General features: G+C 63.7%; 105 protein-coding genes and 3 tRNA genes (1 of these 108 only partly in view). 40 read left to right on the top strand and 68 right to left on the bottom strand.

Going from position 1 to position 112,398, the window contains the following annotated elements; genetic code table 11:
- The 7 genes from ABIA96_RS15630 to ABIA96_RS15600 form a co-directional block, all read right to left on the bottom strand.
- Nucleotides 1-3, bottom strand: partial view of a lipoprotein-releasing ABC transporter permease subunit gene (locus ABIA96_RS15630; RefSeq protein ID WP_502918820.1) — the 5' portion only. The gene continues 1,266 nt to the left of window position 1, outside the view; the window shows 3 of its 1,269 coding nt (coding positions 1-3); it begins with the start codon at nucleotides 1-3; its stop codon lies off the left edge, out of view.
- 85 nt (nucleotides 4-88) lie between these two features.
- Nucleotides 89-1,408, bottom strand: a complete 1,320-nt coding sequence (proS, locus tag ABIA96_RS15625) for a proline--tRNA ligase (RefSeq protein WP_354137932.1) — start codon at nucleotides 1,406-1,408, stop codon at nucleotides 89-91.
- 151 nt (nucleotides 1,409-1,559) lie between these two features.
- On the bottom strand, nucleotides 1,560-3,122 hold the full coding sequence (locus ABIA96_RS15620; protein ID WP_354137931.1) for a copper resistance CopC/CopD family protein: 1,563 nt from the start codon (nucleotides 3,120-3,122) through the stop codon (nucleotides 1,560-1,562).
- Complete coding sequence (locus ABIA96_RS15615) at nucleotides 3,122-3,640, bottom strand: YcnI family protein (RefSeq protein WP_354137930.1); 519 nt, start codon at nucleotides 3,638-3,640, stop codon at nucleotides 3,122-3,124. Before ABIA96_RS15615 ends, ABIA96_RS15620 begins: the two co-directional genes overlap by 1 nt.
- A gap of 31 nt (nucleotides 3,641-3,671) precedes the next feature.
- Nucleotides 3,672-4,196 carry a copper chaperone PCu(A)C gene (locus tag ABIA96_RS15610; RefSeq protein WP_354137929.1) on the bottom strand — a complete coding sequence of 175 codons (525 nt, stop codon included), beginning with the start codon at nucleotides 4,194-4,196 and terminating at the stop codon, nucleotides 3,672-3,674.
- 41 nt (nucleotides 4,197-4,237) lie between these two features.
- Nucleotides 4,238-6,700: a TonB-dependent receptor gene (locus ABIA96_RS15605; RefSeq protein WP_354137928.1), complete on the bottom strand. Its 2,463-nt coding sequence runs from the start codon at nucleotides 6,698-6,700 to the stop codon at nucleotides 4,238-4,240.
- An 84-nt stretch (nucleotides 6,701-6,784) separates the two neighbouring features.
- On the bottom strand, nucleotides 6,785-7,159 hold the full coding sequence (locus tag ABIA96_RS15600) for a DUF2946 domain-containing protein (RefSeq protein ID WP_354137927.1): 375 nt from the start codon (nucleotides 7,157-7,159) through the stop codon (nucleotides 6,785-6,787).
- A gap of 480 nt (nucleotides 7,160-7,639) precedes the next feature.
- Between ABIA96_RS15600 and ABIA96_RS15595 the strand changes: the two genes are divergently transcribed.
- The 4 genes from ABIA96_RS15595 to ABIA96_RS15580 all read left to right on the top strand — a co-directional run bounded on the left by ABIA96_RS15595 (nucleotide 7,640) and on the right by ABIA96_RS15580 (nucleotide 11,773).
- A complete protein-coding gene (locus tag ABIA96_RS15595) occupies nucleotides 7,640-8,044 on the top strand; it encodes a globin (RefSeq protein ID WP_354137926.1) in 405 nt (134 codons plus the stop codon).
- Nucleotides 8,045-8,184: 140 nt separating this feature from the next.
- Nucleotides 8,185-9,207 carry a sugar ABC transporter substrate-binding protein gene (locus ABIA96_RS15590; protein ID WP_354137925.1) on the top strand — a complete coding sequence of 341 codons (1,023 nt, stop codon included), beginning with the start codon at nucleotides 8,185-8,187 and terminating at the stop codon, nucleotides 9,205-9,207.
- 22 nt (nucleotides 9,208-9,229) lie between these two features.
- Nucleotides 9,230-10,732, top strand: a complete 1,503-nt coding sequence (locus ABIA96_RS15585) for a sugar ABC transporter ATP-binding protein (protein WP_354137924.1) — start codon at nucleotides 9,230-9,232, stop codon at nucleotides 10,730-10,732.
- A 12-nt stretch (nucleotides 10,733-10,744) separates the two neighbouring features.
- Nucleotides 10,745-11,773, top strand: coding sequence for an ABC transporter permease (locus ABIA96_RS15580; RefSeq protein ID WP_354137923.1), 1,029 nt, complete (start codon nucleotides 10,745-10,747; stop codon nucleotides 11,771-11,773).
- Between the two features lie 206 nt (nucleotides 11,774-11,979).
- Here the strand turns inward: ABIA96_RS15580 and ABIA96_RS15575 are convergent, their stop codons facing one another.
- Genes ABIA96_RS15575 through ABIA96_RS15555 form a run of 5 tightly spaced genes read right to left on the bottom strand, consistent with a single transcriptional unit; the run spans nucleotide 11,980 to nucleotide 17,384 of the window.
- Complete coding sequence (locus tag ABIA96_RS15575; RefSeq protein WP_354137922.1) at nucleotides 11,980-13,023, bottom strand: ABC transporter ATP-binding protein; 1,044 nt, start codon at nucleotides 13,021-13,023, stop codon at nucleotides 11,980-11,982.
- Complete coding sequence (locus ABIA96_RS15570; protein ID WP_354137921.1) at nucleotides 13,016-13,996, bottom strand: ABC transporter ATP-binding protein; 981 nt, start codon at nucleotides 13,994-13,996, stop codon at nucleotides 13,016-13,018. The genes ABIA96_RS15575 and ABIA96_RS15570 overlap by 8 nt, the downstream gene beginning before the upstream one ends.
- Nucleotides 13,993-14,814 (bottom strand): ABC transporter permease, encoded by an 822-nt coding sequence (locus tag ABIA96_RS15565; RefSeq protein ID WP_354137920.1) that lies wholly within the window; start codon nucleotides 14,812-14,814, stop codon nucleotides 13,993-13,995. The genes ABIA96_RS15570 and ABIA96_RS15565 overlap by 4 nt, the downstream gene beginning before the upstream one ends.
- The gene (locus tag ABIA96_RS15560; protein ID WP_354138186.1) at nucleotides 14,811-15,734 is read right to left on the bottom strand and encodes an ABC transporter permease; all 924 of its coding nucleotides are present in this window, start codon (nucleotides 15,732-15,734) and stop codon (nucleotides 14,811-14,813) included. Before ABIA96_RS15560 ends, ABIA96_RS15565 begins: the two co-directional genes overlap by 4 nt.
- Nucleotides 15,735-15,794: 60 nt before the next feature.
- Nucleotides 15,795-17,384, bottom strand: a complete 1,590-nt coding sequence (locus ABIA96_RS15555) for an ABC transporter substrate-binding protein (RefSeq protein ID WP_354137919.1) — start codon at nucleotides 17,382-17,384, stop codon at nucleotides 15,795-15,797.
- A gap of 225 nt (nucleotides 17,385-17,609) precedes the next feature.
- Here ABIA96_RS15555 and ABIA96_RS15550 point away from each other — a divergent pair, with 225 nt between their 5' ends.
- Complete coding sequence (locus tag ABIA96_RS15550; protein WP_354137918.1) at nucleotides 17,610-18,494, top strand: hypothetical protein; 885 nt, start codon at nucleotides 17,610-17,612, stop codon at nucleotides 18,492-18,494.
- A 141-nt stretch (nucleotides 18,495-18,635) separates the two neighbouring features.
- Here ABIA96_RS15550 and mtnK read toward each other — a convergent pair whose 3' ends face one another.
- The 26 genes from mtnK to ABIA96_RS15420 form a co-directional block, all read right to left on the bottom strand.
- A complete protein-coding gene (mtnK, locus tag ABIA96_RS15545; protein ID WP_354137917.1) occupies nucleotides 18,636-19,925 on the bottom strand; it encodes an S-methyl-5-thioribose kinase in 1,290 nt (429 codons plus the stop codon).
- A 35-nt stretch (nucleotides 19,926-19,960) separates the two neighbouring features.
- Entirely contained in the window at nucleotides 19,961-20,308 is a 348-nt protein-coding gene (locus ABIA96_RS15540) for a hypothetical protein (protein ID WP_354137916.1), read from the bottom strand.
- 96 nt (nucleotides 20,309-20,404) lie between these two features.
- Nucleotides 20,405-20,680, bottom strand: a complete 276-nt coding sequence (locus tag ABIA96_RS15535; protein WP_354137915.1) for a DUF1467 family protein — start codon at nucleotides 20,678-20,680, stop codon at nucleotides 20,405-20,407.
- Between the two features lie 9 nt (nucleotides 20,681-20,689).
- The gene (gene mce / locus ABIA96_RS15530; protein ID WP_354137914.1) at nucleotides 20,690-21,094 is read right to left on the bottom strand and encodes a methylmalonyl-CoA epimerase; all 405 of its coding nucleotides are present in this window, start codon (nucleotides 21,092-21,094) and stop codon (nucleotides 20,690-20,692) included.
- 70 nt (nucleotides 21,095-21,164) lie between these two features.
- The gene (locus tag ABIA96_RS15525) at nucleotides 21,165-22,835 is read right to left on the bottom strand and encodes a ribonuclease J (protein WP_354137913.1); all 1,671 of its coding nucleotides are present in this window, start codon (nucleotides 22,833-22,835) and stop codon (nucleotides 21,165-21,167) included.
- Nucleotides 22,835-23,641, bottom strand: a complete 807-nt coding sequence (locus tag ABIA96_RS15520; protein ID WP_354137912.1) for a biotin--[acetyl-CoA-carboxylase] ligase — start codon at nucleotides 23,639-23,641, stop codon at nucleotides 22,835-22,837. The genes ABIA96_RS15525 and ABIA96_RS15520 overlap by 1 nt, the downstream gene beginning before the upstream one ends.
- 1 nt (nucleotide 23,642) lies before the next feature.
- Nucleotides 23,643-25,079: an NADH-quinone oxidoreductase subunit NuoN gene (gene nuoN / locus ABIA96_RS15515; protein ID WP_354137911.1), complete on the bottom strand. Its 1,437-nt coding sequence runs from the start codon at nucleotides 25,077-25,079 to the stop codon at nucleotides 23,643-23,645.
- Nucleotides 25,080-25,101: 22 nt separating this feature from the next.
- Nucleotides 25,102-26,610, bottom strand: a complete 1,509-nt coding sequence (locus ABIA96_RS15510) for an NADH-quinone oxidoreductase subunit M (RefSeq protein ID WP_354137910.1) — start codon at nucleotides 26,608-26,610, stop codon at nucleotides 25,102-25,104.
- Entirely contained in the window at nucleotides 26,611-28,686 is a 2,076-nt protein-coding gene (gene nuoL / locus ABIA96_RS15505; RefSeq protein ID WP_354137909.1) for an NADH-quinone oxidoreductase subunit L, read from the bottom strand.
- Between the two features lie 61 nt (nucleotides 28,687-28,747).
- A complete protein-coding gene (gene nuoK, locus ABIA96_RS15500; RefSeq protein ID WP_008547737.1) occupies nucleotides 28,748-29,056 on the bottom strand; it encodes an NADH-quinone oxidoreductase subunit NuoK in 309 nt (102 codons plus the stop codon).
- Complete coding sequence (locus tag ABIA96_RS15495) at nucleotides 29,053-29,691, bottom strand: NADH-quinone oxidoreductase subunit J (protein ID WP_354137908.1); 639 nt, start codon at nucleotides 29,689-29,691, stop codon at nucleotides 29,053-29,055. Before ABIA96_RS15495 ends, nuoK begins: the two co-directional genes overlap by 4 nt.
- Before the next feature lie 9 nt (nucleotides 29,692-29,700).
- Nucleotides 29,701-30,189: an NADH-quinone oxidoreductase subunit NuoI gene (gene nuoI, locus ABIA96_RS15490; RefSeq protein ID WP_026232873.1), complete on the bottom strand. Its 489-nt coding sequence runs from the start codon at nucleotides 30,187-30,189 to the stop codon at nucleotides 29,701-29,703.
- A gap of 14 nt (nucleotides 30,190-30,203) precedes the next feature.
- Complete coding sequence (nuoH, locus tag ABIA96_RS15485; RefSeq protein ID WP_354137907.1) at nucleotides 30,204-31,271, bottom strand: NADH-quinone oxidoreductase subunit NuoH; 1,068 nt, start codon at nucleotides 31,269-31,271, stop codon at nucleotides 30,204-30,206.
- 4 nt (nucleotides 31,272-31,275) lie between these two features.
- Entirely contained in the window at nucleotides 31,276-33,351 is a 2,076-nt protein-coding gene (nuoG, locus tag ABIA96_RS15480; RefSeq protein ID WP_354137906.1) for an NADH-quinone oxidoreductase subunit NuoG, read from the bottom strand.
- A gap of 13 nt (nucleotides 33,352-33,364) precedes the next feature.
- Nucleotides 33,365-33,616 carry a hypothetical protein gene (locus tag ABIA96_RS15475; RefSeq protein ID WP_354137905.1) on the bottom strand — a complete coding sequence of 84 codons (252 nt, stop codon included), beginning with the start codon at nucleotides 33,614-33,616 and terminating at the stop codon, nucleotides 33,365-33,367.
- 9 nt (nucleotides 33,617-33,625) lie between these two features.
- The gene (gene nuoF / locus ABIA96_RS15470; RefSeq protein ID WP_354137904.1) at nucleotides 33,626-34,951 is read right to left on the bottom strand and encodes an NADH-quinone oxidoreductase subunit NuoF; all 1,326 of its coding nucleotides are present in this window, start codon (nucleotides 34,949-34,951) and stop codon (nucleotides 33,626-33,628) included.
- Nucleotides 34,952-34,966: 15 nt separating this feature from the next.
- Entirely contained in the window at nucleotides 34,967-35,170 is a 204-nt protein-coding gene (locus ABIA96_RS15465) for a hypothetical protein (RefSeq protein ID WP_354137903.1), read from the bottom strand.
- On the bottom strand, nucleotides 35,170-35,781 hold the full coding sequence (gene nuoE, locus ABIA96_RS15460; protein ID WP_354137902.1) for an NADH-quinone oxidoreductase subunit NuoE: 612 nt from the start codon (nucleotides 35,779-35,781) through the stop codon (nucleotides 35,170-35,172). The genes ABIA96_RS15465 and nuoE overlap by 1 nt, the downstream gene beginning before the upstream one ends.
- Nucleotides 35,782-35,792: 11 nt before the next feature.
- Nucleotides 35,793-36,755: an FkbM family methyltransferase gene (locus ABIA96_RS15455; protein ID WP_354137901.1), complete on the bottom strand. Its 963-nt coding sequence runs from the start codon at nucleotides 36,753-36,755 to the stop codon at nucleotides 35,793-35,795.
- Nucleotides 36,755-37,951 carry an NADH-quinone oxidoreductase subunit D gene (locus tag ABIA96_RS15450; protein WP_354137900.1) on the bottom strand — a complete coding sequence of 399 codons (1,197 nt, stop codon included), beginning with the start codon at nucleotides 37,949-37,951 and terminating at the stop codon, nucleotides 36,755-36,757. Before ABIA96_RS15450 ends, ABIA96_RS15455 begins: the two co-directional genes overlap by 1 nt.
- Nucleotides 37,952-37,953: 2 nt before the next feature.
- A complete protein-coding gene (locus ABIA96_RS15445) occupies nucleotides 37,954-38,565 on the bottom strand; it encodes an NADH-quinone oxidoreductase subunit C (protein ID WP_354137899.1) in 612 nt (203 codons plus the stop codon).
- An 11-nt stretch (nucleotides 38,566-38,576) separates the two neighbouring features.
- The gene (locus ABIA96_RS15440; RefSeq protein ID WP_234683890.1) at nucleotides 38,577-39,164 is read right to left on the bottom strand and encodes a NuoB/complex I 20 kDa subunit family protein; all 588 of its coding nucleotides are present in this window, start codon (nucleotides 39,162-39,164) and stop codon (nucleotides 38,577-38,579) included.
- Nucleotides 39,155-39,520: an NADH-quinone oxidoreductase subunit A gene (locus ABIA96_RS15435; protein WP_092290902.1), complete on the bottom strand. Its 366-nt coding sequence runs from the start codon at nucleotides 39,518-39,520 to the stop codon at nucleotides 39,155-39,157. The genes ABIA96_RS15440 and ABIA96_RS15435 overlap by 10 nt, the downstream gene beginning before the upstream one ends.
- Before the next feature lie 477 nt (nucleotides 39,521-39,997).
- Nucleotides 39,998-41,134: a PepSY-associated TM helix domain-containing protein gene (locus tag ABIA96_RS15430; protein ID WP_354137898.1), complete on the bottom strand. Its 1,137-nt coding sequence runs from the start codon at nucleotides 41,132-41,134 to the stop codon at nucleotides 39,998-40,000.
- Between the two features lie 22 nt (nucleotides 41,135-41,156).
- Nucleotides 41,157-43,406, bottom strand: a complete 2,250-nt coding sequence (locus ABIA96_RS15425; protein ID WP_354137897.1) for a TonB-dependent siderophore receptor — start codon at nucleotides 43,404-43,406, stop codon at nucleotides 41,157-41,159.
- Nucleotides 43,407-43,593: 187 nt separating this feature from the next.
- Nucleotides 43,594-44,109 (bottom strand): MarR family winged helix-turn-helix transcriptional regulator, encoded by a 516-nt coding sequence (locus tag ABIA96_RS15420; RefSeq protein WP_354137896.1) that lies wholly within the window; start codon nucleotides 44,107-44,109, stop codon nucleotides 43,594-43,596.
- 183 nt (nucleotides 44,110-44,292) lie between these two features.
- Here ABIA96_RS15420 and ABIA96_RS15415 point away from each other — a divergent pair, with 183 nt between their 5' ends.
- A complete protein-coding gene (locus tag ABIA96_RS15415; protein WP_354137895.1) occupies nucleotides 44,293-45,483 on the top strand; it encodes a Rieske 2Fe-2S domain-containing protein in 1,191 nt (396 codons plus the stop codon).
- Between the two features lie 61 nt (nucleotides 45,484-45,544).
- Nucleotides 45,545-46,837 (top strand): spinster family MFS transporter, encoded by a 1,293-nt coding sequence (locus ABIA96_RS15410; RefSeq protein ID WP_354137894.1) that lies wholly within the window; start codon nucleotides 45,545-45,547, stop codon nucleotides 46,835-46,837.
- Between the two features lie 6 nt (nucleotides 46,838-46,843).
- Here ABIA96_RS15410 and ABIA96_RS15405 read toward each other — a convergent pair whose 3' ends face one another.
- Entirely contained in the window at nucleotides 46,844-47,752 is a 909-nt protein-coding gene (locus ABIA96_RS15405; protein ID WP_354137893.1) for an alpha/beta fold hydrolase, read from the bottom strand.
- A gap of 245 nt (nucleotides 47,753-47,997) precedes the next feature.
- Between ABIA96_RS15405 and ABIA96_RS15400 the strand changes: the two genes are divergently transcribed.
- On the top strand, nucleotides 47,998-48,201 hold the full coding sequence (locus ABIA96_RS15400) for a hypothetical protein (RefSeq protein WP_354137892.1): 204 nt from the start codon (nucleotides 47,998-48,000) through the stop codon (nucleotides 48,199-48,201).
- Between the two features lie 94 nt (nucleotides 48,202-48,295).
- Here ABIA96_RS15400 and ABIA96_RS15395 read toward each other — a convergent pair whose 3' ends face one another.
- Nucleotides 48,296-50,521: an O-linked N-acetylglucosamine transferase, SPINDLY family protein gene (locus ABIA96_RS15395; RefSeq protein WP_354137891.1), complete on the bottom strand. Its 2,226-nt coding sequence runs from the start codon at nucleotides 50,519-50,521 to the stop codon at nucleotides 48,296-48,298.
- 201 nt (nucleotides 50,522-50,722) lie between these two features.
- Here ABIA96_RS15395 and ABIA96_RS15390 point away from each other — a divergent pair.
- The 7 genes from ABIA96_RS15390 to ABIA96_RS15360 all read left to right on the top strand — a co-directional run bounded on the left by ABIA96_RS15390 (nucleotide 50,723) and on the right by ABIA96_RS15360 (nucleotide 58,397).
- Nucleotides 50,723-50,799 (top strand) — tRNA-Asp (locus tag ABIA96_RS15390).
- Nucleotides 50,800-51,036: 237 nt separating this feature from the next.
- Nucleotides 51,037-51,336: an HU family DNA-binding protein gene (locus ABIA96_RS15385; protein ID WP_354137890.1), complete on the top strand. Its 300-nt coding sequence runs from the start codon at nucleotides 51,037-51,039 to the stop codon at nucleotides 51,334-51,336.
- Nucleotides 51,337-51,440: 104 nt separating this feature from the next.
- Nucleotides 51,441-52,688, top strand: coding sequence for a peptidase T (pepT, locus tag ABIA96_RS15380; protein WP_354137889.1), 1,248 nt, complete (start codon nucleotides 51,441-51,443; stop codon nucleotides 52,686-52,688).
- Between the two features lie 197 nt (nucleotides 52,689-52,885).
- Nucleotides 52,886-53,290 (top strand): hypothetical protein, encoded by a 405-nt coding sequence (locus tag ABIA96_RS15375; protein WP_354137888.1) that lies wholly within the window; start codon nucleotides 52,886-52,888, stop codon nucleotides 53,288-53,290.
- Between the two features lie 96 nt (nucleotides 53,291-53,386).
- On the top strand, nucleotides 53,387-53,785 hold the full coding sequence (locus tag ABIA96_RS15370; RefSeq protein WP_354137887.1) for a FixH family protein: 399 nt from the start codon (nucleotides 53,387-53,389) through the stop codon (nucleotides 53,783-53,785).
- Nucleotides 53,782-55,209 (top strand): efflux RND transporter periplasmic adaptor subunit, encoded by a 1,428-nt coding sequence (locus ABIA96_RS15365; protein WP_354137886.1) that lies wholly within the window; start codon nucleotides 53,782-53,784, stop codon nucleotides 55,207-55,209. The genes ABIA96_RS15370 and ABIA96_RS15365 overlap by 4 nt, the downstream gene beginning before the upstream one ends.
- A complete protein-coding gene (locus ABIA96_RS15360; RefSeq protein WP_354137885.1) occupies nucleotides 55,206-58,397 on the top strand; it encodes an efflux RND transporter permease subunit in 3,192 nt (1,063 codons plus the stop codon). The genes ABIA96_RS15365 and ABIA96_RS15360 overlap by 4 nt, the downstream gene beginning before the upstream one ends.
- Before the next feature lie 26 nt (nucleotides 58,398-58,423).
- On the opposite strand, the gene ABIA96_RS15355 is transcribed toward ABIA96_RS15360, so the two are convergent.
- A complete protein-coding gene (locus ABIA96_RS15355; protein ID WP_354137884.1) occupies nucleotides 58,424-59,047 on the bottom strand; it encodes a class I SAM-dependent methyltransferase in 624 nt (207 codons plus the stop codon).
- Between the two features lie 169 nt (nucleotides 59,048-59,216).
- On the opposite strand from ABIA96_RS15355, the gene ABIA96_RS15350 reads away from it, so the two are divergent.
- From ABIA96_RS15350 to ABIA96_RS15325, 6 genes are all read left to right on the top strand, one after another.
- A complete protein-coding gene (locus tag ABIA96_RS15350; RefSeq protein WP_354137883.1) occupies nucleotides 59,217-59,417 on the top strand; it encodes a GDCCVxC domain-containing (seleno)protein in 201 nt (66 codons plus the stop codon).
- 208 nt (nucleotides 59,418-59,625) lie between these two features.
- Nucleotides 59,626-59,991 (top strand): hypothetical protein, encoded by a 366-nt coding sequence (locus ABIA96_RS15345; RefSeq protein WP_354137882.1) that lies wholly within the window; start codon nucleotides 59,626-59,628, stop codon nucleotides 59,989-59,991.
- 56 nt (nucleotides 59,992-60,047) lie between these two features.
- On the top strand, nucleotides 60,048-61,322 hold the full coding sequence (gene ihpA, locus ABIA96_RS15340; RefSeq protein ID WP_354137881.1) for a divalent metal ion exporter subunit IhpA: 1,275 nt from the start codon (nucleotides 60,048-60,050) through the stop codon (nucleotides 61,320-61,322).
- Complete coding sequence (gene ihpB, locus ABIA96_RS15335) at nucleotides 61,319-62,296, top strand: divalent metal ion exporter adaptor subunit IhpB (RefSeq protein WP_354137880.1); 978 nt, start codon at nucleotides 61,319-61,321, stop codon at nucleotides 62,294-62,296. Before ihpA ends, ihpB begins: the two co-directional genes overlap by 4 nt.
- Nucleotides 62,289-65,507: an efflux RND transporter permease subunit gene (locus ABIA96_RS15330; protein ID WP_354137879.1), complete on the top strand. Its 3,219-nt coding sequence runs from the start codon at nucleotides 62,289-62,291 to the stop codon at nucleotides 65,505-65,507. The genes ihpB and ABIA96_RS15330 overlap by 8 nt, the downstream gene beginning before the upstream one ends.
- Nucleotides 65,508-65,509: 2 nt before the next feature.
- Entirely contained in the window at nucleotides 65,510-66,496 is a 987-nt protein-coding gene (locus tag ABIA96_RS15325; protein ID WP_354137878.1) for a cation diffusion facilitator family transporter, read from the top strand.
- A 130-nt stretch (nucleotides 66,497-66,626) separates the two neighbouring features.
- On the opposite strand, the gene ABIA96_RS15320 is transcribed toward ABIA96_RS15325, so the two are convergent.
- Nucleotides 66,627-67,487, bottom strand: coding sequence for a class I SAM-dependent methyltransferase (locus tag ABIA96_RS15320; protein WP_354137877.1), 861 nt, complete (start codon nucleotides 67,485-67,487; stop codon nucleotides 66,627-66,629).
- 129 nt (nucleotides 67,488-67,616) lie between these two features.
- Between ABIA96_RS15320 and ABIA96_RS15315 the strand changes: the two genes are divergently transcribed.
- A tRNA-Val gene (locus ABIA96_RS15315) sits at nucleotides 67,617-67,693 on the top strand.
- 41 nt (nucleotides 67,694-67,734) lie between these two features.
- On the opposite strand, the gene ABIA96_RS15310 is transcribed toward ABIA96_RS15315, so the two are convergent.
- The 6 genes from ABIA96_RS15310 to ABIA96_RS15285 form a co-directional block, all read right to left on the bottom strand.
- Nucleotides 67,735-68,139 (bottom strand): GFA family protein, encoded by a 405-nt coding sequence (locus tag ABIA96_RS15310; protein WP_354137876.1) that lies wholly within the window; start codon nucleotides 68,137-68,139, stop codon nucleotides 67,735-67,737.
- Between the two features lie 70 nt (nucleotides 68,140-68,209).
- Nucleotides 68,210-70,633 carry an endopeptidase La gene (gene lon, locus ABIA96_RS15305; RefSeq protein ID WP_354137875.1) on the bottom strand — a complete coding sequence of 808 codons (2,424 nt, stop codon included), beginning with the start codon at nucleotides 70,631-70,633 and terminating at the stop codon, nucleotides 68,210-68,212.
- A gap of 322 nt (nucleotides 70,634-70,955) precedes the next feature.
- Complete coding sequence (gene clpX / locus ABIA96_RS15300; RefSeq protein WP_354137874.1) at nucleotides 70,956-72,227, bottom strand: ATP-dependent Clp protease ATP-binding subunit ClpX; 1,272 nt, start codon at nucleotides 72,225-72,227, stop codon at nucleotides 70,956-70,958.
- A 449-nt stretch (nucleotides 72,228-72,676) separates the two neighbouring features.
- The gene (locus ABIA96_RS15295; protein ID WP_354137873.1) at nucleotides 72,677-73,312 is read right to left on the bottom strand and encodes an ATP-dependent Clp protease proteolytic subunit; all 636 of its coding nucleotides are present in this window, start codon (nucleotides 73,310-73,312) and stop codon (nucleotides 72,677-72,679) included.
- 307 nt (nucleotides 73,313-73,619) lie between these two features.
- Nucleotides 73,620-74,978: a trigger factor gene (gene tig, locus ABIA96_RS15290; RefSeq protein ID WP_354137872.1), complete on the bottom strand. Its 1,359-nt coding sequence runs from the start codon at nucleotides 74,976-74,978 to the stop codon at nucleotides 73,620-73,622.
- A gap of 179 nt (nucleotides 74,979-75,157) precedes the next feature.
- Nucleotides 75,158-75,242, bottom strand: a tRNA-Leu gene (locus ABIA96_RS15285).
- Between the two features lie 154 nt (nucleotides 75,243-75,396).
- On the opposite strand from ABIA96_RS15285, the gene ABIA96_RS15280 reads away from it, so the two are divergent.
- Entirely contained in the window at nucleotides 75,397-76,701 is a 1,305-nt protein-coding gene (locus ABIA96_RS15280) for a multicopper oxidase family protein (protein WP_354138185.1), read from the top strand.
- Nucleotide 76,702: 1 nt separating this feature from the next.
- Here the strand turns inward: ABIA96_RS15280 and ABIA96_RS15275 are convergent, their stop codons facing one another.
- Nucleotides 76,703-77,146: a GNAT family N-acetyltransferase gene (locus ABIA96_RS15275; RefSeq protein WP_354137871.1), complete on the bottom strand. Its 444-nt coding sequence runs from the start codon at nucleotides 77,144-77,146 to the stop codon at nucleotides 76,703-76,705.
- Nucleotides 77,146-78,645, bottom strand: coding sequence for an NAD(P)H-hydrate dehydratase (locus ABIA96_RS15270; RefSeq protein WP_354137870.1), 1,500 nt, complete (start codon nucleotides 78,643-78,645; stop codon nucleotides 77,146-77,148). Before ABIA96_RS15270 ends, ABIA96_RS15275 begins: the two co-directional genes overlap by 1 nt.
- A 379-nt stretch (nucleotides 78,646-79,024) precedes the next feature.
- On the opposite strand from ABIA96_RS15270, the gene ABIA96_RS15265 reads away from it, so the two are divergent.
- Both ABIA96_RS15265 and glnA read left to right on the top strand, forming a co-directional pair.
- Nucleotides 79,025-79,363, top strand: a complete 339-nt coding sequence (locus ABIA96_RS15265; protein ID WP_354137869.1) for a P-II family nitrogen regulator — start codon at nucleotides 79,025-79,027, stop codon at nucleotides 79,361-79,363.
- Nucleotides 79,364-79,513: 150 nt separating this feature from the next.
- Nucleotides 79,514-80,923, top strand: a complete 1,410-nt coding sequence (gene glnA, locus ABIA96_RS15260; protein WP_354137868.1) for a type I glutamate--ammonia ligase — start codon at nucleotides 79,514-79,516, stop codon at nucleotides 80,921-80,923.
- A 219-nt stretch (nucleotides 80,924-81,142) separates the two neighbouring features.
- On the opposite strand, the gene ABIA96_RS15255 is transcribed toward glnA, so the two are convergent.
- The 4 genes from ABIA96_RS15255 to ABIA96_RS15240 all read right to left on the bottom strand — a co-directional run bounded on the left by ABIA96_RS15255 (nucleotide 81,143) and on the right by ABIA96_RS15240 (nucleotide 84,472).
- Nucleotides 81,143-81,286, bottom strand: coding sequence for a hypothetical protein (locus ABIA96_RS15255; RefSeq protein ID WP_354137867.1), 144 nt, complete (start codon nucleotides 81,284-81,286; stop codon nucleotides 81,143-81,145).
- Nucleotides 81,287-81,357: 71 nt separating this feature from the next.
- A complete protein-coding gene (locus ABIA96_RS15250; RefSeq protein ID WP_354138184.1) occupies nucleotides 81,358-82,119 on the bottom strand; it encodes a slipin family protein in 762 nt (253 codons plus the stop codon).
- Nucleotides 82,109-83,485, bottom strand: a complete 1,377-nt coding sequence (locus ABIA96_RS15245; RefSeq protein ID WP_354137866.1) for an NfeD family protein — start codon at nucleotides 83,483-83,485, stop codon at nucleotides 82,109-82,111. Before ABIA96_RS15245 ends, ABIA96_RS15250 begins: the two co-directional genes overlap by 11 nt.
- A 213-nt stretch (nucleotides 83,486-83,698) precedes the next feature.
- On the bottom strand, nucleotides 83,699-84,472 hold the full coding sequence (locus tag ABIA96_RS15240; RefSeq protein ID WP_354137865.1) for a gamma-glutamyl-gamma-aminobutyrate hydrolase family protein: 774 nt from the start codon (nucleotides 84,470-84,472) through the stop codon (nucleotides 83,699-83,701).
- A 247-nt stretch (nucleotides 84,473-84,719) separates the two neighbouring features.
- Here ABIA96_RS15240 and ABIA96_RS15235 point away from each other — a divergent pair, with 247 nt between their 5' ends.
- A complete protein-coding gene (locus ABIA96_RS15235) occupies nucleotides 84,720-85,856 on the top strand; it encodes an AI-2E family transporter (RefSeq protein ID WP_354137864.1) in 1,137 nt (378 codons plus the stop codon).
- Between the two features lie 6 nt (nucleotides 85,857-85,862).
- Here ABIA96_RS15235 and ABIA96_RS15230 read toward each other — a convergent pair whose 3' ends face one another.
- From ABIA96_RS15230 to ABIA96_RS15205, 6 genes are all read right to left on the bottom strand, one after another.
- Nucleotides 85,863-86,159, bottom strand: coding sequence for an antibiotic biosynthesis monooxygenase family protein (locus tag ABIA96_RS15230; RefSeq protein ID WP_354137863.1), 297 nt, complete (start codon nucleotides 86,157-86,159; stop codon nucleotides 85,863-85,865).
- A 99-nt stretch (nucleotides 86,160-86,258) separates the two neighbouring features.
- Nucleotides 86,259-86,495 carry a hypothetical protein gene (locus tag ABIA96_RS15225; protein WP_354137862.1) on the bottom strand — a complete coding sequence of 79 codons (237 nt, stop codon included), beginning with the start codon at nucleotides 86,493-86,495 and terminating at the stop codon, nucleotides 86,259-86,261.
- Nucleotides 86,496-86,552: 57 nt separating this feature from the next.
- Nucleotides 86,553-87,785 (bottom strand): GGDEF domain-containing protein, encoded by a 1,233-nt coding sequence (locus ABIA96_RS15220; protein ID WP_354137861.1) that lies wholly within the window; start codon nucleotides 87,783-87,785, stop codon nucleotides 86,553-86,555.
- 229 nt (nucleotides 87,786-88,014) lie between these two features.
- On the bottom strand, nucleotides 88,015-88,494 hold the full coding sequence (rpsI, locus tag ABIA96_RS15215) for a 30S ribosomal protein S9 (protein ID WP_007611021.1): 480 nt from the start codon (nucleotides 88,492-88,494) through the stop codon (nucleotides 88,015-88,017).
- Nucleotides 88,495-88,496: 2 nt separating this feature from the next.
- Entirely contained in the window at nucleotides 88,497-88,961 is a 465-nt protein-coding gene (gene rplM, locus ABIA96_RS15210) for a 50S ribosomal protein L13 (RefSeq protein ID WP_092028874.1), read from the bottom strand.
- A 158-nt stretch (nucleotides 88,962-89,119) separates the two neighbouring features.
- On the bottom strand, nucleotides 89,120-89,548 hold the full coding sequence (locus tag ABIA96_RS15205; protein ID WP_354137860.1) for a PaaI family thioesterase: 429 nt from the start codon (nucleotides 89,546-89,548) through the stop codon (nucleotides 89,120-89,122).
- 86 nt (nucleotides 89,549-89,634) lie between these two features.
- On the opposite strand from ABIA96_RS15205, the gene ABIA96_RS15200 reads away from it, so the two are divergent.
- From ABIA96_RS15200 to ABIA96_RS15180, 5 genes are all read left to right on the top strand, one after another.
- Nucleotides 89,635-90,459 carry an enoyl-CoA hydratase gene (locus ABIA96_RS15200; RefSeq protein WP_354137859.1) on the top strand — a complete coding sequence of 275 codons (825 nt, stop codon included), beginning with the start codon at nucleotides 89,635-89,637 and terminating at the stop codon, nucleotides 90,457-90,459.
- A 108-nt stretch (nucleotides 90,460-90,567) separates the two neighbouring features.
- Nucleotides 90,568-91,152 carry a CoA-binding protein gene (locus tag ABIA96_RS15195; RefSeq protein WP_354137858.1) on the top strand — a complete coding sequence of 195 codons (585 nt, stop codon included), beginning with the start codon at nucleotides 90,568-90,570 and terminating at the stop codon, nucleotides 91,150-91,152.
- Nucleotides 91,153-91,290: 138 nt separating this feature from the next.
- Nucleotides 91,291-92,571 carry an O-acetylhomoserine aminocarboxypropyltransferase gene (locus ABIA96_RS15190; RefSeq protein ID WP_354137857.1) on the top strand — a complete coding sequence of 427 codons (1,281 nt, stop codon included), beginning with the start codon at nucleotides 91,291-91,293 and terminating at the stop codon, nucleotides 92,569-92,571.
- 140 nt (nucleotides 92,572-92,711) lie between these two features.
- The gene (locus ABIA96_RS15185) at nucleotides 92,712-93,464 is read left to right on the top strand and encodes a class I SAM-dependent methyltransferase (RefSeq protein WP_354137856.1); all 753 of its coding nucleotides are present in this window, start codon (nucleotides 92,712-92,714) and stop codon (nucleotides 93,462-93,464) included.
- 105 nt (nucleotides 93,465-93,569) lie between these two features.
- Nucleotides 93,570-93,914 carry a hypothetical protein gene (locus tag ABIA96_RS15180; RefSeq protein ID WP_354137855.1) on the top strand — a complete coding sequence of 115 codons (345 nt, stop codon included), beginning with the start codon at nucleotides 93,570-93,572 and terminating at the stop codon, nucleotides 93,912-93,914.
- 5 nt (nucleotides 93,915-93,919) lie between these two features.
- On the opposite strand, the gene ABIA96_RS15175 is transcribed toward ABIA96_RS15180, so the two are convergent.
- On the bottom strand, nucleotides 93,920-95,002 hold the full coding sequence (locus ABIA96_RS15175) for a COX15/CtaA family protein (protein WP_354137854.1): 1,083 nt from the start codon (nucleotides 95,000-95,002) through the stop codon (nucleotides 93,920-93,922).
- Nucleotides 95,003-95,112: 110 nt separating this feature from the next.
- Between ABIA96_RS15175 and ABIA96_RS15170 the strand changes: the two genes are divergently transcribed.
- Nucleotides 95,113-95,334 (top strand): DUF2842 domain-containing protein, encoded by a 222-nt coding sequence (locus tag ABIA96_RS15170; RefSeq protein WP_354137853.1) that lies wholly within the window; start codon nucleotides 95,113-95,115, stop codon nucleotides 95,332-95,334.
- Here the strand turns inward: ABIA96_RS15170 and ABIA96_RS15165 are convergent.
- A complete protein-coding gene (locus ABIA96_RS15165) occupies nucleotides 95,324-96,367 on the bottom strand; it encodes a polysaccharide deacetylase family protein (protein WP_354137852.1) in 1,044 nt (347 codons plus the stop codon). The two genes, ABIA96_RS15170 and ABIA96_RS15165, sit on opposite strands and share 11 nt — an antisense overlap.
- A 130-nt stretch (nucleotides 96,368-96,497) precedes the next feature.
- Between ABIA96_RS15165 and ABIA96_RS15160 the strand changes: the two genes are divergently transcribed.
- Nucleotides 96,498-97,679 (top strand): GNAT family N-acetyltransferase, encoded by a 1,182-nt coding sequence (locus ABIA96_RS15160; protein WP_354137851.1) that lies wholly within the window; start codon nucleotides 96,498-96,500, stop codon nucleotides 97,677-97,679.
- 20 nt (nucleotides 97,680-97,699) lie between these two features.
- Here the strand turns inward: ABIA96_RS15160 and ABIA96_RS15155 are convergent, their stop codons facing one another.
- On the bottom strand, nucleotides 97,700-99,919 hold the full coding sequence (locus ABIA96_RS15155; protein ID WP_354137850.1) for a GumC family protein: 2,220 nt from the start codon (nucleotides 99,917-99,919) through the stop codon (nucleotides 97,700-97,702).
- Between the two features lie 201 nt (nucleotides 99,920-100,120).
- Between ABIA96_RS15155 and ABIA96_RS15150 the strand changes: the two genes are divergently transcribed.
- The 3 genes from ABIA96_RS15150 (at nucleotide 100,121) to ABIA96_RS15140 (ending at nucleotide 104,248) form a co-directional block, all read left to right on the top strand.
- Nucleotides 100,121-101,254, top strand: coding sequence for a glycosyltransferase family 4 protein (locus ABIA96_RS15150; protein ID WP_354137849.1), 1,134 nt, complete (start codon nucleotides 100,121-100,123; stop codon nucleotides 101,252-101,254).
- 118 nt (nucleotides 101,255-101,372) lie between these two features.
- Nucleotides 101,373-102,920, top strand: a complete 1,548-nt coding sequence (locus tag ABIA96_RS15145; protein ID WP_354137848.1) for an undecaprenyl-phosphate glucose phosphotransferase — start codon at nucleotides 101,373-101,375, stop codon at nucleotides 102,918-102,920.
- Between the two features lie 71 nt (nucleotides 102,921-102,991).
- Complete coding sequence (locus tag ABIA96_RS15140) at nucleotides 102,992-104,248, top strand: O-antigen ligase family protein (protein ID WP_354137847.1); 1,257 nt, start codon at nucleotides 102,992-102,994, stop codon at nucleotides 104,246-104,248.
- On the opposite strand, the gene ABIA96_RS15135 is transcribed toward ABIA96_RS15140, so the two are convergent.
- On the bottom strand, nucleotides 104,217-104,693 hold the full coding sequence (locus tag ABIA96_RS15135) for a MarR family winged helix-turn-helix transcriptional regulator (RefSeq protein ID WP_354138183.1): 477 nt from the start codon (nucleotides 104,691-104,693) through the stop codon (nucleotides 104,217-104,219). The genes ABIA96_RS15140 and ABIA96_RS15135 overlap by 32 nt on opposite strands.
- A gap of 148 nt (nucleotides 104,694-104,841) precedes the next feature.
- Here ABIA96_RS15135 and ABIA96_RS15130 point away from each other — a divergent pair, with 148 nt between their 5' ends.
- On the top strand, nucleotides 104,842-106,038 hold the full coding sequence (locus ABIA96_RS15130; protein WP_354137846.1) for an FAD-dependent monooxygenase: 1,197 nt from the start codon (nucleotides 104,842-104,844) through the stop codon (nucleotides 106,036-106,038).
- Nucleotides 106,039-106,135: 97 nt separating this feature from the next.
- Here the strand turns inward: ABIA96_RS15130 and ABIA96_RS15125 are convergent, their stop codons facing one another.
- The 4 genes from ABIA96_RS15125 to ABIA96_RS15110 are packed head-to-tail and all read right to left on the bottom strand — an operon-like array spanning nucleotide 106,136 to nucleotide 110,124.
- Nucleotides 106,136-107,311 carry a saccharopine dehydrogenase family protein gene (locus tag ABIA96_RS15125; protein WP_354137845.1) on the bottom strand — a complete coding sequence of 392 codons (1,176 nt, stop codon included), beginning with the start codon at nucleotides 107,309-107,311 and terminating at the stop codon, nucleotides 106,136-106,138.
- Nucleotides 107,312-107,339: 28 nt separating this feature from the next.
- Nucleotides 107,340-108,518 (bottom strand): saccharopine dehydrogenase family protein, encoded by a 1,179-nt coding sequence (locus tag ABIA96_RS15120; RefSeq protein WP_354137844.1) that lies wholly within the window; start codon nucleotides 108,516-108,518, stop codon nucleotides 107,340-107,342.
- A 9-nt stretch (nucleotides 108,519-108,527) separates the two neighbouring features.
- The gene (locus tag ABIA96_RS15115) at nucleotides 108,528-109,310 is read right to left on the bottom strand and encodes a DUF169 domain-containing protein (RefSeq protein WP_354137843.1); all 783 of its coding nucleotides are present in this window, start codon (nucleotides 109,308-109,310) and stop codon (nucleotides 108,528-108,530) included.
- A 46-nt stretch (nucleotides 109,311-109,356) separates the two neighbouring features.
- On the bottom strand, nucleotides 109,357-110,124 hold the full coding sequence (locus ABIA96_RS15110) for a YdcF family protein (protein ID WP_354137842.1): 768 nt from the start codon (nucleotides 110,122-110,124) through the stop codon (nucleotides 109,357-109,359).
- 187 nt (nucleotides 110,125-110,311) lie between these two features.
- On the opposite strand from ABIA96_RS15110, the gene ABIA96_RS15105 reads away from it, so the two are divergent.
- From ABIA96_RS15105 to ABIA96_RS15095, 3 genes are all read left to right on the top strand, one after another.
- Entirely contained in the window at nucleotides 110,312-111,253 is a 942-nt protein-coding gene (locus ABIA96_RS15105; RefSeq protein ID WP_354137841.1) for an acetamidase/formamidase family protein, read from the top strand.
- A 200-nt stretch (nucleotides 111,254-111,453) separates the two neighbouring features.
- Nucleotides 111,454-111,651: a hypothetical protein gene (locus ABIA96_RS15100; RefSeq protein WP_007603456.1), complete on the top strand. Its 198-nt coding sequence runs from the start codon at nucleotides 111,454-111,456 to the stop codon at nucleotides 111,649-111,651.
- Nucleotides 111,652-111,723: 72 nt separating this feature from the next.
- The gene (locus ABIA96_RS15095) at nucleotides 111,724-112,200 is read left to right on the top strand and encodes a GcrA family cell cycle regulator (RefSeq protein WP_354137840.1); all 477 of its coding nucleotides are present in this window, start codon (nucleotides 111,724-111,726) and stop codon (nucleotides 112,198-112,200) included.
- The last annotated feature ends 198 nt before the right edge of the window (nucleotides 112,201-112,398 follow it).

Raw genomic sequence — 112,398 nt, 5'->3', positions numbered from 1 at the left:
CATGGTGTCATCCATCGCTCGATAATCCCATGATTCGGGGTCAATTGTGGCCGGATTGGCGGCCGCGATCTCGGGCGATGAACAATATTCAGCCGATCAGCCGGGCGACAGCGTCCGCAGGCGACATTGTCTCGCGGGAGCCGTCGCTGCGCTTCTTGATCTCGACCTTGCCCTCGGCGAGCCCCTTCGGCCCGATCATGATCTGCCAGGGGATGCCGATCAGGTCGGCGGCCGCGAATTTGGCGCCGGCACGTTGATCGGTATCGTCATAGAGCACGTCGACGCCCTTGGCCTGGAGCTCCGCATAGAGCTTCTCGCAGGCCGCATCGACCGCCGCATCGCCCTGCTTCAGATTGAGAATTGACACGCGGAACGGGGCCACCGCCTCCGGCCATTTGATGCCGGCATCGTCATGGCAGGCCTCGATGATGGCACCGAGCAGGCGCGAGACTCCAACGCCGTAGGAGCCGCCGTGGATCGGCACGTCGACACCATCAGGACCGGCCACCAGGGCCTTCATCGCGTCGGAATACTTCGTGCCGAAATAGAATATCTGGCCGACCTCGATACCGCGGGTGTTCACCCGCTTGTCTTCGGGCACTTCCTGCTCGAACCGCGCGGCGTCGTGGACGTCCTCCGTCGCGGCGTAGACCGAGGTCCATTGCTTGATGATCGGGGTCAGGTCGCTCTCGTAGTCGACATCCTCGCCCGGCACCGGCAGGTCCAGCACGTCCCGATTGATGAACACGCCGGATTCGCCGGTTTCCGCGAGTACGATGAACTCGTGGCTGAGATCGCCGCCGATCGGGCCGGTCTCGGCGCGCATCGGGATCGCCTTCAGCCCCATCCGCGCGAAGGTGCGCAAATAGGCGACGAACATCTTGTTGTAGGAAACGCGTGCGGCGGCCTCGTTGAGGTCGAAGGAATAGGCATCCTTCATCAAGAACTCACGGCCGCGCATCACGCCGAAGCGCGGACGCTGCTCGTCGCGGAATTTCCATTGGATATGATAGAGATTCAGCGGCAGGTTCTTGTAGGACTTCACGTAAGCGCGGAAAATCTCCGTGATCATTTCCTCGTTGGTCGGCCCGTACAGCAGCTCGCGCTTGTGGCGGTCGGCGATGCGCAGCATCTCCGGGCCGTAGGCATCGTAGCGGCCGCTCTCGCGCCAGAGGTCGGCGAGCTGGAGCGTCGGCATCAACAGTTCCAGCGCACCGGCGCGGTCCTGCTCCTCGCGCACGATCTGCTCGATCTTCTTCAGCACCCGGAAGCCCAGCGGCAGCCAGGCATAGATGCCGGCCGCCTCCTGCCGGATCATGCCGGCGCGCAGCATCAGCCGATGCGAGACGATCTCCGCCTCTTTCGGATTTTCCTTCAAGATGGGCAGAAAGAACCGCGACAACCGCATGGTAATACTCTGGGAATCAGTGATGGGCTGCAGTGAAACCGGATTGAGAGCGAAAACACAAGGCCGAGAATGAGGAAAAGCCGCTAACGCGGCGGAATTCCTGTCATTTTTCCGTTGCCTTAAGATTCAGCTTGAGCCGCCACGGCTCGCCTTACCGCGGCGCCACATCGAGCTCGTCCTCAAGCGTGATCTTCTCGAAATCGGTCACCAGCGCGTCGATCCGCACATGCCAGCGGCCGGCAAAGGGCAGCTCGACCTTGCGCACGTGCCAATAGCCGTCGGCCCCGAGCTCGGCGTCGCGTTCCATCGGCTCGATGCCGCGCTCGGGCAGGCTGAGCGTCAGCGTCGCCTCCTTGGCCTTCAGCGGCGTCGCCTCGCCGGTCATGAGCTGGAGCACGAAATCATCCACGCCGGCTTTGCCGGGGGACACCAGCACCTGGAACATCGCCTTGTCGGTGTGGATGTGGATTGCCAGCGGGGTCTCCGGGACGATCGTCCGCGGCGGCGGCGTGAAGCGCCATCCGGCGACAACGGCAAAGATTCCGAGCGCGGCCACGCATTCGAGCAGGATCGAACGCTTGAGCGCGGACGCGGCCCCGTGATCTTTCGCCAGCGCTGGCGTCAGCCGAGTGCGATTAAGCGCGGCGAGCGCCAGCAGGCACACGACCAGCGCGAGCTTGACCGAGAGGATGACGCCGTAGCTGGTCTCGACCAAAGCCTGCGGCTTCTCGAGCTGGATGATCGCAAGCGCAAGGCCGGTCAGCGCCAGCGCCGCGACCACCGGCATGGCGATGCGCGAGAAGCGGTTCAGCAGCGGTAGCACTGCTGGCGTCGACTTCGAGACCAGCGCTGCAAGCGGCGCCAGCGCGCCGGTCCAGAAGGCGACGGCGAGACCATGGAGGAAGATTGCCGGCCGCGTGAGGATCTCGGGCGATGCCGTTGCGGCGTGCCCGGTCATCGCGAGCGACAGGCCGACACCAGCGAACGCGACCACGGCAACAGCGCGCGCGTACCACGCGCGGCTCAAAGCCATCAGCGCGAGCAGCATCGCGGCAATGGCGACGACCAAGGCGGGGCCGGCGCTGGTCGCGAATGCGATCGTCCAGGGAGCCGTCGTCACGAGCGCTGTGGGCGGTAGGCCCAAGAGATCGAGACCCAACACGCCCAGCGAGACAACGGCACTTGGGAGACCCACAAGCAGCGCCGCGCGCGGCACGCTCATACCCGTCATCGACCGCGCGATCCAGCGGCCAAAGAACACACCGCCGACGCCGACAAACAGCCCGAGATAGAGACCAATCCGCGACAGCCAGATCAGCGCATTCAAGCCACTATTCGTGCTCGCGGGAGGCTGCGTTCCCGTAGGCATGCCGATCGAAAAAATCACCGATCCCCCGACGGGATGGCCGTCCTGCGAGATCACGCGATAGCTCACGACCGCCGTGCCCTTTGGCAAATCCGGCGGCATCGCGACCAAAATGCTCTCGCCCGATGTCGTGACACGGGCGTCGTCGCGAGCCTTCCCGGCTCCGTCGATCAGCTGAATCGCGCCCGGGACCACCGTCTCGTTGAAGCGCAGCTCGACGGCCTTCGGCGCGCTCGCCAGCATGCTGCCGCTCGCCGGCTCGACCGAGATCAGCGCCGCATGCGCCAACGCGCCGGTCGAAGTGCCGGCGACGACGAGCAGCATCGCGAGAGCAGCGAGAAGACGCATTACGGCTTGGGCAGCAGCTTCACGCCGGGCGCCGGCGACTTGTCCTCATGCGAACGCGCTGCCCCCTCCGCCGGAATCTCGATCCAGCGGCTGACGCCTTTCTCGCATTCCTGTACCACCGGGAAATACAGCGTGGTGTTCGGTTTCAGGCTTTCGGTGAGGAAGCTGCTGACGACGAACTCGTCGTAATTGTGGTCCGGCAGCTTGCCGCCGGACCAGACCACTTCCTTCACGCCCGAGGTCAGCTTATTGCCATGATAGTCGTACGCACTGGCATACTCGCCCTCGACGACATCGACGTTCCAGCCGGCCTTCGGCATCGGCTTCACCGCGATGACGCCTTCGGGGATCTGCACGCGGATCTTGACCGTCGGCGAGCCGGAGCAGCCGTGCGGCACGGCGAAGACAGCCTTGTAGGACGCGCCGACCGCAGCTTGCTTGCCTTCCAGATAGACGTGCGCCGCCGCAGGCGATGCGGCGAACGCAGCCATCAGGATCAGCCAGGGTGTCTTCGACATGCTCGATCTCCCGGAAGTTAGATTACGTGAGTCACATCTTCATTCCCGAATGATCGGGCATTTTCTTCATCATCATGCTTCCGCCGCCGCCGGGCGCCTGGGCGCCGACACCCTGGACATCGAGCGACACGGCGACCTTTCCGGCCTTTTCGAACTCGAGCGTCACCGGCACCTTCTCGCCCTCTTTGAACGGGCCCTTGAGATCCTGGAGCATCAGATGATTGCCGCCCGGTGCGAGTTTCACGGTCTTGCCCGGCTCGATGACGAGACCTTTGTCCAGCGGGCGCATCTTCATGACGCCATTGTCCATCGCCATCTCGTGGACGTCGGCCTTGCCCGCGATCTCCGCCGAGACGCCGATCAGCTTGTCAGGCGCGGTGCCCTTGTTCTCGATGGTGAGGAAACCGCCAGCGACCTTGGCACCGCCAGGCGTCGCCCGGCTCCAGGCCTGCGAAATGACGAGATCGCCGGCCTTGACGTCGTCAGCGCGGACGGGAGCCGCGACCACAATGGCCGAGACCGCCGCGAGCGCGAAGATGCGTGAGAACTTGTTCATGTTGATTTGCCTTTCTTGTCGCCGCTGAGAGCGCCCACCTGTCAGAACGTGTACTTGCCGGCGAGAACGAAAGTTCGTCCCGGGAACGGATGGAACAGGAAATACTGCTCGTTGAAGAGATTATCGATACCGAAGTCGAACGCGAAATTCCTCGTCGCGTTGTAATGGATCTTCAAGTCCACAACGAAAAAATTGTCAAAGGCGCCGTAGACGTGCGGGATGATATCCGAGTTGTCCAGCGTCGAATACTGCTTGCCGCTATAGCGCGCGGCGACCGTATAGGCCCAGCTGTCGTTCGGCCGATAGGTGACGCCGAACTTGGCGCGCCAGTCGGGCACATTAGGCACACGCTTACCGACCGGCGTTGTTGGAACGCCGGAAAGTGGATCCCTGCCGGCCCAGTTTGCGTCGGCAAGTATTCGAGAATCGACGTAGGTCACGCTACCGAAAAGCTGAAGACCCTGAACAATGACGTTGTCCTTGTCGGCGGACAACTCCAGGCCCTGAAGCCTGATGGCGTCGACATTGCTGAATGTCGTCGCCGTCTGCGTAGCGTTGATCGCGTTGGTTTGCGAGATGATCGCATTGTTGGTCCGCTCGCTGAACAGGGTCAGGCGCACCCGGCCGTCGTTCCAGTGGCGCTCGATGTTAAGTTCACCGGTGAAATCCTGCTCGGGCTTCAGGAAAGGATTGGCGACCGTGATCGTGCTGCCGACCGTTACGTTCTGATAAAGTTCAAGCACGGTCGGATAACGGTATGCCTCGCCAAAATTGGCAGTGACGTTCCAATCCTTGTTTGGGTCGTAGGATAGCGATGCCTTGGGTGAGAAGTTCGTCGATGCGAGGCCCGGTTGATTCGTCGCGAAGACGGACGTGACGGCGCCGGCCGCCGTGCTCGTGGTGACGACATTGTAGCCGTCGAGCGCCTGCCAGCTATCCAGCCTTCCGCCCAATGTCAGCTTCAGATTCGGCTGGATCTTCCAGGCATCTTGCAACCAAAGTGCGCCCGTCCGGGTCCCGCCCTCTCCGTTCGCGTAGAGCTGGCCCGTACCGGTCGATGAGGTCTGGTACCAGACAGTCGACGCATACGTCGGATTCTCCAGGCGGTAACGATCGCCATGTACGCCAAAGCTGATCTCGTGAGGGCCGTCGTAGCCGAACGGACGCCAGATGCCCTTGGCGTCGGCATTCTGCCAATTGGTTCCGTCCATGCGCGTGATCTTGCCGTTCTGCGAGAAGCCGATACCGCTGGTTACCGTGAACGGATTGAGCTGGGTATCCTCGAGATAATTGTAGCTGGAGGCCGAGAGATCGAAGTCGAACACGCCCTTGCTATCGCTCTTCACAGCGACCGCATTGCTCAAATGCGTCTGGTCCCAAATGTACTTACCGCTGGCGAAGGTGCTGATACCGGCGAAGGTTGGCAGCCCGGTTATAGTCGAACGCAAGTAGGTCTGGGGATCGGACACTTGATGATTATTCCAGACCCCCAACGAATAGGTTGCTTGCACCAACGGCGACAGATCGTAGACGAGCCGTAGATTGGCAGATGTCTGCTGCGAATGTGCGAGAATGCCTGTGCCGACGATGTCGGCCTCTTGCCCGACTTTGTTCTTTGCCGCGAAGGCACCGGTGGTGCCCGCAGGAATGCCGCTGTTCGTGGTATACGTCAGCGGCTGCTGGAAGCTGTCGAGATAGTTGGCGCTCACGAGCCAGGATAGCTTGCCGTCCTTGTTGCCCGCCGCAGCGCTGGTCTGGCTCGTCGGATAGACGTCCTTCGTGCCGTATTGATTCCACGGCATGATCGAGACCGTTTCCTTGGCCACGGCAAACGGCTTGTCTGGCATCTTGGAAGTGATCAACAGGACGCCGCCGATCGAATTGCCGGGATAGGCCGCAGCAAAGGGACCATTGAGAAAATCAATCCGCCCGATCGCCTCCGGCGAAATCAAATTCCACTTCGGTGAGGCGTTGGTGTTGTTGTTGCCGATCAGTGCTGAGATCAGAAGATCGTCGTAATAGATCAGTGTGCGTGCGCTGGAGTTCAGGCCCCATGTCCGGGTCGCGAGCACGGCCTGGTTGTCGCCGTCATTGCGCTTCCGCACGAACAGGCTCGGCATGTATTTGACGGCGTCCTCGGGGTCCTTGAGGTTGATGGTCTCGTCGACCTGCTTTGCCGTGATGCTGAACCAACGCTGCGGCAGCTGATAGCGTGCCACCGCCGCCGGCTGATCGAGCGACGCCCGGGCGTTGCCAGCGCCCTGCTCATTGGTTGCGGCGACCGCGGCGGACCGCTCGACCGCCGGCTTTACAGAGGTTCTCTTGACGCCGACAGTTTGCACCGCTGGCTTGCGTGGCTTGGGTCTCACCGTCGCGGGTGCATCGACGGTCACCGCGGGCAGCTCCTTTAGGCTGTCCTGGGCGAAAACTCCGCTCGACGAGGCAAGCAGCGCAGCCTGAACGGCAACGACGCTCACGCCGCAGCGGGCATGACGAATTAACATTTGGGCAATCCTGACGCCGGCTTTCTCCCCGGCCATTCGACAGCATCAACCGCCAACGGATGAACCGAGGCGACACTGGAGTCGTCAGGAAAAGTGGGGAGGTCCGCGCGCCTGGGCGCTCGAGCCCCTATGAGTGGCGACAACGGACGCATCCGCCTCGTGCCACACCACGCGTTCGGCGTGGCGCAAAGGAACCGAGAGCGTCGCATGCGGCGGCGAATCGAAGGATGCATTGGCCTGCGCCAGGCAACACAGCGCGCAGGCACCGCCATGCGCGGCCGGCGAGCCACCTTGGTCGCCCGGAGGACCCTGCTCGCTGACGCTGTGGCAGATGACACCGGTGCCAAGCGGATCGGCAACGGCCTGGCCGGCCGCCCAGCAGGCGGCAATCGGCGCCAGCACCTGCATCACCAGGGCGAGCAGGACGATGGGTAAGAATTTTTGCAGCCGTGCGCGCATCCGCCGAACCATTCGTTCGCCTACCAACTAAACACCACGCCCGTCCCGAGTCGAGATCACTTCGCCAGCCTTGTTGGGATGACGCAAATTTCTCGAAAACTGTGCCCGGCGGGTCCCAGCCAGGATGGCGTCTGGCATTTGAGGCAGTTGCACCGCCCTGCTATTCCACAAAATTCTTATATTTGTCATATAGTTATGGAGCCAGCAGCCCGATCATTTCGTCAATTGCTCGAATTTTGAACAATCGTTGCCGAAAATGATGACAAGTGAGAAAAGTTGATCTAGCATCCCCTTGCTCAGGCCTGACCGCGAGGTCGAAGTCTGGTGGTCCAAGTCTCGGGAGGAGCCCCTGGCGCGCAAAACGCAGCGTCGCCCCGCCAATCAAGATCAAATCTTAGAATCGGGGATAATAGGGTCGACACAATTTTTGAGCGGGGCTAGAGCCCCGCTCTTTTTTTGTCTTTTGCGGCTGACGTGCCGATGAGTGCTTCTCCCAATCCGATCGAGCAAAGCTTTGAGCTTGCGGCCTTGCGCTGCGCCGATCTCACGCCCCTCGTCTATCAACGTCTGTTCAACGAGCACCCCGAAACGCGGGCGATGTTCCGTTCGCAAGGCAGCGAGCCCGTGATGGGATCGATGCTTGCGCTGACTATCGAGGCACTCCTCGACTTCGCAGGCCCGCGCAACGGCCATTTCCGGCTGATCGCCTGCGAAGTCGTCTCGCATGACGGCTATGGCACGCCGCGCGAGCTGTTCATCGCCTTCTTCGCGGTCATCAGGGATACGCTGCGCGAATTGCTCGACGATGAATGGTCAGCCGAGATGGCGCAGGCGTGGGACCAGCTGCTCGTCGAGATCGAGGCCTTCGCTGGCATCGCAGCGTAGCGCGCTTTGCGCTGCACCAACGCAGCAGCGACGATCCCGTCGTTGATTGTACATTGAGTGGCATCAACTCTTGTGAGACACTTTCCACATCGGTCGCTCAATCAATGACGCGCCGACGATAAAATATATGGGAGCGAGCGATGTCCGGGACGAAAGATTTCTCGACGACGAGGCGCGATCTTCTTCAGGCGGCAGCAACCGCCGGCGCCGCAACTGCCATCCTTGGCAGCATGGGGATAAACCCCGCACTTGCAGCCGAAGTCGGACGATCCGAGAAGCCGCTGAAAGCGGCCTTCTCCAACGCAGGTCTTCAGGCGACCTGGTGCGCGCAGGGCAAGCAGGCCGCGGAATTCTGGGGCAAGCTGTTCAATGTCGAAGTGACCTGGTTCGACGGCCAGCTCGACGCCGTGAAGCAGCGCGCCGCGATCGACAACATGGCCTCGCAGAAATGGGACTTCGTTGCGATCCAGGCCTTCGGCATCGGCACCCTCACCCAGCCCGTGCAGAAAATGATCGACGCCGGCACGCCTGTCATCGACATGGATACGCTGATTGCGCCGCTCGACCAGATCAACGTCCATTCCTTCCTCGCCCCCGACAACGAGTTCATGGGCGCCTCGGTGACCCAGGCGCTGTGCAACGCGATGGGCGGCAAGGGCAAGATCATCATGACCCAGGGCGCGCTCGGCCACACCGGCGCGCAGGGCCGCGCCAAGGGCTTCAACACTGTCGTCAAGCAATTCCCCGGCATCGAGGTGCTGGACACCCAGCCGGCCGATTGGGACGTGTCCAAGACCGCGCGGCTCTGGGAGACATATCTGACCAAGTATCCGCAGATCGACGCGGCATTCTTCCACAATGACGACATGGCGCTCGCCGCCGCCAACATCATGAAGGCCCACAACCGCACCAACATCCTGATCGGCGGTGTGGACGCAATGCCGCCGGCGATCCAGGCGGTGAGCGAGGGCCGGATGTTCGCAACCGTCCGCAACCCGTCCTGCCGCATTCATGGCGGCGCGATCGTTGCGGGTGTTGCGGCTGTGGTCGGAGGCGAGAAGAGCGGACAGGGCATTCCCAAGAACGTCGTCACCGACGGCCCGGTCGTGACCAAGGCCAATGCGGCCGGCATGCAGTGGATGGAAGATCACTTCCTGATCTGAAATTCTCCAAGATCTGAACTCCATGCCTGAGGGTCAACAGCCCATCCTGGAACTCCAGGGCATCACGAAGAGCTTCGGCGGCGTCGAAGCGCTTCGTGGTGTCGACTTCGCGCTTCTTCCCGGCGAGATCCACGGTCTCGTCGGCGAGAACGGCGCTGGAAAAAGCACGCTGATGAAGATCATCGCCGGCGTGCACACCGAATTCTCCGGCCGCTTCCTGATCGACGGCCAGGAACAGCATTTCCGCTCAGCGCGCGACGCGCACGCGGCCGGCATCGCTATGGTTCATCAGGAACTCTCTGTCGCGCCCGATCTCACGGTCGCGGAGAACGTCTTCCTCGGCAACCAGCCGACCAACCGGCTCGGTCTCGTGCAATGGCGGCGCATGGCGCGCGAGGCCGGCGAGCAGCTTTCTCGATTTGGCATCGATGTCGATCCCATGAGCAGGCTCGGCGACCTGCCGATCGGGTTGCAGCAGCTGATCGAGATCGCCCGCGTGCTGTTCTCCGGCGCCCGCATCGTCATCCTGGACGAGCCGACCTCCGCCCTCTCTCCGCCGGAGGTCGAACGGCTGTTTGCGACGCTGCGGCGGCTGCGCGAACAAGGCACTGCCATCGTCTTCATTTCGCATTTCATCGAGGACATCCTGCGTGTCTCCGACACGGTCACCGTCTTCCGCAACGGGCGGAAGGTGGCGGAAACCGCGAGCGCGGCGACCACCAAGGGCGCGCTGATCGAGGCCATGATCGGTCGCGGCGGCGAGGCGCTCGAGCACAGCTACAGCGACGATCTGATGCTGCCGCGGTCGAGCGACAGTTCGGTCATCCTGAAGGTCGATCAGCTGTCGCTGGCTCGCAGCCTGAACGACATCTCCTTCGAGGCCCGCGCCGGCGAGGTGCTCGGCATCTACGGCTTCATGGGCTGCGGTCAGCAGGAATTATCCCGCATCCTGTTCGGCAAACTGAAACCGGACGCCGGCACGCTCGCCGTCGAGGGCAAGCCAAAAACCTTCGCCAGCACGGCGGCGGCGCGGCGCGCGGGCGTGGCGCTGGTGCCCGAGAGCCGGCGCGCCATGCTGTTTCACCAGGAGCCGGTCTACAAGAACATCTCGATCAGCATCCTGGATCGCATCTCCTCACTGCTGCTCAAGCCCACGCAGGAGCGCGACATCGCCCAGCGCCAGGTCGAGCAGTTACAGATCAGGCCGCCGGTGGTCGGCCTCGACCTCGGCATGCTCTCCGGCGGCAATCAGCAGAAGGTCGCACTCGCAAAATGGCTGACCTATCCGCCGAAGCTTCTGGTGCTGTGCGAGCCGACCCGCGGCATGGATGTCGGCGCCAAGAACGACGTCATCAACATCGTCCGCGACCTCCGTGCCAAGGGGCTCGCCATCATCGTGCTGTCGACCGAGCCGGAAACGGTGCTGTCGCTGGCTGACCGCATCCTCGTGCTCAAGCGCGGCGCCCTGGTGCGGGAATTCAAGAACGAGCCGGTCAGCAAAGACCGCCTGCTGGAGGCGGCGTGACGGAGAAGCACCATGGCGAGCAGTGAGACCGCACCGGCCGCGGGTCAGCGCGCACGGGGCCTTGGGCCCTTCCTGCGCTCGCAGATGCGCAACATCGCGCCGTTCCTGACGCTGATCTTCCTCTCCGCCTTTTTCGCTCTTGCCAGTCCCTCCTTCGCGACGATCGACAATCTCGGCAACATCCTCACGCAAGTGTCGGTGACCGGCATCATCGCCGTCGGCCTCACCTTCGTGATCCTCTGCGCCGAGATCGATCTCTCGATCGCCGGCATCGCCAACGTTACCGGCATCGCCGTCGCCTACTTCACGCTGCAGGAATCTTACGTCAACATTCCGAACATCCCGCTCGCCGGCGCCGCCGCGATCCTGCTGGCGATCCTGCTCTGCGCGGCTCTCGGCCTCGTCAACGCGCTGGGGCTGACCGTGATCGGCATCCCCTCCTTCATCATGACGCTCGCCATGATGCAGATCGCCGCCGGCATCTCGGCGATGCTCGTGCGCGGCCAGATCGCCTACAAGGTGCCGAGCCTGATCACGACGCTCGGCTCCGGCTCGATCGGCGGCATCCCCTGGATCGTCATCGTCGCGGCCATCATGCTGCTCGGCGGCCATCTGATGCTGACCTACACGCGCTTCGGCCGCTACGTCTACATGGTCGGCGGCAACCGTGAGGCGGCCGAATATGCCGGCCTCAACGTCAAGCTCATCCTCGGCGCGGTCATGGTGATCTCGGCGGTGTGCTCCGGCATCGGCGGCATGCTCGGCGTCGCCCATTTCGGCAGCGCGCAGCAGAACGAGTTCGACACCTATCTGCTCGACTCCATCGCTGCCGTCGTCGTCGGCGGCACCAGCCTGTTCGGCGGCCGCGGCGGCATCGGCAACACCATCGTCGGGCTGTTCGTGCTCGGTGTTCTCAACAACGGCCTCGACCACGTCAACATCGACAGCTTTTTGAAGATCCTGATCCGCGGCCTGATCCTGCTGGCGGCGCTGATCATCAACGTCTACGCACAGCGGCTGAGAGAAAAAGCGGCGGACTAAATCGCCGCCGAAACGAAACCGCGAAAACAACCCCATGCACAGTACAAATCATTGGGGATTTTGGCGCGGGCAGAATGCGAACTTTCCGAAATTGAGTTTGACACGTCGGGCAAAACAGGAGCAGGATGTCATCATGGCGATGGGCACGTCGATGGCAGCTCCAGCCGGGCCGTCGCCCTTCGAGGGCCGCTGAAGAAGCGGCCACCTCAGGATGACGGTGATAGAGCGACGCTCGTTGCGCCAATCTCGTCTGCCCGCCAGCACCGCACCGCATGTCCGTCCGCTCGCGTCTCCAGCACCGGCCCCGGCTCCCTTCGACACACAGCCTCCGCATACCGACACCGCGGGCTGAATGCGCATCCGTTCGGCGGATTGAGCGGGTTGGGAAGGTCGCCGCCTGTCGTCGCCAGCGGTGCATGACGCAGCGGATCGGGAATCGCCGCGATCAGCGCCTGCGTATAGGGATGCGCGGGCCGCTCAAAAATTTCGCGCCAGTCGCCGTTCTCGACGATGCGGCCGAGATACATCACGGCGACCTTGTCGCTCATGTGCTCGACGACGCCGAGGTCGTGGCTGATCATGATGTAGGAGAGGCCGAGTGTGTCCTTCAATTCCAGCAGCAGATTGATGATCTGGGCGCGGATCGAGACGTCGAGCGCCGAGACGGGCTCGTCGCAGATGACGATTTTGGGATTGAGGATCAGGGCGCGCGCGATGCCGATGCGCTGGCGCTGGCCGCCCGAGAATTCATGCGGGTAGCGGCCGGCCTGTTCGGGCCGCAGGCCCACGTGGCGCAACATGGTCGCGACGCGCTCCTCGATCTCGCTTTTCGCTGTCACGCCATGCACACGCAGGGGATCTTCCAGCGTGCGGCGAACGGTCTGGCGCGGATTGAGCGAGGCGTAGGGATCCTGAAACACCATCTGCACGATGCGGGCCAGCGCCTTGCGATCGCCCGGTGGCCTGCTTGTCACGACCTGCCCGTCCAGCACGATGCGGCCGCGCGTCGGCGTCAGCAGACCCAGGATCGACAAGGCCACCGTCGATTTGCCGGAGCCGGACTCGCCGACAAGGCCGAGGCATTCGCCGCGCTTCAGCTTGAGATCGACCCCGTCCACGGCTCGCAACAGCCGCCGGTTACGGCCCAGCAGGCCGCCGCCCAGCGGAAAGTGAACTGCCAGATCCTCGACACTGAGAATGAGATCGTCGTCCGGCCTGCCCTCACCCGACCTGTCTTTGGGCTCATGCATGGTGGTGGCACCTCACCAAGCCGCCGGCCTCCAGAAAATCCGCTGTCGGCACGACGGTCCGGCAAATGTCAGTCGCATTTGCGCAGCGCGGATTGAACCGGCAGCCATCCGGGAAACTGGCGATCGCCGGGACGACGCCCGCGATCTCCTTGAGCCGGGTGCGGCCAAGGGCTGCGCGACTGCCAAGCCGCGGCAGCGACGCGACCAGGCCCTGCGTGTACGGATGCGACGGTGCTCGGAAAATATCGGCTGAGCCACGCTCCTCGACGATGCGGCCGGCATACATCACGGCGACGCGGCGGCAGACATTGGCGACCAGACCGAGATCGTGGCTGATCATCAGGATCGCCGTGCCGCGCTCGGCGCATAGATTGCGCATCAGCTCGATGATCTCGGCCTGCACGGTGACGTCGAGCGCGGTGGTCGGCTCGTCGGCGATCAGGAGATCCGGGCCGCAGGCGAGCGCAATGGCAATCATCACGCGCTGGCGCATGCCGCCGGAGAGCTGGTGCGGGTAGTCGTTCACGCGGCGCTCCGGCGCGGACACGCGGACACTCGCCAGCGCCTCGACTGCCAGTTGATTGGCCTCCCGCCAGCTCTTGCCCTGGTGCAGCACGAACATCTCGGCGATCTGCCGTCCCACCGGCGAGACCGGGTTCAACGCCGTCATCGGCTCCTGGAAGATCATAGCGATGCGATTGCCGCGCAAGTTTCGTTGGGCAGCCGCGGAAAGGTGCTGGATCTCCCGCCCGTCAAACCGGATGATTCCGCCCCCGATCGACAGCGGCTGCCGCAGCAGGCCGATCAGGGCAAGCGCCGTGATGCTCTTGCCGCAGCCGGATTCGCCGACCAGGCCGAACGTCTCGCCACGATCAATGCGGAATGAAATGCCCTCGGCCGCCGCAACGCGCCGCGATCCATCGTCGAGATCGATGCGGAGATCTTCGACCTCGATCAGCGGCGCGCCGGTCATGCCCGCCGGCTCCGCGACTGGGGATCGAGAATGTCGCGCAGGCCATCACCGAGCAGATTGAGGCCGAGCACCGTCAGGAAAATCGCGAGGCCCGGAAACACAGAAAGCCACGGCGCCGTCGTGATCTGGTCGCGGGCGTCCGACAACATGCTGCCCCAACTCGGAAACGGCGGGCGGACGCCGAGGCCGAGGAATGACAATGCGGCTTCGGAGAGCACCGCGCTGCCCATGCCGAGCGTGCCGATGACGACAATCGGCCCTAACATGTTCGGCAGGAGCTGCGTGATCATGATGCGCAGATCGCCGTAGCCGAGCACGGTCGCGGCCTGCACATAGCCCTGGCTCCTCAGCGACAGCGCCGAGGCCCGCGCGATCCGGCAGGTAAATGACCAGTTGGTGAGCCCGAGCGCGATCAGCAGGCTGGTCAGGCCCGGTCCAAGCACCGCCATGATGGCGAGCGCAAAGATCAGCGAGGGGATCGCGAGCATCACATTGGTCAGGGCGTTGACGACATCGTCCCACCAGCCGCCCCAATAGCCGGCGCTCAAGCCCAGCGCCACGCCGATGACGCTGTTGATGAGCTGCGAGACGATGCCGACCGTCAGCGAGATGCGCGCGCCATAGACGACGCGGGAATAGATGTCGCGGCCCTGGTCGTCGGTGCCGAACCACCAGGTCCAGCTCGGAGGCTCTTCCGCGTTCAACAGATTGGCGTCCAGGACGGGATCGGTGTGCGCAAGCCAGGGCGCGAGCACGCCGACCAGGATCGCAAGCGCGAACAGCGCCCCACCGATGATGAGATTGGCGCGAAGCTTCATGCGTATCTGATCCTCGGATCGATCACGCCGTAGAGCACGTCGATCAGCAGATTGATCGCGAGAAACGCCAGCACCACCACGAGAATTGAGCCCTGGACCGCCGGAATGTCGCGCTGCAGGACGCTGTCCACGAGCAGCGAGCCAATGCCCGGCCAGGAGAACAGCTTTTCGACGACGACCGCCTGCCCCATCAGCCCGCCGAATTGCAGGCCGACAGTGGTGAGAATGATGACGAGCGCATTGCGCATCACATGCCACTTCACGACCCGGGTCTCGCTCATGCCCTTGGAGCGCGCGGTGCGGACGAAATCGGCCGTCATGATCTCGAGGACCGCCGCACGCGTCGTCCGGGCAAACAATGCCATTGGCGAGACGCCGAGCGTCACGGCCGGCAGCAGCAGATATTTCAGGCCGCCATCGCCATAGCCAAAACTCGGCAGCCAGCCGAGCTTCAACGCGAACAGATACATCAGCACCAGCCCGAGCCAGAATTTGGCAATGGACAGGCCCGACACCGCCAGGACCATGGCCGCGCTGTCGACGAGACCGCCCGGCCGCAATGCGGCGATGAAGCCGAGCGGCACGCCGAGCAGAACCGCAAACGCCATGGCGGTGAAGATCAGCTGCAGCGTCGGCCAGGCCCGCTTCGCGATCATCGACGTGACCGGTTCGCGGGTCCGGAATGACGTGCCGAAATCACCGGTCGCGAGCCTGGCGATGTAAGAGCCGAACCGCACATAGACGGGATCGTCGAGGCCAAGCTGCTTCTTCATGCGCAGCTCGACCTGAGGATCGGCGTCGTCGCTCATGGACGAAACGATACTGCCGGGAACGACGCTGAACAGCACGAAGACCAGCAGCACGACGGCGAGCACGGTCGGAATGGTTTGCAGGAGGCGACGGATCAGGAAGGAGAGCATCGGCACTGTTCCTCTCTCCCTCCACCGTTCGCTGCGATGGAGGGAGCGCGAGAGCGCGTGTCACTTCGCGGGCGAGGTTGCGTCGACCCAGAGGTCTTCGACGTTCTGATGAGTCAGCTCCGTCGCGTTGAGCTGAACGCCGTGGAGCCACGGCTGCACCGCCATGACCGCCTTGTTGTAGTTGAAGAACCAGACCGGCGCCTCGTCGTAGAGCAGCGCATTGGCCTTCTGCAGCAATTGGGTCCGCTTTGCGGAATCGTCGGCCTGCCCGGCATCATCGATGATCTTGTCGAACTCGGCATTCCTGAAGTTCATGTAGTTGCAGGCCGATTGCGGCGTCGACGAGTGGAAGCATTTCAGTGCAGCCAGGGGGTCCGGGCCGGTCTGCTGGGAATAGATGAAGGCCTGGTAGTCGCCGGAGCGAACCACCTCCGACAGCACCGCGGCCTCGACCTGCTTGACCTTCACCTTGATGCCGACCTTGTCGAGCATGGGGATGACGGCCGAGACGATCGGCAGGCCCCAGCTCTCATTCTGGCTGGTGGTCCATTCGAATTCGAAGCCCTGGGGATAGCCGGCGTCAGCGAGCAGCTGCTTGGCCTTGGCGGGATCAAAGGGATACGGCTTCATCGCCTTGTCGTAAGCGGGAGAGGTCAGCGGCAGCCAGCTGGTGGCGCGATAGGCCTTGCCCTTGACCAGCTTGTTGATGATCAGATCGGTATCGATCGCATAGTTGATCGCCTGCCGAACGCGCTTGTCGGTGAACGGCTTGAACGCGGGATTCATTCCCATGTAGCGCGTGAAGACCTCGGCGACCTCGGCGATGGTGCCCTTGAGGTTGGGGTCGGCCTGATAGGCGACGTATTGCGCCGGCCCGAGCACGGAGGTGTCGATCTCCTTGTTGCGGAAGGCGACATCGCGCGCAGCCGCTTCGGCCATGATCGACACGATGACCTTGTCGGCATAGGGCTTGCCGGGTTTGTAGAACTTGTCCCACCGCTCCATGACGATGCGCGATCCCGGCACGTGCTCGACGAATTTGAACGGTCCGAGACCGATCGGATGCTGGATGAAGCTGTCCTTGGCGGCCTCGTCGGCGGGATAGATCGAGGTCAGCGCAGTGAAGAGGTAGAAGCCCGGATCGACCTTCTCGGTCAGTTTCATCTCGACGGTGAAGTCGTCAATCTTCTTCAGGCCGGAAATCTCCTTGGCCTGGCCCTTCTCGACCGCGGCCGCGCCCTCGATGATGCGGACATAGCGCGCGCCCGGATAGGCCTTGGTGCCGTCCATGATGCGGTTGTAGGACCAGATCACGTCGTCTGCAGTCATCCTGCGGCCGTTGTGGAAATAGGCGTCGTCGCGGAGCTTGAAGGTGTAAACGAGACCGCCGCCCGAGACGATGGCCTCCTTCGCAAGTTCCGGAACCGGCTTTCCTTCCGCGGAATCCCAGATGTAGAGCGAACGATGCAGGGCCTTGGCGTAGATCTCGTCCTGGGCGCGCTGGGTGGTGTGAATGTCCAGGCTGGTGAAGCTCGAGCCATAGGGCGCGGTCATGCGGATGGTTCCGCCCTTGCGCGGTGTCTGGGCCTCCACTGATCCGGTGAGCGCCAGTCCCAAGCCCGCGATGATCGCAATCATCCTGAACATCATGTGTCCCCCAACAGCGCAGGTATTCCGATCAGGGATTTGATCATTCACAGCCCGTCGAACGCAAGCTTCGTTTTGATGGCAATCAATCGGTTCCGCATCTCCCGGCGATGCAAGTCCGCCGTTTGACGCGGTGCGTCATCGAGCGACCAGGACCGGTGAACATTTTTCGCGATTAGCGCGACCAAGCTCAGGATCGTTATCTGAGCCACAGGGATCGCGGAAAAAATGACGCGCCAAACGCTGTTTGCCTTGCTTGCCGGCAGTCTGGTCGCCGCGACGGCCGCGCTGGCGATTCCCGTCACGCCGGATTCGGCCCGGGACGGCGCCGCTGATGGCATCCACGTCGGCTGGTACCGCAGCACGCGCCCGGATACGTCCATCGACCAGACCTGGTGGGCGACCAGGAACCGTTGCGTCCCTGACCATCTCGGCGAACGCCTGATCTGCGGCGCTCTCGGAATTCTGGCGCGGGCCGCAGGTCGGACCTTCGAAACGAAGATGTCCGACGATGCCGGCCTGCCGCTGCCAGCCGGCTGGGACCTGATGACGGCGAAAAACGCGTCATTCATCAGGTCTGCTCATGTCGAGACACCGCTCGATCTCGCAGCCGTGCTCGGCTTCTATCGCGCCTCACTCGGACAGCGCGGCTGGACCGAGACGAACGGCGCTGTCATCGCGCCCGACAGGGCCGAGATCGCCTTCACGACGTCAGATGGACCGGCGACGCTCCGGCTCATCCGCCAGGACAACAAGACGATCGCCGACCTTTCCCTGCGTAAGTTTATGAACGTGACGGCGGGCATCCCGCCAAAGCCGGGACAAGTGAGGTTGATGCTCGGTAACGAGACCGATGACGCGGCCGTTGTCACCGTCAATGAGCGAACCATCAGCCTGGCGGCGCATGCGGGAGAAAAATTGACCTACACCGACGACGCCGCGCGCGAAGTGTCGGACATTCCGAAGATCGACCTGCCGCCAGGCAAGCACAAGGTCACTGTCAAGGCCGAGGGCAGCACTGCGCGGAGCCGGGAGCTCGAGATCGCAGCCAACGAGACCTGGGGCCTGCTGGTTGGCCCGGATGGCGTCCCACTGCCGATACGGCTGTATTGAGGCTCGCGACGCTCTCTCCCCGTCATTGCGAGGAGCCCTTGCGACGAAGCAATCCAGACTACCCCTGCGGCGACAGTCTGGATTGCTTCGCTACGCTCGCAATGACGGAGTGTGGAGGTGCGCTCCTCCCTGGAGCCTGTGTCAGCTTGACAACTCCGGCTGCCAATCCCGCAGCTTCCGCGCGGCGCCTGCGACGTCGGCGATCGTGCGAAACGCCGCCGCCTCCACCATCATTGCGCGTGCGAGCCGCACAGCGCGGGCTTCGCTGATCGCGCGCTTCCTGGGATCCTCGATCAGCTCGAAGTCGATGTTGTGGGCGAGGCCAAAGATGCGGCGGATGGTCTTTGCGGCGGCGAAGCCGACGGTGTCGGTGAACAGCCGCTGCATGTAGGCCTGCCGCTCGATCTCAAGGCGCGCAGCGCCCTTCTCGCCGGCGAAGAGCGAGATCGGATAGGCGTCGCCGCCGGCCTCCGACCGCCAGAGGTCGATGAACTTTCGCGCGAACTCGATCCAGACTTTCTCGACGGTCTCCAGCACCCAGCTCTCAAATGCCTGCCGCTCGCCAGGCGAGCGCTCGTGACCGGCTGAAGCAAAATAAGCCATCAGGAGATTCGCCAGCACGGCGCCGACGTCGAAACCCATCGGGCCGTAGAACGCGAATTCGGGATCGATCACCCGCGTCTCGCTCTCCGTCACCATGATCGATCCGGTGTGGAGATCGCCATGCAACAACGCCTCGGGGCTCGCCATGAATTTCAGCTTCAGGCGAGAGACCGCGACATGCAGCTCCATGTCGTCGCGCAGGCTTGCTGCGAGGCCATCAAGATACGGCGCGGTCCAGCGGTTCTGCTCGGCGATGCGGTAGGGATCGGTGAAGATCAGATCCTCGGTGATCTTGCACAGCGCATGGTTGCCGGCGAAGGCGGCGATGGCCTCCTTCTTCTCGGCGGCTGTGCGCGCAAGGTCTGAGCTGTGGAACAGCGTCCGCGCCATGAACGTCGTGATCTCGTCGACGAAGCGCGGATATTGCGTGCCTGCGACCAGCCCCTTGCGCATGATGATGTGGGGCTCGAGCAGCTCCATCACCGTGAGCGCCAGCACCTCGTTGTGATGCAGCAAGGCGGGCACGAGGCCGGGCGCAAGCTGCGCCTGGCGAGACAAAGCGAGATATTCGTAATGAGCCCGCGACAGCGGCAGCGGCCAGCTCTCGCCGACGAGGCGGACGTAGGGCAGCGCCTGCTTCACGGCGATGCCGCCGCTTGTACCCTTCACGATGAAGACGAGGTTGAGATTGCCGTCGCCGACCTCGGTGATCGCCCAGGCAGCCGGCTCGCCGCCAAGGAGCGCCGCGATATCAGGCAGGCCCGCGAGATGGTCCCGCAAGGCCGCTTCCTGCAGAATTCGATAGTCCCCCGCCTGCCCTTGCGCCATGACGATCCCATCCCATGCTTGGCACGGCCGGATCGTTACTCCCGCTCCAGGAAGCTCGAGCCGATCTCGGCCTTTCTTTTGATGGGATCGTAATCACAATAGACGTTGTCCGCCACCAGCGTGTAGCTGGCGCTGACGGTGTATTTGTCCAGTTTGGCCGAGTTCAGGCCAATGACCGAGGTGCTCTTGCCGCCGTTCCATTTGAACGGCGTCGAGCTCTTGACCTGCTCGCAGGCCGCAACCGCCTCGTTGAAGACATAGCCCTCAACGAACGCCTTCAGCGTTCGCACCTGCACAGCCATCTTCCACTCGAAATAGCCGATGCCGCCAATGCCGGCGACGATCAGCACCAGAAGCGCGGCGACGATCCTCTGAAAAGTCATTCGTTCCCCCAACAAAAACAAGCACGAAATTCCAAGCAGTTGATGAGACCAAACAAGGTCTGCCGCGACACCTCTCCCCCTTCGGGAGAGGTGAAACTAGAACGGCATTCCCATCAATCTCGACAGCCGTTCGATCGAGAGATAGCCCGCCTGATAGGCTGCAAGCCCGAGACCATAGATGATCGCCGAGATGATCGTGGTCCACAACAGCTTGCGCTTCATGCCGGTCAGGACCGGTGCGCCAGGGTCGGTGCCGGGCGCGCCGACGCCATCCTCGTGCTGGCTGCGCACGCCGAAAGGCAGCGTCAGGAACAGCGCGAGCCACCAAATGACGAAGTAGATCGCGAGCCCGGTTGAGATCTGAGCGGCCATGATCCAGCCCTATGCCTGCTCGATTTCGACGAGCGCGCCGGAAAAATCCTTCGGATGCAGGAACAGCACTGGCTTGCCGTGCGCGCCAATCTTGGGCGCGCCGTCACCGAGGACCCGCGCGCCCTCTTTCACCAGCGTGTCGCGCGAGGCGATGATGTCGACGACTTCGTAGCAGACGTGGTGAATACCACCATCGGCATTGCGCTCGAGAAACTTTGCGATCGGCGAGGCCTCGCCGAGCGGCTCGATGAACTCGATCTTGGTGTTGGGCAGCGTCGCAAACACGGTGGTGACGCCATGCTCGGGCAGCGCGACGGCCCCCGAAATCTCCGCGCCGAACGCCGCGCCATAGATCTTCGCAGCCTTGATGGCGTCCTTTGTGGCGATCGCCACATGGTTGAGGCGGCCCAGCATCGTTCTTCTCCCTTCAAGCATGATCCGGAAAAGTGCGAAGCGGTTTTCCGACAAGATCATGCCCAGACAATTAGACTGTCAGGACGTGTACCAGACAGGGGGGCTTTTTGCCCCAATGTTCGTTGATGACGGACCGTACGGCGCGTCGCACCGATTCAGCCAGCGCATCCGGATCCCTGCGGCGCGCCTTCGGCAGGCCCTCGATCGTGGACATCACGGCGTCGAAGACGATGTCGTCCAAGGGCTCACCGGCCCGGTTCTTCTCGGGGACGCCGACCAGATCGACCTCGGGATCGTCGGCGAGCTCGCCCTGCGCGGTCATGGCGATGGCGACGAAGGCGCAGCCGGAGAACGCCATGCGGCGGCGCTCGACCACCGCACGGGACTTTGAATCCTCCAGAATGGTGCCGTCCTTGTAGAGCCGGCCCGAGGGCACTTCGCCGACGATGCCGGGATCGCCGGGGCCGAGCTTGACGAGGTCGCCGTTGCGAATGACCAGCACACGGGGCACGCCGGCAGCGCGCGCGAGTTTGGCGTGCTCGTTCAGGTGCAACGCCTCGCCATGGACCGGGATCAGAAGCTGCGGCTTCACCCATGAAATCATGTCGCGCAGCTCGTCGCGGCGGGGATGGCCGGAGACGTGGACCAGATGGTCGCGGTCGGTGAGGACCTCGACGCCCTGCAGCACCAGATTGTTGATGATCGCGCCGACGGCCTTCTCGTTGCCGGGAATCGTGCGCGAGGAGAAGATCACGCTGTCGCCGCGGTTCAGCGTGATCTCGGGATGGTCGTCATTGGCGATGCGGGCCAGTGCTGCGCGGGATTCGCCCTGGCTGCCGGTGCAGAGCGCCAGCACCTTGTCCTGCGGCAGATGGCCGTAGACCTCGGGCGAACGGAAACTCTGCACGCCGTCGAGATAGCCACACTCGCGCGCCACCTGCGTGACCCGCTCCATGGCACGGCCGACCACGACGACCTCGCGGTCCGCGGCCTTCGCGGCTTCGGCGACGGCCTTGATGCGCGAGACGTTGGAGGCGAAGGTCGTGACCGCGACACGGCCCTTGGCTGATTTGACGAGGTCGATGATGGTCCGCGCAACCTCGGCTTCGGACGGCGAGCGGCCGTCGCGCACGGCATTGGTGGAATCGCCGATCAAAGCGAGCACGCCCTCCTCGCCGAGTTCGCGCAGCCGCTTCTCGTCGGTGGGACGCCCCAGCGTCGGGGTCGGGTCGATCTTCCAGTCGCCGGTGTGCAGCACGATGCCGGCCTCGGTGTGGATCGCAAGTGCATGCGCTTCCGGAATCGAATGCGCGACCGGAATGAACTCGACGTTGAACGGGCCAACATCGACACGGCCGCCTGACGGCACCACCGTCACCGGGATCTTCGGCGCATTGCGCTCGGCGGCGCATTTGGCCTCGAACAGCGCTGCGCTGAATTGCGTCGCATAGATCGGGCATTTCAGCCTGGGCCAGAGATCGATGATGGCGCCGAAATGATCCTCATGGGCGTGGGTCAGCACCAGGCCCATCAGGTTCTTGCGCTCCTTCTCCAGGAAGCTGATGTCCGGCATGATCAGATCGATGCCGGGCAGATGCTCCTCGTCGCCGAAGGAGACGCCGAGATCGACTGCCAGCCAGGAGCGCTGCTGCCGGTTGCCAAGGCCGTAAATCGACAAATTCATGCCGATCTCGCCGACACCGCCGAGCGGCGCGAATACCAATTCGTCGGGTCTCGCCATCACGCAGCTCCTGCCGAACGGACCGGGCCGAAGAACACCTCGCCCGCGGCCACCGGCACGCGCCGGCCCTCCGCGGTGCGGACGATCAGGCAGCCGGTATCGTCGATCGTGTCAAAAATGCCTTCCAGGATCATCGCTCCCGTGTTGATCGCAACCGGCTCGCCGAGGCCCGCGGCGCGCTCCAGCCACAACTTGCGGATTTCGGCAAAGCCGCGACCATTGTCCCAGATACCGCGAAACGCGACCCAGGTATCGGTGAGCGCAGAAAACAGCTCTTCAGCGCTGATCTGGACGCCGAGGGCCGCGAGCGACACGGCCGGCGTCGGCGTGCCCTCGGGGGCTGCGATCACGTTGGTGCCGATGCCGACGACGATGGCCAAGCGGTCGCCGACGGCTTCCGCCTCGAGGCCAATGCCGACCAGCTTCTTGCCATCGGCAAGAACGTCATTCGGCCATTTCAGGGCGTATCGGGGCCGGTCAGGGCCAAGCCGCAGCGCGGCCTCGAGGCTGACTTTCTCAAGAGCGGCTTCCTCGGCCAGCCCGGCGGCAAAGCCGATCGTGGCCGCCACGGCCGGCGCCACATCGACGACTTCGAGGACGCTGGCGGCGAGATTGCCCTTTGGCGCGATCCAGGGACGCTGGCGGCGCCCGCGGCCGGCGGTCTGCTCTGAGGTCACGAACCAGATCGGGCCGCGTTCGCCGGCGCGTGCCGCTTCGATCGCATCAGCGTTGGTCGAGCCGGTCCGTTCCAGAGCCGCGAGCTTGTAGCCCGCGGCGGATGCACGAGGACCGAGCGCGAACCCCATCCTAGAACAACGACTTGGCGGCGGCGGCAGCAACGGTCACCACCGGACCCGCGAACACCGCGAACAGGATGTTGAACAGGCCTGCGACCGCCAGCACCGTCTTGACCTCGACGCGCACCGGATCGACCCGACCGGCCGGCTCGTCGAAATACATCGTCTTGACGATGGTGAGATAATAATAGGCGCCCACCACACTGGAGAGCACGCCGATCACGGCGAGCGTGAACAAATTCGCCTTGATGGCGGCGACGAAGACGTACCATTTAGCGAAGAAGCCGGCGAGCGGCGGAATGCCCGCAAGCGAGAACAGCAGCATCGCGAACATGAAGGCGAGCAGCGGATTGGTGCGCGAGAGACCGGCGAAATCGCTGATCTGCTCGACGGCCTGGCCGTTGCGCTTCATGGCGAGGATGATCGAGAACGAGCCGAGCGTCATCGCGACATAGATCACGATGTACATCAGCACGCCCTGCGCGCCCTCGACGGTGCCGGAGGCAAGACCGACCAGCGCGAAGCCCATATGTCCGATCGAGGAATACGCCATCAGGCGCTTGATGTTGCTCTGGCCGATCGCGGCGAACGACCCCAGCACCATCGAGGCGATCGCCACGAACACCAGGATCTGCTGCCATTGCGAGACGATGCCGGGAAACGCGGTGAGCGTGACGCGGGTGAAGACCGCGAGCGCTGCGACCTTCGGCGCGGAGGCGAAGAAGGCGGTGACCGGGGTCGGGGCGCCCTCATACACGTCCGGCGTCCACATGTGGAACGGCACGGCCGAGACCTTGAAGCAGAGGCCGGCGAGCAGGAAGACCAGGCCGAACACGAGGCCGACATTCGCGGCGGTCGCAGCCGTCGCGATCCCGCTGAAGGTCACGGTGCCGGTGAAGCCGTAGATCAGCGAGGCGCCGTATAGCAGCATGCCCGAGGACAGCGCGCCGAGCACGAAATACTTCAGGCCGGCTTCGGTCGACTTGGCGTTGTCACGGTTCGAGGACGCCACGACGTAGAGCGCGAGCGACATCAGTTCGAGGCCGAGATAGAGCGAGATCAAATCGCCGGCCGAGATCAGCACCATCATGCCGAGTGTCGAGAGCAGCACCAGGATCGCGTATTCGAAAATCCGTCGCGACGGATCCGACAGGAACTCGGTCGACAGCACCAGCGTCACCGCCGAGCCGACCAAGGCCAGGATCTTCATGAAGCGGGCAAAATCATCGACGATGAAGCTGCCGCCGAAAGTCACCTGCTTGCCCGCGGGCAGCATGTATTCGAGCACGCCAACCACGATCAGGAGCAGCACCGCCAGCGTCGTGACCGTGCTGGTGGTCCCCTGCCCGCGATAGGCGCCGAGCATCAGAAGCGCCATGGCGCCGATCGCGAGCACGAGCTCGGGCAGCACCGGCGCCAGTTGATAACCTGCAGTCGTAAAGCTCATGGCGATATCCTGACCTGCCCGATCACTGGAGCAGTGCGGCGGCCTTCACGGCCGTCACAGCGGTGTTGTAATTGTTGACGAGTTGCTGGACCGAGGCCGCCGAGATGTCGAGCACCGGCTTCGGATAGATGCCGAACAGGATCGTCAGCGCGATCAGCGGGAACAGCGTCACGCATTCGCGCAGGGTGAGATCCTTCATGCTCGCCAGCGACGGCTTGACCAGCGCCCCGAACACGACCTTGCGGTAGAGCCACAGCGCGTAGCAGGCCGAGAGGATCACGCCGAAGGTGGCGAAGAACGCGGTCGGGACCGAGACCTTGAAGGTGCCGAGCAGCGTCATGAACTCGCCGACGAAGCCCGAGGTGCCGGGCAGACCGACATTGGCCATGGTGAAGATCATGAAGGTCAGCGCATAAAGCGGCATCCGGTTGACGAGGCCGCCATAGGCCGCGATGTCGCGGGTGTGCATGCGGTCGTAGACGACGCCGACGCAGAGGAACAGCGCGCCGGAGACGATGCCGTGCGAGATCATCTGGAACACGCCGCCGGCGACGCCCTGCATGGTGCCGGCGAAGATACCCATGGTGACGAAGCCCATATGCGCCACTGACGAGTACGCGATCAGCTTCTTCATGTCCTCCTGCATCAGCGCCACCAGCGAGGTGTAGATGATGGCGATGGCGGAGAGCGTGAACACCAGCGGCGCGAAATCATGCGAGGCCAGCGGGAACATCGGCAGCGAGAAGCGCAGGAAGCCGTAGCCGCCCATCTTCAGGAGGATCGCGGCGAGAACCACGGAGCCCGCGGTCGGCGCCTCGACGTGCGCGTCGGGGAGCCAGGTGTGCACCGGCCACATCGGCATCTTCACCGCAAACGAAGCGAAGAAGGCGAGCCAGGCCCAGGTCTGCAAAGACCGCGGCACGGCGGTATGCATCAGGGTCGGGATGTCGGTGGTGCCGCCGTTCCAGTACAGCGCCATGATGGCGAGCAGCATCAGCACCGAGCCGAGCAGGGTATAGAGGAAGAACTTGAACGACGCGTAGACCCGCCGCGGACCGCCCCAGACGCCGATGATCAGGAACATCGGGATCAGGCCGCCTTCGAAGAACAGATAGAACAGCACGAGATCGAGCGCCGAGAAGGTGCCGATCATCAGCGTTTCCAGGATCAGGAACGCCATCATGTATTCGCGGACGCGGTTGGTGATCGCCTTCCAGCTCGCGATGATGCAGAACGGCATGATCGCGGTGGTCAGGATAATGAGCGGCAGCGAGATGCCGTCCACACCCATGTGGTAGGTGATGCCGGTCGCGAGCCAGTTCGCCTTCTCGACGAACTGGAAGTCGGCATTCGACGGGTCGAAGCGCATGACGAGGATCACCGACACCGCAAAGGTGATCAGCGTGGTCCACAGCGCGATCCAGCGCGAATTGCGCTTGGATGCCTCGTCATCGCCGCGGCTGAGATAGACAATCAGCGCGCCGACCAGCGGCAGGAACGTCGTGACCGAAAGAATGGGCCAGGTTGTCATTTACTGGCCTCCAAAGCCGAACATGAACCAGGTGATCAGGCCGGCGGCGCCGATCAGCATGGCGAAGGCGTAGTGATAGAGATAGCCGGTCTGGATCTTCACGACGTTGCGGGTGATATCAAGCACGCGTGCCGAGATGCCGTCGGGACCGAAGCCGTCGATGATGAAGCCGTCGCCCTTCTTCCAGAGCTGGTAGCCGATCCACTTCGCCGGACGGACGAAGATGAGGTCGTAGAGCTCGTCGAAGTACCATTTGTTGAGCAGGAACTTGTAGAGCATCGGCTGCGTGTTCGCGAGCTCGACCGGCAGGTACGGCTTGCGGATGTAGAAGGTGTAGGCCACCAGGAAGCCACCGACCATCATCAGGAAGGGCAGCCAGCCCAACAGATGCGGCATGTGCTCCATATCCTCGAGGATATGCGGGTTCATCTTCACGGACTCGCGGAAGAACTCTTCCACGCCGTGAGGTCCGGTGAAAAGCTCCTTGAACGGGAAGCCGGCGAGGACCGAGCCGACCGCCAGCACGCCGATCGGGATCAGCATCCAGATCGGGCTCTCGTGCGCGGCCTCGTAGTGCTCCTGATCGTGGGGTTCGCCGAAGAAGGTCTTGAACACCAGACGCCAGGAATAGAACGAGGTCAGGCCGGCCGCCACGACCGTCAGCAGATAGGCGTAGGTCGAGAACGGATTATGCGAGGCATAGGCCGCCTCGATGATCGCGTCCTTGGAGAAGTAGCCGGCGAACAGCGGGAAGCCGGTCAGCGCCAGGGTGCCGACGGTCATCACCGCGAACGTGTACGGGATCTTCTTCCACAGGCCGCCCATGTTGCGGATGTCCTGCTCGTGGTGCATCGCGTAGATCACCGAGCCGGAGCCCAAGAACAGCAGCGCCTTGAAGAAGGCGTGCGTGAACAAATGGAACATGCCGACCGAATAGGCCCCTGCTCCCATTGCCACGAACATGTAGCCGAGCTGCGAACAGGTCGAATAGGCGACGATGCGCTTGATGTCGTTCTGGACAAGACCGATGGTCGCCGCGAAGAACGCGGTGGTGGCGCCGAAGAACATCACCACGGCCTGGGCGTTCGGGGCGAGCTCGAACAGCGGCGACAGGCGCGCCACCATGAACACGCCGGCGGTGACCATGGTCGCGGCGTGGATCAGCGCCGACACCGGCGTCGGGCCTTCCATCGCGTCCGGCAACCAGGTGTGCAGCAGGAACTGCGCCGACTTGCCCATCGCGCCCATGAACAGCAGCAGGCAGGTCAGGGTCAGCGCATCGGCATGCCAGCCGAGGAAGTCGATGGTCTTGCCTGTGAGGCCGGGAGCTGCATGGAAGATGGTCTCGAAATCGGTCGAGTTCGTCAGGTAGAAGATCGCGAAGATGCCGAGCGCGAAGCCGAAATCGCCGACGCGGTTGACCACGAAGGCCTTGATCGCGGCGGCGTTCGCCGACGGCTTCTGGTACCAGAAGCCGATCAGCAGATAGCTCGCCAGACCGACGCCTTCCCAGCCGAAGAACAGCTGCACCAAATTATCCGCGGTCACCAGCATCAGCATGGCGAAGGTGAACAGCGAGAGATAGCCGAAGAAGCGCGGCCGGTACGGATCCTCGTCCATGTAGCCGATGGAATAGAGGTGCACGAGCGAGGACACGGTCGTCACCACCACCAGCATCACGGCGGTGAGCGTGTCGACGCGCAGCGTCCAGTAGACCTGAAGGTCGCCAGAGAAAATCCAGGGCAGGAGCTGGATCCGGGCGTCGTGGCCATTGAAGCCGACATCGACCAGCGTCATCCAGGACAGCGCCGCCGCCACGAACAGGAACGCCGTGGTGATCAGCTCGGCGCCGCGCGAGCCCGCCGCAGCCGGCTCGACCGGGCCGTGGTCGTCGTGCGCATGATCATCGTGGCCATGATCGTCATGGGCCGCCGACGCATGCGCGTCGCCGTGGCCGTGATCATCGTGATGCTCGACCGTGTCGCCCGAGGGGCTGCGGGCATGCGCGCCGAACAGCGCGATCAGGCCGGCCAGAATGGCGCCCAGCAGCGGCAGGAAAACAATTGCCTGAACCATGACTTACTCTTTCCGCATGATCTGGTCGGAAAACCGGTGTCCACTTTTCCGGATCATGCGATCAGCCCTTCATCAGATTGACGTCCTCAACCGCGATCGAGCCGCGGTTGCGGAAATAGACCACCAGGATGGCGAGACCGATCGCGGCCTCCGCGGCCGCAACGGTCAAGACCAGCAGCGCGAAGACCTGACCGACGATGTCGCCGAGGAAGGTCGAGAATGCCACCAGGTTGATATTGACCGAGAGCAGGATCAGCTCGATCGACATCAGGATGACGATGATATTCTTGCGGTTCAGGAAGATGCCGAGGATGCCGAGCGTGAACAGGATCGCGCCGACCGCCAGATAATGTCCGAGCCCGATCGTCATTTCACCCACTCCGCCGCGTCGCTGTCCTGCAGCCCCTGCCCCGACGTCACCTTGCGCATCGCCATCGCCATCTCGGGCGTGCGTGCGTTCTGAACGTTGATGTCCTGCCGCTTCACGCTCGCCTTGTGGCGCAGCGTCAGCACGATGGCGCCGATCATGGCGACCAGCAGCACCATGCCCGAGAGCTGGAAGTAGTGGACATACTTCGTATAGAGCACGAGACCGAGCGCCTCGGTGTTCGACACGTTGGTCGGGATAGGCGCCGTGATGGTCTTGCTCACGGTCGGGTTGATGACCCAGGCGCCGACGGTCAAGAGCAGTTCGAACAGGAAGATGCCGCCGATCACCACACCGACCGGCAGGTACTGGATGAAGCCTTCGCGCAGTTCGGTGAAGTCGACGTCGAGCATCATGATCACGAACAGGAACAGCACCGCAACCGCGCCGACATAGACGACGATCAGGATCATCGCGAGGAATTCGGCGCCCATCAGCACGAACAGGCCGGAGGCGTTGACGAAGGCCAGGATCAGGTACAGCACGGAGTGAACGGGATTGCGCGAGACAATCACCATCACCGCCGAGGCGACGCAGACGCCGGCGAAGAGATAGAAGAACAGCGCGGGAAGGATCATGCTCTCATCTCACCGGTAAGGCGCATCGAGCTCGATCGCTTTCGCGATCTCGCGTTCCCAGCGGTCGCCATTGGCGAGCAGCTTGGCCTTGTCATAGAACAGTTCCTCGCGGGTCTCGGTCGCGAACTCGAAATTCGGACCTTCGACGATGGCGTCGACCGGACAGGCCTCCTGGCAGAGGCCGCAATAGATGCACTTCACCATGTCGATGTCGTAGCGCACGGTGCGGCGAGTGCCGTCGTTGCGGCGCGGGCCGGCTTCGATGGTGATGGCCTGCGCCGGGCAGACCGCTTCGCACAGCTTGCAGGCGATGCAGCGCTCTTCACCGTTCGGATAACGGCGCAGGGCATGCTCGCCACGGAAGCGCGGCGAGATCGGGCCCTTCTCGAACGGATAATTCAGCGTCGGCTTCGGCTGGAAGAAATAGCGCATGGCGAGGAAGAACGCCGAGACGAATTCCGACAGCAGAAGCGAGCGTGCAGTGGCGTTGATGTTGATACCCATGACGGCCCTCACTTCGGCGCGATGCCGGCGAATTGCAGCACGCCGGCCACCACGACCACCATCGCCAGCGACAGCGGCAGGAACACCTTCCAGCCGAGACGCATCAATTGGTCGTAGCGGTAGCGCGGCACGATCGCCTTTGCCATCGCGAACAGGAAGAACATGAAGAAGACTTTGAGCGAGAACCAGATGATCCCCGGCACCCAGTTGAAGGGCGGCAGGTCCACCGGCGGCAGCCAGCCTCCGAGGAACAGGATGGTCGCCATCGCGCACATCGTGACGATCGCGACATACTCGCCGAGCATGAACAGCAGGTACGGCGTCGAGCCGTATTCGACCATGAAGCCGGCGACGAGCTCGGATTCCGCTTCGACGAGGTCGAAGGGCGGACGGTTGGTTTCCGCCAGCGCCGAGACGTAGAACACCACGAACATCGGGAACAGCGGCCAGACATACCAGTTCAGGATGGTCAGCTGCGGCAGCCCGATCAGGCTGGCAAGGCCGCGGATATGCTGGGCCTCTACCACGGCCGAGAGGTTCAGCGTGCCGGCGCAGAGCAGCACCGTGATGATGACGAAGCCGATCGAGACTTCGTAGGACACCATCTGCGCCGCGGAGCGCAGCGCGGCCAGGAACGGGTACTTTGAGTTCGACGACCAGCCGGCCATGATGATGCCGTAGATCGACAGCGACGAGATCGCGAAGATGAAGAGGACGCCGACATTGATGTCGGAGATCACCCAACCGAGATTAGTCGGGATCACCGCCCAAGCGGCGAGCGCGAGCACGCACGAGACCAAGGGCGCAAGGAGGAATACGCCCTTGTTGGCGCCGGACGGGATGATCGGCTCCTTCAGCACGAACTTCAGGAGATCGGCGAAGGACTGGAACAGGCCCCAGGGCCCGACCACGTTGGGGCCACGCCGGATCTGCACCGCCGCCCAGATCTTGCGGTCGGCAAGCAGGATGTAGGCGATCGCGACCAGCAGGATGACAAGCACCATGACGCTCTCCGCGATCATGATGATCAGCGGCCAGAGGAATCCGGTCCAGAATGCGCTTTCGAAGAATTCCATCGGCTCACTCCGCTGCGGTCAGCATCTGCCCGGAGGCAAGCCGCGAGCATTCCGCCATCACGGCGGACGCACGCGCGATTGGGTTGGTCAAATAGAAGTCCTCGACGAGGGCCTTGAACGGCGCCTTCTCGAGCGAGCCGCCCTTCCCCGCCAGCTTCTTGATCTGGTCGGCTGCACCGGCCTCGATCTGGTCGAGACGGATCAGATGCGGCACCGCCTTGAAGATCGCCTGGCGCAGCGCCGATAACGAGTCGTAGCCGAGCTTCTTGCCGAGCGCCTCCGACAACGCTCGGACAATCGCCCAGTCCTCGCGGGCTTCACCCGGCGGGAACGCGGCGCGGCCGGTCATCTGCACGCGGCCTTCGGTGTTGACGTAGATCGCCGACTTCTCGGTGTAGGCGGCCGCCGGCAGGATCACGTCGGCGCGATGCGCGCCGCGGTCGCCATGAGTGCCGATGTAAACGACGAAGGTGGCGTCCGGCGCCTTGATCTCGTCGGCGCCGAGCAGAAACAGCAGGTCAAGCGTGCCGAAGGTCGTCATCTGCGCGGCGTTCAGCCCGCCCCCACCGGCGACAAAGCCGATGTCGAGCGCACCGACGCGCGAGGCGCTCTCGTGCAACACGCCAAAGCCGTTCCAGCCGTCCTTCACCGCGCCGACGTCGAGTGCGAGCTTGGCGGCGGCGGCGAGAATGGCGGCGCCATCGTGACGTGAAGCCGCACCCGCGCCGATCAGGATGATCGGGTTCTTGGCGTTCTTCAGCACGTCCATGAAGGAATGCTTGCCGGCCGCGAGCTCACCGAGCGTCTCGGTGCCTGCGCCGAGATGATCATAATCGTAGGTCAGGTCGGCCTTGGCGCCGATCACGCCGACCTTGAAGCCGCCGGCGCGCCAGCGCTTGCGGATGCGGGCGTTGAACACCGCCGCTTCCTTGCGCGGATTGGCGCCGACGATGAGCAGCGCGTCCGCCTGCTCGACGCCCGCCAGCGTCGGATTGAAGATGTAGGAGCCGCGGCCGAGCGCGGGATCGAAGGCGTCGCCGCCCTGCACCGCCAAATTGGCCGAGCCGAACTTGGCGAGCAGATCCTTGATCGCGAACATCTCTTCGACGCCGGCGAGATCGCCCGCGATCGCGCCGATGCGCTTGCCATCGGTGCGCGCGGCTTTCGCAGTGATCGCAGCAAAAGCTTCGGGCCAGCTCGCCGCGCGCAGCTTGCCGGCTTCGCGAATATAGGGCCGGTCGAGGCGCTGGGTGCGCAGACCGTCGACGACGTGGCGGGTCTTGTCGGAGATCCACTCCTCGTTCACGGCCTCGTTGATGCGCGGCAGCACGCGCATCACCTCGCGGCCGCGGGTGTCGACGCGGATCGCAGATCCGACGCCGTCCATGACGTCGATCGACTGGGTCTTGCCGAGCTCCCACGGGCGCGCCGCGAAGGCATAAGGCTTCGAGGTCAGCGCGCCGACCGGGCAGATGTCGACGAGATTGCCCTGCAGTTCCGACGTCAGCGCGTGCTCGAGATAGGTCGTGATCTCCATGTCCTCGCCACGCCCCGTCGCGCCCATCTCGGGGGCGCCGGCAACTTCCGCCGAGAAGCGGACGCAGCGCGTGCACTGGATACACCGGTTCATCGAGGTCTTGACCAGCGCGCCGAGATATTTGTCCTCGACCGCGCGCTTGTTCTCGGCGAAGCGGCTGGTGTCGACACCATAGCCCATCGCCTGGTCCTGCAGATCGCACTCGCCGCCCTGGTCGCAGATCGGGCAGTCCAGCGGATGGTTGATCAGAAGGAATTCCATCACGCCTTCGCGTGCCTTCTTCACCATCGGCGAACGCGTGGAGATTTCCGGCGGCTCGCCCTTCGGGCCCGGACGGCAATCGCGCACGCCCCAGGCGCAGCTTGCGACCGGCTTCGGGCCACCTTTCACCTCGACGAGGCACATCCGGCAATTGCCGGCGATCGACAGCCGCTCGTGATAGCAGAAGCGCGGAATCTCGGCGCCGGCCGCCTCGCACGCCTGAAGCAGCGTGTACTCGGCGGGGACATCGATCTCTTTGCCGTCGATGATGAGCTTGGTCATACGTCAGTCTCTCTCAGTGCGGCAGTTCGACGAGATCGAGGCGACGCTCGATACGATCAAGCCGAGCCTCGACACGGTCAATTCGCCGATTGATCCCGGCAACCGCGATATCGACCTGGGCAAGCCTCAGGTCAACATGCCCAATTCTCTCCTCGACGTTCGTGACGCGAGTCTTGATATCGCTGACGTCCGCTGCCATGCGGTCGAATTTCTCGTCCAGGCGACGAAGATACACGAGCACGATGTTGTCCGGCTGCTCCGTCATCGATCTCTCCTACTCCGCCGCGACCATGTTCACGGGATCGCGGACGCCGATATCGTCAATGTCGGCCTTGTGCGAATATTCGTCGATGCGCGCTTCGATCTCATGACGGAAATGCGCGATCAGGCCCTGGATCGGCCATGCGGCTGCGTCGCCGAGCGCGCAGATGGTGTGGCCTTCGACCTGCTTGGTGACTTCCAGCAGCATGTCGATCTCGCGCTTGTGGGCGCGGCCGTCGGCCATGCGGGTGAGTACGCGCCACATCCAGCCGGTGCCCTCGCGGCACGGCGTGCACTGGCCGCAGCTCTCATGCTTGTAGAAATAGGAGATGCGGGCGATCGAACGGATCAGATCGGTCGACTTGTCCATCACGATCACGGCCGCGGTGCCGAGGCCCGAGCGCAGCTTGCTCAAGGAGTCGAAATCCATCGGCGTGTCGATGATCTGTTCGGCCGGCACCATGCGCACCGACGAGCCGCCGGGGATCACGGCCTTGAGATTGTCCCAGCCGCCGCGGATGCCGCCGCAATGCTTCTCGATCAGCTCACGGAACGGAATGCCCATGGCTTCTTCGACGTTGCAGGGCCGCTCGACATGGCCGGAGATGCAGAACAGTTTGGTGCCGACATTGTTCGGACGGCCGATGCCGGCGAACCAGGCCGCGCCGCGGCGCAGGATGTCCGGCGCGACCGCGATCGACTCGACGTTGTTGACGGTGGTCGGGCAGCCGAACAGGCCGACGTTGGCCGGGAACGGCGGCTTCAAGCGCGGCTGGCCCTTTTTGCCCTCGAGGCTCTCGAGCAGCGCGGTTTCTTCGCCGCAGATATAGGCGCCGGCGCCGTGCGCGACGTAGATGTCGAACGGCCAGCCGTTGACGTTGTCTTTGCCGACCAGCTTGGCCTCATAGGCCTGGTCGATCGCGGCCTGGAGATGCTCGCGCTCGCGGATGAACTCGCCGCGGACATAGATGTAGCAGGCGTGCGCGTTCATCGCGCAGCTGGCGATCAGGCAGCCCTCGATCAGGAGATGCGGATCGTGCCGCATGATCTCGCGATCCTTGCAGGTGCCGGGCTCGGATTCGTCGGCGTTGACGACGAGATAGCTGGGACGACCGTCGGTGGATTCCTTCGGCATGAAGGACCATTTCAGGCCGGTCGGGAAGCCGGCGCCGCCGCGGCCGCGCAGGCCGGACGCCTTCATCTCGTTGATGATCCAGTCCCGGCCCTTGTCGATGATATTCTTCGTGCCGTCCCAGGCACCGCGGCGCCGCGCGCCCTCGAGCCCCCAATCATGGAGGCCGTAGAGGTTCTTGAAGATGCGGTCCTTGTCCTCGAGCATGTCAGTGCTTTCCGATCAACGGTTGGCTTGCTTGTAGGCAAGCCCGGCGGCGCAGACGGCGAAGGTCAGCGCCCAGAGCAGACTGGTTTCCTGCGTCGCGTTCATCACGAAGCGCTGCAGCAGGAACATGAAGGCGGCCGCGAGCGCGGCATGCATGGCAACGAAGCCCCATTTCTGCACGGCTTCGCTCCCCCGGTTCGCCTGAGACGGAAGACCCATCAGGAGGTCTCCTTCAACGTGGTCGGCCCGCCCGCCGGCGCGGAGAACTGGCGACCGTTCTGCGGACCGGGCTTCGGCGGATTGCCCGAGGCGAAGCCGTCGAGCACCTTGCCGAAAGTTTCCTTGGTCAGGTCCTCATAGGTGTCCTTGCCGATCAGCACCATCGGCGCGTTCACGCAGGCACCGAGACACTCCACCTCCTCCCAGCTGAAATTGCCGTCCTTGGAGAGATGGAAGGGATCGTGATGGATCCGGCTCTCGCAGACATGGATCAGGTCTTCGGCGCCGCGCAGGCGGCACGGCGTGGTGCCACAAACCTGGACGTGGGCTTTCTTGCCGACGGGGGCGAGCTGGAACATCGTGTAGAAGGTCGCCACTTCGAGCACGCGGATATAGGCCATGTCGAGCAGGTCGGCGACGGCGCGGATCGCGGCCTCAGACACCCAGCCATCGTGCTGTTCCTGGACGCGCCAGAGGATCGCGATCACGGCGGAAGCTTGCCGGCCCGCCGGATATTTCGCGATCTGCTGCTTGGCGAACGCGAGGTTCTCGTCCGTGAACGCAAAGCTCGCGGGCTGGACTTCCTTCGGTGCTAATCGGCGAACGGACATGTCTTAATCTCTCACTGCATGCGGCGCGCGGTTTTCGCATTCAGGGCATTGATCCTGTCCTGCCAGAATGCGCTTGCGGTGCCGAAAACATTGTAGCCGACGTGGGTCGAGACCTTGATGCGGTCGAGGATCGACAGCTCGGTCACGGTCTCCAGCCGGTTGGTGCGCGGATCGAGCACGATCAGCTTCATTGGGGTCTGCTCGAGGATGTAGCGCGAAACCGCATGAGAGCGGTCGCTGCCGTGCTCCTCGCACATGATGACGCTGTCGGTCTGGAGCAGCCGAGCGCCGCCCTTGATCGCCTCGATCTCGACGCCTTCGACGTCGAGCTTGATCAGGTACTTGCCGTTGGCGGAAACCTTGCCGTCGTCGATCAGATTGTCGAGCGCGAGAACAGGCACTTCCTCGCCGCCGTCAGACGCCTCACCAGCAATGCTGAAAGCCTCGTGCTTGGTGCCGGACAGCCGCGCGCTGCCGCGGGCCGCGCCGATCGCGCATTTCAGGGTCTCGAAGCGGTTGCCGTTGACGCGCGCATTGTTGGCGAGCTTCGGATAGTTCTGGCCCGACGGCTCGATCGCGATCGACTTGTGCGAGCCGAATGGCTTGCTCGACACGAGCACCGACCAGTAGCCGTAATTGGCGCCGCAATCGAGCAGCGTGTAATCGACGTCGATGGAGTCCGCGAACAAGAGCTCCAGTTCGTCCTCGTAGCTGTAGGATCGGTTGAGCAGCTTGCTCCAATAACCGTCGCCGTACGGGAATTCGAACACGGCGTCCGGGTTGAGCTTGATCGCGATGTCACGCCTGGGCAGCGTCTTCGCCAGCAAATTGGCGCAGGCGATGTAGCCCATATGCGAGAAGTGCGACGAGATCTTGGATCCGGTCACCAGCGCCAAGGCAGCCGTCCGCTCCCACAGGTTGGCCCCTTCAAGAGCCCCCGAGGCACGGTCAAACTGGATTGGCGCCTGCGCCATCACCGATCGACCTCTCCGAACACGATGTCGAGCGAACCAAGAATGGCCGAGACGTCGGCGAGCAAATGGCCGCGGCAGATGTGATCCATGGCCTGGAGATGGGCGAAGCCCGGCGCGCGGATCTTGCACTTGTAGGGCTTGTTGGTGCCGTCGGAGATCAGATAGACGCCGAACTCGCCCTTGGGCGCTTCAACGGCGGTATAGACTTCGCCGGCCGGCACATGAACGCCTTCGGTATAGAGCTTGAAATGGTGGATCAGCGCTTCCATCGAGCGCTTCATGTCGCCACGGCGCGGCGGCGCGACCTTATTGTCTTCGACGACGACGGGGCCCTTGCCATCAGGCGCATTCAGCTTCTGGATGCACTGCTTCATGATACGCACGGACTGGCGCATCTCTTCCATGCGGATCAGATAGCGGTCGTAGCAATCGCCATTCTTGCCGATCGGAATGTCGAAATCCATTTCGGCGTAGCACTCATAAGGCTGCGACTTGCGCAAATCCCAGGCAGCGCCCGAGCCGCGCACCATCACGCCCGAGAAGCCCCACTCCCAGGCTTCCTTCAACGGCACCACGCCGATATCGACGTTGCGCTGCTTGAAGATGCGGTTGGCGGTGAGCAGACGGTCGAGATCCTCGACGACTTTGAGGAACGGATCGCACCAGGCCTCGATGTCGTCGACCAGCTTCTGCGGCAGGTCCTGATGCACGCCGCCGACGCGGAAGAACGCCGCATGCATGCGGCTGCCCGAGGCGCGCTCGTAGAACACCATCAGCTTCTCGCGCTCTTCAAAGCCCCACAGCGGCGGGGTCAGCGCGCCGACATCCATCGCCTGCGTGGTGACGTTGAGAAGATGCGACAGGATGCGGCCGATCTCGCAATAGAGCACGCGGATCAATTGGCCGCGGCGCGGCACCTCGATGCCGAGCAGCTTTTCGGCGGCCAGACAGAAGGCGTGCTCCTGGTTCATCGGCGCGACGTAGTCGAGCCGGTCGAAATAAGGGATCGCCTGCAGATAGGTCTTCTGCTCGATCAGCTTTTCGGTGCCGCGGTGAAGCAGGCCGATATGGGGATCGACGCGGGCGACGACCTCGCCGTCAAGCTCCAGCACGAGGCGCAGCACGCCGTGCGCGGCCGGATGCTGCGGCCCGAAGTTGATGGTGAAATTGCGAAGCTGTTCGGGTTGCTCGTTCATGGTCAGACCTTCGGTCCCGCCTTCTCGTCACCGGGAAGCGGATAGTCCGCCCCTTCCCATGGCGAGAGGAAATCGAATTTGCGGAATTCCTGGTTGAGCCGGACCGGCTCGTACACCACGCGCTTTTCCTGGTCGTCGTAGCGGACCTCGAGGAAGCCGGTCGTCGGGAAGTCCTTGCGCAGCGGATGGCCTTCGAAACCGTAATCGGTGAGGAGCCGGCGCATGTCGGGGTGGCCGACGAAGAACACGCCGTAGAGGTCGTAGGCCTCGCGCTCGAACCAGTCGGCGCCGGGGAACACCTCGATCAGCGACGGCACCTGTGTGGTCTCGTCAGCCTGGGCCTTGAGCCGGATCCGGGTGTTCAGGGCCGGAGACAGGAAATGGTAGATCACATCGAAGCGTTTTTCGCGCGACGGATAGTCCGCAGCCGTGATGTCGGTGAAGTTGATGAACCGGCAGTTCGGATCGTCGCGGAGGTACTTGACCACCTCGACGATCTTGCCGGCCTCGACATCAACCGTGAGCTGGTTGAAGGCCACCGAATGACCGAGGGCGGCGCCCGGAAGCGCGCTCACGATCGTCTGCCCCAGGGCGTCGAGCTTGGCGTCGTCCATGACGTAAAACCTTAGCGTTCGATGGTGCCGGTGCGGCGGATTTTCTTCTGCAGCAGCAGCACGCCGTAGAGCAGCGCTTCCGCCGTGGGCGGGCAGCCCGGCACGTAGATGTCGATCGGCACGATGCGGTCACAGCCGCGCACGACCGAGTAGGAATAGTGGTAATAGCCGCCGCCATTGGCGCAGGAGCCCATCGAGATGACGTAGCGCGGCTCGGGCATCTGGTCGTAGACCTTGCGCAGCGCAGGTGCCATCTTGTTGGTCAGCGTGCCCGCGACGATCATCACGTCGGACTGGCGCGGCGAAGCGCGCGGGGCGAAGCCGAAGCGCTCGACGTCGTAGCGCGGCATCGACACCTGCATCATCTCGACCGCGCAGCAGGCGAGACCGAAGGTCATCCACATCAGCGAGCCGGTGCGCGCCCAGGTGATGAGGTCGTCGGTCGCGGCCACGAAGAAGCCCTTGTCGGACAGCTCGTGATTGACCTCGAGGAAGAACGGATCATTGGCGCCGACCGGCCGGCCGGTCGACGGATCCAGAATGCCCTTGGGAGCCGGCGCGATCGCCGGGCCAGCGGATGACACAGGGTTCAATCCCATTCGAGTGCGCCTTTCTTCCATTCATAGGCGAAGCCCACCGTCAGCACGGCGAGGAACACCAGCATGGACCAGAAGCCGGTCGCGCCAAGCTTGCCGAACGCCACCGCCCAGGGAAACAGGAACGCCACCTCGAGGTCGAAGATGATGAAGAGGATGGCGACCAGATAGAAGCGGACGTCGAACTTCATGCGGGCGTCGTCGAAAGCGTTGAAGCCGCACTCATACGCCGAGAGCTTTTCCGGGTCCGGCTGCTGGAACGCCACGATGAAGGGGGCAATCAGCAGCACCAGGCCGATGATCGCAGCTACTCCGATGAAGACGACGAGTGGAAGGTAGTTCTGTAGAATGCCGCTCATTGACGAGCCTCTTTTCCCGCAGCCTCGGGACAGCCACGGATTCGTCCAGTTTGGAATTGTTCTGAGCCTTAGCGCAGTGCACCAATGGGCGCAAGACACGCTCATTTCAGGCCCTTTGCTGCTCCCAAACCGGTGGAAATCCCGGAATCACCCCGCGCTGGTATGGAGCAGATCGCCAGACCCAGCAAGGCCGGCCACAATTTTGCAGGGCAGCAGTTCTGAGATCGCGGCGCACAGGGCGCGCCGGCTATTGGCCGTGGTTCGTCGGCGACAATGGCCCGGTTTTTGGGGGACGGTGGCGCACCCAAACCCAGGCAACGACCAGTACCGGCGCCCCGACTGTCACCCAGGCGACATACTGGCCAACTGTTCCCCAAAGCAACGCAGCCAGGAGACCCGTGATGGTCGCAACCGCGAGCAGCACCGGTGCAGCAAAGACACGTATCCACAGCCGCACGCGGTCGGGGGAGCCATGCATCAGGAAAGGACCGGGCCTCGTCTGGTGAATGCGTCGGTGCGGTGAGGCGCCCGCTTCCGCCGCCGCACCAGCCAGAGATAGAAGCCGCTGCCGATCACAACGATGGTGAGCATATCGAGCGCGGCCCAGATCAATTTGAGCGGCGTGCCACCATAGTCGCCGAAATGCAGCGGCTGCGAGATCAAAAGCGCCTGGAGATAGAGCGGCAGCGCCCGGCTGTCGGCGACCTCCGCGGTTTCGCCGTCGAGCAGCACCGGCTGCAACAGCCGCGCGGTCAAAGCCGTGTCGCCGCGCATAAAGGCGGCGAAATGGTGCGAGGACGTGAACGGCGTGCCCGGAAAGGCGATGAAGGCGACTTCCATGCCGGGGGCAGTCTGCCTGGCGCGCGCGACCACGTCGTCGAGCGAGGCGAGATGCACGGGCGGCGGCTTGCCGGCATAGGGCGCGACCATGCTGGCGAGTTCGGTCGCCTTCCACTGGTTCAGCATCAGCTCGGCCCAGGTGTTGACGACGCCGGTCAAGCCCACCACCAGCGCCCAGGCCACCGTCACCACGCCGATCAGATTGTGCCAGTCGAGCCAGCGGACCCGGCGCGCGGCACCGTCGCGGACGGTGGCAAAGCGCTGGCGGCGGGTGAACGGCCAGTAAAGCACCACGCCGGAGACGATAGCTGTGGCAAACAACAGCCCCATCGCGCCGAGGAACAGCTTTCCGGCCTGGCCTGCGAACATGTCGGTGTGCAGCTTGAGCACGATCAGCATCGGGCCGACACCGACCGGCCCGAGCAGCTTGGCCGAGACGGCGTCGAAGGCGCGCACGGTCGCGTTGTCAGGCGCGCCGTCCGGGGCGCTGTTGGTGAACGCCATCACGATCCCGGGCTCGTCCTTGTCCCAGGACACATATTGCAGAACCTTGCCGGGATCGGCGGCGAGCGCGGCGTCGGCAACGATCTGAGGCGTCGCACGCGCCGCGCCCGCATGAGCTTCGGGCTGGGGGGCGTAGCCCAGGAGCTCATCGATCTCGTGATGGAAGATCAGCGGCAGGCCGGTCAGGCAGAGCAAAAGCAGGAACAGGGTCGAGATCAGGCTGGTCCAGGTGTGGACCACGGACCAGAGCCTGACCGTGCGCGCCTTCACGAAACTCCCCCTACGCCCGGCTTCACCATTTGTAAGAGACACTCCCCGTCACGCGCCGGCGATCGCCGTAGAAGCACGACGTATCCGAGGCGCAGCTCGCGACGTAGACCTTGTCGGTCAGATTGGTGACGTTGATTGCCGTGCGCCAGTTTTGCCATTCGTAATGTACCGCGAGATCGCCGAGTACCACCGCCGGGACCTCAAGGGTGTTGGCTGCGTCGGCCCAGGAGGAGCCGACATAACGCACGCCGCCGCCGAAACCAAATCCCGCGAGCGGTCCGTCCTTGAAGGTGTAGTCTGCCCAGCCCGAGACCAGCATTTCCGGCGTGTTGGTCGGTGTCTTGCCGATCAGGGACTGATCGAGGTCCTTGCTGGTGAAAAGATGGTACGACGTGAAGGCGCCGATCAGCTTCAGCTCCTTGGTGGCGTTGGCCACCGCTTCGAGCTCGACACCGCGCGAGGTCACCTCGCCGGTCTGGTTCTGCAACAGCACGTTCGACGGATCTGTCGTCGCCACATTCTGGCGCTTCAGGTCGAACACCGAAGCGGTGAAATAGCCGTCAAATCCCTTGGGCGCGACCTTCACGCCGATTTCGGCCTGCCGGCCGGTCTCGGGCAGGAACAGCTGGTTTTGCGCGTTGAGGCCGATGATCGGATTGTAGCTCGTCGCATAGGAGATATAGGGCGCGATGCCGTTGTCGAAATTGTAGATCAGCCCGGCGCGCCCGCTGAACCTGCTGTCGTCGCGTTGCGCAATATTTGCACCGGTGTCGCGGGCTGCCTGCGTCGTCTCGACCCAGTCATTGCGGCCGCTCAGCACCAGCGTGAAGTTGCCGAGCTTCATCTGATCCTGGAGATAGGTGCCGGCTTGCTTCTGCGTGATCAGGAAGTTGCGGAACGGCGCGCCGGTAATCGGAATGTTGGTCCCGTAGGCGGGATTGAAGACGTTGATCGACGGCACCGTGCCGAAGTTGAACGCCTGGTAGTCGTCGATCTGATAGCCCTTCAGATCGACGCCGAACAGCATCGTGTGCTTCACCGGGCCGGTGTTGAATCGGTACTCGAGCTGGTTGTCAAGATTGGCCTGGTTGGCGGTGTCTTTTGCGTACCAATTGTAGCGGCCGAGGGTGGCCGTGTTGATGTCGGTCCAGCCGCTGCCGACATAGCCGCGATAGGTCAGGTCGATATGCGCGAACCGCGCATTCTGCCGGAACGTCAGATCGTCGGTGAGATTGCGCTCGAACTGGTAGCCGAGCATCTCCTGCTCGCGCGTGAATTTGTCGACGCTTGGATCGCCGGCAAAGAAGCTGGTCGGGATCTTGCCGAATGGCGCGTTCGTCACCGTGCCTTGGTAAGGCAGGAAGTTGATGCCGCGGGTGTCGGTCTTCGACGCCAATGCAAGCACCGTGAAGGAGGTGTCGGCATCCGGCTTCCAGGTGAAGGACGGCGCGATCGAATAGTTGTTGTCGGGCGTGAAGTTGACCTGCGTGTCGCCGTTCCTGACTTCGCCGACGACACGGTAGAACAGCTTGCCGTCCTGGGGCTGGGTCGCGACGGGACCACCGACATCGAAGCCGACATAGGCATTGCCGAAATTGTTGACGCCAGCCTCGATATAGCGGACAGGCTCGGTCGGCGGCATCTTGCTGATGACGTTGACGATGCCGCTCGGGCTCGATCCGCCATAGAGCACGGCCGACGGGCCGCGCAACACCTCGATGCGCTCCATGTTGGACGGCGGTAGCCGCCAGCTCGCGTAAGCGGTGTAAAACAGCTGCATGCCGTCGAGGAACAGGCCAATGTCGTCGGACTTGAAGCCGCGGATCAGCCACCAGTCGTTGCGCGTGTCGGCGCCGAAGGTACCGGCGCGTACGCCAGCGGTATAGCGCAACGCCTCATCCAGCTTCATCGACTTCTGGTCGCGGATCTGCTCTGCGCCGATCACCGACACCGACTGCGGCGTCTCCATGATCGGCGTGTTGGTCTTGGTGCCCGACGAACTGCGATGGGCAACGTAGCCCTGCACCGGGCCACGCGGATTCTCGACGGCGCCGACGTTGCGTTGGGGCTGCGGCTTCCGGCTATTGGCCGTCTGCTCCGGGCCCTGCGTCCGGCGCGGCGCACGGACGGCCGCGCGGCGGCGCTGCTCCGGCGCAGCCACGTTCACCGGTGGCAGGCTCTGCGCGCCATTTTGTGCCGACGATTGTGCGAGCGATGCCCGCGGCATCAAAACCAAAGCGGACGCGGTCACCAATACGGCCGACCGCAGCATTCCAAGACTGTTCAACGCGCCACCCCAACATGTGTGCCTGATGCGTCATGCCGTTGTTCCCCCAACGGCATGCGTTCCAGGCGACGCTTATGTGAGAGAGCGCGGTTCCCCTAATTGAATGGCTCTTAGAACATCTCTTAGAGACGTTCTTAGAAGCACTCGAATATTTCCAAGGATTGCTGCGCGATCAGCGCGAAACTTTCTCGGCTTCGAGCATCGCTTCCGCAGTCGCGGTGAGACGATCGATCTGCGCGAGCAACGTCTCCAACTCGTCATTGCTCAATTGCTCGAGCAGCATCCGGTTGCGCTCCTGCGCGCCTTCGACGATCGCATCATGCGCGGCAAGCCCCGCAGGCGTCAGCGACACCAGCACCTCGCGGCTGTCTTTGGGATTCGCGGACTTCGCGATCAACTTGCGCGAGACGAGTTCGGCCAGTGCCCGGCTGATCTGGCCCTTGTCCTGACCGACGGCTTCGGCGAGCCGGGCCACGCTCATCGGTGGCCGCCGGCCGAGCGAGGCGACGAGACCGAACTCGACCGAGGACAATCCGGCGAGACGCTTGTAGCGGACGATCGCGCCGCGCTTGAGCAGATTGGCCAGCACCATCAACCGTGATGACAGCATCCCGGTGATCGGCGCCGGTGAGTGATTATCGTCCGTATCGGACGATGCGCGCCCGTCCCTGCTCGATGTCTGGCTCATGGTCCACCTCTGCCAAGAAAGCCAGGGCGTGCCAAGTCTTGGTAGCGCAACCTCCCCAGCTTGATCCGAATGCGACCAAGAGGCACCTTGCAAGATCGTTGACATTGTCATCGAATTATTTTTCACTGGGTTACCGCGCGAAACGCGACTCGGCCACCAAGGCCAGCAGCGGGAGGAACATGCATGACGATGACCCAGCGGGATCGCGATCTCGGCACGGCTTATGCGATGAAGCCGACGCAGACGCGCACCGAGCTCACCTCCGTCGCGCGCGGCACGCCGATGGGCGAATTGCTCCGCCGCTACTGGCATCCGGTCGGACTTGGCAGCGACGCCACCGACACGCCGAAGAAAGTCCGCGCGCTCGGCGAGGACTTGATCCTGTTCCGCGACAAACATGCTCGCGTCGGCCTTTTGCATGCCCGCTGCTGCCACCGCGGCACCACGCTCTATTATGGCAAGGTCGAGGAAGACGGCATCCGCTGCTGCTATCACGGCTGGAAGTTCGACACCGAAGGCCATTGCCTGGAGCAGCCCTGCGAGCCCGATGGCGGCCAGTTCAAGGAGAAGGTGCGCCAGCCCTGGTATCCGGTCGAGGAGCGCTACGGGCTGATCTTTGCCTATATGGGCCCCGCGGAAAAACGCCCGGTGCTGCCGCGCTACGAGTGCCTGGAAAACATGGATGACGGCGAGTTCGTCGAGGCCGACGATTCCTCGATCGGCGGCGGCGGACCGGCGGTCATTCCCTGCAATTGGCTGCAGCATTTCGAGAATGTGGTCGACCCCTATCACGTGCCGGTGCTGCACGGCTCGTTCTCGGGGCCGCAATTCACCAACATGATGGCCTCGATGCCGGAGGTGAAATTCGACAAGACGCCGCGCGGCATCGCTGTGCGTTCGATCCGGAAGCAGGACGACGGCCGTGTGTTTTACCGCGTCACCGAGGCCGCCCTCCCCACTCTGCGCGTCGTGCCCAATCCGCGCGTGGCGCAATTCGCCCGCGTCGAATCGATCGGCTGGACGCTACCGATCGACGACACCTCGTTCCGTATCTACGTCGCCGGCCGCGTCAAGAACTCCGGCGACATCGGCCGCATGCGCTCGAAATTCAACGGCAAATTCTGGTGGGACATGACGGAGCAAGAGCACCAGCAATTCCCGGGCGACTACGAAGCGCAAGTCGGCCAGGGCCCGGTGACGGTGCACTCCGAGGAGCATTTCGGCCAGAGCGACCGCGGCGTCCTTATGATCCGGCGCATTCTCGGCGAGCAACTGGAAGCGATGGAGGCGGGCAACGACCCGATCGGCATCTCATTCGACGCAAGCGCGCCGCCGGTCGAATTCGAAGCGGGGAACTACATCCGCGAAGGCTGAGCGACCGGCTTCAATAAGAGCTGGACCCATAAAGATAACAAAGACAAGTTGGGGGGATGCGATGGTCGATGTGACATCACAGGTGTCAGTTGAGATGCCCGCCGCGGCAACGCCGACGCCGCGGCGCTATTACGTGCTGGGCCTGCTCACCATCATCTACGCACTGAACTTCCTCGACCGCACGATCTTCAACGTCCTGATCGAGCCGATCAAGAAGGAGTTTCAGCTCAGCGACACCACGATGGGCCTGCTCGCAGGCTTCGGCTTCGCGCTGTTTTACTCCCTACTCGGCATTCCCATCGCGCGCGTCGCCGACCGGCTCAACCGCCGTAACATCGTCGCGCTGGCATTCGCTTTCTGGAGCGCGATGACGGCGCTGTGCGGCTTGGCCTCCAGTGTCACCACGCTGGCCTTTGCCAGGATCGGCGTCGGCATCGGCGAATCCGCGGGCTCGCCAGCCTCGCAGTCGATTGTCGCAGATCTCTTTGCCAAGAACGAGCGCCCACGCGCGCTCGGCATCTACGCCATCGGCACCTATCTCGGTGTCTTCCTCGGCTATTTCGTCGGTGGCTATGTCAACCAGCATTATGGCTGGCGGGCGGCCTTCTACGTCGCGGGCGTGCCGGGCATGCTGCTCGCACTGATCCTGTGGCTAACGATCTCGGAGCCGAAGCGCGGCGCGATGCAGGAAAATTTCGTGCCTGAGCCGCTCGGGCCGACGCTGAGTTTCCTCGCCTCCCAGCGAAGCTTCGTCATCGTGCTGATCGGCTTCTGCCTCACCACCTACACCAATTACGCGACGGCAGCCTGGATCCCGCCGTTCCTGGCGCGCGTGCACCATTTGTCGAGCGCCGAGATCGGCACCTATGCCGGCACCTTCAAGGGTCTCGCCGGGATGGCCGGCACCCTGCTCGGCGGCTTCGTGGTGGCCAATATCAGCCGCCGGGACGATCGCTGGAAGCTGTGGGCCCCTGCGATCACCTCAGGCCTCGCGGGCCCCGTCTTCGCGCTGTGCATGCTGACGCAGGACTTCAAGATGATGGTGGCCATGCTGGCGCTCACCTCATTCCTGGTCGGATTCCATCTCGGGCCGATCTTCGCGATCGCGCAGACGGTGGCGAAGCCCAGCATGCGCGCGCTCGCCTCAGCCCTCATCGCGCTCACCGCGACCTGCTTTGGCCAAGGCGTCGGCCCGCTTGCCGTAGGCGTGGTCAACGACGCGCTGAAGGGCAGCTACGGCGCCAACGCCGTGCGCTATTCCCTGCTCTCTGCAGCGGTCACGACCACGCTCGGCGCCCTGCTGTTCGTCTGGGCGGCGGGGACCATCCGCGCCGACATCAAGCGGGCGAGTTGACCACGCTCACACGGTCATGAATGCGAGCATGTCCGCAATCAGCCGCTCGCTGTGTGTCAGCGGCAGCGGATGCGGCGCGCCTTCGTAGACGATCAGCTTGCTGCCCTTGATCAGCTTTGCGGTCTTGGCGCCCGTCAATGGCAGCGGCGCACTGGCATCCTTATCGCCATGGAGGATCAGCGTCGGGCGATCGATCTTGGCAGCCGTCGCACGAAGATCGGCGAACGCGATGGTCTTGCGGCACGCCAGCGCCACCGGCAGCGGTACGCTCAGCATCATCTCGCGGATCCAGGTCCGCGTGATCTCGGGCGTGTCGGAGGTGAAGAACGGCGCTTCATTCGCCGCAATCCATTTGGGGAAGTCGCGCGCGACGGCCGCATTGTCGGCCTCGATCATCGCCATCGGAACCGCGTCCGGATTGTCCTCGGTCTTGACCATGAACGGCGTCGTCGGCGCGATCAGCACCAGCCTTGCGATCCGGTCCGATCCGTATCGGCCGAGATAGTTCACCGCCTCAGCCGTTCCCATCGAGAAGCCAATCAGCGTCACGTCACGCAGGTCGCGCGCCTCGATCACAGCGGCGACGTCATCGGTCAGCGTCTCCAGATCATAGCCTGAAGACGGCATCTCGGACCGGCCATGCCCGCGCCTGTCAGGCGCAACGCAGCGGAAGCCTTTTGCGTCGAGGGCGGCAATCTGACTGCCCCAGCTGCTGGCATCGAACGTCCAGGCCGACAGCAGCAGCACCGGTTGTCCGCTTCCCCAGTCCTGCACGAACAGTTTTGTGCCGTCCTTCGCGGTCACATAGGGGGATCGCACAGCCTGTTGGGCTGCGGTCACTGGCGCGCTGCTACCTGATGCCGCCGCAAAGGCGCTTCCAAGCAACGTGGCTTCGAGGACGGTTCGACGGTTCATGGTGCTTCTCCCTTGCCGATCGGTCGGCCACCAGCCGCGGTCGATGAAACGATCATGACGAAAGGATTGGGCTTCCGCGATTACGCGGCAGGTAAGCGCCGGTCCGGCCTCCGCCCCGTCCCCACGGCGAAACCGGCCAAATGGCGCAATGAAACCATTTTGCGGAACCCGCGAAACGATCCGGAAACAGATGCTCCTTAAGACATCAGCCTACAGACGGCGCCAAAGCCCGTCGGGAGGCTTCGATGAACCACTCAATTCACTCTGCAGATCGGGGTACCCACCTGAAGATCGTGGTGGTGGCGCTGGTGGCCGGTATCGCAGTGGCCGCCTTCGGGATCGCAGCCCGCACCAACGCCGATTACAGCCAGACCGCCCAGTCCACCCACGTGATCAAGGCTGGCAAGCCGGTGGCGATCACGAGCGCGGGCACCTCGGCGATGCGCTAATTGCGGAAAAGGTCCGGTTTGAGACGAAACGGCCGCCTTGGGGCGGCCTTTTGCTTTTGGCCAGTACCTGAAGAATTGGGGCCAAGCTGCTGAATCAGTGGGCCTGTGCCGCACAATACTCCCGCCAGAACTGGCGATATGCCGCTTCGACGTGGCGCGTGTAGATCGCGCCATTGCCCGCCGCCGAGGCTGCGATCCGGGCCGGCAGCCCCTCGCGCAGTGCGGCCAGCGCTGACGGGTTCCCCGCAAACCGCATTGCGATCGCAAGATAGGTTTCGTCGTCCTCCGCGACCCAGTCGTCGAGGCCGATCGCCTTGAGGATGCCGCCAGCTGCCCGGCCGGAGGTCGTCTGGCCGAGCTTGGCGATGACGGGCACGCCCATGTGCAGGGATTCCCAGGTGCCGGCGCCGCCGTTCTGCGGGAACGGATCGAGAGAGATGTCGATCTCTGCATATTCCCCGAGATGCTCATCGCGTCCACTCGCCCCTAGGCAGACTACGCTGTCCGGGCTGACGCCATGTTCCACGAAACGGGCTACCAAGCCGTCGCGAAGGCCGACATCGTCGAGCGCAGCGTGTTTGATGACGAGCTTCGATCCCGGCAGGTCACGCAGCAACTTCGACCATACCGGCAGCACCTCGTTGGAGATCTTGTCGATCCGGTTGAAGGTGCCGAAGGTGACGTAGCCGTTGCGCAGCATCGGCAGGTCCGGTTTGTACAGACCCGGCGCAGGCTCTGATATCGTCAGCATGCACGGCAGATCGTGGATCTTCTCGGCGAACTCGGGCCGCGCTTCTTTCGGAATCGCGACCGGGTCCGCAAAGATGTAGTCGATGGTTTTCAGACCCGTACCGGTCGGCGCACCCCAGGCCGACACCTGGATCGGCGCGGGCTTGCGCGAGAACATCCCGAGGCGACTGCCACCGGAATGACCGGAGAGATCGACCAGGATGTCGATCCCGTCGTCCTCGACGCGATCCGTCAATTGCTCGTCGGACAGCAACACCGCATCGACCCAACGATCCGCGAACGAGCGGAACTCGTCCGTCATCTCGTCCTGGAGCGGTGACGACGAATAGCAGACGATCTCGAAATTGGCGTGATCGCTATGGCGCAGCACCGGCATGAAGATGAACCCGGCCGAATGGCGCCTGAAGTCGGCAGACACGTAACCCACCACTAGGCGCCTGTCGGGATCGAGATCCCGCGGCCGAAGCGGTCGTTGCGGAATCCTGCTGCCGATGTTGTCCCACCAATATTTGCGCACGGCCTGCAACAGCGCGAAATCCGCGCCGGGCAGGAAGTCGAGCGCGAAGATCTTCCTGTCGATCGCATCCTGGAAGTCGGGCTTGAGCTCCAGCGCCCGATCGAAATGTTCGATCGCGGTCGCGATGTCTCCGTAGCTGGCAAAGCACGATCCCATCAGGCTGATGGCAACCTCCGACTTGGAATTCTGCTCGAGCAGCGTCTTGCACGCTGCCATCGCCTGCGTCGGCTTGTGCAGGAGCAGACTGACCAGCGCCTTTACGCGCAGCGCCAGTTCAAGCAGCGGAGCGATGGCGAGCGCCGCCTCGATGTCGCGCCCGGCCTGTTCGAGGCGCAGCAACCGGAGATGGAGCCGCGCCCGATGGGCCAGGACCTTGGCATTGCCCGGCTTCATGGCCAGGGCCGTGTTCAGGGCGGTTTCCGCGGCGGCATAGTTGCGCAACTCCAGCAAGGCCATACCGCGGCCGGCGAGCGCCTCCTGATGCTTCGGCTGAAACGCCAGCGCGCGCTCGAAGCTTTGCAAAGCTTGCTCGGAGCGCCAGATCCGCAGCTCGGCCATGCCGCGATTGCAATAGGCGTCGGCATAGTCGGGCTTCAACCGGATGGCGCGCTCGTGCAGTTCGAGGGCGTCCAGCGGCAGCCCCAGATGCATCAGCGTATTGCCGAGATTGGTCAGAGCCATCGGGAAGTTCGGATTAAGCGCGAGGCCCTTCTCCTGACAGGCCCGCGCGTCCTCAAAGCGCTTGAGGTCGAACAGCACCGCGCCGAGGTCGCAATAGACGTTGGCCGCGCGTGGGCTGACCGCGATCGCGGCGCGCAGGACCTGCTCGGCCTCCTCGAGCCGCTTCGGATCGCTGCTGAGACTGACCCCGAGCAGGTGCAGCGTGTCGAAATGATCGGGAAGTGCCTGCAGTATCCGCCGGCACAGTGTCTCGACGTCGGTGAGCCGCCCGTTGCCATAAGCCTGATGCGCCGCCGCGAGCGCGGCCTCCGCGTCTTTCTTGAATTTCTTCTGGAGCCTTGCGTTCTGGAAGGCGCGCGAGCCGACGGTCAAACCAAATGTCCTCGGAAATTGCCTGTGGAGCTTGTAACACCGTTGATCGATTCGGCGCCCGGAGGCAGCCGCCCGGACCGTAGCGATACGGTCCCGGCCCGGCTCCAGCAGGCGTTTGGTCCCCGTGAATGCAACGTCCTTGACTTCACCATGTCCCCCCTTTAAGTCCCCCCTCGTTCCGCGCGGACACATACGCGTCACGCGGGAGTAGCTCAGTTGGTTAGAGCGCCGGCCTGTCACGCCGGAGGTCGCGGGTTCGAGCCCCGTCTCTCGCGCCATTTTTGGCAACATCTTCAAAAGCTTAGCAGAAAATTCTCAACCTGATTGACGATCCCTGTGTCGAATCTCGCGCCTTGCGCTTGTCCAGGGACCGGCGGATTGGCCTGACAAATCACGCGAAAGCCCTCGCCGGGATGGCCGGCATAGTCAGTCTCAACCCGAATCGTCTAGGCCTGCAGGAACTTGGCAGTTTGGGAGCCCGGCAAGCTTCCGCGCGATACCCGAGGAGGCCAGTCATGGCGAAAAAGACAGCTGCTCCGGCAACGATCACGCTCAAGCACCTCGCGGCCGACATCGCGGAACGCCAGGACCTCTCGAAGAAGCGCGCCGAGGCCGTCCTGACCGACATGGTCGAGCTGATCGCCAAGCACCTGAGGAAGGGCGACCGCGTCCGCATCGTCGGGCTCGGCATCCTCCAGGTCCGCAAGCGCGCGGCCCGCACCGGCCGCAATCCGGCCACAGGCGAGCCGATCCACATCAAGGCCAGCAAGAAGGTCGCGTTCCGTCCGGTCAAGGAACTGAAAGAGGCGATCTGACGCTTACGCTTCGTTAGGCCTGATCCGCGCCAGTCCGACCGCAACGCGGTCCGCTTTTCTGATATACTGCCTGCTTCCCCAAAGACCCGGCGGTTTGACCAGACATGTCCCTGACCTTCGCGCATACCGTGACCGAGCGCTTCCTGCGCTACGTCACCATCGACACCCAGTCCGATCCGAATTCCCCGGCCTCGCCATCGACCGAGAAGCAGAAGGATCTCGGCCGCGTGCTCGTCACCGAGCTGAAGACCATCGGTATCACCGATGCCCATCTCGACGATTACGGCTACGTCTACGGAACGATCCCGGCCAACACGACGAAGAAAGTGCCGGTGATCTGCTTCTGCTCGCACATGGATACTTCGCCCGACGTCACCGGCAAGGATGTGAAGCCGCAGATCGTGAAGAACTATCGCGGCGGCGACATCACCTTGACGGGCGATGCCACCCAGGTGATCCGCTTTGCCGAGCATCCCGCGCTGAAAAACCAGATCGGCAACGACATCATCACCACCGACGGCACCACGCTGCTCGGGGCCGACAACAAGGCCGGCGTCGCCGAGATCATGGACGCCGCGCATTTCTTCATCAACAACCCCGATGTGAAGCACGGCACCATCAAGATCCTGTTCACGCCCGACGAAGAGATCGGCCGCGGCGTCGACAACGTCGACATCAGGAAGCTTGGCGCCGAGTTCGGCTACACAATGGACGGCGAAAGCGCCGGCAGCGTCGAGGACGAGACGTTTTCCGCCGACGGCGCCACCATCACCATCACCGGCGTCAGCGCCCATCCCGGCTATGCCAAGGGCAAGATGGAGCATGCGATCAAGATCGCAGCCGCCATCGTCGAGCGTCTGCCCAAGGAAGGCTGCTCGCCCGAGACGACCTCAGGCAAGCAGGGCTTCCTGCACCCGGTGGGCATGGAAGGCGCGCTGGAACAGGCGACGCTCTCTTTCATCGTGCGCGACTTCACCGAGGAAGGACTGAAGGAGAAGGAGGTCCTGCTCGAGGGTATCGTCAAGGACGTCATGAAGGATTTTCCGCGCTCGACCTACAAGTTCGAGGTGCGGGAGCAGTACCGCAACATGAAGCAGGTGATCGACCGTCACCCGCACATCCTCGAATACGCGATCGAGGCGATCCGCCGCGCCGGCTTGCGTCCAATGCGCACCGCGATCCGCGGCGGCACCGACGGCTCGCGCCTCTCCTTCATGGGGCTGCCCTGCCCCAACATCTTTGCCGGCGAGCACGCCTTCCATTCACGGCTGGAATGGGTGAGCCGGCAAGACATGGAAAAAGCGGTGCAGACCATCGTCCATCTCGCAATGATCTGGGAAGAGAAGGCTTAACCTTCTCGGGAGGGCCCACGATCAAAACATCGAAAACAACCCCATGCAAAGTAGCCGCCCCCTGCTGGAATAACGAATTTCGTGTTTTACGAATTTTCTTGACGCGTCGGGCAAATCAAGGGTATGGTGGCATCATCGGCGGGATCCGGTCGCTGGCAAAATCGTGATGCCGGCCGGTTTGCAGGCTCTCCCGCATCATGCGACAACTGGATATGCACCTGAAACGGTTCGTCAACGCTGTGGTGATGCTGCTTGTCGCGGCCGGGCTTCTGCTCGCGCCGCTGGCGGCACCGGTGTTGGCCGCGCCAGCCGCGGGGACTGCCGGCCACGACACGCAGGCGATGTCAGACGATATGCTGGCCATGTCCCGCAACATGCAGGATGATATGCCCTGCTGTCCGGGCCAGTCGCAGAGCAAGGACTGCGGATCCTGTCCCTTCGTGGCGCTGTGCCTGCTCAGCGCCTCCCTTCCCGCCCCGTCCGGGACAGTCTCCCTGATCGAGCGCCACGCGCAGTACCGCGCATTCGCTCAGGTCGACGATCTCCTGATCGACGGGCTCGGTACCAAGCCTCCCGACCACCCCCCTCGAATCGACGTTTGATGAGCGCGTAAGCGCCTGATCGTCGCGCGCGCCGGAAGCGGCGAGCGCCGTTGCACGCCGCCCTGGCGGTAATCAGACCTATCGAGGATTACTTTGATGAAGACGTCTCGCATTGCGCGCGCCACCATGGCTGCGCTGATCGGTGCTGCGCTCACGGGTGCTACCCATGCCGAAATCAAGAACTACGAGTTCCAGCTGGTTCAGCCCACCATAAAGACCGGCGCCGATCGCATCGTGACCGTGCGGCTGGTCGACAAGACCAGCGGCAAAGCTGTGCCTGATGCGGTGATCTTTGCCAGCCGACTCGACATGGCACCCGACGGCATGCAGGAGATGGCCACCAAGGTGACACCGATGCCGGGCGCCGAGCCCGGCACCTACCGCTTCAAGGCGACCTTCGGCATGGCTGGGCGCTGGCAACTCTCGCTCGGCGCCAAGGTGCAGGGCGAGACCGGCACGGTCGAGAACAAGCTCGTCGTCACGGCCGAGAAATGACTCGCCTCATCATGACAGGCACTGCCGCTGCGATCCTCGCAGCGGCAGGTGTCGCGCTGTACGCTGGCGGCAGTCTGCGACCCCAGCCCGACATCAGCCAACTCGTGTCCGCGGCAATCGCCGCGGATGCGAGCCCGCCGATTTATTTCCGAGATCCCGACCGCAAGCCGCTCTACTCGCTGACGCCGAAGAAAACCTCTGACGGCCGCGACTACCGCGCCGTGCACGCAAGTGAGGATGTCAGCTTCGACGAGCCCGACGCGGCGCCGGACACGAGGGGCGATCGCAAGATCAGATATTATCGCAACCCGATGGGCCTGCCGGATACTTCACCGGCGCCGAAGAAGGACTCGATGGGGATGGACTATATTCCCGTCTACGAGGGTGACGACAGCGACGACGGCTCGATAAAGCTATCACCGGGCAAGATCCAGCGCAGCGGCGTCAAATCCGAACCAACCGAATTGCGCCGGATCAGGACGCTGGTGCGCGCGCCCGGCACGATCCAACTCGATGAACGCCGCGTCTCGGTGGTCGCCATGCGGGCCGAAAGCTTCGTGCAGAAGGTCGCCGACGTCACCACCGGCAGCCGCGTGACCAAGGGCCAGCCACTGATGGACATCTACAGCTCCACGGTGTCATCGGCGGCAGCCGAATATCTCGCGACCATCACGTCGAAGACGACGTCGGCTGTCGAGTCCTATGGCCGCGGCTCGCGGCAGCGCCTCGTCAATCTCGACGTTCCCGAACCCGTCATCGCCCAGATGGAGAAGAGCCATTCGGTACCGATCACGATTCCCTGGTCGTCGCCACGCGACGGCATCGTGCTCCAGCGCAACGCGATCGAGGGTATGCGCGCACAGGCTGGCGACGTGCTGTTCCGCATCGCCGACATCGCGCAGGTGTGGGCGACGGTCGATGTCGCCGAGCGCGACCTCGGCACGATCGCCGTCGGTCAGCCTGTCACGGTACGGGCCCGCTCCTACCTCGGCCGGGACTTCAAAGGCTTGATCAGCGTGGTCTATCCGCAGGTGAACAAGGAGACGCGCACGGCAAGGGTGCGAATTGAGCTCGCGAATGCCGATCTCGCGCTGCTTCCCGACATGTATGTCGATGCCGAGATCGACACCGGCACGCCGGCACCGGTGCTCAGTGTCGCCGAGAGCGCGGTGCTCGACACCGGCAGCCGGCAGGCCGTGCTGGTCGACAAGGGCCAGGGTCGCTTCGAGCCGCGCGAAGTCAAGCTCGGCCGGCACGGTGACGGCTATGTCGAGGTCCGCGACGGACTTGCCGTGGGCGACGCGATCGTCACCTCAGCCAATTTCCTGATCGACGCGGAGAGCAATCTCGAGGCGGCGCTCAAGGGCTTTGCCGAAGCCGGTAATCCAAAAGATGGCGACGCCGCGATGGGAGCCAAGCCATGATCGCGCGCATCATCTCATGGTCGGCGCGCAACCTGTTGCTCGTGCTGTTCGGCACCGGCTTTGCCGCCGCAGGCGGCCTCTACGCCCTGCTCCACCTGCCGCTGGATGCCATTCCCGATCTCTCCGACACCCAGGTCATCGTCTACACCGAATATCCCGGCCAGGCCCCGCAAGTGATCGAGGACCAGGTCACCTATCCCCTCACCACAGCGATGCTGACCGTGCCGAAGTCGAAGGTGGTGCGCGGCTTCTCCTTCTTCGGTGTCTCCTTCGTCTACGTCATTTTCGAGGACGGCACCGACATCTACTGGGCGCGCTCGCGGGTGCTCGAATTCCTCAACGGCGCGGCAGCGCGGCTACCTGCCGGGGTCACATCGACGATCGGCCCTGACGCCACCGGCGTCGGCTGGGTCTACCAATACGCGGTGATGTCGAAGCAACTCAATCTTGCGGAGACACGGACGATCCAGGACTGGAACTTGAAATTCGCCCTCGCCAAGGCCGAAGGCGTCGCGGAGGTCGCCGGCGTCGGCGGCTTCGTCAAGCAGTACAACGTCATCCTCGATCCGCAGCGCATGCGCGATCTCGGCATCACCATGCAAAAGATGCGCGAGGCGATCCGCGCCAGCAATGCCGATGTCGGCGGTCGCACCGTCGAGCTCTCCGAGTTCGAATACGTCATCCGCGGCAAGGGTTACCTCAGGAGCATCGACGATATCGGCAACATCGTGCTGAAGGCCGACAACGGTACGCCGGTCAAGCTGCGTGACGTCGCTCGTGTCGAGCTCGGCCCTGACGAGCGGCGCGGCATCGCAGAGCTCAATGGCGAGGGCGAGGTCGCAAGCGGCATCGTGCTCCAGCGCTTCGGCATGAACGCGCTCGACGTGATCGAGAACGTCAAGAAGAGGTTCAAGGAGATCGCGACCAGCTTGCCGAAATCGGTCGAGATCGTTCCGGTCTACGACCGCTCGAACCTGATCTACGCGGCGATCGACACGCTCAAGCACACCCTGGTCGAGGAGAGCATCGTCGTCGCCCTCGTCTGCATCGTATTCCTTCTGCATGTCCGCAGCGCGCTGGTCGCGATCCTGATGCTTCCCGTCGGCGTGCTGATGGCCTTCGGCGCCATGAAGCTGCTCGGGATCGGCTCCAATATCATGAGCCTTGGCGGCATCGCGATCGCGATCGGCGCCATGATCGATGCCGCGATCGTCATGATCGAGAACGCACACAAGCACCTCGAACGCGCCGAACCCGGCCGTTCGCGGGTTGATATCCTGATCGAGGCCGCCGCCGAGGTCGGCCCTGCGCTTTTCTTCAGCCTCCTGATCATCACCGTATCGTTCACGCCGATCTTCACGCTGGAGTCGCAGGAGGGCCGGCTGTTCAGCCCGCTCGCCTTCACCAAGACCTTTGCGATGGCGGCAGCAGCGCTGTTGTCCGTGACCCTGGTGCCGGCGCTGGTGGTGATCTTCGTCAGGGGCAAGATCATTCCGGAGCACCGGAATCCGATCAACCGCTTCCTGATCTGGATCTATCGGCCGGTGATCTCAGGCGTGCTGCGCGCCAAAATTCTCGTGATCCTGTTCGCACTCGGCGTGCTCGCCGTCTCTGTCTGGCCGGCCGTTCGGCTCGGCACCGAGTTCATGCCCGACCTCAACGAAGGCACCCTGCTCTACATGCCGACGACGCTGCCCGGCATTTCCGTGACCAAGGCCGCCGAGCTGCTGCAGACCCAGGACCGCATCATCCGATCCTTCCCCGAGGTCTCATCTGTGTATGGCAAGGCCGGCCGCGCGGCGACCGCCACCGATCCCGCACCGTCGGAGATGTTCGAGACCATCGTCAACCTCAAGCCAAAAGAGCAGTGGCGTTCGGGCGTGACCGTGGACAGCCTCATCGCCGAGATGGACAAGGCGTTGCAATTCCCCGGGGTCTCCAATGCCTGGACCATGCCGATCAAGGCCCGCATCGACATGCTCTCGACCGGCATCCGCACTCCCGTTGGCGTCAAGGTGATCGGCACCGACCTCGCCGGGATCGACAAGCTGGCAAGGCAGGTCGAGCAGGTGCTCAAGGCGGTGCCCGGCACATCCTCGGCCTATGCCGAGCGCAGCCTTGGCGGCTATTACCTCGAGATCACGCCGAACCGCGAGGCGCTGGCACGCTATGGCATCATGGTGCAGGACGTGCAGGACACGATCGCGGCCGCGCTCGGCGGCCAGACCGTGACCACCACCGTGGAAGGCCGTCAGCGTTTCACGGTCAACATGCGCTATCCCCGCGATCTGCGCGACAATCCCAGGGCAATCGCCAACGACATCCTGGTGCCGATGCCCGCAGGCGGCGCCGTGCCCCTTGGGGAGGTCGCAAGTGTGACGCCGGCGCGCGGGCCGACCTCGATCCGCACCGAGAACGGGCAGCTCGCCAGCTACATCTATGTCGACATCCGTGACCGTGATCTCGGCGGCTATGTCGCCGACGCTCAGCGCGCGGTGCAGGCGAGCGTCCAGTTTCCGCCCGGCTATTACGTGCTCTGGAGCGGGCAGTACGAATACCTCGAACGCGCCACGGCGCGGCTCAAGATCGTGGTTCCGGTGACGCTGCTGATCATCTTCCTGCTGCTCTATCTCAACTTCCGCTCGGTCACCGAGACCATGATCGTCATGCTCTCGTTGCCCTTCGCCCTCGTCGGCGGCCTCTGGCTGATGTGGTGGCTCGGCTTCAACCTGTCGGTTGCCGTCGCCGTCGGCTTCATTGCGCTGGCAGGCGTGGCGGCCGAGACCGGTGTGGTGATGCTGATCTATCTCAACCACGCGCTCGCCGAGACCAGAGCGCGCTGCGAGCTGGCGGGCCGCGCGCTGACGCGCGAGGACCTCCATGCCGCCATCATGGAAGGCGCCGTCGAACGCGTCCGTCCGAAGATGATGACAGTGGTCGCGATCATGGCCGGCCTGCTGCCGATCCTGTGGAGCACGGGCACGGGCTCGGAGATCATGCAGCGGATCGCGGTCCCCATGATCGGCGGCATGATCTCGTCGACACTGCTGACGCTGATCGTGATCCCGGCGATCTTCGGACTGGTGAAAGGGGTTGGATTACCGTCCTCCCCCACCATCGGCGTCGAGCCACCGCTCCACGTCGAAAGCCCCGAGCAACACCGCGGCGAGCTCGAGCCGGCGCAATGAGTGCAAGCTGCGCGGTCGTGAGAGACCTATGACGATCTGACAAAGCTGCTGAACTGAAAATTCTGCACCGATTGCCAAGGCGTCGCATGCTGATGACGGCGATGATCCGTCATCTTGAAACCGGCGCCGAGCAGCGCGGCGATGCTGTCGGCGCTGTGGCGCGTCACCGGCAAGCCGCTGCATTTTTCCGGCCCATCGATTGCGAATGTACCGACGATGACATGGCCGCCGATCTTCACCGCGCGTCGGACAGTTGCGACATAAGTCGCCTGCTCTTCCGGCGCGTTAAGAAAATGAAACGCGGCGCGGTCGTGCCAGACGTCGTATGTCCGCGTCGGCCGCCACGCCGTCATATCCGCCGCGATCCAGTCCACGCTATCGCCAGCGAGGCCCAGCCGCGTCCGCGATGCCGCAAGCGCCGCGTCGGACAGATCGAGCACGGTCAGGTCCGTATACCCGGCGGTCAACAGCGCATCGACCAGCCGGGATGCCCCGCCACCGATATCAACGATTGGAGAGGTCAGTCCCGCGCCAGCCAGCGCGATCAATTCGAGCGACGGCGACGGGCTCTCCTGGAACCAGCTCACCTCGCGTTCGCCTTTGCTCTCATATACAGTTTGCCAATGGGCCGCCCGACCTGAACTCGTCATGACGCCTGATCCCCTCCATGCTGGTTTCCCCGATACTCGACCGCAAAAATCACTCAACTCCTTTCGTGTTCTCGCCCTCAGCGCCGCTGCGGAAAGCCCGGCCTCGTTTCCTTGAAAAGATGACCACCAAAGTCACCCTCTGATCAATTCTCCAACAGAGATGTCGCCGATGCAGTTGCAATCGACCCTCACCTGCCCCGAATGCGGCCATCGCGCCGTCGAGACCATGCCGACGGACGCCTGCCAGTTCTTCTATGATTGCAAGGGCTGCGGCAAGCGACTGAAGCCGCGGGCCGGCGATTGCTGCGTATTCTGTTCGTTCGGCTCCGTGCCGTGTCCGCCGATCCAGGCCGGCAATTGCCGCTCGTAGCGAGGTCGCCAACGTCGAACGCCCCTAGATCGCGGGGCCGGCCATGCATCGGCCATATCGGAAAAGATGAGACGAACACCCACGCCGTACGATCAGCATAGGCCCGCCCTGCCCGCGACATCAGGTTCCTAATACGTAACATTGTAGCAGGTCGACAGTGTTCCCTCGGCCGTGCTAGGCCAGCGCTATCGACAACGAGAGCAAATTCGTGTTCCCGAGCCACCAGCCTGCCCTCTTTCGCCCCCTGCGCCGTTGGCGCGGACTGCTGGCTGTGCTCGTTGCGGTGGCCTATCTGTTTGCGAGCGTTGCGCACGGGCTGTGCGACATCGACGTCACCAGCCCCGCCGGTGGCTCGGAGATCGCCTCGATCCTGGACGACGGTTCGACCGGCCACGGTGATCACAAGGGTATCGCGGGCCATCACTGTCACGGTTGCTTCTCGGTCGCGATCACGCAGCCAGTTCACGCCGCAATCGCGGCTGACGACATTACCGCATCGGTGCAGCAGCGGCAGCCGACGCTCGTGGGCATCGCGCCCGATACCGACTCCCGGCCTCCCAAACATTTGACCTGAACTGATCAGCCGGGCGCTGTGCGCGCCCACGATGCTATTGTTCACAGGTCACTTTCATGTCTTGCAGACGAACGACCGCGCGCCTCGCGTGCGCGATGGCAATTCTGGTCAGCCCCTGGCTGACGCAGCACGCCCACGCCCAGACCCTGACGATGCGTGCGGCGCTCTCGCGTGCGCTGGCCGCGAGCCCGCGCCTGACGGCGGCGGAACGCGATGTCGGCATCGCCACGGGCCAGCGCATCCAGGCGGGCGCGCTGCTCAATCCGGAACTGTCCTATGAGCAGGATAATTCGTTCGGATCGGGCATTTATCGCGGCACCAAATCGGCCGAGACAACGCTCCAGATCAGCCAGGCCTTTGAGCTGTTCGGCAAGCGCGATGCCCGAATTGCCGCGGGCGCAGCCGGCATCGAGGTCGCCGCGATTCAGCGCAAGGCGATCAGGTTGGAGGTGCTGTCGGAGACGGCGATCGCCTTCCTCAGCGTGCTCGGCGCGCAGCGGCGCATCCAGATCCTCGACGAGCAGATTGCAGCGATCGACAAGCTGACGCCGCTGTTGCGCCGCCGCGTCGAGGCCGGCGCGTCCTCGCCGGCCGAGACCGGCCGCGCCGAAGTCGCCTCCGCGCTGGTGAAGGCCGACCGGGAGCGCTTCAAGGCCACGCTGGCAAGCGCCCGGCGTGAGCTCGCGGTGCTGATGGGCGATCCCGCCACGAAATTTGGCGAGGTTTCCGGCCGACTCGACACGATGGGCCGGCCGCCGACGTTCCAGTCGGTCGTCGCCGCCATCGATGCCAACCCGCAACTGGTGCGCTGGACCGCGGTGTATGCGCAGCGTAACGCCGAGTTGTTGATGGCGCGGCTGAGGCCTTATCCCGATGTGCGGATCGCCGCCGGCTGGCGCCATTTCAACGAGACCAATGACGACGCTGTGCGCCTCTCCGTCTCGGTGCCGATCCCCGTGTTCGACCAGAACCAGGGCAACATCCTCTCGGCGCAGGAAAGCCTCGCCAAGACCCGCGTTGAGCGCGAGGCCAACCGCAACACGCTGATTGTGATCGCCGGCCGCGCTTACGACTCGCTGCAGGGCTCGCGGCGCGAACTTGCCGTGCTGCGCGAGACCGCGATCCCGAAGGCGACTGAAGCATCTGAGGCGATCTCGCAGGGCTACGGCCAGGGCCGCTTCACCCTGCTTGAGGTGCTCGATGCCCAAGCCAGCGTTGCGCAAGCGCGCCTGCGCGAGCAGGAGGCGCTGCAGAACTTCCATGCGGGCGTTGCGACCATCGAAGGCCTCGTCGGCAATCCCTTTGCGCTGGCCCGGGAGAGCGCGCGATGAGGACATTTTCCACCATCCTCATCGCCACCGTTGCCGCCGCGCTCGGCGCCTACGGCTATTCCCTGCTCGCCCCGGCCAGGGTTGTGCCCGCCGAACATACCGAAGAGAAGAAGCCGGAGAAGCCGAACGACCATATCGAGCAGGACGAGCACGGCGCCGACCGCATCCGCATCTCCGACGTCAAGCTTGCGGCCGCCAACGTCACGCTGGCCGAAGCCGCGAGCGCCACGCTGACCGACACGCTCGCCTTCAATGGCATTTTGCGCGCCAACCAGGAAGCGGTCGTTCAGATAACACCTCGCTTTCCCGGAATTGCAAAATCGATCCAGAAGCGCATCGGCGACAAGGTGGGCAAAGACGACCTGCTCGCCACCATCGAGAGCAACCAGAGCCTCACCGTCTATGAGCTGAAGGCGCCGATCGCCGGCACCATCATCGAGCGCCAGATCTCGCTCGGCGAATACGCCTCCGAGCAGAAACCGGCCTTCGTCGTCGCCGACCTCTCGACTATCTGGGTCGATCTCTCGATCTACCGGCAGGACCTCAAGCGCGTCCGCCTCAACGATGAAGTTCTGATCGATCCCGACGACGGCCGCGGCGAGATCAAGGGCACGATCTCCTATATCGCGCCGATCGGCTCGAGCGAGACGCAGACCGCGCTCGCCCGCGTGGTGCTCCCGAACGCCGAGGGACGCTTGCGTCCCGGCCTGTTCGTCACCGCGCGGCTGATCCTCGCCGCGCGCAACGTTGCGGTCGCCGTGCGCCGCAGCGCGATCCAGACATTGGAAAACAGGACCATCGTGTTCGTCCGCGAGGACAGCGACAAGATCGAGGCGCGGCCTGTGGAGCTTGGGGATTCCGATCCACAGTTTGTCGAGATCAAGGCCGGGCTCGCCGCCGGCGAGCGTTACGTCGCGGAGAACAGCTTCGTCGTGAAGGCGGAGATGGGCAAGGGCGAGGCCGAGCATGATTGAGCGTCTCATCGCCGTCTCGCTGCAACAGCGCTGGCTGGTTCTCCTGCTCGGGCTGGGCGCCGTCGCTTTCGGAGCCTGGAATTTCCAGCGGCTTCCGATCGACGCCGTGCCAGATATCACCAATGTCCAGGTCCAGATCAACACCCGCGCGCCCGGCTATTCGCCGCTGGAGACCGAGCAACGCATCACCTTCCCCGTCGAGACCGCGATGGGCGGCCTGCCCAAGCTCGACACCACTCGCTCGCTGTCGCGATATGGCCTGAGCCAGGTGACGGTCGTGTTCAAGGACGGCACCGACATCTATTTTGCCCGCCAGCTCGTGGGCGAGCGCATCCAGCAGGTGAAGGACCAGCTTCCGGCCGGTGTCGAGGTCGCGATGGGTCCGGTCTCGACCGGTCTCGGCGAAATCTTCATGTACACCGTCGAGGCGAAGCCGGGCGCCAAGACGCAAGGCGGCCATGACTATACGCTGACTGACCTCCGCACTGTGCAAGACTGGATCATCCGCCCCCAGCTTCGCAACGTGCCGGGGGTGATCGAGGTCAACACCATCGGCGGCTTCGAGCGGCAATTCCACGTGCTGCCGGATCCCGGCAAGCTGATGGCCTATAAGCTCGGCTTCCGTGACGTCATGACGGCGCTTGCCGCCAACAACGCCAATGTCGGCGCCGGCTATATCGAGCGCAACGGCGAGCAATATCTGGTTCGCTCGCCGGGCCAGGTCGGCAATATCAGCGAGATCCAGGACGTCGTGATCGGCTCGCGCGGCGGCAACCCCGTCAGGATCAGGGATGTCGCTGTTGTCACCGAGGGCCGCGATCTGCGCACGGGCGCGGCGACGCGCGACGGCGAGGAAACCGTGCTCGGCACCGCCATGCTGCTGATCGGCGAGAACAGCCGTGCGGTGGCCAGTCGCGTCGCGGCCCGGCTCGCGGATATCGCCAAATCCCTCCCCGAGGGCGTCGCGACGCGGACCGTCTATGACCGCACCCATCTGGTCGAAGCCACCATCCGCACGGTCGAGAACAACCTCCTCGAAGGCGCGGCGCTGGTGGTGGCCGTGCTGTTCCTGATCCTCGGCAACATCCGCGCCGCGCTGGTGGTGGCCTGCGTCATTCCGCTGTCCATGGCGATGACGGTCACCGGCATGGTCGAAACCAAGGTCAGTGCCAATTTGATGAGCCTCGGCGCGATCGACTTCGGCATCATCGTCGATGGCGCCGTGATCATCGTCGAGAACTGCCTGCGCATGCTGGCCGAGGCCCAGCGCGCGAAAGGCGGCCTGCTCACCACGTCCGAACGATTGCGCGCGATTCTGAACGGGTCGAGCGAGGTGATCAAGCCGAGCCTGTTCGGAACGCTGATCATCGCCGTGGTCTATCTGCCCGTGCTGACGCTGACGGGCGTCGAGGGCAAGATGTTCACCCCGATGGCGCTGACCGTGCTGATGGCGCTGGGCGCCGCCGTGCTGTTCTCCATCACCTTCGTGCCGGCGGCCGTGGCCCTCTTCGTCACCGGCAAGGTGTCCGAGCACGAAAACCTGTTCATGCGGATGGCGAAGCGCGCCTATCTCCCCCTGCTCCGCCTTGCCATCGACAACCGGGGCGCGGTCGCCATCACGGCCGCAATCATCGTCGTCGCAAGCGGCGTCGCCGCCTCGCGCATGGGCGGCGAGTTCATCCCGAGCCTGGACGAAGGCGATGTTGCGCTGGCCTCGATCCGAATTCCCGGCATGAGCCTCACGCAATCACTGGACCTGCAGAAGGCGCTTGAAAAGCGCATCACGCAGATTCCCGAAGTGAAGGAGTTCTTCACCCGCATCGGCACGGCGGAGGTCGCGACCGATCCGATGTCGCCGGCGCAAACCGACGGCTACGTCATGCTCAAGCCGCGCGCCGAATGGCCCGACCCGGGCAAGCCGAAATCGGAGGTGATCGAGGCCATCGACAACGCCGCCGACGACATTCCCGGCAGCGCCTATGAAATCTCCCAGCCGGTCCAGCTCCGCGTCAACGAGCTGATCTCCGGCGTGCGCAGCGATGTCGGCATCAAGGTGTTCGGCGATGACCTCGATATCCTGCAAGGTGCGGCCAAGCAGGTGGAGGCCGCGATCCGCGGCATCCGCGGCGCCAGCGACGTCAAGGTCGAACAGGTCACCGGCCTGCCGATCCTCACCGTCCGGCTCGATCGTCAGGCGCTCGCCCGCTACGGCCTCAGCATCAGTGAGGTGCAGGGCATCGTCGAAATCGCGGTCGGCGGCAAGTCGACCGGAAAGCTGTTCGAGGGCGACCGCCGTTTCGACATCGTGGTGCGCCTGCCGGAACATCTGCGCGGCAATCTCGAAGCGATCCGGGCCATTCCGATCCCGCTGCCGCCCGGCGAGGACGCCGCCGCGACCGTGCCGATCCGAACGGCATTGCCGATCTCTCCCCTCGCCCAGATGCGCTATGTGCCGCTGTCGTCGGTCGCAACTGTCGACGCGACGCCCGGCCCCAACCAGATCAGCCGCGAAGACGGCAAGCGGCGGATCGTCGTCACCGCCAATGTCCGCGCCCGCGATCTCGGCTCCTTCGTCACGGAGGCCGAGACCGCCGTCGCCGAAAAGGTGAAACTGCCGCCAGGCTACTGGATCGGCTGGGGCGGCCAGTTCGAGCAGCTGGTCTCTGCGACGAAGCGGCTGACGATCGTCGTGCCAGTCGCGCTCGCGCTGGTGTTCCTGCTGTTGTTCATGAGCATGGGATCGGCGGCGGATGCGTCGCTGGTGTTCTCCGGGGTGCCGCTGGCCCTGACCGGCGGTATCGCGGCGCTCTTGCTGCGCGGCATTCCCCTGTCGATCAGTGCCGGGGTCGGCTTCATCGCGCTGTCGGGCGTCGCGGTACTCAACGGCCTCGTCATCATCGCCTTCATCGAGCGTCTCCGCAGCGAGGGGCACCCCATTGCGGAGGCCGTGCGTGAGGGCGCCCTGACGCGGCTCCGCCCGGTGCTGATGACGGCGCTGGTCGCCTCGCTCGGCTTCGTGCCGATGGCGCTCGCCACCGGCGCCGGCGCCGAGGTACAGCGGCCGCTTGCGACCGTCGTGATCGGCGGCATCATCTCCTCGACGGTGCTGACGTTGCTCGTGTTGCCGGCGCTCTATTTGCTGTTCCGCCGTGACGCGCCGGGCGAAACGCTTACAATGCAATCTGATTTGATGGCTTCCGGGGAGCGCTAGATTTGGCCAGCCACGACCATCACGGCCATCACCTTCATGACCGTGCCGGCCATGTCCAAGACCATGGTCACGACCATAGCCATGCTCACGGTGCTGGCCACGCGCATGTCCATGCGCCCGCCAATTTCGGCAAGGCCTTCGCGATCGGCATCACGCTCAACACCGGTCTGGTTGTGGCCGAGGCGATCTACGGCTATCTCGGCAACTCCACCGCGCTCCTCGCCGATGCCGGCCATAATCTTTCCGACGTGCTCGGCCTTGTCGTGGCCTGGGGCGCGTCGATCGCGGCGCGGCGTGCGCCGAGCGGCCGCTTCACCTATGGCTTTCGCGCCTCTACCATTCTGGCCGCGCTCGCGAATGCGGTGTTCCTGCTGGTCGCGACCGGCGCGATCGGCTGGGAGGCGATTCTGCGCCTGCGCGAGCCGGAGCCGATTGCAGGCGTGACCGTGATGGTGGTCGCCGGCATCGGCATCCTCGTCAACGGCTTTACCGCCATGCTGTTCGCAAGCGGCCGCAAGGACGACATCAACATCGAGGGCGCCTATCTGCACATGGCGGCCGACGCCGCGGTCTCGCTCGGCGTCGTCGTCTCGGCGGCGCTGATCATGTGGACCGGCTGGCTCTGGCTCGATCCCCTCACCAGCCTCGTCATCTGCGCGAGCATCCTTTGGGGCACGACCAACCTGCTCCGCAGCTCCCTCGACATGTCGATGGCGGCCGCGCCGAAGGGCACCGACATCGCCGCGATCAAGGTGTTTTTGCTGGCACGGCCCGGCGTCTCAGCGATCCACGATCTCCATGTCTGGCCGATCAGCACAACAGAGACGGCGCTGACCTGCCATCTCGTGATGCCCGCAGGTACCGCCGATGCATTCCTGATGGAGACCGCCCAACTACTAAAGACATCCTTCCGCATCGGCCACACCACCCTCCAGGTCGAGACGCATCCTGACAATGGCTGCGCACTGGCGCCGGATGATGTGGTGTGAGGCGGGCACTGGCCCATCCACGTCGTTGCGAGGAGCACTTGCGACGAAGCAATCCAGACTGTCTCCGCAGAGGCAGTCTGGATTGCTTCGCTACGCTCGCAATGACGGCGGAGAGAGCGGCGGGCGCCCTCTACCTCGCCTTCGCCGTCACGATCCAGATCGCGCCCGGCAGCGCCACTGACTGCCCCTTGAGGAACGGCGCGAGCGCCTCGCGGATCGAAGCTTTGGCTGCTGCGTACGTCTCCGGCGGATGGCCCTGCAGCGCGCGGCTGGCCGGGCCGATCTGGAGCGAGCCCTCGACGGCGGCATCGAGACCACCGCCGATGGCGATGTCCATGGGAAGATTATGCGGCTCCATCGCCACATCCACGAAGCCGGCGCCTTTCAGGATGCGCGTCACGCGCTCTTCGGAGGCGAAGGCGAACGGCCCCGGCTCTTCCGGTCCGACCGGCGGCATTTTCGGCACGTGCTTGTAGACCGCCATCAGCGGCGCCATCATCCACGGATTCTCCTTCGGCTCGCGCCAGCAGGCGAAGGCGAGCCGCCCGGTCGGCTTCAGCGCGCGGCGAAGGTTGGTGAAGGACGCAATCGGATCGGCAAAGAACATCACGCCGAAGCGCGAGGCCAGCAGATCAAAGGTCGCCGGTTCGAACGGGTGCACGGTCGCATCCGCCAGCGCGAAATCGAGCGGCAGTCCCTTCGGCGCCGTCGCGCGCGCCTGCGACAGCATCGGGTCGGAGACATCGAGCCCGAGCGCAAAGCCATTCGGCGCAACGGCTTTCGCGAATGCGACCGTCGTTGCGCCCGAGCCGCAGCCGACATCGATGACGCACTCGCCCGGCTTCGGCTTTGCGCGGTCGATCAGGACGTCGGCAATGGGCCCGAGCAGGCTCTCCTGCACCGCGTGGCGATCGGCCCAGCGCTGCCCGCTGGGACCGTTCCAATAGGCGATCTGATCGGCGTTCTGGTCGTGTCCACTGGGCTGTTCCATTGGGGCCTCTGTCATTTATCAGTCGGGGTGATACCACGCCGGAAGCTGATCAAGAGGTCAAATGAGCGCGGTTTGCCATGCGGCCGCCTCTTGCTCCGACACCCGCCGGAGCGCTAAAGAGGCGCCGTGGGGCGGTTAGCTCAGCTGGTTAGAGCATCTCGTTTACACCGAGAGGGTCCGCGGTTCGAATCCGTGACCGCCCACCAGCCTGCGCTCGCTTCGCGAGCTTCGGCTAGGCAGGCCAGCCTCAATCCCCCGGCCTCCCCGGCAGCAGCGGGACCGCATCGATCCACACTGCGGCCGACTTGCACCAGATCTGCCTCACCGGGCGCAATTTGTCGCGTTGGCGGATGCTGCCCCAGCGGATGCCCCAATCGTCGGCCTGGTCGCCTTCACCGCTGGTGAACAGCGGGGAACCGCAATCCCCACAGAAGTGCTGGAAGCGCATCCGGCCATTGTCGCCACGCTTGCCGTAGACCTTTGGCGTGCCGGCGGTGAGCTTGACGTCGGCCTTGGTGCAGATCGCGGTCACTCGGAACGGCGAGCCCGTCAGGGCCTGACAGTCGCGACAGTGACAGACCGAGATGGTCTCGGGGTCGACTTCGGCTTCAAACGTGATCTTTCCGCAATGGCAGTGACCGTCGACCTGCATCGCATTCCCTTCCCCAAAAACAAAAACGGCGCCCGAAGGCGCCGTTTTATCATCTTTTCGAATTGCGATCTCAGTGAGCGGTCAGGCCACCGGCGGCTTCGTCGCCGTCCGGCTTCACCGTCACCTTGGTGTCCTCTTCCCAGACGATTGGCACCGGTTTCTTCACCAGCGCCCTGGCGACGACGTCGTCGAGACGGGAGACCGGGATGATCTCCATGCCGCCCTTGATCGCATCGGAAATCTCCGTGAGATCCTTGGCGTTGTCCTCGGGGATCAGCACCGTCTTGATGCCGCCGCGGGCAGCAGCCAAGAGCTTCTCCTTCAGACCGCCGATCGGCAGCACGCGGCCGCGCAGCGTGATTTCGCCGGTCATCGCGACATCATGGCGGACTGGAATGCCGGTCATGACCGAGATGATCGCGGTGGCCATCGCAACGCCCGCCGACGGACCGTCCTTCGGCGTCGCGCCTTCCGGCACGTGCACGTGGATGTCGCGGCGGTCGAACAGCGGCGGCTCGATGCCGTAGACAATCGCACGCGACCGGACGTAGGACGCCGCCGCCGAGATCGATTCCTTCATGACGTCGCGCAAGTTTCCCGTGACCGTCATCTTGCCCTTGCCAGGCATCATGACGCCTTCGATGGTCAACAGCTCGCCGCCAACATCGGTCCAGGCAAGGCCGGTGACGATACCAACCTGCGGCTCGCTCTCGATCTCGCCATAGCGGTACTTCGGCACGCCGAGCAGCTCTTCCAGAGTCTTCTCGGTGACCTTGACCGACTTCTTCTTGGAGATCATCAGCTCCTTCACCGCCTTGCGGGCGAGTGTGGAGAGCTCACGCTCCAAATTACGCACGCCCGCTTCGCGGGTGTAGCGGCGGATCAACAGCAGCAGAGCGTCGTCGTCGATCGAGAACTCCTTGGAGTCCAGGCCGTGCTTCGACACCGCGGTCGGGATCAGGTGCTTGCGCGCGATCTCGACCTTCTCGTTCTCGGTGTAGCCGGCGATCCGGATGATCTCCATGCGGTCCATCAGCGGGCCGGGAATATTGAGCGTATTCGCGGTCGTGATGAACATGACGTTCGACAGATCGTAGTCGACCTCCAGATAGTGGTCGGCAAACGTCGCGTTCTGCTCGGGGTCGAGAACCTCGAGCAGCGCCGACGACGGATCGCCGCGGAAATCGGCGCCCATCTTGTCAATCTCGTCCAGCAGAAACAGCGGATTGGACGACTTCGCCTTCCGCATCGACTGGATGATCTTGCCGGGCATCGAGCCGATATAAGTGCGGCGGTGACCGCGGATCTCGGCCTCGTCGCGCACGCCGCCGAGCGACACACGCACGAACTCGCGCCCGGTCGCTTTCGCGATCGACTTGCCGAGCGAGGTCTTGCCGACGCCGGGCGGGCCGACGAGGCACAGGATCGGGCCCGTCAGCTTGTTGGCGCGCGATTGCACCGCGAGATACTCGACGATACGTTCCTTGACCTTCTCAAGCCCGTAGTGATCGGAGTCGAGAACGGCCTGCGCCGATTCCAGGTCCTTCTTCACCTTGGACTTCTTGTTCCACGGGATCGACAGCAGCCAATCCAGATAGTTGCGCACGACGGTCGCTTCCGCGGACATCGGCGACATCTGGCGCAGCTTCTTCAATTCATGCTGCGCCTTTTCGCGCGCTTCCTTCGAGAGCTTGGTCTTGGAGATCTTCTCTTCGAGATCGGCGAGCTCGTCGCGACCGTCGTCGTCGCCGAGTTCCTTCTGAATCGCCTTCATCTGCTCGTTGAGATAATACTCGCGCTGGGTCTTCTCCATCTGGCGCTTGACGCGCGAGCGGATGCGCTTCTCGACCTGCAGCACCGAGATCTCGCTCTCCATCAGACCCAGCACCTTCTCCAGGCGCGTGGTGACGGACAGCGTCTCCAGGATCTGCTGGCGATCCGCAATCTTGACGGCGAGGTGCGAGGCAACGGTGTCGGCAAGCTTGGCGAAATCGGTGATCGCCTGCACGACGCCGACGACCTCGGCCGAGATCTTCTTGTTGAGCTTCACATAGCTCTCGAAGTCAGACACGACCGAGCGCGACAGCGCTTCCGCCTCGACCGACTTTGCATCGGTGTCGGCAAGCGCGACAGCGGTCGCTTCATAGTAGTCGGCGCGATCGGTGTACTTCTCAACGCGCGCGCGCTCGAGCCCTTCGACCAACACCTTCACGGTGCCGTCGGGAAGCTTCAAGAGCTGCAGCACGCTTGCAAGCGTACCGGTCTCGTAAATTGAATCGGGTGCCGGATCATCGTCCGACGCATTCTTCTGCGTCGCGAGCATGATCAGCGCATCGTTCTTCATCACCTCTTCGAGCGCACGGATCGACTTCTCGCGACCGACGAAGAGCGGAACGATCATGTGCGGGAAGACGACGATATCCCGCAGCGGCAACACGGGATAAGCGTGCGTTTCGCCATGAACGATGGTTGGCCTGGGTTTAGGATTAGTCATGGCCTTTTCCTTTTGCTTTGCCCCCTTGCACGCAGCCCGCCGCTCTCATGCGCAACCGCCACAAGGTGCCGAAGTGATCCACAAACCGGTCTACCATTCGAGGGTTGGACCGGGCTTGCCGGATCGGAACTGAGGCGAATCTTGAACAGAATTCTCGCTCGCCGCCGATATTAGGTGGCTATCGACCGGGGGGGTGTCAAGTCATTGAAAAACACGCGCCATCAGGCGCTTACGCACGCGGGCAAGCGACGCAATTCCGGCTGCGGAATACATTTCCGCAGCCGCTGCCATGACAGACGTTTGGAGCGTTCCAGCGCCGCAATCAGGCGCTGGCGTTCTCGACGGCGCGATCGGTCCGATCGGCATAGATGTAGAGCGGACGCGCCGTTCCTTCCACGACTTCGCGAGAAATCACGACTTCTTCCACACCTTCCAGGCCCGGCAGGTCGAACATGGTCTCGAGCAGGATCGCCTCGAGGATCGAACGCAGACCACGCGCGCCGGTCTTGCGCTCGATCGCCCTGCGGGCCACCGCCCCAAGCGCCTCGTCGGCGAAGGTCAGCTCGATGTTCTCCATCTCGAACAGCCGCTGGTATTGCTTCACCAGCGCGTTCTTCGGCTCGACCAGGATCTTCTTGAGCGAAGCCTCGTCGAGATCCTCCAGCGTCGCCACGACCGGCAGGCGGCCGACGAACTCAGGAATCAGGCCGTACTTCAGGAGATCCTCGGGCTCGACATGACGGAAGATCTCGCCGGTGCGGCGGTCTTCAGGCGCCAGCACCTGAGCGGCAAAACCGATCGAGGTCGAACGTCCGCGTGCCGAGATGATTTTCTCGAGGCCCGAGAAGGCGCCGCCGCAGATGAACAGGATGTTGGTGGTATCCACCTGCAGGAATTCCTGCTGCGGATGCTTGCGGCCGCCTTGCGGCGGGACCGAAGCCACCGTGCCTTCCATGATCTTCAGCAACGCCTGCTGCACGCCCTCACCCGACACGTCGCGCGTAATCGAGGGATTATCGGACTTGCGGCTGATCTTGTCGATTTCGTCGATGTAGACGATGCCGCGCTGGGCGCGCTCGACATTGTAGTCGGCGGCCTGGAGCAGCTTCAGGATGATGTTCTCGACATCCTCGCCGACATAGCCGGCTTCGGTCAGCGTGGTCGCATCCGCCATCGTGAACGGCACATCCAGGATGCGGGCGAGCGTTTGCGCGAGCAGCGTCTTGCCCGAACCGGTCGGACCGATCAGCAGGATATTCGACTTCGCGAGTTCGACGTCGTTGTGCTTGGTCTGGTGGTTGAGGCGCTTGTAGTGGTTGTGCACCGCGACCGACAGGACCTTCTTCGCATGGCTCTGGCCGATGACGTAATCGTCCAAAACCTTGCAGATTTCCTTCGGCGTCGGGATGCCGTCGCGCGACTTCACCAGCGAGGATTTGTTTTCCTCGCGGATAATGTCCATGCAGAGCTCAACGCACTCGTCGCAAATGAAGACCGTGGGACCCGCGATCAGTTTGCGGACTTCGTGCTGGCTCTTGCCGCAGAACGAGCAATATAGCGTGTTCTTGGAGTCGCTCGTGCCGACCTTACTCATTCATGTCTCCGTCCGCGGTTCGATCTCGTCCGCCCGATCGTCCCATCCCGAAACGTTCGCGGGTAAGGGACTCAAATAGAGCAAATTCCGTACCAAAAAAGACCCTACGCGTCACACACTGTGCGAATCACGGTCACCCGGTTGTCCGCGATCATAGCCGATCATTCGTAGCCAACCATGCTGTCACCCGACTATCAAGAATTCGCTAATCGGGGGGGCGCCGGCAACCCGTTACAATACCGTGATTTCAGGTCTTGGCGCGGGCGAAGTGACCGAAATCACCCCGGCGTTGCTGGATTACCACGAAAAATAAGCACGAAAGCGGAACTTTCTGCCTGTCGCAGGGCGCAAAAGCTATCTTGGCGCCCGTGTGAACGCGTCCTTAACGTGAACGCCGTGCTGACGATCCACAGCAGTCCCGGGGACCAACGCTGCAGTCCCCGATCATGCTACGGCGCCTTCGCGCCCGCCGGCTCTTCAGCGCGCTTGTCGATGACCTTATCGACCAGACCGAACTCCTTGGCGTCGTTCGCGGTGAGGAACTTGTCGCGTTCCAGCGCGTCCTCGATCGTCTTGTAGGTTTGGCCGGTGTGCTTCACGTAGATCTCGTTGAGCCGCTTCTTCAGGTTCAGGATTTCCTGCGCGTGCAGCATGATGTCGGTGGCCTGGCCCTGGAAGCCGCCGGACGGCTGATGCACCATGATGCGCGCGTTCGGCAGCGAGAAGCGCATGTCCTTCTCGCCGGCACAAAGCAGCAGGGAGCCCATCGAGGCGGCCTGTCCGGTGCACAGCGTCGAGACCGGCGGGCGGATGAACTGAATGGTGTCGTAGATCGCGAGGCCCGACGTCACCACGCCACCCGGCGAGTTGATGTACATCGAGATTTCTTTCTTCGGATTTTCCGCCTCAAGGAACAACAGCTGCGCGACGACCAGCGTCGACATGCCGTCCTCGACCGGCCCGGTCAGGAAGATGATGCGCTCTTTCAAAAGGCGCGAGAAAATGTCGTAGGCGCGCTCGCCACGGTTGGTCTGCTCGACCACCATGGGCACGAGGTTCATGTAGGTTTCAACCGGATCGCGCATGAGTCACCTAGGTTTTTAGAGGCGGACATCGCCAGTCTTGGCTGCCAGTTGATCTGGACTTGCCGGAAGGCCGATGGACGTCCCGTGATGCAGGAGCTTGGTAGAAGAATAACGGGCAGGTACAGGGTGCACCGACAGATATAGCCCAAATCGCGCCAGACAAGTGCGGAACGAATTAAGGCTTAATCCACGCGGCACTTGAAGCTGATTCTCGCAAAAAGGCCCAGCCGGCCATCTGGCTAGCTGGGCCTGTTCCCTGATCATCCTTAATAGAAGGCTTTCTTAAGATGAGGATTGCTCAAAGCCTTCACGCTGCAGTCTTTTCCTCGTCGTCCTTGTACAGATCCTCGCGCGACACCTTCTTCTCGGTCACGTTGGCGAGCTCGAGGATGAAGTCGACGACCTTGTCCTCATAGATCGGTGCACGAAGCTGGGCCAGCGCCTGCGCGTTGCTGCGGTAATAGTCCCAGACTTCCTTCTCGCGGCCCGGCATCGAGCGTGCACGCTCGATCACGGCGCGGCCGACCTCGTCGTCGGTCACGGTGATCTTGTTCTTCTCGCCGATCTCGGAGAGCACGAGGCCGAGACGCACGCGGCGGTCTGCGATCTTGCGGTACTCTTCCTTCGCCTTGTCCTCAGTGGTGTCCTCGTCGGCAAAGGTCTTGCCGGCGGAATCCATCTCGGCCTTGACCGAGTTCCACATCAGGTTGAACTCCTCGTCGACCAGCGAGGGGGGCGCCTCGAAGCGGTGCGTCTCGTCGAGACGGTCGAGCAGCGCGCGCTTGACCCGCTGGCGCGTTGCACCGGCGTATTCGGCAACCAGCCGCTCGCGTGCGGCTTCCTTGAGCTTGTCGAGCGATTCCAGGCCGAGCGTCTTGGCGAACTCGTCGTCGACGGTGAGATCCTGCGGCGCCTCGATCAGCGTCGCGGTGGTCTCGAACTCCGCCGGCTGGCCGGCGAGCTTTTCGCTCATGTAGTTCTTGGGGAACGACACCTTCAGCGTGCGCGTCTCGTTCGCGCCGATGCCGATGAGCTGCTCCTCGAAGCCCGGGATGAAGGTGTTGGAGCCGATCGCGACCTGGATGCCCTCGCCGGCGCCGCCCTCGAAGGCTTCGCCGTTGATGGTGCCCTTGAAGCTGATGGTGACGCGGTCGCCCGACGCGGCCTTCTCGCCCTCGGCCTTGGCGGCATAGCCGCGATTGGTGTCAGCGATGCGCTTGATCGCCTCGTCGACGTCCGAATCGGACACGTCGGCGACGGGCTTCTCGACCTGGAAGGTCTTGAAATCGGCAAGCGCGATCGCGGGCACCACTTCGATCGCGACCGTGTAGGTCAGATCGGTCTTGCCGTTGAGCAGCTCCTCGACCTCGGCCTGCTCGGTCGGCATGGTGATCTTCGGCTCGGTCGCGAGCTTGAAACCGCGCTCGGAGAACAGCTGGGTGTTGGTGTCGCGGATGGTCTGGTCGATGGTCTCGGCCATCACGGAGCGGCCATAGACCTTCTTCAGGTGGCCGACCGGCACCTTGCCGGGACGGAAGCCATTGAGGCGTACCTTGTCCTTGAGGTCGACGAGCTTGGCGCCAGCCTTGGCATCGAGATCAGACGCGGAAACGCTGATCTTGAACTCGTGCTTCAAACCTTCCGAGAGGGTTTCTGTGACCTGCATGGCGTCCAATCTTCTTCTCGTTCGGTCCCGGCACGCTGTCGCGTCGGGACGCTATCATTAATCGGTCCGGCGCAAGGCAAACGCCTCAACGCCGGTGGTTCATCGAACCCGGCTCCGGACGGACAAATATCCGTGCGGTGCGAGGCCCGTCAGCAATCCGTGCAAACGCTGAAAGCGCTTGGTGCGGGCGGAGGGACTCGAACCCCCACAACTTTCGTCACTGGAACCTAAATCCAGCGCGTCTACCAGTTCCGCCACGCCCGCGTAAATTTGCATCAAGACCGGCCGCGATGCCGCGGGCGGCGGGCTTATAGCATGGGCCCGCCTGTTCGCAGCAAAAAAATGGCCGGTTGGAGACTCTCTCCAAGTAGGCACGATGGCTGGACTTATCCAGCGCGGCGTGATCCGGATCGCCGCCATGAAACCGCGGATTTTCGACCCGACCAGACGCGAGGTTTTGGCCGGCCTTGGGGCCTCCGCCGCGGGGCTGCTTGGCGGTGGCGCAACGCCGGTTACGACCACCCAGCTTGCCCTCCAGGCCCGCCCTGCGACCCTGGCTCTGAGGCCGGATCAGCCGCCGACGCCGATCTGGGAGCTGGCCGCCGTAAGCCATCTCAGCAACGTCCACCTCAGGCGCGGCGACCGCTGCGAGGTGACCTTCCGGAATGCCCTGCCTGTTCCACTTGCGCCAGTCTGGTACGGCCTCAACGGTGCAGCGGTTGCCGATCCCTTGCGAGGGCGCGCACCCACCATCCCGGACGCGACCGAAATATCAATCATTTCAATACCGAACGCCGGAACCTTGGTAGCCGACTTCCGACTGTTTGAGGACCGCCTGAAGCAGCCCGCGCGCCCGCTTCCCGTCATCGCCGACGAGACCAGCCGGATCGCCGTCGATCGCGACGAGGTTCTGCTGATCGAGGAATGGCGCGTACGGCCGGATGGCACCGCGCTTCCCCCGGGCCAGGACCCCAAGAATGCGACCCCGTTCTATACGTTGAACGGACGGACTTCATTCGAACTCTCAGCCGCGGCCGGCGAGCGGCTGCGGCTACGCTTCATCAACGGCTCGCAACGCTCTGTTCTGGCGATCAAATTGGAAAGCCACGAGGTCCAGGTGATGGCCTTGGACGGACAGCCGGCCGAGCCGTTCCCGGCCCGCAACGGCGCCTTGGTGCTGGCCCCCGGCGGGCGCGCCGACGTCTTTGTTGATGCGGCCACATCGGCCGCATTCGTGCTGCATGACGGCAGGGCGGCGCGGCCGATCGGTCGCCTCGCGGTCTCCGGCAAACTGGAGCGGCGCGCCTCGCTACCGCCGGCACAGCCATTGCCTTCGAACGACCTTCCCGAAAAACTCGATCTGAAAGGCGCCCTGCGGTTCGATGTCGCGCTCGGCACCCTCGACGCCGCCTGGACCCGGACCGCCAATTTCTCCACCGCTTCCGCCCCCGCCTTCCGCGCCAAGACCGGCCGCACCGTCGTGCTGGCGGTGAAGAACCCCGCTCCCATCACCACCGTCTTCCATTTGCACGGCCACCATTTCCGCCTGCTCGACCGTCTCGACGATGGCTGGAAGCCCTACTGGCTCGACACGCTCGCCATCGAGCCCGGCCAGACCCAACGCATCGCCTTCACCGCGACCTCACCGGGACGATGGCTCATCGAATCCGTGGTGACGGATTGGGCGGCGCCGCGGCTGGTGCGGTGGTACGGGGTGGAGTGAGCTATCGACTTGCTCGTCTCCAAACGTACCGCACATCCGGCTCGTTCTCCTCGTTCCGCGCCCCCTCTGTTTCCTCGGCCAGAACGAACCCGCGGGCTTCGTAGAAGCGCCGCGCCCGCGTGTTGCGCTGAAAGGTCCAGAGCTCGAGCTGCTCGCTGGTGCCTTTGGCGATATTGAGGAGCTCAGTACCGATGCCGCCGCCGTGAGCCGCGGGAAGCACATAGAGCTGTTCGATCCAGCCGTCACGAAACGCGATGATCCCGCTCAGCTCATCGCCGTCGAAACGTCCCCAGACGCGGCAGGTCGGAAAGACACGCTCGCGATAGAACCAGTGATCCTCGTCCGGCGTGTGCAGCCCGGTGAGCCACGGCATTGTGTGATCAAACGCTGCCCGATGGACCTGCGCCGCCGCACCCATGTCGGTGAGCGCGAGCGACCGGAGCATCAGTAATCGATCCCGAGCGCGCTATAGATCCGCCGGTGCACGGCCGGCAGCGTCTCGGTGAGATCTTCCGCGATCAGCCCGGGCCCCGCTTCGGTTGCCGCTTCGCCATGCATCCAGACGCCGATGCTGGCGGCCTCGAATGCCGGTACGCCCTGCGCCAAGAGGCCAGCGATGATGCCGGCGAGGACGTCGCCGGCGCCGGCGGTCGCGAGCCAGGGCGGCGCGTTGGCGGCGATGGTGGCGCGACCGTCGGGCGCGGCGATCGTGGTGTCGGGGCCCTTCAGCAGCACGACCGCGCCGGAGCGCTCGGCTGCATCGCGCACGCGCTCCAGCTTCGAGCGGCCCGGATTCTTGTTGCTGAGGTCGGAGAACAGCCGCGGAAACTCGCCCTCGTGCGGCGTCAGCACGACCCGTACATCAGGCGAGGACTTGATCGATTCAAACAACCGCTCGGGATGGGCGGCAAAGCTCGTCAACGCATCGGCATCGAGCACGACATGACGCTGCGCCGAGATCGCGGTATGAACGATGTCGCAGGTGCGCTCACCGACGCCCGCGCCGGGGCCGATCATGCAGGTGTTGTAGCGCTTGTCGCCGAGCAGTTCGCCGAACTCGACCACGGTGTCGACGGGGCGAACCATCACCGCCGTCAGCGCTGCTGCATTGATCGCTAGCGCATCGCGCGGGGTCGCGAGCGTCACGAGGCCGGCACCGGCACGCAGGGCGCCGCGGGCGGCCAGCCGCGCAGCGCCGGTCGCGGCCGCATCGCCGGACACGGCCAGCACATGGCCGCGCGCGTATTTGTGGCCGTCGATGCGCGGCACCGGGAAAGCAGCGCCCCAAAAATCCGGATCGTTCTCAAAAATCTGCGGCGCGATCTCGTCGAGCACCTGGGCGTCGATGCCGATGTCGGCGACGCGCACGTGGCCGCAATGCATGCGGCCAGGCAGCAGCAAATGCGCGGGCTTCTTGCGGAAGAAGGTGACGGTCTCGGTGGCGTTCACCGCGTCGCCCATCACGGCTGCGCTGGTGCCGCTGATGCCGCTCGGCAAATCGACAGCCAACACCGGCGCGCCGTTGGCGTTGATCGCCTCGATCATCGCGCGCGCCTCGCCGTCGACGGGACGGCTGAGGCCCGCACCGAACAGCGCATCGATGATCAGCGCAGGTCTTCCGATCGCCTGCGGATTGAACGGGAGCACCGGATGCTTCCAGCCGCGCGCGGCTGAGGCCGCGTCGCCCTGGAGCTGGTCGCGCTCGCACATCAGGATCACCGAGACCTCGCGGCCCTGAGCGGCGAGCTCGGCGGCTGCGACAAAACCGTCGCCGCCATTGTTGCCGGGGCCCGCCACGATCAGGATCGGCCCCTCCTCCACCAGCGCGTTGGCGGCCTCGGCAACCGCCTGGCCCGCGCTCAGCATCAGCTTGAAGCCGGGCGTTCCGGCCGTAATGCTGAGTTGGTCAGCCCGCTGCATTTCGGCGGTGGTTAGAACTTCCATGCCACTTCCCTGGTCCAAACGCCTTTTCAACAGGCACATTTCGTGCCGATCCACCCCACGGAACAACAATCTGCACAGATATTGAACCGTTTGCCTATTTCGCAGTCTTGGGTATTTTAAGCCGATCGACTCCACCTATGAGAGATGCACGTTAAAAGGCTGATAACGCTCCAATAATCAGGGCATTTGCAACTTGGCATAGACCCTGCTTTCGCGGAAGCTGCTTCGGTTTGTCGTGCTAACTGGCATTATCTGGTGTGGCCGGGCCGTTGTTGCCGGACTGGTCAGGTCCCGGCATAGCGAAGACAATATCTTGCGTTAGAAAAGCGCATCCTGACGAAGACGTTGCTATTTGTTCGATAAGGCCGGGAGGCGCGCAGTGAAGAAAATCGAAGCCATCATCAAGCCGTTCAAGCTCGACGAGGTGAAGGAAGCGCTTCAGGAAGTCGGCCTCCAGGGCATCACCGTGACCGAGGCGAAGGGTTTTGGTCGCCAGAAGGGCCATGCCGAGCTCTATCGCGGCGCAGAATACATCGTCGACTTCCTGCCCAAGGTGAAGATCGAGATCGTGATTGGCGACGACCTGGTCGAGCGCGCGATCGACGCGATCCGCCGCGCCGCGCAAACCGGGCGCATCGGCGACGGCAAGATTTTCGTCTCCAGTATCGAGGAGGCGATCCGCATCCGAACCGGCGAATCCGGGCTGGACGCTATCTGAGCCGGGTGCTATCCCGAATTTTGCGACACTCTGAAAGAGAAAAGGCTGCTTCGGCGGCCTGATTTCGTTTGTGCGGTTGCGCCAACTCGCCGAAAGCAAGAACGAATCTGCTCACCTGGAAACCGACCCGCAGAGCCAAAAGGGGTATGCATGAAGACCGCCAAAGACGTCCTGAAATCGATCAAGGACAACGACGTCAAGTACGTCGACCTGCGCTTCACTGATCCGCGCGGCAAGTGGCAGCACGTCACGTTCGACATCAGCATGATCGACGACGATATTTTCGCTGAAGGCACGATGTTCGACGGCTCCTCGATCGCCGGCTGGAAGGCGATCAACGAGTCCGACATGTGCCTGATGCCCGATCCGGTGACCGCGACGATCGATCCGTTCTTCGCCGAGACCACCATGGTCATCACCTGCGACGTGCTCGAGCCGACCACCGGCGAGCCCTACAACCGCGACCCCCGCGGCATCGCCAAGAAAGCCGAGGCCATGGTCAAGTCGATGGGGGTGGGTGATACCGTGTTCGTCGGCCCCGAGGCCGAGTTCTTCGTGTTCGACGACGTGCGTTTCTCGTCGGGCCCTTACAACACCGGCTTCCGCCTCGACTCCTCCGAGCTGCCGACCAACTCCGACACCGAATACGAGGGTGGCAATCTCGGCCACCGCATCCGCACCAAGGGCGGCTACTTCCCCGTTCCCCCGCAGGACTCGGTGCAGGACATGCGCTCGGAAATGCTCGGCGCCATGGCCAAGATGGGCGTCAAGGTCGAGAAGCATCACCACGAAGTCGCTTCCGCCCAGCACGAGCTCGGCATGAAGTTCGACACGCTGACGCTGATGGCCGACCACATGCAGATCTACAAGTACTGCATCCACCAGGTCGCGCACATCTACGGCAAGACCGCCACCTTCATGCCGAAGCCGATCTTTGGCGACAACGGCTCGGGCATGCACGTGCATCAGTCGATCTGGAAGGACGGCAAGCCGGTGTTCGCCGGTAACAAATACGCCGACCTGTCGGAGACCTGCCTCCACTACATCGGCGGCATCATCAAGCACGCCAAGGCGATCAACGCCTTCACCAACCCGTCGACCAACTCCTACAAGCGTCTGGTCCCGGGCTATGAGGCCCCGGTGCTGCTCGCCTACTCCGCGCGCAACCGCTCGGCCTCCTGCCGTATCCCCTACACCGCTTCGCCGAAGGCCAAGCGCGTCGAGGTGCGCTTCCCCGATCCGCTCGCCAATCCCTATCTCGGCTTCGCCGCGATGCTGATGGCCGGCCTCGACGGCATCAAGAACAAGATCGATCCGGGTCCGGCGATGGACAAGGACCTCTACGACCTGCCGAAGGAAGAGCTGAAGCAGATCCCGACCGTCTGCGGCTCGCTCCGCGAGGCCCTCGAAAGTCTCGACAAGGACCGCGGCTTCCTCAAGGCCGGCGGCGTGTTCGACGACGATTTCATCGACGCTTACATCGAGCTGAAGATGACCGAAGTCGCCCGCTTCGAAATGACCCCGCATCCGGTTGAGTTCGACATGTACTATTCGGGCTGATCGACTCGAATCGAATGCAACAAGCAAAAGGCGCTCCGCGAGGGGCGCCTTTTCGTTTTGGGAATCGTGGGATGGCTCCAAGCCATCAACTTTCGTTCTGCATCTGACTCCACTTCGTTCTCAAAGAACGAATCGGAATCGCAATAATCAGCACGCACCAATTCTTGCTGATTGGTCTATTCGGTCCGAGATATTACGAGTGCAGTTGGTAGGCTGAACTCACTTGTCCGGAAAATTCACCGCAATCTCCGCCACCACCGGCGCCCATTTCACCAGCGTCGCGTTGTCGGAGGCGACCTTCACGCCGTCGCCCAGCAGCGCTTTCGGCGCGGCGGATCCAAACTTGAAAATCCAGGCGAGCAAGGTAGCGCGCCGAGTCGGTTCGACACAACTCCCCGTCGCGGGCTAAGCGGGCTCAAAGCCCATCCTACGGGCTAGGGATTCTCGCGCCGCGGCAAGAAATGGTCGAGCAGGCCCGTCGGCAGTGGAAATACGATGGTCGACGACCGCTCGCCCGCGATGTCGTGCAGCGCCGCGAAGTAGCGTAGCTGCATCGCCTGCGGCTCCTGCGCGAGAATCCGGCCGGCCTCGACCAGCTTTTCGGCAGCCTGCTGTTCGCCCATTGCGTTGATCACCTTCGCGCGCCGCAACCGTTCCGCCTCGGCTTGCTTGGCGATCGCGCGCACCATGGCTTCGTTGAGATCGACGTCCTTGATCTCGATTCCGGTGACCTTGATGCCCCAGATGTCGGTCTGCTTGTCGAGTATCTCCTGGATATCGGCATTCAGCCGGTCGCGTTCGGCAAGCATCTCGTCCAGTTCATGCTTGCCAAGCACCGAGCGTAGCGTGGTCTGGGCGAGCTGACTGGTCGCGGCCATGTAGTCGCCCACCTTGATGATGGCGCGCTCGGGATCGACGATGCGGAAGTAGAGAACGGCATTAACCTTGACCGAGACGTTGTCGCGCGAGATCACATCCTGGGGCGGCACGACCTGCACCATCACCCTGAGATCGACCTTGACGAGTTGCTGCACGATCGGAATGAGGATGATAAGGCCCGGCCCCTTCACCCCCGTGAAGCGGCCGAGCGTGAAGACAACGCCGCGCTCGTATTCCCTGAGGATGCGAACGGCCTGGGTAAGAAACAGGATGACGATCAGCGCAAGCACTGCGTAAATCGAATATTCAATCATCAGGGTTGACCTCCCTCGCCGCGTTCAGACGCCGAACCACCAGCGTCAAGTCGACAATATTGGCGACCTCGACCCGGTCGCCGGGCTTGAAGCTGTCGGCGCCGCGCGCTTGCCAGCGTTCGCCATGCGTAAAGACGTGCCCCTCGCTCCAGTCGAGGACCTCGGCGGCCAAGCCTCGCATGGCTTGCGCGCCGACCCGCGGCGGACCGCGGCGGGCGCGCCGAAGCGCGCCGAGCACGACCAGAACGAAACCGGTGAGCATCGCCGCGACAACGGCGATGACTGACCATGACAGTCGGTAGCCCGGCGCTTCGACCCGCACCAGCATGATGGCGCCCAGCACAAAGGCGACGACACCTCCGAGGCCGATCACGACGGTCGGATTGAACGCCTCGATGCCGAGCAACGCGATCCCGACCAGCATCAAGCCTAGTCCGGCATAATTGATCGGCAGCAGGTTGAGGGCGTAGAGGCCGATCAGCAGGCAGATCGTCCCGACCACTCCCGGAGCGACCGCACCGGGGGACATGAACTCGATGATCAGGCCGCAAATGCCGACCAACAGGAGAATAAACGCGACGTTGGGATCGGTGATGACCGCCAGGAATCGGGAGGCCCACCCGGGATCGACGGCCTCGATGACTGCGTTCTGCGTTGCCAGGCGTTGCGTCGCGCCGCCCGCGACCTCGACGACGCGACCATCGATCTGCCTGAGCAATTCGGCCGCATCGCGTGCAACGAGGTCGATGGCGTGTGCCTGCAACGCGGCGTTCGCGGACAGGGTGGCTGCATCACGGACTGCCTTCTCGGCCCAATCGGCGTTGCGGCCGCGCAGTTCGGCGAGACTACGGATAAAGGCGACGGCGTCGTTCGTCACCTTCGCTGTCATCGCGTCCTTCGGCTCATCCTTCTTGTCTTTGCTGTCCTTGTCGGGTGTGCCGCTCGGCAGGCCCGGAAGCGGTCCGCCGATCTGCACCGGCGTCGCGGCGCCGATATTGGTGCCTGGCGCCATCGCCGCGATGTGGGTCGCATAGAGGATATATGTCCCGGCGCTCGCCGCATGGGCGCCTGCCGGAGCAACGTAGCCGACGACGGGAATGGACGAGCCGAGCACATCCGCAATGATCTCGCGCATGCTGGAGTTCAGACCGCCGGGTGTATTCAGTTGGAGAATCACGATCTCGGCGCGCCGTTCGGCGGCCTTGATCAGAGCTTCCTTCACGTAGCTCGCCGATGCCGGGCCAATGGCTCCATCGATCGTGACAGTCAGTGCAACACGGCGATTCTCCTCCGCTGACCCGGGAAGGAGACAGGAAAGAAAAGCGACGATGCCGATCGCCGCAACGAGCGCCGCCTTTATGGTTCGCACGGCAAGGGCTCCCTTCCCGGAGATATGGTGTGCGTCTCGCAAACCTCAATGCGATGGCTTGTCGTCCGACGTGGCGATTGTGCGATGCAATGGACGGGACGAGCTGCGTCTCTCCGCGGACGCACTTGGGATTGCTTCGCTGCGCTCGCTCAGCATTGACGGTGCGTGCCGCCATGGACTGGCCTTGAAGCTTCCGACCCCGCGGCGCGGCCGCTACACCGTCGCGCGCTGTCGCTCGACCATGGCCTCGCCAAACGCCTCGAACAGCTTGCGATTGATCGGATTGCGCTGCGGGTCATATTCGGCGTGCCATTGCACGCCGAGCGCGAAGGTCGGAGCTTCCGCGATGCGGATCGCCTCGATGGTGCCGTCCTCGGCGATGCCTTCGACCAGCACGCGCTTGCCGGGATCCAAAATGCCCTGCCCGTGCAGCGAATTGACCCGGATTTTCTCGCAGCCGAGCAGTTTGGCGAACGCGCCGCCCGGCGTGAGGTCGACGTCATGACGGTCGGCGAACACGACGGTGGGGTCGGGATGGATCTCGCCATTCTCGAGCCGGGGCATGCGGTGGTTCATGCGGCCGGGGATTTCGCGGATCTCGGGATGCAGCGAGCCACCGAAGGCGACGTTCATCTCCTGCAGGCCCCGGCAGATGCCGAACAACGGAATGCCGCGCAAGACGCAGGCGACCGAAAGCGCCAGCGCGACCTCGTCGCGATGAATATCGTAGGGCTCGTGCCGCTCACACGGATCGACATTGAAGCGGGTCGGATGGACGTTGGCGCGGGCGCCGGTCAGCACGATCCCGTCGACCACGTCGAGCAGCGCGCCGATATCGGTGATGTCCGGTGCTCCCGCAAACATCATCGGCAGGCCGCCGGAAACCTCAGCCACGGCGCGCAGGTTGCGTTCGCCGACCATCTGGACCTGGAATCGATTTTCGACGCGATGGGCGTTCCCGATCACGCCGACGACCGGCTTTTTCATCTCCCGTTCCGACCTCCCGCCGAAAAAGATTCTCCGAACATGCCTCTCGGATGGAACAAATTCAACAGAGGGGATCGCGGGACGGCAATGCTATTTTCGCGCAAATGCGCCCCTCGGGGCACCCCTGCGGGCCTGCCGCGTTGGCCCCGAAGACGCGCGGGCGCTTCAATCGGGCAATAGCCCCGGCTTGATCCCCGGTCAGATTTCACGAAAGAGTGCTTCGGCCGGCTTCCGAAAAGGACATGATGTGACCCTCTCCAGAGATGAACAGCCCCAAACCCGTTCCAATCTGGCCTGGGCGATTGCGGTTGGCGGCATCGGGGTCGTGTTGTTCACGGCGGCGCTGGTCTTCACCTGGTACTTTGCCGCCACCCTGCTCCTGATCTTCACCGGCATGCTGCTCGGCGTCGGCCTCAACGCGTTAACCAATGCGCTCGGCCGACGTGTTCACCTGCCCCATGCGGTGCGGCTTGCGATCGTCTGCATCGTGCTTGCTGCGCTGCTCGCAGGCGTCGCCTATCTCGGCGGTGCGACCATCGCCGATCAGGCCTCGGTGCTCAGCAGCACCATCAAGTCGCAGATCTCGCATGTCAGGTCCTTCCTCGAGAACCACGGCATCGACACCAGCGTCTTCGATCTGGGTAACGCCGCACCCGCGGCCTCCAGCGATACGTCGTCGGCACCTGCCCCGAGCCCAAACTCGCATGGCGGATTGCCGGGCGCAGGCGCGCTGGCTTCCAGCGGCGGGGCGATCGTGAGCCAGACCTTCAAGCTGCTGCTCGGCACGATCAGCGCCGTCGGCAACATTTTCATCGTGCTGTTCCTGGGGCTGGCGTTCGCCGCACAGCCCGCCGTCTATCACGATGGCCTGCTGTTCCTCGCACCCGCCAGGCATCGCATTCGTGCGACCCTCATCATCGACCGCATCGGCGAGACGCTGGAGCGTTGGCTGATCGCGCAGATCATCGTCATGCTCGCGGTCGGAATCGTGACCTGGATCGGACTGGCCGTCATCGGCATCCCCGGCTCGTTCATCCTGGGGATCCAGGCCGGCCTGCTTGCGTTCATCCCGACCGTCGGCGCCATCATCGCCGGCGTCGTCGTGGTGCTGGCGAGCCTCGCGTCAGGCTGGATCCCGGCGCTGTCAGCCTTCATCCTCTTCCTCGGCGTGCACGCGATGGAGAGCTACGTGCTGACCCCGATCCTCCAGCGCCAGGCGCTGGACATTCCGCCGGCCACGCTGTTCGCGTTCCAGATCCTGCTCGGCGTCGTCTTCGGAATCTGGGGCCTGGCGCTGGCGCTGCCTCTTGTGGCCATCGCCAAGGTCATGATCGATCATTTCAAGACGTATGACGCGCCGCCCTTGGCTGAGGCGGCGGCCTGAGCCGCCTCATGTCGTCAGCACAGTCTCGGTGTGCTCGACCTCCGGAGGCGAGGCAAAATACTGGCCGACGAGGCCGCGCCATTCCGTGAAGTTCTCGGAGCTGCGGAAATCGACGGTGTGGTTCTCCAGCGTCGCCCATTTCACCATCAGCCGATAGCGCTGCGGCTTCTCGATCGACTTGTGGAGCTCGAAGCTGTGAAAGCCCTTGGAGCGGCCGAACGCGGCCTTGGCCTTGGCGACGGCGGCCTCAAAATCCTTCTCGCTGCCCGGCTTGACGTCGATTTGCGCGATCTCGGTGATCATCGGTTTCCACCCTTTTGTTCGATGGGCGTATCTACCGCAGCCGGGAGCAAAGAAAAAGGCGCCGAAGCGGCGCCCAGCCCGGCCGAAAATGCGGCGCTGTCAGGCGAACAGCAGCACGCTACCCCCAACGGCGAGCGCGCAGCCGAGAAACAGCGCGATCGGCCAATAGCTACGGGTCTGCGCGTAGCGCCCCTGGGCGCGGCGCTCGGCGATCAGCGCGGTCTCGTATTCGTCGGCGGTCGAGAAGAGACAGGCGAAACCGCCGCGTGCCGAGGCCGCAGCGGCTTCGAGCGACATCAGGGCTGCCTGCGGGTTCTGTCGACGGATCGATTCCATGACCGCAATGGTAGGAACCGAATGGTAAACAGGGGATTACCGCGGAGCTCCTTCATCTCAGGCCGTCGCCGGCTGTGTCTTGGATCCTCCCTTGGGCACACCGATCCGCGCGGCGCTCTGGCGGCGCCAGTTCTCCAGCGACAGCGGCAGCTCCTCCGCCGCCTCGACGCGGTTACGGCCGCCGCGTTTGGCCTGGTAGAGCGCGGTGTCGGCCGAGGCCAGCAGCACTTCGAGCTCGGTGCCAGCGGGGCCGCCGGCCACGCCGATGCTGACGGTGGTGTCGACCGGGTCTTCGTCGACCACGACGCCGGAGGTCTCGAACGCCTCGCGCACGCGCTCGGCGACCAGCACCCCCTCCTCCAGCGCGCAGGGCAGCAGGGCGGCGAACTCCTCGCCGCCGATGCGGCCCGACAGGTCCGAGATACGCAGATTGTTGACGACGACGGTCGAGAACAGTTTCAGCATCTCGTCGCCGGCGGGATGGCCGAAGCGATCGTTGATCGACTTGAAATGGTCGATGTCGAAGATCATCACCGTGACCGGGCGGCCACCCTTGGCCTCGCGCTCGATCATCCGCGCGCAGGCTTCCGAGAAGCCGCGGCGGTTGAGCATGCCGGTCAGCGGATCGGTTGACGCAGCGGTACGGTGCGCGGTGACGGTGCGCTCCGACACCAGCATGAAGATCACGAACACGGTGCCGACGGCATAGAGCACGAGTTCGACCGCGAACACGGTGACCCAGACGCTGCCTGAGAAGCCGGCATCGTGCGGGCGCAGGAAGCTGCCGAGCAGGATCGGCAGCATCAGCACGCAGCCGTGCATCACCGGCACCACGAAGGCGGGCCAGCGCCGTTGCAGGCTCTTGCGCCTCTCGACCCAGAGCTCACTCGCGGTCAGCGCCGCATAGATCGAGACGATGCCGGCGCCGATGATCATGCGCAGCATCGACGCTGTGGGATCGAGCAGCGTCACGGTCGTGGCCCAGGCGAGCGCGCCGAGCACGAGACCGGGCCAGTTCGGCTTGCGGCCGTGGAAGACGCGCGCCGCATTCCACACCATGCCGCAAGCGACGAAGCCGACTGCGTTCAATGCGAGATATAGGTGCGGGCCGAGCTTGTCGCCGGTCGCCGTCCACAGTGCGACGGACGCAGCACCGAGGAGATACGCCGTGCCCCACCATTTCAGCGCGGGGCTGTTCTCCTGCCTGCCGAAAAACACCATCATGGCGCCGAGCAATGCGGCGACCATCGTGGCGACCAAATAGAGCGTGATGCTATCGAGCGACATCATGTCGGCCCCCTCTTGAACATAGCAGTTGCGCGATCGGCACATCCGATTTGCGCGCCCTTCCAGATGCGACGCTATGTCCCGCGCCTTCCATTCAGGTTTTCACGCGAGGCCAAGTTTTCGGGAAACTCGTCTGCAATTTGCGTACAAACGAACAACAAAAAGGGCGCTGAAATCAGCGCCCTTTTGCATCTCATTGAAGCCGCTTTCGCGGCGAATGTGACCGAAGCGATTAACGCTTCGAGAACTGGAAGGACCGGCGGGCCTTGGCCTTGCCGTACTTCTTACGCTCGACCACGCGCGAGTCGCGGGTGAGGAAGCCGCCCTTCTTGAGCACCGTGCGCAACTCCGGCTCGAAATAGGTGAGCGCCTTGGAGATGCCATGACGCACAGCGCCAGCCTGGCCGGACAGACCGCCGCCGGCGACGGTGCAGATCACGTCGTACTGGCCGGAACGCGCGGCCACCGAAAACGGCTGCTCGATCATCATGCGCAGCACGGGACGAGCGAAATAGACCTCGACCTCGCGCGAGTTGACCGTGACCTTGCCGGCGCCCGGCTTGATCCAGACACGGGCGACCGCGTCCTTGCGCTTGCCGGTGGCGTAGGCGCGGTTGAACTTGTCGACCTTCTTCTCGTGCTTGGGCGCATCGGGCGCCGCCGCGGTCTTGAGCTGCGAGAGCTGGTCGAGCGACTGAATGGATTCGGCCATGATTATGCGGCCCTCGTGTTCTTGCGGTTCAACTTGGCGATGTCGATCTTCTCGGGCGTCTGGGCCTCGTGCGGATGATCGGCGCCGCCGTAGACGCGGAGATTGCCCATCTGGACGCGACCGAGCGGACCACGCGGGATCATGCGCTCGACGGCCTTCTCGAGCACGCGCTCGGGATGCTTGCCCTCAAGAATCTGGCGCGCGGTGCGCTCCTTGATGTGGCCGACATAGCCGGTGTGCTTGTAGTAGGTCTTCTGCTCGCGCTTGCGGCCGGTGAGGACCGCATGCTGGGCGTTGATGATGATGATGTTGTCGCCGCAATCAACGTGCGGAGTGTAGGTCGGGAGGTGCTTGCCGCGCAGGCGCATGGCAACGATGGTGGCGAGGCGGCCGACGACCAGACCCTTGGCGTCGATCAGCACCCACTTCTTCGTCACCTCAGCCGGCTTTGCCGAAAAGGTTTTCATGTCAGAGTTTCCGTGGACGGGGAGCATCGGCGCGAACACCGCACCGGACTGGGCGGTTTTCTAGAGAAGAGACGCGCAACGGTCAATGCCCAGGGATGGAAATTACATTAGTAAAATCAGCGCCTTAAAATTAAGGTACTATAGTACCTGCAAAAAGCTCAAACATTTGGAATGGAATAGGTCGATGTGACGTGGGCGATTGGATCGGGCGAGGTGCCAGACAACAGCTTCACTTCCCCGACCGCGAGGCGCTTGCCGAGCTTGAGCAGTCTGGCTTCCGCCAGCACGTCCTGCCCCGGCTGACCCTTGCGCAAGAAGTTGATGTTGAGATTGGTGGTCACCGCGAGCCCGATCGGCCCAATGGCCGAGAGGAGCACCACGTACATGGCGAAATCGGCCAGCGCCATCAACGTCGGGCCGGACACGGTTCCACCCGGCCGCAGCATCCGTTCGCTGAAGCGCTGGCGCAAAAGACAGGTCTGACCGTCCGCGCTCTCGATCGTGATGTCGTCGCCGCCGAAGGCCTGGGGAAACTCGTCGCGGAGAAACTGCTCGACCTCCGCCACGCTCATTTTAGCTAACGCCATGCTACGCCTCACCCTCGCTTCACGTCCCCGGTTACATTAGGTTATCTGCATCATCTCACTGCAATAATCCAATCGGAAACGCCGCAATGTCCGCCCAGTCCGCCCGCGCCCCCTCCCCGCAACCGCCATTTCTGCTGCGCGAAATGGTCGGTCCCATCGCGGTGCTGACCCTCAACCGGCCGGCCGCGCGCAACAGCCTGTCGGTGGCGATGATCGCAAGCCTGCATGCCGTGCTCGACAATATCAGGGACGACAAGACCGTCCGCGGTGTGGTGCTTGCAGCCAACGGTCCCGCCTTCTCGGCCGGTCACGACATGAAGGAGCTGACCGCGCGCCGGGCCGATCCCGATCGCGGCCGCGCCTTCTTCGCCGAGACCATGAATGCCTGCAGCGCGATGATGCAGGCGATCGTGCACCTGCCGAAGCCGGTGGTCGCGTCCGTTCAGGGCCTCGCGACCGCGGCCGGCTGCCAGCTCGTGGCGAGTTGCGATCTTGCGATCGCATCCGAAGCCGCGAGCTTCGCCACGCCCGGCGTCGACATCGGCCTGTTCTGCTCGACGCCGATGGTGGCGCTGTCGCGCAACGTACCGCGCAAGCAGGCGATGGAGATGCTGCTCACGGGTGAGCCAATCGCAGCCGCGCGCGCGAGAGAGATCGGCCTCGTCAACCGCGTCGTTGCCGCCGGCACCGAGCGCGACGCCGCGATTGCGCTGGCGCAACAAGTCGCGCTGAAATCCGCCTACACCGTCAAGCTCGGCAAGGAGGCGTTCTACCGCCAGGCCGAGATGAGCCTTGCGGACGCCTATCGCTATGCGGCAGAGGTGATGACCGAGAACATGATGGCCCGGGACGCCGAGGAAGGCATCGGCGCCTTCATCGAGAAGCGCACGCCGAATTGGCTGGATGAGTGACATTCGTCATTGCGAGCGAAGCGAAGCAATCCAGAAATCCCTCCAAGGAAACAGACTGGACTGCTTCGTCGCTGCGCTCGTCTCAATGACAAGGAAGAAGAACGACAGATGAACCACGACGCCTATTCCGACAATTACATCCGCGCCATCCTCAACAGCGTGAAGTCGATCGCGATGGTCGGCGCCTCGCCGGTCAATGTGCGGCCGAGCTATTTCGCGTTCAAGTATCTGGCGCAGCGCGGCTACGACATGATCCCGGTCAATCCCGGCCATGTCGGCAAGGAGCTGCTCGGAAAGCCCTTCGTCGCCTCGTTGCGCGACGTCGGACGTCCCATCGACATGATCGATATCTTCCGGAACTCCAGCCACATCATGCCTGTGGTCGAAGAGGCCCTCACGCTCGATCCGCTGCCGAAGGTGATCTGGATGCAGCTTGGCGCGCGCGATGACGCGGCTGCTGAAAAGGCGGAAGCGGCCGGCATCAAGGTCGTGATGAACCGCTGCCCAAAAATCGAATATGGCCGGCTGTCGTCAGAAATCTCCTGGATGGGCGTCAATTCGCGCACGCTCAGTTCCAAGCGCCCGCCGGCGCCGACGCAGGGCATGCGTCTATCCCTCAATCGGATGAGTGTCGGCGGCGGCGACACCGCGGCCTCTGATCGCGCTGCCAAGAACAAGAGCGAGCAAAGCTGACGCAATAGCGAAGGATTCGTTTCGCGAGCGCGACAATGCGTAGCACGATCGTTGCGATGTGAAGCCGTGGCTTGACGCCGGGCGCGGCGCCGATCAGCATGCCGCGCGATTTCAGACCACAAGAATAGGACGCCCTCAATGAGCGAACGCCTTCCGGGATTTTCGACCCTCGCCGTGCATGCCGGTGCACAGCCCGATCCGACCACCGGTGCGCGCGCGACTCCGATTTATCAGACGACTTCGTTCGTCTTCAACGATGCCGACCACGCCGCCTCGCTGTTCGGCCTGCAGGCGTTCGGTAACATCTACACCCGCATCGGCAATCCGACCAACGCGGTGCTGGAAGAGCGCGTCGCCGCGCTCGAGGGTGGCACCGCCGCGCTTGCAGTGGCCTCCGGCCATGCCGCGCAGGTCGTGGTGCTGCAGCAATTGCTCCAGCCCGGCGACGAATTCATCGCCGCGCGAAAGCTCTATGGCGGCTCGATCAACCAGTTCTCGCATGCGTTCAAGAGCTTCGGCTGGAACGTGGTGTGGGCCGATCCCGATGACGTCGCGAGCTTCGAGCGCGCGGTGACGCCGCGCACGAAGGCGATCTTCATCGAATCCATCGCCAATCCCGCCGGCAGCATCACCGATATCGAGGCGATCTCGACGGTGGCGCGCAAAGCCGGCGTTCCCTTGATCGTCGACAACACGCTGGCCTCGCCCTACCTGATCCGCCCGATCGACCACGGCGCCGACATCGTCGTGCACTCGCTGACGAAGTTTCTCGGCGGCCACGGCAATTCTATCGGCGGCATCATCGTCGATGCCGGCACCTTCGACTGGTCGACCGGCGGCAAATATCCGATGCTGTCGGAGCCGCGGCCCGAATATCACGGCATCCGGCTCCAGGAGACGTTCGGCAATTTCGCCTTCGCGATCGCCTGCCGCGTGCTGGGCTTGCGTGACCTCGGGCCGGCACTGTCGCCGTTCAATGCCTTCATGATCCTCACCGGCATCGAGACGCTGCCGCTGCGCATGCAGAAGCACTGCGATAACGCCAAGGCAGTCGCCGAATTCCTCGCCAGTCATCCGGCGGTGTCCTCGGTGAACTATGCCGGGTTGGCTAGCGACAAGTACAACCAGCTCGCGCGCAAATACGCGCCGAAGGGTGCGGGCGCCGTGTTCACCTTCAGCCTGAAGGGCGGCTATGATTCCGGCGTCAACCTGGTGTCGAAGTTGCAGCTGTTCTCGCATCTGGCCAATGTCGGCGACACCCGTTCGCTCGTCATCCACCCGGCCTCGACCACGCACAGCCAGCTCGACGATGCCGCCAAGATCAAGTCCGGCGCCGGCCCCGACGTGGTCCGGCTCTCGATCGGCATCGAGGACAAGGAAGATTTGATCGCAGACCTGGAGCAGGCGCTGAACGCGTAGCTGCCTTCGACGCATTCCATCCGCACCGGGATCTGGCGCTGCGCCCTGCCGAAGGCTCCGCGCCAGCTCCCGTCGCTACGGTCGCCCAACGCTCCCACGACTCAAGCGAGCGTGATGATCGCGACTGCACAAGGATGGCCATGAATATCGCCGTGCCGGAAATCGGAACGCTTTTTCCAATTCCCTCACAAACAAGCGCTCACGATAAAAAGTTCTTGTTGCAGGCCATAACTCTCGCCAAGAGAGTCCTGGGATCGTTCTCTTACGTCGAGATCGGTTCCTATCTCGGCGGGAGCCTGACCCCGTTTCTGCTGGACCCCGCATGCAAGGCGGTGCTTTCGATTGATGAAAGGGGACGGCAACAGCCGGACGAGAGGGGCGCCAAGTACGACTACTCCGGAATTACGCACCAGACGATGATCGACAATCTGGTGTCTCGAGGCATCCCGACATCCAAGCTGACACCGTTCGATGGCTCCGTCGATTCGGTTCAAGGAGCAGAAAATAGCTTCGACATCGCCTTCATCGATGGCGAGCACACCGATATCGCCTGCTTCAGGGACTTCCTGTGGACGCTTCCGCTGGTGAAGAGCGACGCGATCGTTCTCTTTCATGACAGCACGCTGGTCTACAAGGCTCTCCGCATGATCAGCCTGTACATGAAGAAGTCGGAACAAAAACATCTGCTCGCGAAGAACAATGAGTCCGACGTCACGGCTCTCTTCCTTGGAAAATTCGCCGACATCGATTTCGCGAGAGAGTTTGGTCAAGCCGCGAACTGGAATGAATTCTTCGAGACGTCGGAAACGGAGGTCATCCAGCACGTTCTGAAGAACAGGGTGAGCATTCAATTCGACGCGGTCGTCACCCCCGTCAGGACGTTTCCTGCCTGATCAACCGAGCGCGGGAAAGCCGGCCCCACAGGCGGCGGTTAACAGTCATTAACCATGTCTGCCGCATACATCGTCTTGGATCGCCCCTTTGATTCGGAGCCGACGATGCTGCGCTGGATGGTGCCTGCCCTGGCAGTGATGCTGACGGTTTCAGCTGCCATTGCCGCCGATTTGCCGGCCAATCCGAGGCGGCGGGTCGCCGCTCCGGCGCAGGAACCGCCAAAGGTTTATGTCGAGACCGATCCGGATGCGTTGATCTCGCCGGCCTATGGCGTCGGCAGCTACATCCGCAACCTGCCGGGCACGCCGCTGCTGCCCGGCTCCCATACGCTGCCGGGTTACTACGGGCGCCCCTGGGATTACGACTATCAGGGCTCCTATTACGGCGGGAAGCAGGTCGATTATTTCTGGCGCTTGCCCTACTCGTGCGGCATCTACGGCTATTGCTGATCCGATCAGCCGGGTTGTCCCACCGGAACCGCGCGCGGCTGCGCTTCAGTCGATTGCCGCGACGCGAGCCGTTCCGCCTGCATCACCGCAAGCGTGAGCACCACGATCGCAACGGCCTGGTGCGAGAGTGCGAGATCGATCGGCACCTGGTTGAGCAGCGTAAGGATGCCGAGCACCGCCTGCACGCTCACGGCCGCGAACAACCAGAGCGCGCCACTCGCCGCCGAGCCTGCGCGTGAACGCACCGCGTCGAACGCATGCAACGCCACCAGTACGAACAGCAGATAAGCCGTCATGCGGTGCTCGAACTGCACTGTGAGCACACTGTCGAACATGTTGCGCCACCACGGCGTCTCGAACCACAGCCGCTCCGCCGACGGAATGAAGGCGCCGTCGATCTGCGGCCAGGTGTTGTAGGCGCGTCCGGCGCGCAGGCCCGCGACCAGCGCACCGAAATAGATCTGGACGAAGGTCACGATCACCAGCACTGCGCTCGTGAACCGCAGTCGCGCCGGGACGGCAAGCTGCGGCCGATCGGCGAGCCGCCGCACCGTCCAGACAATGCCGGCGAAGATCAGCAGCGCCAGCACCAGATGCGTCGCCAGCCGATATTGCGACACTTCGATCCGCTCGGACAGTCCCGATGCCACCATCCACCAGCCGACCGCGCCCTGGAGGCCACCAAGCGCGAACAGCAGCCACAGCCGCCGCTTCAACTCACCGGACAGACCGCCGCGCCACAGGAAAAACAGGAACGGCAGCAGATAGGCGACGCCGATGAAGCGTCCGAGCAGCCGGTGGCTCCATTCCCACCAGAAAATCTGCTTGAATTCGGAGAGCGACATCCCGGCGTTGAGCTCGCGATATTGCGGGATCTTCTTGTAAGCCTCGAACGCGTCGGTCCACTGCGCGCCTGACAGCGGCGGAACGCTGCCGGTGACCGGCTTCCACTCGACGATCGAGAGGCCGGATTCCGTCAGCCGTGTCGCGCCTCCGACCAGCACCATCAGCGCGATCAGGGCAGCCACGGAAATCAGCCACCAGCGCACGGCGCGATGCGGGTTGGTCGGGGCAGAATTCGTCGTCATTTCAGGGGCTAAAACCAAGGCTTGTACGAAGCTACTTGAACCGGACTGCGTGCCCCTTATAGTCCCCCGCTCCCGCAGCGCAAGTTACGCGAAAGCCGCAATATTCCACCATGACGATCCGCACCCGCAAGTTCCTTGGCGCCATCCTGCTCCTCGTGCTGGCCACCGTCTGGGCCCTGCTCGGCATGGCGGCCGCGCAGATGCCGTGGATCGCCGAGTCCGGCTGGCGGCAGGCGATCTATTACGTGGTGGTCGGCATGGGCTGGGTGCTGCCGGCGATGCCGATTGTGAGCTGGATGCAGCGGCCCGACCGAACGAAATCTAGCTCGTAACGCGGCCAGTCGGCTTCACCGTCGCAAAGGCAACCCCGGACACCAGCACGCGCATCATGCGCAGCGAGCGCACCCTTCCGTCCCATGAAATCCGCGGCAGCGCGTGCAGATTGGTGCGCCCTTCTGCGTCCACAATGCCCGGGATGGTCGACACCGCGCTGGCAAAGCCGGCCTCCTCCGCCATCACGACATGGTTGCGCCGAAACGAGGCGCGGTCGCCGAACGGAAACGCCAGATGCCGGATCTCGCGGCGGAAGGACGCTTCGGCCACCGCCTTGCCCATCGTCATCTCGCGCAGCGAGGCTGCGTCCTTCATGTTGGAAAGAACGGGATAGTTGACGGTCGCACTGCCGATCGTAACTAGCGGATCGCCGGCGAGCTTCGCAAGGTCTTCCCAATCCATCGACGCTTCGCGCGAGAGCGCGGCGAGATCGATGCGATAGCGCGTGCAGAGATCGGCGATCGCCGCCGACAAATCTGCGGGAGCAAGCGAGCGCAGCCAACTCTCGAGATGCGAAAACAACGCCTGCTTCTCGGCATTGCCGGTGACAGTGAAGCGCTGCTCCTTGTCGCCCATCATCAGGCTGATGCGGCTCTCCCGCGCGATCACCTGCTCGAGCCCGAGCCACCACGCCTCGCCGACACGATCCGGAAATGCGGTGGGAACGTAGAGCGTGAACGGCACGGCGTGGCGCGCCAGCACCGGATAGGCAAAGTTGATGAGGTCCTTAGGCGCACCGTCGAAGGTGAGCGCCACGAAGCGCCGCTTCTCAGGCAGCGTCACCGCGCGCCGGCAGACCTCGTCCATGCCGAGAAAATCATAGTTCCAGCGCTTCAGCGCGCGAATGGCCCGATCGAGAAATTGCGGCGTGATCTCGTTTTGACGCAGCGGCTGGAATGCGCCGCTCCGCCGCGGTCGCACACGCTCGAAGCGCAGGATCGCGCCTGCGCCACGGCTGCGCAGCAGCGGCCGGCCGGTGAACCAGGCCAGTTCGAGCCCCAACCGCTCCAGCCATCTGTCGTCGGATGCCAATATCCCACCCTTCGCGTTCGCTGGCGGCCTGTTCCCTCAGCTATTGTCATTACCCTTTGTTGACATTTATTTGCAAAGGTCGGCCACAGGCCGAACTACGTATTTTTTGTTTTCTCGACAGGTTTCGCGAATGACCATGGCTGCGGCGATGCAAAGCCGGACGGCAGAATCGCCCGCGCTGTCGAAAGCGAGCCGTATCGCGCATGTCGACCTCATCAGCGATATTGCGGAGGCCGAGGCGGTCTGGCGCGCCCTCGAGGAGCCCGGTCATCTCTTCACGCCCTATCAGCGCTTCGATCTGCTGGGCTCCTGGCAGCGGTCAGTCGGACACCGCGAAGGCGCCCGCCCCCTCATCGTGATCGCCCGCGACGCCGAGCAGACGCCGCTCACGCTGCTTCCGTTCGCGCTGCGCCAAAGCCACGGTCTACGCACGGCCTGCTTCATGGGCGGCAAGCATACGACTTTCAACATGGGCCTGTGGAACGCCGAGTTCGCAGCGCAGATTGCTACCGCCGAGCTCGACGCACTGTTCGCTCCGCTGAATGATCAGGTCGACGTTCTCGCGCTGACACAGCAGCCGAAGCGCTGGCATGACCAGCAGAATCCGTTTGCGCTGCTGCCGCAGCAGAGCGCAATCAATGGCTGCCCGCTTCTGGCAATGGAGCCGGGTGGCCCGCCCGGATCCCGGATCAGCAACTCCTTCCGCCGCCGGCTGAAGAGCAAGGAGAAGAAACTCCAGGCGCTCGCCGGCTATCGCTATCATCTTGCCACGACGGACGCGGACGTCGCCCGCCTGCTCGACTGGTTCTTCCGTGTCAAGCCGGTACGGATGGCGGAGCAGAAGCTGCCGAACGTGTTTGCCGAACCGGGTGTCGAGCAATTCATCCGCAGCGCCTGCCTCGCGCCGCGCGGCGAAGGCCGTGTCATCGACATCCATGCGCTCGAATGCGACGACGAGGTGATCGCGATCTTCGCCGGCGTCGCCGACGGCCAGCGCTTCTCGACGATGTTCAACACCTATACGATGTCGGAGCACGCCCGCTACAGTCCGGGTTTGATCCTGATGCGCTACATCATCGATCGCTACGCCGAGCGTGGCTACCGCTCGCTCGACCTCGGCATTGGCACGGACGACTACAAGCGCATGTTCTGTAAGGACGACGAAGACATCTTCGACAGCTTCGTGCCCTTGACCTCACGCGGCAAGCTCGCCGCGATGGCGATGTCCTCACTCAACCACGGCAAGCGCCTGGTCAAGCAGAACCAGGTGCTGTTCGACCTGGCCCGACGGCTACGGCAGGCGTTCGGTTAAGCACCGAAGTCTCCCTCTCCTTACGCCGCCACCACGCGCGGTCCTTCCATCCCCTCGGACGGCTGCACCGGCCGGTTCAGCATCGTCACCTCGCTGAAGCCGACGGCTTTGAGCTGCTCGCACATCAGCGTACGCGCATCCGCATCCATCGAGACATCGGGCACCACGACGGCGCGGGCATTCGCAGTCAGCAGTTCGGCCGGCAGATCGGAGGCGCTGCCGGCATCGAGCAACACGTGGTCGTAGGCGCGCAGCAAAGCGTCGATCGCGAGCGTCACCCGCGGCGACTGCAGCAGGCTGCGGTCGAAGCCGGGACGGCCCGCCATCACCAAGTGCAGCCGCGAGAGCTTGTCGCGCGTGATGATCTGGGCAAACGAGGCCTGCCCCTGCATCAGTTCGGCAAGACCGGGCGCCATCGGATCGACGGCCACCGCGGCGATCGTAAGCGAGGACGCGGCGAGATCGACCACGACGACGCGCGCGTTGCGTGCAAGATGGCGCGCGAGCGTCAGCGTCGACAGGGTGATGGCATCGCCGGCCGCGGTACCGAGCACGGTGACCTTCTTCGCACCTGCCCCTGCCGCAATCAGGCTTTCGGCCAGCTGCCCGATCTCGGCGAACTCACTGACATCGGCATTGGCCGTCATCGTTGGCTGGAGCGGCGCCGGCTCGATCTCGACTGCATCAATGGCCGGCTCTTGACGAACCACCGCCGATGCGAGCGTGGCAACAGCCCGCGGAGCGGTCTGGCGCAGGAGCTCACCGGTGACGACGAGACCGGACGAGAGCAGCAGCGTAGCCAGCGTCGCGATCAGCACGATCGGCAGCTTCTTCGGATAGGCCGGCGTGTTGGAGACGATAGCACGCGAGATGATGCGGCCTTCCGCCGGCGCGGTGTCGATGCTTTCGCGGGTGGTGGCCTCGCGGTACTTCCCGAGATAGGTCTCGAGCAGATCGCGCTGCGCTTTGGCTTCACGCTCGAGCGCACGCAGCTGGACATCCTGACCGTTGGTCGATGTCGCCTGCTTCTTGAGCTGCTCGAGGCTCGTGGTCAGACCGTCGACCCGGCCGGCAGCGACCCGCGCGTCGTTTTCAAGCGAGCGCGAAATCTTGGCCGCCTCGTCGCGAATTTGACCGTCGAGATCGCCAAGCTGCGCTTTCAACTCCTTGATGCGCGGATGGTTGCCGAGCAGCGTGGACGACTGTTCGGCGAGCTGCGCCCGCAGCGTCACCCGCTGCTCCGACAAGCGCCGCATCAGCTCGGAGTTCACCACCTCGGATGCCTCGATGGGCTTGCCGCTCTGCAGCATCTCCTTGATCAGCCGGGCCCTGGACTCGGCGTCGGCCTTCAGCGCGCGCGCATTGTTGAGCTGGGTGTTGACCTCGCCCATCTGCTGGTTCGACAGCGTGGTGTTGTTGGTGCCGACGAAAAGCGACGATTTGGAGCGGAAGTCCTCGACCTTGGCCTCGGCGTCGGAGACCTTCTTGCGCAAATTCTCGATCTCGCCCGACAGCCACTGGCTGGCGTTGCGCGCCTGGTCCTGACGCGCATTCTGCTGGAGCACGAGATAGCCGTCGGCGATCGAATTGGCGACCCGCACCGCCAGCTCGGGATCCTGCGACTGGAATTCGACCACGATGACGCGCGACTTGTCGACGGCGTAGGCCTGGAGGCGATCGTAATAGGCATCGAGCACGCGCTCTTCCGGCGTCATCGAGAACGGATCGCGGCCGATGCCGACCAACGCCGCGAGCGATTTCAGCGGGGAGACACCTTGCAGCACCGGATCGAATTCCGGTCGCTCGGCCAGCTTGTTCTTCTTGATGATCTCGCGCGCGAGGTCGCGCGACAGCACGAGCTGCACCTGGCTGGTGACAGCTTCGGGGTCGAGCGCCTGCCGCTCCTCGGTGCTGCGATCGCTGGTCGGTCGCAGGAAGACGTTCTCGCGACCGTCGATCAGGATGCGCGATTCAGACTTGTAGCGCGGCGTAATCAGATTGACGATGGCGACGGACGCGACGAGTGCCAGCACCGTCGGCACAATAATCCAGCTGCGCTTTCGCGCGAGTGCGCCACCGAGCGCATGCAAATCGATATCACCGGATTCAGCCAGCACCTGCTTCGCGGCAATCGGCACGGGCCTCGCTTCGACCCGGGGCTTAGCTTCAGGCTTGGCCTTCGAAACCGCCCGCTTGATGACGGCCTTGTCCTTGCCGGCACGCCAGAACGCTAAACACATCGAACACTCCCGCAGGCCAACGCCACTCATCTAGCTCAATGGAGCCGATTACACTCCATTAAGGTTGCCGCTGGGTTAATCACGGCGTCTCGCGGGCAGCACACGCGCGCTCGTCACCTTTTGTTAACCACGAGGCCCCTTAATCCGTCACGTATTTGGAGAACATTGTTCGGCATTCGCCGTCGAGCGCTGGTTTTGATCATGCCCCCCTCTCCCGACCAGCCGCTTCGCATCCTGCACGCCGTACGCGCGCCCGTAGGCGGCATCATTCGGCACATCCTCGACCTCGCCAATGGCCAGGTCGATCGCGGCCATCATGTCGGGATTCTCGCCGACAGCCTCACCGGCGGCGAGCGCGCGGACAAGGCGCTGGCCGAGTTGGCGCCGCGGCTGAAGCTCGGCGTGCATCGGCTGGCGATCCGCCGTGAGCCCTCTCCGGAAGATTTTCTGGTATGGCTGCGCATGCGCCGTCTGATCGCCGCGCTCAAGCCCGACGTCACGCACGGCCACGGTGCCAAGGCCGGCGCTTTCATCCGCATGCGGCGCCGCGCGGACGACACCATCCGCATCTACACGCCACATGGCGGCTCGCTGCATTATCCCCTCAACACCCTGAAGGGCGAATTTTACGCGCGCCTTGAACGCACCCTGATGGACGCAACGGATCTGTTCCTGTTCGAGAGCGCCTTTGCCCGCGATACCTACCAGCGCATCGTCGGCACCCCCAAGGGCGTGGTGCATTGCGTCTTCAACGGCGTGACACCCGAGGAGTTCGAGCCCGTCGTTATCGCCGATGACGCGACCGACCTCGCTTATGTCGGCGAGTTCAGGCACATCAAGGGCGCCGATCTCCTGGTCGATGCAGTGGCGTGGCTGCACGAGAACGGCAAGAAGGTCACGTTGACGCTCGGCGGCGACGGCGAGGAGACGGCGGCGCTGAAGGCGCAGGTCGAGCGGCTCGGCCTGACCGACGCAGTCCGCTTTATCGGCCACGTCAAGGCGCGCCACGGCTTTTCCAAGGGGCGGCTGCTGGTCGTTCCCTCGCGCGGCGATTCCATGCCCTATGTCGTGATCGAGGCGGGCGCGGCCGGCATTCCCATGATCGCGGCGCGCGTCGGCGGCATCCCGGAGATTTTTGGCGCGGAGAGCCCGGCCCTGTTCGCGGCCAGCAACGCCGAGGCCATGGCCGAAGCGATCGCGGCCGCGCTCGACAACGCGCCGGCGACCGCGCAGCGTGCCGCCTCCTTGCGCGAGCGCATCTCGGCGCATTTCTCCCAGCAGGCGATGGTCGACGGCGTGCTCGCGGGTTACCGCGACGCATTTGCAAATCATTAACCATCCTTAAGCTCGCTTTAGAGAATCTTCCGATTTGTCCGATAATCGAGGTGCCAGGGGATGCATGCCCCGGGGGCAAAGCCGCGCCCGCGGGGCTTTGGAATGGACGTGGACGCCCGTGGAACCGCTCAACGCACGCTCGATGTTCGATGCCGCGACCAGCGCCGCGGCCAAACCAGCTGACCAACCTTTTGTCGAACGCCGCCGCCGGCTAACGCCGGCCGCGCTCGATGTCGTCAACCAGAAAGTCGCCCGCGCCTATTCGCCGATCGTGATTGCCGGCATCGCACGTGCCGCCGATTTCATCCTGCTCAGCCTGGTCGGCGTCACGCTCTATGCCGGCTACGTCACGCCGCTTGTTGGCTTCAGCTGGGTTTACCCCGCCGAGATCGTCGCCGTCGCTGTCGCCGCCGTGGTCTGCTTCCAGGCTGCGGACATCTATCAGGTGCAGCTGTTCCGCGGTCAGCTCCGGCAGATGACGCGGATGATCTCGTCCTGGTCGTTTGTTTTCCTGCTGTTCATCGGCATCTCCTTCTTTGCCAAGTTCGGCAGCGAAATGTCGCGGCTTTGGCTTGCCTCGTTCTACTTCCTTGGTCTGGTTGCGCTCATCTCCGGACGCCTGCTGCTGCGCTCGCTGGTGCGCGGCTGGGCGCGCCAGGGCCGGCTCGATCGCCGCACCATTATCGTCGGCTCCGACAGCAATGGAGAGCAGCTGGTCGAGGCGCTGAAGGCGCAGGAAGATTCCGACATCCACGTCCTCGGCGTGTTCGACGACCGCAATGACAGCCGCGCGCTCGACACTTGCGCCGGCGCTCCCAAGCTCGGCAAGGTCGACGACATCGTCGAGTTCGCCCGCCGCACCCGCGTCGACCTGGTGCTGTTCGCGCTGCCGATCTCGGCGGAGACGCGCATCCTGGAGATGCTGAAGAAGCTCTGGGTGCTGCCGGTCGATATCCGTCTCTCCGCCCACACCAACAAACTGCGCTTCCGCCCCCGCTCCTATTCCTATCTCGGCGAGGTGCCGACGCTCGACGTATTCGAGGCGCCGATCACCGACTGGGACCTGGTCATGAAATGGCTGTTCGACCGTGTCGTCGGCGGCTTCGCGTTGTTCGCAGCGCTTCCCGTGATGGCGCTGGTGGCGCTGGCCGTGAGGCTCGACAGCCCCGGCCCGGTCCTGTTCCGCCAGAAGCGGTTCGGCTTCAACAACGAGCGCATCGACGTCTACAAGTTCCGCTCAATGTATCATCACCAGGCCGACCCGACGGCGTCGAAGGTCGTGACCAAGAACGATCCCCGCGTCACCCGCGTCGGCCGGTTCATCCGCAAGACCAGCCTCGACGAGCTGCCGCAGCTCTTCAACGTGGTGGTCTCGGGAAATCTCTCCCTGGTCGGCCCGCGCCCGCACGCGGTGCAGGGCAAGCTCCAGAGCCGCCTGTTCGACGAAGCCGTCGACGGCTATTTCGCCCGCCATCGCGTCAAGCCCGGCATCACCGGCTGGGCCCAGATCAACGGGTGGCGCGGCGAGATCGACAATGAAGAGAAGATCCAGAAGCGTGTCGAGTTCGACCTCTACTACATCGAGAACTGGTCGGTGCTGTTCGACCTCGTCATTCTCCTGAAGACGCCGCTCTCGCTGCTAACCAAGAACGAGAATGCGTATTGAGTTTCCGTTATCCTGGTCAAGCCGGGCGATGACTGCGAGTTTTGTGGCGTACCAAGTAGCGTGAGCGCGTGATGGCGTATGCGGCAACAGCCGGTGAAATGAACGTGGCCGCGCCGGCTGCGCCCGGTGTGCTGGCGCTCCAGCGCGCGCTGGTGTGGCTGGTCGGCGCGTCGGGCGCGATCGTCTTCATCGAGCCGAGCCCCTACGAGATCGCGACGCTGCTCGCTACCGTCGCCTTCTTCGCCACCGGCTTACGGCTCAAGCTCGTGCTGATGCCGCTGGTGCTGGCTCTGGTGCTGCTCAATGTCGGCTACACCATCAGCGCGATCCCGCTGCTCGACCAGTCCGAGGTCGCAAGCTGGATCGCAACCTCCTGGTACATGGCGGTGACCGTGGTGTTCTTCGCCATGGTCACTTCCGAGGACACGGCTGCGCGCCTCGACATGCTGCGCCGCGGCCTCGTGGTCGGTGCGATGGTCGCCTCGCTCTCGGCGATCGCGGGCTATTTCAACCTCGTTCCCGGCGGCCACGACCTCCTGACGCTCTACGAGCGCGCACGTGGCACGTTCAAGGACCCGAACGTGCTCGGCGCGTTCCTGATTCTGCCGGCGCTGTTCGCGCTCCAGAGCGTGGTTTCGGACAAGTTCGCCAAGGCCTTCCGCAACGTCATTGCCTTCGGCATCATGTCGCTGGCGATCCTGCTCGCCTTCTCCCGCGCCGCCTGGGGCGGGCTGGTGCTGACCTCCGCCTTCATGCTGGCGCTGATGGTGCTGACCAGCCGCACCAATGCGCAGCGCTCGCGCATCATCATTATGGCCATCGTCGCGGTGGTGCTCGGCCTCGCGCTGATGGCGGTGCTGCTGTCGTTCGACTCCATCGCCGAGATGTTCAAGCAGCGCGCGAGCTTCGACCAGAGCTATGACGAAGGCCGTTTCGGCCGGTTCGGCCGGCACATCCTTGGTGCGGAGATGGCGCTCGATCTGCCGTTCGGCATCGGTCCCTTGCAATTCCACCGCTTCTTCCCCGAAGACACCCACAATTCCTATCTGAACGCCTTCATGTCCGGCGGCTGGCTCTCCGGCGTGTGCTATCCCGCGCTGGTCTTCACCACCGCGATCACAGGCTTCCGGCACATCTTCGTCCGCGTGCCCTGGCAGCGCGCTTATCTCGCGGTGTTCGCGGCCTTCGTCGGCACCGTCGGCGAAAGTTTCGTGATCGACACCGACCATTGGCGGCACTTCTGGATGATGCTGGGAGCGATGTGGGGCATGATCGCGGCGGCGCAAGCTTACAAGATCAGGGCTTCGGACGAAGCCTCTTCAGCTTGAGATCGGGGCGCTTCTCCGGCGGCGTGTCGAGCAGGCCCTTCAGCGCGGCGGTCGCCGCGAGCACGCCCTTGTAGCCTTCGTTGGCGAAGCGCAGCAGGAGGCGCAGCTCCTCATCGGAATAGGCGCTCCAGACCTTCTCCATCGCCTGCTGCATCGGCACATAGAGTTCGCCGATCTTCATGGCCGTCTCCGGCACGACGGCGATGAAAACCTTCCGGCGGTCAGCCTCATCCCGCTCGCGGCGCACCAGTCCCGCCTTCTCGAGCCGATCGACCACGCCGGTGATGGCGCCGGTCGTCAGTCCCGTCACCTCAGCGAGCCGGCCCGCGGTCACGCGTCCCTCGAGGTAGAGGATGTCCATGCATTCGAGATCGGAATTGGCAATTCCAGCCACGTTCGCAACGGCTTGCCCATAGAGCACGCCCTGCGCGGACGACCGTCGCATCGCCTCTTCCAACTCCCCCAGCAACGCAGCGCGCGCCTTCGTCCTTGACAAGGCTCACCTCATATCTTAGTCGACATATATCTTAGCCACTAAGAGATTTAGTGACCGTAATTCCTCCTAGCACCACGGAAACCTCGGGAGCAAGCCAATGCCTCATCGTCCCCGCAAGGCCCTGATCATCGGCGCCGGCATCGCCGGGCCCGTTGCCGCGATCCTGCTGCGCCGCGCCGGCATCGAATCCGCGATCTACGAAGCCTGGCCCTATGCGAAGGGCATCGGCGGCGGCCTCCAGATCGCGCCGAACGGCATGCACGTGATGGACGAGATCGGACTTGCGGATGAGCTGATCAGCCGCGGTTCGATCGCAGAGTCCTTCGACTTCTATTCGCAGGAAGGCCGACGGCTCGGCTCGATCAACCGCGACATGGCGCGACGCTTCGGCCAGCCCGCGGTCAACATCTGCCGCGGTACGCTGAACGAAATGCTGATCGACAAGGCATGGTGCGCCTGTGTCTCGCTCTATTTCGACAAGCGCCTGATCAAGATCGAGGATCGCGGCGACCAGCCGATCATCGCCTATTTCGCCGACGGCACCACCGCCGAAGGCGACTTCCTGATCGGCGCCGACGGCGTGCATTCGATCACGCGGCGCCAAGTGGTGCCGGACGGGCCGCAGCCGTTCAACACGGGCCTGATCGGTTTTGGCGGTTTCGCGCCGCATGCCGTGCTCGACGGCCGGACGATCGGTCGGCATGTCGAGACAACGTTCGGGCAAAGTGGCTTCTTCGGCTACGGCTATTGCAGCCCGGATCCGAAGGATGGCGTGATGTGGTGGAGCACGCAGCCCGCACACGGCATGGATTGCGCGATGTTCCGCGCGCTCGACCAGCAGACGCTGAAGCAGCATCTGCGCGGCTTCCATAACGGCTGGCACGATCCGATCTCTGCCATCATCGACGCGGCCGAGAACATCGTGGTCACCGACACGCTCGACGTCGCGACCTTGCCGATTTGGTCACGCAAGCGCTCGCTGTTGATCGGCGATGCCGCGCATGCGACCAGTCCCCATGCGGGCCAGGGCGCATCGCTCGCGCTGGAGGATGCGATGCGGCTCGCGCGACTAATGCAGGAAGGCCAGGAGCTCGCCGCTACCTTCCAGACCTTTGAGGCCGAACGTCGCCCCCGCGCGGAGAAGATCGTCGCCATCGCCCGCCGCAACGGCAACAGCAAACGCGAGTTCAGCGCCACCGGCGCCTGGATGAGAAATCAGATGATGAAATGGCTGCTGCCGCTGGGATCGAAGAGCATGGATTTCATGTACGCATATGATGCGCGGGCCGCGTAACGGTACGATGCCGTAGGGTGGGCAAAGCGGAAGCGTGCCCACCACTTCTAGATGGTGGGCACGGCGCAAGTGCGCCTTTGCCCACCCTTGGGCTGAACTAGCCTTCCACAGCGAATATCAAACCCGCATTGTCCTGCAGCCGCCTGATCAGCTTGTGCTGCATCGCTGCGCCCGGTGTCCAAAGCCCGGCCGGGACATCGGGCGTGTCGCGCAGCAGGCAGATCGCGCATTCGGAAATCATCTTCGCCGTTGACGCATAGCCGGGATCGAGATCGCCCTTCACCGCCGCGCGCACCTGACGGCCATCGGGCGCAATGGCGACATAGAGCAGGTCATAATGGCCGTTGTCGCGCTCTTCCTTCGACGGTCCCTCACCGGGCTTGAGCGCCTCGGGGCCGGTCTTTTCGCTGTTGGCGGCCATGACGAGCCTGGCGTTGGCTTGCCCTTCGTCCCCCGCTCCCGTCAGTACCATCTCGTCGTAGACGAAATCCCGGCCATACGGGAATCCCATCAGCATGTTGGAGCGATGGACGTTGCGCGTGTTGAGCATCGCCATCGCGAACGGGGCGGCCCAGGATTGCAAATCCTCCTCGAAGACCGGCCGGTTGCCGCGCGGCTGCTTGGGCCCTTCGAAGCCTGGCGTGAAAGCAAAGGGGTCCTTGAGGATCGAGACCAGGCTGAGGTCCTGCGCAACCGCCTCGAAAGTAACCCTCGCACTCGCCGAGGTGCCACCGGAGAACTTCCAGCTGAGGTCGCGGACGCGCCCCTTGACGCGAGGCGCTGGCGCTCCGAACACACGCCTGGCTTCCTCCTGCACAAAGAACGCACCGAGCTCGAACGGAATTGAATCGAAGCCGCAGGAGAATATGATGCGCGCGCCGCTCGTCCTGGCGGCCGCTTCATGCCTGTCGATCATCTGCTTCAACCAGATCGGCTCGCCGCAGAGATCCATGTAGTCGGTGCCTGATGCGACGCAGGCGCCAAGCAGATCTGCTCCGTAAAGCTGGTACGGACCAACAGTGGTGACGACCAGCTTCGCCTGATCGACCATCGCGCGCAACGACGCAGGATCAGCTGCGTTCGCAACGATGAGAGGCGTGTCCGCGGGTGCGCCGATCGCGTCGCGAACGGATTCGAGCTTGTCTCTGCTGCGCCCGGCCATCGCCCATCTCGGCGCCCCATCACCGATGTAGTGCGCGGCGAGGTACTCGGCCACGAGCTGGCCGGTATATCCCGTTGCGCCATAGACGACGATGTCGAACTTCGCGGGCACAGATCATGCTTCCTGCAAGGCCGCGGACTTATGCTTCCACGGCGAACGTCAGCCCCGCATTGTCCTGCAGCCGCTTGATCAGCTTGTGCTGCATCGCTGCGCCCGGTGTCCAGAAGCCGGCGGCGACGTCGGTCACGTCGCGCAGCATGCAGATGGCGCATTCGGAGATCATCTTCGAGGTCGAGCCGTAGCCGGGATCGCGGTCGCCGGTGACGCCGGCGCGGACCATGCGACCGTCGGGTGCGATCGCGACATAGAGCAGATTGAAGAGCCCGTTCTCGCGCTCTTCCTTCGATGGTCCCTCACCCGGCTTCGGCGCGCTCGGGCCGGTCTTCTCGGCGTTGGCCGCCATCACGCGCTTCGCGTTCGCCTCGCCCTTCTCGCCGGGTCCGGTCAGGACCATCTCGTCGTAGACGAAGTCCTGGCCGTAGGGAAAGCCCATCAACATGTTGGAGCGATGGACGTTGCGGGTGTTGATCAGCGCCATCATGAATGGCGCCGACCAGGATTGCAGGTCTTCCTCGAGCAGCGACCTGTTGCCCTTCGGCTGCTTGGGACCGGTGAAGCCCGGCGTCAGCGCGAACGGATCGTTCAGGATCGCGATGAGGCTGATGTCCTTGGCGACCGCATCGAAGGTGGCCTTCGCACTCGCCGCAGTGCCGCCCGACAGCGTGCCGCGCATGTCGCGCACCCGTCCCTTGACGCGCGCGGCGGGTGCACCGAACACACGTTTGGCCTCTTCCTGCACGACGAACGTACCGAGCTCGAATGGCACGGAATCGAAGCCGCAGGAGAATACGATGCGCGCGCCGCTCTCCTTTGCTGCCGCCTCGTATTTGTCGATCATCTGCCGCATCCAGATCGGCTCACCGCAGAGATCGAAATAATCCGTGCCGGTGGCGACACAGGCCGCGAGCAGTTCCTCGCCGTAGAGCTGATACGGGCCGACCGTCGTGATCACCGACATCGTCCGCTCCGCCATCGCCTTCAGCGATGCTGCGTCGGATGCGTCGGCCACAATCAGCGGCGTATTCCCTGGCGCGCCGATCGCATCGCGTACCGCCTTCAGCTTGCCGAGGCTACGGCCCGCCATCGCCCATTTGAGCTGCTTGTCGTTCTTGTAGTGCGCCGTCAGATATTCGGCGACGAGCTGACCGGTGAAACCGGTCGCGCCGTAGACGACGATGTCAAATTTCGCAGAGCTCATGGTCGACCTTTATTTCTTCGCGTAACTCACGCCCATGCCGGCACGGACGTCGCTTTGAATCCCGTAGGGCGGGATTGGATAGCGCAGGCCGTTCTTGGCCAGCGCCTTCATGCCCTCGATCGCCTTGGCGAGATGCTCGGGCTTCAAGGCCATCAGCATCTCCTCGTCCGGCACGCCGCCATAGCGCCGTTCGGCATAGCATGGCAACGACAGGCTGGGCTCTCCGGTTTTCATTGCCCTCCCCCAGGAATCTGCGCACGCGGTCTCACCGACCACGCCCCACTCAAACTTCTTGTAGCCGGTATATTGCAGCCCGTTGATCAGGATGATCATCTGGCCGGGCGTTGCGTAGACGAGGCAGATGTCGGGCGGATCGAGCCGCCCGCTCGCAAGCGGACTGACGGCCAGCGCCTGATACTGGCCGAACGGAACCACGTCGAGCGCCTCCTGGCGCTTGCGCGCATCCTCCGCGGTTCCGTGCCAGACACCGACATAGTTTTCGCCGGCGAGCCATTTGTCGTCCTGCGGCGCGAGCCCGATCACGGCACGACATTGCGCGCCGACGAGATCGTCGCCGGTGATGCCGACGGTCCAACCGAGCCGCGAGGCCATGCTGACGATCTGGTCAGTGGTGTGGACCGCGTTCGGCCGCCGGATCTTCGGGACCGCCTCCATGTCGGCGACGCGCGCGAACAGCTTCATGCCGATCACCGTGGTCTTCAGCCGCAACAGATTGTTGAGATCGGTGACGAGGCCGGCGAGATCGATCGTATCCGCGGCTAGCTGCTGCATGGCTTCCTCCCGGCGCGCCCCTATTGCTGGGCTACTGAGGCCTGTTCTAGTCCTTGGCCGGCCCGGGAAGCAACTCGCTGGTCCTGCCCATGAGACGGTAGGCCACGAGGCCGATCCATTCGCGCACAGCCGTGTCGGTTCGGCGGAGACCGTCCGCGCCGGCATTGGTGAAAGAGAACAGATCGTCGCGTCCACCCATCCGCCAGTCCACGGGATAGGCTTCGACGTCAAATCCGGCCTTGCGGAAGATGCCCATCGAACGCGGCATGTGATAGGCCGAGGTGACCAGCAGCCAGCGCTCGGTCGGCTTCGGCGAAACCAAACGTTTCGTGAAGATCGCATTCTCGTACGTATTGCGCGACTCCCGCTCGACAATCAGCCGCTCCCTCGGGATGCCGGTATTTTCCAGGATCGGCGCGGAATAGTCGGCTTCCTTGGCACCGGTTGCCACCAGGTTCCCGGAGCCCCCGGTGAAGACGATCCGCGCATTCGGATAGCGGCGCGCAAGCCCGGCTGGCGCCAGCAGGCGATCGGCCGCGTGCGAGACCACCGGAGTGTGATGTGCCGCCGACAGATCGGTATCGACGGAGCCGCCCAGCACGATGATGCCGTCGGGCGCACCGCGCGACGGATCCCACGCTGGAAAGCGCGACTCCAGCGGATAGAGCAGTAGATTGCCGAGCGGCGAAAACGCAGCGAGCGCGAGCAGGACCAGCGTGGTCGCGGCCAGTTTGCGGCCGAGCCCGGCAAAGCGCGTTGCCATCAGCACGACCGAAATGATCCCGAGCTCGACCAGAAGATTGATCGGCAGCACTGCGGCACCAACCGTCTTGGAAAGGACGAAGAACAGGAGAAACCTCGCGGAATGATCGTGTCATGCGCGGGCTTGACCCGCCCGCCCATCTTCAGAAATCTTCTTGGAAGAGGATCGATTGCCAGGTCAAGCCCGGGCATAACAAGATCTCATGACAAGTTCTGATGAAACCGATTGGACGCGGCAAATGACCCATCATCACCTGCATTCAAGTCCCGAAACCTGCCACTGGGGCTTCTTTGAAGCCGCGCTCAAGCCCGTCCTCACCATCGCCAGCGGCGACGAGGTGACCGTCGATACCATCAGCGGCGGCCCGGACATGCTGCCCGACCGCAGCAAATTTCACATTCCGCCGGAGATGTTCGAGGTTCACGCCAAGAACGAACGCATGCTCCCCGGCCACATCCTGACCGGCCCGATCGCGGTCGAAGGCGCCGAGCCCGGCGATGTGCTCGCAGTCGAGATCCTCGATGTCCAGCTCCGCCAGGACTGGGGCTGGAACATGATCAAGCCGCTGTCGGGCACCCTGCCCGACGATTTCCACGAGACGCGGATCCTCAACATCCCACTGGATCGGTCGCGGATGGTCGGCCGGATGCCGTGGGGCCTCGACCTGCCGCTGAAGCCGTTTTTCGGCGTAATGGGCGTTTCACCGCCGCCAGCCTGGGGCCGCATCTCGTCGCTCGTTCCGCGCGCCATGGGCGGCAATCTCGACAACAAGGAGCTCGGCGCCGGCGCGACACTGTATCTGCCGGTGTTCGTCCCGGGCGCGATGTTCTCCTGCGGCGACGGTCATGGCGTGCAAGGCGACGGCGAGGTCTGCGTCACCGCGATCGAGACGGCGTTGCAGGGCCGCTTCCGCCTGACGCTGCGCAAGGATTTGCGGTTCGACTATCCGCGCGCGGAGACGCCGACCCATTACATGACCATGGCGATGGACCCCGATCTCGACCAGTGCGCGGTGCGGGCGCTGCGCGACATGATCGTGCTGCTTGGCGAGACGCGAAACCTGTCGCGCGAGGACGCCTATACGCTGTGCAGTCTCGCGGCCGATCTGCGGGTGACCCAGACCGTCAACGGCTCCAAGGGCATCCATTGCATGATCGAAAAGGCGATCGTGCACGGCTGACCTCGCCGGCACCTCCTGACCGCTCCACGCTCCGCGACCGCCCGAACGTTCCGGGCGGGCGCTCAGTCGCGCCTGATTTCCCGCGCGATTCCAACGGGCTAAGCGACGAGCACAACCGGCAATTGACTTCCACCCCCGAACCTAAATAGAGTCTTAATCGTTACTTTTATGTACCTGAGTAAGAGGCTAGCGTTCGGGCCATGGCCACCGAAAAAGCCGAGACTGACCGCATTCCCGTAACCTTGGCGCTCTCGACCATCACCTATCTGGAGAAGTTGGTGAGACAGGGCACCCACGGCACCAGCGTTCCAGGCGTCGCACGTACCTTGATCGAGGAAGGCATCCGCCTCGCCATCAAGGATGGGCTTTTGTCGATTCGCGACAATGGCAGGACGTGAGCGCGCGCCGAACGTGAAGCGGACGGATCTCAGCGACGGTTGGTCGATTGTCGCAACCTGGGACCGTTACAAATGGCTGTTCTCTCACCAACCTGGACCAACGAACGAATTGAACTTCTGAAGCAGCACTTCGAGGCCGGTCTGTCCTGCCGCGAGATCGCCGCCGACATCGGCGTCAGCCGCAACGCCGTGATCGGCAAGCTGTCCCGGCTGAATCTCACGCGCGGCCGCTCGGTCGACGAGCGCAGGCACCATGACAGGAATAGCGCACCGCGCGCGCCGAAAGCGGTGCCCCGGCTCCAATTCGCAATGCTCGCCACGATCTACGGCGAAGCGGACGGGCCCGTCGCGCCCGGTCCGATCGACGCGGCCAATCGCTGCTCGCTGATGGAGCTCGGCGAAAACCGTTGCCGCTGGCCGATCTCGACGCCCGGCGCCGAGGATTTCTGCTTCTGCGGTAACGCCGCGCACGACGGCCAGCCCTATTGCGCCGGCCACAGCCGCCTCGCCTACCGGCCGAACTCCCGCGCACGTGTCATGCGCGGCTGAAGCCCGCCGTGCCCAGCTCCACAACGAAAAACCTCCGGCAGGGCACTACCGGAGGTTTCTGGAGGCTTAGCGTGAAGCCAAGAGCCGTGACTTTTCGAAATCGGCTGAAGGCAATATAGCTGAGCCACTCAGGTAAGTAAATAAAATTGGTGCCGATCGAATCGCATAGCTCGTCTTCGTCGCTCGCGTAGGAGATTT

Origin of the sequence: Bradyrhizobium sp. LB11.1, assembly GCF_040549385.1 — a bacterium.
Taxonomy (GTDB): Bacteria; Pseudomonadota; Alphaproteobacteria; order Rhizobiales; family Xanthobacteraceae; genus Bradyrhizobium.
Note: the sequence above shows the minus strand (reverse complement) of the source record. Positions and strands in the feature narration are given on the sequence as shown.

What these genes read in the sequence shown, in the direction of transcription:
- proS (WP_354137932.1), bottom strand. Translation starts at nt 1,408, where the DNA reads ATGCGGTTGTCGCGGTTCTTTCTGCCCATCTTGAAGGAAAATCCGAAA.
- ABIA96_RS15620 (WP_354137931.1), bottom strand. Translation starts at nt 3,122, where the DNA reads ATGCGTCTTCTCGCTGCTCTCGCGATGCTGCTCGTCGTCGCCGGCACT.
- ABIA96_RS15615 (WP_354137930.1), bottom strand. Translation starts at nt 3,640, where the DNA reads ATGTCGAAGACACCCTGGCTGATCCTGATGGCTGCGTTCGCCGCATCG.
- ABIA96_RS15610 (WP_354137929.1), bottom strand. Translation starts at nt 4,196, where the DNA reads ATGAACAAGTTCTCACGCATCTTCGCGCTCGCGGCGGTCTCGGCCATT.
- ABIA96_RS15605 (WP_354137928.1), bottom strand. Translation starts at nt 6,700, where the DNA reads ATGTTAATTCGTCATGCCCGCTGCGGCGTGAGCGTCGTTGCCGTTCAG.
- ABIA96_RS15600 (WP_354137927.1), bottom strand. Translation starts at nt 7,159, where the DNA reads ATGCGCGCACGGCTGCAAAAATTCTTACCCATCGTCCTGCTCGCCCTG.
- ABIA96_RS15595 (WP_354137926.1), top strand. Translation starts at nt 7,640, where the DNA reads ATGAGTGCTTCTCCCAATCCGATCGAGCAAAGCTTTGAGCTTGCGGCC.
- ABIA96_RS15590 (WP_354137925.1), top strand. Translation starts at nt 8,185, where the DNA reads ATGTCCGGGACGAAAGATTTCTCGACGACGAGGCGCGATCTTCTTCAG.
- ABIA96_RS15585 (WP_354137924.1), top strand. Translation starts at nt 9,230, where the DNA reads ATGCCTGAGGGTCAACAGCCCATCCTGGAACTCCAGGGCATCACGAAG.
- ABIA96_RS15580 (WP_354137923.1), top strand. Translation starts at nt 10,745, where the DNA reads ATGGCGAGCAGTGAGACCGCACCGGCCGCGGGTCAGCGCGCACGGGGC.
- ABIA96_RS15575 (WP_354137922.1), bottom strand. Translation starts at nt 13,023, where the DNA reads ATGCATGAGCCCAAAGACAGGTCGGGTGAGGGCAGGCCGGACGACGAT.
- ABIA96_RS15570 (WP_354137921.1), bottom strand. Translation starts at nt 13,996, where the DNA reads ATGACCGGCGCGCCGCTGATCGAGGTCGAAGATCTCCGCATCGATCTC.
- ABIA96_RS15565 (WP_354137920.1), bottom strand. Translation starts at nt 14,814, where the DNA reads ATGAAGCTTCGCGCCAATCTCATCATCGGTGGGGCGCTGTTCGCGCTT.
- ABIA96_RS15560 (WP_354138186.1), bottom strand. Translation starts at nt 15,734, where the DNA reads ATGCTCTCCTTCCTGATCCGTCGCCTCCTGCAAACCATTCCGACCGTG.
- ABIA96_RS15555 (WP_354137919.1), bottom strand. Translation starts at nt 17,384, where the DNA reads ATGATGTTCAGGATGATTGCGATCATCGCGGGCTTGGGACTGGCGCTC.
- ABIA96_RS15550 (WP_354137918.1), top strand. Translation starts at nt 17,610, where the DNA reads ATGACGCGCCAAACGCTGTTTGCCTTGCTTGCCGGCAGTCTGGTCGCC.
- mtnK (WP_354137917.1), bottom strand. Translation starts at nt 19,925, where the DNA reads ATGGCGCAAGGGCAGGCGGGGGACTATCGAATTCTGCAGGAAGCGGCC.
- ABIA96_RS15540 (WP_354137916.1), bottom strand. Translation starts at nt 20,308, where the DNA reads ATGACTTTTCAGAGGATCGTCGCCGCGCTTCTGGTGCTGATCGTCGCC.
- ABIA96_RS15535 (WP_354137915.1), bottom strand. Translation starts at nt 20,680, where the DNA reads ATGGCCGCTCAGATCTCAACCGGGCTCGCGATCTACTTCGTCATTTGG.
- mce (WP_354137914.1), bottom strand. Translation starts at nt 21,094, where the DNA reads ATGCTGGGCCGCCTCAACCATGTGGCGATCGCCACAAAGGACGCCATC.
- ABIA96_RS15525 (WP_354137913.1), bottom strand. Translation starts at nt 22,835, where the DNA reads ATGGCGAGACCCGACGAATTGGTATTCGCGCCGCTCGGCGGTGTCGGC.
- ABIA96_RS15520 (WP_354137912.1), bottom strand. Translation starts at nt 23,641, where the DNA reads ATGGGGTTCGCGCTCGGTCCTCGTGCATCCGCCGCGGGCTACAAGCTC.
- nuoN (WP_354137911.1), bottom strand. Translation starts at nt 25,079, where the DNA reads ATGAGCTTTACGACTGCAGGTTATCAACTGGCGCCGGTGCTGCCCGAG.
- ABIA96_RS15510 (WP_354137910.1), bottom strand. Translation starts at nt 26,610, where the DNA reads ATGACAACCTGGCCCATTCTTTCGGTCACGACGTTCCTGCCGCTGGTC.
- nuoL (WP_354137909.1), bottom strand. Translation starts at nt 28,686, where the DNA reads ATGGTTCAGGCAATTGTTTTCCTGCCGCTGCTGGGCGCCATTCTGGCC.
- nuoK (WP_008547737.1), bottom strand. Translation starts at nt 29,056, where the DNA reads ATGACGATCGGGCTCGGACATTATCTGGCGGTCGGCGCGATCCTGTTC.
- ABIA96_RS15495 (WP_354137908.1), bottom strand. Translation starts at nt 29,691, where the DNA reads ATGATCCTTCCCGCGCTGTTCTTCTATCTCTTCGCCGGCGTCTGCGTC.
- nuoH (WP_354137907.1), bottom strand. Translation starts at nt 31,271, where the DNA reads ATGGAATTCTTCGAAAGCGCATTCTGGACCGGATTCCTCTGGCCGCTG.
- nuoG (WP_354137906.1), bottom strand. Translation starts at nt 33,351, where the DNA reads ATGACCAAGCTCATCATCGACGGCAAAGAGATCGATGTCCCCGCCGAG.
- ABIA96_RS15475 (WP_354137905.1), bottom strand. Translation starts at nt 33,616, where the DNA reads ATGACGGAGCAGCCGGACAACATCGTGCTCGTGTATCTTCGTCGCCTG.
- nuoF (WP_354137904.1), bottom strand. Translation starts at nt 34,951, where the DNA reads ATGCTCGAGGACAAGGACCGCATCTTCAAGAACCTCTACGGCCTCCAT.
- ABIA96_RS15465 (WP_354137903.1), bottom strand. Translation starts at nt 35,170, where the DNA reads ATGGGTCTTCCGTCTCAGGCGAACCGGGGGAGCGAAGCCGTGCAGAAA.
- nuoE (WP_354137902.1), bottom strand. Translation starts at nt 35,781, where the DNA reads ATGTCCGTTCGCCGATTAGCACCGAAGGAAGTCCAGCCCGCGAGCTTT.
- ABIA96_RS15455 (WP_354137901.1), bottom strand. Translation starts at nt 36,755, where the DNA reads ATGGCGCAGGCGCCAATCCAGTTTGACCGTGCCTCGGGGGCTCTTGAA.
- ABIA96_RS15450 (WP_354137900.1), bottom strand. Translation starts at nt 37,951, where the DNA reads ATGAACGAGCAACCCGAACAGCTTCGCAATTTCACCATCAACTTCGGG.
- ABIA96_RS15445 (WP_354137899.1), bottom strand. Translation starts at nt 38,565, where the DNA reads ATGGACGACGCCAAGCTCGACGCCCTGGGGCAGACGATCGTGAGCGCG.
- ABIA96_RS15440 (WP_234683890.1), bottom strand. Translation starts at nt 39,164, where the DNA reads ATGGGATTGAACCCTGTGTCATCCGCTGGCCCGGCGATCGCGCCGGCT.
- ABIA96_RS15435 (WP_092290902.1), bottom strand. Translation starts at nt 39,520, where the DNA reads ATGAGCGGCATTCTACAGAACTACCTTCCACTCGTCGTCTTCATCGGA.
- ABIA96_RS15425 (WP_354137897.1), bottom strand. Translation starts at nt 43,406, where the DNA reads ATGCTGCGGTCGGCCGTATTGGTGACCGCGTCCGCTTTGGTTTTGATG.
- ABIA96_RS15420 (WP_354137896.1), bottom strand. Translation starts at nt 44,109, where the DNA reads ATGAGCCAGACATCGAGCAGGGACGGGCGCGCATCGTCCGATACGGAC.
- ABIA96_RS15415 (WP_354137895.1), top strand. Translation starts at nt 44,293, where the DNA reads ATGACGATGACCCAGCGGGATCGCGATCTCGGCACGGCTTATGCGATG.
- ABIA96_RS15410 (WP_354137894.1), top strand. Translation starts at nt 45,545, where the DNA reads ATGGTCGATGTGACATCACAGGTGTCAGTTGAGATGCCCGCCGCGGCA.
- ABIA96_RS15405 (WP_354137893.1), bottom strand. Translation starts at nt 47,752, where the DNA reads ATGAACCGTCGAACCGTCCTCGAAGCCACGTTGCTTGGAAGCGCCTTT.
- ABIA96_RS15400 (WP_354137892.1), top strand. Translation starts at nt 47,998, where the DNA reads ATGAACCACTCAATTCACTCTGCAGATCGGGGTACCCACCTGAAGATC.
- ABIA96_RS15385 (WP_354137890.1), top strand. Translation starts at nt 51,037, where the DNA reads ATGGCGAAAAAGACAGCTGCTCCGGCAACGATCACGCTCAAGCACCTC.
- pepT (WP_354137889.1), top strand. Translation starts at nt 51,441, where the DNA reads ATGTCCCTGACCTTCGCGCATACCGTGACCGAGCGCTTCCTGCGCTAC.
- ABIA96_RS15375 (WP_354137888.1), top strand. Translation starts at nt 52,886, where the DNA reads ATGCGACAACTGGATATGCACCTGAAACGGTTCGTCAACGCTGTGGTG.
- ABIA96_RS15370 (WP_354137887.1), top strand. Translation starts at nt 53,387, where the DNA reads ATGAAGACGTCTCGCATTGCGCGCGCCACCATGGCTGCGCTGATCGGT.
- ABIA96_RS15365 (WP_354137886.1), top strand. Translation starts at nt 53,782, where the DNA reads ATGACTCGCCTCATCATGACAGGCACTGCCGCTGCGATCCTCGCAGCG.
- ABIA96_RS15360 (WP_354137885.1), top strand. Translation starts at nt 55,206, where the DNA reads ATGATCGCGCGCATCATCTCATGGTCGGCGCGCAACCTGTTGCTCGTG.
- ABIA96_RS15355 (WP_354137884.1), bottom strand. Translation starts at nt 59,047, where the DNA reads ATGACGAGTTCAGGTCGGGCGGCCCATTGGCAAACTGTATATGAGAGC.
- ABIA96_RS15350 (WP_354137883.1), top strand. Translation starts at nt 59,217, where the DNA reads ATGCAGTTGCAATCGACCCTCACCTGCCCCGAATGCGGCCATCGCGCC.
- ihpA (WP_354137881.1), top strand. Translation starts at nt 60,048, where the DNA reads ATGTCTTGCAGACGAACGACCGCGCGCCTCGCGTGCGCGATGGCAATT.
- ihpB (WP_354137880.1), top strand. Translation starts at nt 61,319, where the DNA reads ATGAGGACATTTTCCACCATCCTCATCGCCACCGTTGCCGCCGCGCTC.
- ABIA96_RS15330 (WP_354137879.1), top strand. Translation starts at nt 62,289, where the DNA reads ATGATTGAGCGTCTCATCGCCGTCTCGCTGCAACAGCGCTGGCTGGTT.
- ABIA96_RS15320 (WP_354137877.1), bottom strand. Translation starts at nt 67,487, where the DNA reads ATGGAACAGCCCAGTGGACACGACCAGAACGCCGATCAGATCGCCTAT.
- ABIA96_RS15310 (WP_354137876.1), bottom strand. Translation starts at nt 68,139, where the DNA reads ATGCAGGTCGACGGTCACTGCCATTGCGGAAAGATCACGTTTGAAGCC.
- lon (WP_354137875.1), bottom strand. Translation starts at nt 70,633, where the DNA reads ATGACTAATCCTAAACCCAGGCCAACCATCGTTCATGGCGAAACGCAC.
- clpX (WP_354137874.1), bottom strand. Translation starts at nt 72,227, where the DNA reads ATGAGTAAGGTCGGCACGAGCGACTCCAAGAACACGCTATATTGCTCG.
- ABIA96_RS15295 (WP_354137873.1), bottom strand. Translation starts at nt 73,312, where the DNA reads ATGCGCGATCCGGTTGAAACCTACATGAACCTCGTGCCCATGGTGGTC.
- tig (WP_354137872.1), bottom strand. Translation starts at nt 74,978, where the DNA reads ATGCAGGTCACAGAAACCCTCTCGGAAGGTTTGAAGCACGAGTTCAAG.
- ABIA96_RS15280 (WP_354138185.1), top strand. Translation starts at nt 75,397, where the DNA reads ATGAAACCGCGGATTTTCGACCCGACCAGACGCGAGGTTTTGGCCGGC.
- ABIA96_RS15275 (WP_354137871.1), bottom strand. Translation starts at nt 77,146, where the DNA reads ATGCTCCGGTCGCTCGCGCTCACCGACATGGGTGCGGCGGCGCAGGTC.
- ABIA96_RS15270 (WP_354137870.1), bottom strand. Translation starts at nt 78,645, where the DNA reads ATGGAAGTTCTAACCACCGCCGAAATGCAGCGGGCTGACCAACTCAGC.
- glnA (WP_354137868.1), top strand. Translation starts at nt 79,514, where the DNA reads ATGAAGACCGCCAAAGACGTCCTGAAATCGATCAAGGACAACGACGTC.
- ABIA96_RS15240 (WP_354137865.1), bottom strand. Translation starts at nt 84,472, where the DNA reads ATGAAAAAGCCGGTCGTCGGCGTGATCGGGAACGCCCATCGCGTCGAA.
- ABIA96_RS15230 (WP_354137863.1), bottom strand. Translation starts at nt 86,159, where the DNA reads ATGATCACCGAGATCGCGCAAATCGACGTCAAGCCGGGCAGCGAGAAG.
- ABIA96_RS15225 (WP_354137862.1), bottom strand. Translation starts at nt 86,495, where the DNA reads ATGGAATCGATCCGTCGACAGAACCCGCAGGCAGCCCTGATGTCGCTC.
- ABIA96_RS15220 (WP_354137861.1), bottom strand. Translation starts at nt 87,785, where the DNA reads ATGATGTCGCTCGATAGCATCACGCTCTATTTGGTCGCCACGATGGTC.
- rpsI (WP_007611021.1), bottom strand. Translation starts at nt 88,494, where the DNA reads ATGGCCGAATCCATTCAGTCGCTCGACCAGCTCTCGCAGCTCAAGACC.
- rplM (WP_092028874.1), bottom strand. Translation starts at nt 88,961, where the DNA reads ATGAAAACCTTTTCGGCAAAGCCGGCTGAGGTGACGAAGAAGTGGGTG.
- ABIA96_RS15205 (WP_354137860.1), bottom strand. Translation starts at nt 89,548, where the DNA reads ATGGCGTTAGCTAAAATGAGCGTGGCGGAGGTCGAGCAGTTTCTCCGC.
- ABIA96_RS15200 (WP_354137859.1), top strand. Translation starts at nt 89,635, where the DNA reads ATGTCCGCCCAGTCCGCCCGCGCCCCCTCCCCGCAACCGCCATTTCTG.
- ABIA96_RS15195 (WP_354137858.1), top strand. Translation starts at nt 90,568, where the DNA reads ATGAACCACGACGCCTATTCCGACAATTACATCCGCGCCATCCTCAAC.
- ABIA96_RS15190 (WP_354137857.1), top strand. Translation starts at nt 91,291, where the DNA reads ATGAGCGAACGCCTTCCGGGATTTTCGACCCTCGCCGTGCATGCCGGT.
- ABIA96_RS15185 (WP_354137856.1), top strand. Translation starts at nt 92,712, where the DNA reads ATGAATATCGCCGTGCCGGAAATCGGAACGCTTTTTCCAATTCCCTCA.
- ABIA96_RS15180 (WP_354137855.1), top strand. Translation starts at nt 93,570, where the DNA reads ATGCTGCGCTGGATGGTGCCTGCCCTGGCAGTGATGCTGACGGTTTCA.
- ABIA96_RS15175 (WP_354137854.1), bottom strand. Translation starts at nt 95,002, where the DNA reads ATGACGACGAATTCTGCCCCGACCAACCCGCATCGCGCCGTGCGCTGG.
- ABIA96_RS15170 (WP_354137853.1), top strand. Translation starts at nt 95,113, where the DNA reads ATGACGATCCGCACCCGCAAGTTCCTTGGCGCCATCCTGCTCCTCGTG.
- ABIA96_RS15160 (WP_354137851.1), top strand. Translation starts at nt 96,498, where the DNA reads ATGACCATGGCTGCGGCGATGCAAAGCCGGACGGCAGAATCGCCCGCG.
- ABIA96_RS15155 (WP_354137850.1), bottom strand. Translation starts at nt 99,919, where the DNA reads ATGTGTTTAGCGTTCTGGCGTGCCGGCAAGGACAAGGCCGTCATCAAG.
- ABIA96_RS15150 (WP_354137849.1), top strand. Translation starts at nt 100,121, where the DNA reads ATGCCCCCCTCTCCCGACCAGCCGCTTCGCATCCTGCACGCCGTACGC.
- ABIA96_RS15140 (WP_354137847.1), top strand. Translation starts at nt 102,992, where the DNA reads ATGGCGTATGCGGCAACAGCCGGTGAAATGAACGTGGCCGCGCCGGCT.
- ABIA96_RS15135 (WP_354138183.1), bottom strand. Translation starts at nt 104,693, where the DNA reads ATGCGACGGTCGTCCGCGCAGGGCGTGCTCTATGGGCAAGCCGTTGCG.
- ABIA96_RS15130 (WP_354137846.1), top strand. Translation starts at nt 104,842, where the DNA reads ATGCCTCATCGTCCCCGCAAGGCCCTGATCATCGGCGCCGGCATCGCC.
- ABIA96_RS15120 (WP_354137844.1), bottom strand. Translation starts at nt 108,518, where the DNA reads ATGAGCTCTGCGAAATTTGACATCGTCGTCTACGGCGCGACCGGTTTC.
- ABIA96_RS15115 (WP_354137843.1), bottom strand. Translation starts at nt 109,310, where the DNA reads ATGCAGCAGCTAGCCGCGGATACGATCGATCTCGCCGGCCTCGTCACC.
- ABIA96_RS15105 (WP_354137841.1), top strand. Translation starts at nt 110,312, where the DNA reads ATGACCCATCATCACCTGCATTCAAGTCCCGAAACCTGCCACTGGGGC.
- ABIA96_RS15100 (WP_007603456.1), top strand. Translation starts at nt 111,454, where the DNA reads ATGGCCACCGAAAAAGCCGAGACTGACCGCATTCCCGTAACCTTGGCG.
- ABIA96_RS15095 (WP_354137840.1), top strand. Translation starts at nt 111,724, where the DNA reads ATGGCTGTTCTCTCACCAACCTGGACCAACGAACGAATTGAACTTCTG.